103 protein-coding genes, 1 other RNA gene and 1 pseudogene (2 of these 105 cut by a window edge) are annotated in these 110527 nt (G+C 68.1%); 60 read left to right on the top strand and 45 right to left on the bottom strand.

All coding sequences use genetic code 11. The features are described 5' to 3' along the window. Together ACZ5CM_RS10195 and aroB are read left to right on the top strand one after the other, a co-directional pair. Positions 1-518: the 3' portion of a shikimate kinase gene (locus ACZ5CM_RS10195; protein ID WP_464638314.1), read on the top strand. Its footprint begins 73 nt before the window's first position; 518 of the gene's 591 nt are visible here — the last part of the coding sequence; the start codon falls outside the window, past its left edge; the stop codon is at positions 516-518. After that, complete coding sequence (gene aroB, locus ACZ5CM_RS10190) at positions 518-1630, top strand: 3-dehydroquinate synthase (protein WP_464642571.1); 1113 nt, start codon at positions 518-520, stop codon at positions 1628-1630. Before ACZ5CM_RS10195 ends, aroB begins: the two co-directional genes overlap by 1 nt. 127 nt (positions 1631-1757) lie before the next feature. Here the strand turns inward: aroB and ACZ5CM_RS10185 are convergent, their stop codons facing one another. Then, entirely contained in the window at positions 1758-2210 is a 453-nt protein-coding gene (locus ACZ5CM_RS10185) for a nucleoside deaminase (RefSeq protein ID WP_464638311.1), read from the bottom strand. 74 nt (positions 2211-2284) lie between these two features. Here ACZ5CM_RS10185 and ACZ5CM_RS10180 point away from each other — a divergent pair, with 74 nt between their 5' ends. The 6 genes from ACZ5CM_RS10180 (at position 2285) to ACZ5CM_RS10155 (ending at position 8727) form a co-directional block, all read left to right on the top strand. Beyond that, positions 2285-3127, top strand: a complete 843-nt coding sequence (locus ACZ5CM_RS10180; RefSeq protein WP_464638308.1) for a pseudouridine synthase — start codon at positions 2285-2287, stop codon at positions 3125-3127. Positions 3128-3302: 175 nt separating this feature from the next. Then, positions 3303-4220 (top strand): 5-bromo-4-chloroindolyl phosphate hydrolysis family protein, encoded by a 918-nt coding sequence (locus tag ACZ5CM_RS10175; protein WP_464638305.1) that lies wholly within the window; start codon positions 3303-3305, stop codon positions 4218-4220. A 32-nt stretch (positions 4221-4252) separates the two neighbouring features. Further along, positions 4253-5443 carry a toxic anion resistance protein gene (locus ACZ5CM_RS10170; RefSeq protein ID WP_464638302.1) on the top strand — a complete coding sequence of 397 codons (1191 nt, stop codon included), beginning with the start codon at positions 4253-4255 and terminating at the stop codon, positions 5441-5443. Between the two features lie 7 nt (positions 5444-5450). Further along, the gene (locus ACZ5CM_RS10165) at positions 5451-6383 is read left to right on the top strand and encodes a DUF2927 domain-containing protein (protein WP_464638299.1); all 933 of its coding nucleotides are present in this window, start codon (positions 5451-5453) and stop codon (positions 6381-6383) included. A gap of 38 nt (positions 6384-6421) precedes the next feature. After that, on the top strand, positions 6422-7567 hold the full coding sequence (locus tag ACZ5CM_RS10160; RefSeq protein WP_464638297.1) for an SPFH domain-containing protein: 1146 nt from the start codon (positions 6422-6424) through the stop codon (positions 7565-7567). Positions 7568-7614: 47 nt separating this feature from the next. Beyond that, positions 7615-8727, top strand: a complete 1113-nt coding sequence (locus ACZ5CM_RS10155) for a TFIIB-type zinc ribbon-containing protein (RefSeq protein WP_464638294.1) — start codon at positions 7615-7617, stop codon at positions 8725-8727. Positions 8728-8730: 3 nt separating this feature from the next. Here the strand turns inward: ACZ5CM_RS10155 and ACZ5CM_RS10150 are convergent, their stop codons facing one another. Next, positions 8731-9198, bottom strand: a complete 468-nt coding sequence (locus tag ACZ5CM_RS10150; RefSeq protein WP_464638291.1) for a SpoIIAA family protein — start codon at positions 9196-9198, stop codon at positions 8731-8733. 92 nt (positions 9199-9290) lie between these two features. Continuing rightward, positions 9291-9710: an Hsp20/alpha crystallin family protein gene (locus ACZ5CM_RS10145; RefSeq protein WP_464638288.1), complete on the bottom strand. Its 420-nt coding sequence runs from the start codon at positions 9708-9710 to the stop codon at positions 9291-9293. Positions 9711-9863: 153 nt separating this feature from the next. Here ACZ5CM_RS10145 and ACZ5CM_RS10140 point away from each other — a divergent pair, with 153 nt between their 5' ends. The 3 genes from ACZ5CM_RS10140 to ACZ5CM_RS10130 are packed head-to-tail and all read left to right on the top strand — an operon-like array spanning position 9864 to position 12133. After that, on the top strand, positions 9864-10538 hold the full coding sequence (locus ACZ5CM_RS10140) for a nitroreductase (protein ID WP_464638285.1): 675 nt from the start codon (positions 9864-9866) through the stop codon (positions 10536-10538). A 28-nt stretch (positions 10539-10566) separates the two neighbouring features. Next, complete coding sequence (dtd, locus tag ACZ5CM_RS10135; RefSeq protein ID WP_464638282.1) at positions 10567-11016, top strand: D-aminoacyl-tRNA deacylase; 450 nt, start codon at positions 10567-10569, stop codon at positions 11014-11016. Continuing rightward, positions 11009-12133 carry a glycerate kinase type-2 family protein gene (locus tag ACZ5CM_RS10130; RefSeq protein ID WP_464638280.1) on the top strand — a complete coding sequence of 375 codons (1125 nt, stop codon included), beginning with the start codon at positions 11009-11011 and terminating at the stop codon, positions 12131-12133. The genes dtd and ACZ5CM_RS10130 overlap by 8 nt, the downstream gene beginning before the upstream one ends. A 124-nt stretch (positions 12134-12257) precedes the next feature. On the opposite strand, the gene ACZ5CM_RS10125 is transcribed toward ACZ5CM_RS10130, so the two are convergent. Further along, positions 12258-12953, bottom strand: a complete 696-nt coding sequence (locus tag ACZ5CM_RS10125; RefSeq protein ID WP_464638278.1) for a metal-dependent hydrolase — start codon at positions 12951-12953, stop codon at positions 12258-12260. Positions 12954-13128: 175 nt separating this feature from the next. Here ACZ5CM_RS10125 and ACZ5CM_RS10120 point away from each other — a divergent pair, with 175 nt between their 5' ends. Continuing rightward, positions 13129-13953 (top strand): C40 family peptidase, encoded by an 825-nt coding sequence (locus ACZ5CM_RS10120; RefSeq protein ID WP_464638276.1) that lies wholly within the window; start codon positions 13129-13131, stop codon positions 13951-13953. Here ACZ5CM_RS10120 and ACZ5CM_RS10115 read toward each other — a convergent pair. Then, a complete protein-coding gene (locus tag ACZ5CM_RS10115) occupies positions 13875-14345 on the bottom strand; it encodes a VOC family protein (RefSeq protein WP_464638273.1) in 471 nt (156 codons plus the stop codon). The genes ACZ5CM_RS10120 and ACZ5CM_RS10115 overlap by 79 nt on opposite strands. 262 nt (positions 14346-14607) lie before the next feature. On the opposite strand from ACZ5CM_RS10115, the gene gatC reads away from it, so the two are divergent. The 7 genes from gatC to ACZ5CM_RS10080 all read left to right on the top strand — a co-directional run bounded on the left by gatC (position 14608) and on the right by ACZ5CM_RS10080 (position 19356). Then, on the top strand, positions 14608-14895 hold the full coding sequence (gene gatC / locus ACZ5CM_RS10110) for an Asp-tRNA(Asn)/Glu-tRNA(Gln) amidotransferase subunit GatC (protein WP_464638271.1): 288 nt from the start codon (positions 14608-14610) through the stop codon (positions 14893-14895). Positions 14896-14900: 5 nt separating this feature from the next. Then, entirely contained in the window at positions 14901-16388 is a 1488-nt protein-coding gene (gene gatA / locus ACZ5CM_RS10105) for an Asp-tRNA(Asn)/Glu-tRNA(Gln) amidotransferase subunit GatA (protein WP_464638268.1), read from the top strand. 34 nt (positions 16389-16422) lie between these two features. Further along, complete coding sequence (locus ACZ5CM_RS10100; protein WP_464638266.1) at positions 16423-17064, top strand: hypothetical protein; 642 nt, start codon at positions 16423-16425, stop codon at positions 17062-17064. A 4-nt stretch (positions 17065-17068) separates the two neighbouring features. After that, positions 17069-17740, top strand: coding sequence for an N-acetylmuramoyl-L-alanine amidase (locus ACZ5CM_RS10095; RefSeq protein ID WP_464638263.1), 672 nt, complete (start codon positions 17069-17071; stop codon positions 17738-17740). Between the two features lie 140 nt (positions 17741-17880). Beyond that, positions 17881-18272: RNase P RNA component class A (gene rnpB / locus ACZ5CM_RS10090), an RNA gene on the top strand. A 142-nt stretch (positions 18273-18414) separates the two neighbouring features. Then, on the top strand, positions 18415-18582 hold the full coding sequence (gene rpmG, locus ACZ5CM_RS10085; protein ID WP_005630270.1) for a 50S ribosomal protein L33: 168 nt from the start codon (positions 18415-18417) through the stop codon (positions 18580-18582). 87 nt (positions 18583-18669) lie between these two features. Further along, positions 18670-19356, top strand: a complete 687-nt coding sequence (locus tag ACZ5CM_RS10080) for a VIT1/CCC1 transporter family protein (protein ID WP_464638258.1) — start codon at positions 18670-18672, stop codon at positions 19354-19356. A gap of 472 nt (positions 19357-19828) precedes the next feature. On the opposite strand, the gene mmsB is transcribed toward ACZ5CM_RS10080, so the two are convergent. The 4 genes from mmsB to ACZ5CM_RS10060 form a co-directional block, all read right to left on the bottom strand. Then, the gene (gene mmsB, locus ACZ5CM_RS10075) at positions 19829-20701 is read right to left on the bottom strand and encodes a 3-hydroxyisobutyrate dehydrogenase (protein WP_464638256.1); all 873 of its coding nucleotides are present in this window, start codon (positions 20699-20701) and stop codon (positions 19829-19831) included. Further along, complete coding sequence (locus ACZ5CM_RS10070; RefSeq protein ID WP_464638254.1) at positions 20698-21747, bottom strand: enoyl-CoA hydratase/isomerase family protein; 1050 nt, start codon at positions 21745-21747, stop codon at positions 20698-20700. Before ACZ5CM_RS10070 ends, mmsB begins: the two co-directional genes overlap by 4 nt. Before the next feature lie 11 nt (positions 21748-21758). Then, entirely contained in the window at positions 21759-22901 is a 1143-nt protein-coding gene (locus ACZ5CM_RS10065) for an acyl-CoA dehydrogenase family protein (protein WP_464638252.1), read from the bottom strand. Between the two features lie 289 nt (positions 22902-23190). Continuing rightward, the gene (locus tag ACZ5CM_RS10060) at positions 23191-24315 is read right to left on the bottom strand and encodes a carboxylate-amine ligase (RefSeq protein WP_464638250.1); all 1125 of its coding nucleotides are present in this window, start codon (positions 24313-24315) and stop codon (positions 23191-23193) included. A gap of 257 nt (positions 24316-24572) precedes the next feature. Between ACZ5CM_RS10060 and argS the strand changes: the two genes are divergently transcribed. From argS to ACZ5CM_RS10030, 6 genes are all read left to right on the top strand, one after another. Continuing rightward, the gene (argS, locus tag ACZ5CM_RS10055; protein WP_464638248.1) at positions 24573-26318 is read left to right on the top strand and encodes an arginine--tRNA ligase; all 1746 of its coding nucleotides are present in this window, start codon (positions 24573-24575) and stop codon (positions 26316-26318) included. An 83-nt stretch (positions 26319-26401) separates the two neighbouring features. Beyond that, positions 26402-27475, top strand: coding sequence for an SPOR domain-containing protein (locus ACZ5CM_RS10050; protein WP_464638245.1), 1074 nt, complete (start codon positions 26402-26404; stop codon positions 27473-27475). After that, positions 27472-28485, top strand: coding sequence for a beta-N-acetylhexosaminidase (nagZ, locus tag ACZ5CM_RS10045; RefSeq protein WP_464642569.1), 1014 nt, complete (start codon positions 27472-27474; stop codon positions 28483-28485). Before ACZ5CM_RS10050 ends, nagZ begins: the two co-directional genes overlap by 4 nt. Beyond that, the gene (locus ACZ5CM_RS10040) at positions 28469-29263 is read left to right on the top strand and encodes a segregation and condensation protein A (RefSeq protein ID WP_464638243.1); all 795 of its coding nucleotides are present in this window, start codon (positions 28469-28471) and stop codon (positions 29261-29263) included. The genes nagZ and ACZ5CM_RS10040 overlap by 17 nt, the downstream gene beginning before the upstream one ends. Continuing rightward, complete coding sequence (gene scpB / locus ACZ5CM_RS10035; RefSeq protein ID WP_464638240.1) at positions 29263-29916, top strand: SMC-Scp complex subunit ScpB; 654 nt, start codon at positions 29263-29265, stop codon at positions 29914-29916. The genes ACZ5CM_RS10040 and scpB overlap by 1 nt, the downstream gene beginning before the upstream one ends. A gap of 71 nt (positions 29917-29987) precedes the next feature. Next, entirely contained in the window at positions 29988-30209 is a 222-nt protein-coding gene (locus tag ACZ5CM_RS10030) for a hypothetical protein (protein WP_464638238.1), read from the top strand. Positions 30210-30235: 26 nt separating this feature from the next. Here the strand turns inward: ACZ5CM_RS10030 and ACZ5CM_RS10025 are convergent, their stop codons facing one another. The 3 genes from ACZ5CM_RS10025 to acs all read right to left on the bottom strand — a co-directional run bounded on the left by ACZ5CM_RS10025 (position 30236) and on the right by acs (position 33559). Next, the gene (locus tag ACZ5CM_RS10025; protein WP_464638236.1) at positions 30236-30736 is read right to left on the bottom strand and encodes a flavin reductase family protein; all 501 of its coding nucleotides are present in this window, start codon (positions 30734-30736) and stop codon (positions 30236-30238) included. Positions 30737-30906: 170 nt separating this feature from the next. Beyond that, positions 30907-31605, bottom strand: a complete 699-nt coding sequence (locus tag ACZ5CM_RS10020) for an adenylate kinase (RefSeq protein WP_464638234.1) — start codon at positions 31603-31605, stop codon at positions 30907-30909. Positions 31606-31615: 10 nt separating this feature from the next. Continuing rightward, positions 31616-33559: an acetate--CoA ligase gene (gene acs, locus ACZ5CM_RS10015; RefSeq protein ID WP_464638232.1), complete on the bottom strand. Its 1944-nt coding sequence runs from the start codon at positions 33557-33559 to the stop codon at positions 31616-31618. Positions 33560-34075: 516 nt separating this feature from the next. On the opposite strand from acs, the gene ACZ5CM_RS10010 reads away from it, so the two are divergent. The 8 genes from ACZ5CM_RS10010 (at position 34076) to ACZ5CM_RS09975 (ending at position 45463) form a co-directional block, all read left to right on the top strand. Further along, the gene (locus ACZ5CM_RS10010; protein ID WP_464638230.1) at positions 34076-35089 is read left to right on the top strand and encodes a C4-dicarboxylate TRAP transporter substrate-binding protein; all 1014 of its coding nucleotides are present in this window, start codon (positions 34076-34078) and stop codon (positions 35087-35089) included. A gap of 90 nt (positions 35090-35179) precedes the next feature. Continuing rightward, a complete protein-coding gene (locus tag ACZ5CM_RS10005; protein ID WP_464638227.1) occupies positions 35180-35809 on the top strand; it encodes a TRAP transporter small permease subunit in 630 nt (209 codons plus the stop codon). Then, positions 35810-37213, top strand: coding sequence for a TRAP transporter large permease (locus tag ACZ5CM_RS10000; protein WP_464638224.1), 1404 nt, complete (start codon positions 35810-35812; stop codon positions 37211-37213). A gap of 269 nt (positions 37214-37482) precedes the next feature. Beyond that, a complete protein-coding gene (locus ACZ5CM_RS09995; RefSeq protein WP_464638221.1) occupies positions 37483-38604 on the top strand; it encodes a cytochrome-c peroxidase in 1122 nt (373 codons plus the stop codon). A 15-nt stretch (positions 38605-38619) separates the two neighbouring features. Further along, complete coding sequence (locus tag ACZ5CM_RS09990) at positions 38620-39768, top strand: cytochrome-c peroxidase (protein WP_464638218.1); 1149 nt, start codon at positions 38620-38622, stop codon at positions 39766-39768. A gap of 23 nt (positions 39769-39791) precedes the next feature. Further along, complete coding sequence (locus ACZ5CM_RS09985; protein ID WP_464638217.1) at positions 39792-40373, top strand: arsenate reductase (azurin) small subunit; 582 nt, start codon at positions 39792-39794, stop codon at positions 40371-40373. Positions 40374-40384: 11 nt separating this feature from the next. After that, on the top strand, positions 40385-43063 hold the full coding sequence (locus ACZ5CM_RS09980; RefSeq protein ID WP_464638215.1) for an arsenate reductase (azurin) large subunit: 2679 nt from the start codon (positions 40385-40387) through the stop codon (positions 43061-43063). A 156-nt stretch (positions 43064-43219) separates the two neighbouring features. Then, positions 43220-45463 (top strand): HEAT repeat domain-containing protein, encoded by a 2244-nt coding sequence (locus tag ACZ5CM_RS09975; RefSeq protein WP_464638212.1) that lies wholly within the window; start codon positions 43220-43222, stop codon positions 45461-45463. Between the two features lie 10 nt (positions 45464-45473). Here the strand turns inward: ACZ5CM_RS09975 and ACZ5CM_RS09970 are convergent, their stop codons facing one another. The 3 genes from ACZ5CM_RS09970 to ACZ5CM_RS09960 all read right to left on the bottom strand — a co-directional run bounded on the left by ACZ5CM_RS09970 (position 45474) and on the right by ACZ5CM_RS09960 (position 46351). Further along, positions 45474-45749, bottom strand: a complete 276-nt coding sequence (locus ACZ5CM_RS09970; RefSeq protein WP_464638209.1) for a hypothetical protein — start codon at positions 45747-45749, stop codon at positions 45474-45476. A 46-nt stretch (positions 45750-45795) separates the two neighbouring features. Then, positions 45796-45918 carry a hypothetical protein gene (locus ACZ5CM_RS09965; protein WP_464638207.1) on the bottom strand — a complete coding sequence of 41 codons (123 nt, stop codon included), beginning with the start codon at positions 45916-45918 and terminating at the stop codon, positions 45796-45798. Between the two features lie 139 nt (positions 45919-46057). Next, positions 46058-46351, bottom strand: coding sequence for a hypothetical protein (locus ACZ5CM_RS09960; RefSeq protein ID WP_464638204.1), 294 nt, complete (start codon positions 46349-46351; stop codon positions 46058-46060). A gap of 118 nt (positions 46352-46469) precedes the next feature. Between ACZ5CM_RS09960 and ACZ5CM_RS09955 the strand changes: the two genes are divergently transcribed. After that, on the top strand, positions 46470-47180 hold the full coding sequence (locus ACZ5CM_RS09955) for a Crp/Fnr family transcriptional regulator (protein WP_464638201.1): 711 nt from the start codon (positions 46470-46472) through the stop codon (positions 47178-47180). 43 nt (positions 47181-47223) lie between these two features. Here ACZ5CM_RS09955 and ACZ5CM_RS09950 read toward each other — a convergent pair whose 3' ends face one another. Further along, positions 47224-48414 carry an alkane 1-monooxygenase gene (locus ACZ5CM_RS09950; RefSeq protein WP_464638199.1) on the bottom strand — a complete coding sequence of 397 codons (1191 nt, stop codon included), beginning with the start codon at positions 48412-48414 and terminating at the stop codon, positions 47224-47226. After that, on the bottom strand, positions 48411-49856 hold the full coding sequence (locus tag ACZ5CM_RS09945) for a cytochrome P450 (protein ID WP_464638196.1): 1446 nt from the start codon (positions 49854-49856) through the stop codon (positions 48411-48413). Before ACZ5CM_RS09945 ends, ACZ5CM_RS09950 begins: the two co-directional genes overlap by 4 nt. Before the next feature lie 145 nt (positions 49857-50001). On the opposite strand from ACZ5CM_RS09945, the gene ACZ5CM_RS09940 reads away from it, so the two are divergent. From ACZ5CM_RS09940 to ACZ5CM_RS09930, 3 genes are all read left to right on the top strand, one after another. Next, positions 50002-50733 (top strand): Crp/Fnr family transcriptional regulator, encoded by a 732-nt coding sequence (locus tag ACZ5CM_RS09940; RefSeq protein ID WP_464638193.1) that lies wholly within the window; start codon positions 50002-50004, stop codon positions 50731-50733. A 253-nt stretch (positions 50734-50986) separates the two neighbouring features. Beyond that, on the top strand, positions 50987-52006 hold the full coding sequence (gene dusA / locus ACZ5CM_RS09935) for a tRNA dihydrouridine(20/20a) synthase DusA (RefSeq protein WP_464638190.1): 1020 nt from the start codon (positions 50987-50989) through the stop codon (positions 52004-52006). 59 nt (positions 52007-52065) lie between these two features. Beyond that, a complete protein-coding gene (locus tag ACZ5CM_RS09930; RefSeq protein ID WP_464638187.1) occupies positions 52066-52890 on the top strand; it encodes a sulfite exporter TauE/SafE family protein in 825 nt (274 codons plus the stop codon). 204 nt (positions 52891-53094) lie between these two features. On the opposite strand, the gene ACZ5CM_RS09925 is transcribed toward ACZ5CM_RS09930, so the two are convergent. The 3 genes from ACZ5CM_RS09925 to ACZ5CM_RS09915 are packed head-to-tail and all read right to left on the bottom strand — an operon-like array spanning position 53095 to position 54898. Further along, entirely contained in the window at positions 53095-53325 is a 231-nt protein-coding gene (locus tag ACZ5CM_RS09925) for a DUF1289 domain-containing protein (protein ID WP_464638184.1), read from the bottom strand. Further along, a complete protein-coding gene (ruvX, locus tag ACZ5CM_RS09920) occupies positions 53322-53804 on the bottom strand; it encodes a Holliday junction resolvase RuvX (RefSeq protein WP_464638181.1) in 483 nt (160 codons plus the stop codon). Before ruvX ends, ACZ5CM_RS09925 begins: the two co-directional genes overlap by 4 nt. Further along, positions 53801-54898: a tetratricopeptide repeat protein gene (locus ACZ5CM_RS09915; RefSeq protein ID WP_464638178.1), complete on the bottom strand. Its 1098-nt coding sequence runs from the start codon at positions 54896-54898 to the stop codon at positions 53801-53803. Before ACZ5CM_RS09915 ends, ruvX begins: the two co-directional genes overlap by 4 nt. Before the next feature lie 171 nt (positions 54899-55069). Here ACZ5CM_RS09915 and ACZ5CM_RS09910 point away from each other — a divergent pair, with 171 nt between their 5' ends. The 5 genes from ACZ5CM_RS09910 to ACZ5CM_RS09890 all read left to right on the top strand — a co-directional run bounded on the left by ACZ5CM_RS09910 (position 55070) and on the right by ACZ5CM_RS09890 (position 60642). Continuing rightward, positions 55070-56314, top strand: coding sequence for a sarcosine oxidase subunit beta family protein (locus ACZ5CM_RS09910; protein WP_464638175.1), 1245 nt, complete (start codon positions 55070-55072; stop codon positions 56312-56314). A gap of 2 nt (positions 56315-56316) precedes the next feature. After that, positions 56317-56628 (top strand): hypothetical protein, encoded by a 312-nt coding sequence (locus tag ACZ5CM_RS09905; RefSeq protein WP_464638172.1) that lies wholly within the window; start codon positions 56317-56319, stop codon positions 56626-56628. Between the two features lie 4 nt (positions 56629-56632). Continuing rightward, entirely contained in the window at positions 56633-56962 is a 330-nt protein-coding gene (locus tag ACZ5CM_RS09900) for a sarcosine oxidase subunit delta (protein ID WP_464638169.1), read from the top strand. A 79-nt stretch (positions 56963-57041) separates the two neighbouring features. After that, positions 57042-60053 (top strand): sarcosine oxidase subunit alpha family protein, encoded by a 3012-nt coding sequence (locus tag ACZ5CM_RS09895; protein ID WP_464638166.1) that lies wholly within the window; start codon positions 57042-57044, stop codon positions 60051-60053. Further along, a complete protein-coding gene (locus ACZ5CM_RS09890) occupies positions 60046-60642 on the top strand; it encodes a sarcosine oxidase subunit gamma (RefSeq protein WP_464638163.1) in 597 nt (198 codons plus the stop codon). Before ACZ5CM_RS09895 ends, ACZ5CM_RS09890 begins: the two co-directional genes overlap by 8 nt. Before the next feature lie 104 nt (positions 60643-60746). Here the strand turns inward: ACZ5CM_RS09890 and ACZ5CM_RS09885 are convergent, their stop codons facing one another. Next, the gene (locus ACZ5CM_RS09885) at positions 60747-61523 is read right to left on the bottom strand and encodes an FkbM family methyltransferase (RefSeq protein WP_464638160.1); all 777 of its coding nucleotides are present in this window, start codon (positions 61521-61523) and stop codon (positions 60747-60749) included. A 108-nt stretch (positions 61524-61631) separates the two neighbouring features. Here ACZ5CM_RS09885 and ACZ5CM_RS09880 point away from each other — a divergent pair, with 108 nt between their 5' ends. After that, on the top strand, positions 61632-62231 hold the full coding sequence (locus tag ACZ5CM_RS09880) for a superoxide dismutase (protein WP_464638157.1): 600 nt from the start codon (positions 61632-61634) through the stop codon (positions 62229-62231). A gap of 90 nt (positions 62232-62321) precedes the next feature. Here the strand turns inward: ACZ5CM_RS09880 and ACZ5CM_RS09875 are convergent, their stop codons facing one another. Further along, positions 62322-63398, bottom strand: a complete 1077-nt coding sequence (locus ACZ5CM_RS09875; RefSeq protein ID WP_464638154.1) for a calcium-binding protein — start codon at positions 63396-63398, stop codon at positions 62322-62324. Between the two features lie 273 nt (positions 63399-63671). Between ACZ5CM_RS09875 and ACZ5CM_RS09870 the strand changes: the two genes are divergently transcribed. Continuing rightward, on the top strand, positions 63672-64499 hold the full coding sequence (locus ACZ5CM_RS09870; RefSeq protein WP_464638151.1) for an enoyl-CoA hydratase-related protein: 828 nt from the start codon (positions 63672-63674) through the stop codon (positions 64497-64499). Here the strand turns inward: ACZ5CM_RS09870 and ACZ5CM_RS09865 are convergent. Continuing rightward, positions 64468-65019, bottom strand: coding sequence for an LOG family protein (locus ACZ5CM_RS09865; RefSeq protein WP_464638148.1), 552 nt, complete (start codon positions 65017-65019; stop codon positions 64468-64470). The genes ACZ5CM_RS09870 and ACZ5CM_RS09865 overlap by 32 nt on opposite strands. Positions 65020-65140: 121 nt before the next feature. Here ACZ5CM_RS09865 and ACZ5CM_RS09860 point away from each other — a divergent pair, with 121 nt between their 5' ends. Together ACZ5CM_RS09860 and ACZ5CM_RS09855 are read left to right on the top strand one after the other, a co-directional pair. Next, positions 65141-67045 (top strand): LysM peptidoglycan-binding domain-containing protein, encoded by a 1905-nt coding sequence (locus ACZ5CM_RS09860; RefSeq protein WP_464638145.1) that lies wholly within the window; start codon positions 65141-65143, stop codon positions 67043-67045. A gap of 81 nt (positions 67046-67126) precedes the next feature. Further along, positions 67127-68935 carry an ABCB family ABC transporter ATP-binding protein/permease gene (locus ACZ5CM_RS09855; RefSeq protein WP_464638142.1) on the top strand — a complete coding sequence of 603 codons (1809 nt, stop codon included), beginning with the start codon at positions 67127-67129 and terminating at the stop codon, positions 68933-68935. 114 nt (positions 68936-69049) lie between these two features. Here the strand turns inward: ACZ5CM_RS09855 and ACZ5CM_RS09850 are convergent, their stop codons facing one another. Both ACZ5CM_RS09850 and ACZ5CM_RS09845 read right to left on the bottom strand, forming a co-directional pair. Next, positions 69050-72907, bottom strand: a complete 3858-nt coding sequence (locus tag ACZ5CM_RS09850; RefSeq protein ID WP_464638139.1) for an efflux RND transporter permease subunit — start codon at positions 72905-72907, stop codon at positions 69050-69052. Next, positions 72904-74151, bottom strand: a complete 1248-nt coding sequence (locus ACZ5CM_RS09845; RefSeq protein ID WP_464638136.1) for an efflux RND transporter periplasmic adaptor subunit — start codon at positions 74149-74151, stop codon at positions 72904-72906. Before ACZ5CM_RS09845 ends, ACZ5CM_RS09850 begins: the two co-directional genes overlap by 4 nt. Positions 74152-74416: 265 nt before the next feature. Between ACZ5CM_RS09845 and ACZ5CM_RS09840 the strand changes: the two genes are divergently transcribed. The 5 genes from ACZ5CM_RS09840 to eno all read left to right on the top strand — a co-directional run bounded on the left by ACZ5CM_RS09840 (position 74417) and on the right by eno (position 80355). Further along, on the top strand, positions 74417-75091 hold the full coding sequence (locus ACZ5CM_RS09840; RefSeq protein WP_464638133.1) for a hypothetical protein: 675 nt from the start codon (positions 74417-74419) through the stop codon (positions 75089-75091). A 43-nt stretch (positions 75092-75134) separates the two neighbouring features. Further along, positions 75135-76463 (top strand): PQQ-like beta-propeller repeat protein, encoded by a 1329-nt coding sequence (locus ACZ5CM_RS09835; RefSeq protein ID WP_464638130.1) that lies wholly within the window; start codon positions 75135-75137, stop codon positions 76461-76463. Between the two features lie 48 nt (positions 76464-76511). Further along, positions 76512-77966: a ribosome biogenesis GTPase Der gene (der, locus tag ACZ5CM_RS09830; RefSeq protein WP_464638127.1), complete on the top strand. Its 1455-nt coding sequence runs from the start codon at positions 76512-76514 to the stop codon at positions 77964-77966. Between the two features lie 174 nt (positions 77967-78140). After that, positions 78141-79043, top strand: coding sequence for a DMT family transporter (locus ACZ5CM_RS09825; RefSeq protein ID WP_464638125.1), 903 nt, complete (start codon positions 78141-78143; stop codon positions 79041-79043). 34 nt (positions 79044-79077) lie between these two features. Continuing rightward, positions 79078-80355: a phosphopyruvate hydratase gene (eno, locus tag ACZ5CM_RS09820; RefSeq protein WP_464638123.1), complete on the top strand. Its 1278-nt coding sequence runs from the start codon at positions 79078-79080 to the stop codon at positions 80353-80355. A gap of 86 nt (positions 80356-80441) precedes the next feature. On the opposite strand, the gene ACZ5CM_RS09815 is transcribed toward eno, so the two are convergent. The 4 genes from ACZ5CM_RS09815 to ACZ5CM_RS09800 all read right to left on the bottom strand — a co-directional run bounded on the left by ACZ5CM_RS09815 (position 80442) and on the right by ACZ5CM_RS09800 (position 83721). Continuing rightward, positions 80442-81383 (bottom strand): nucleoside hydrolase, encoded by a 942-nt coding sequence (locus tag ACZ5CM_RS09815; RefSeq protein ID WP_464638120.1) that lies wholly within the window; start codon positions 81381-81383, stop codon positions 80442-80444. Positions 81384-81417: 34 nt separating this feature from the next. Continuing rightward, positions 81418-82614, bottom strand: coding sequence for a UbiH/UbiF family hydroxylase (locus ACZ5CM_RS09810; protein ID WP_464642567.1), 1197 nt, complete (start codon positions 82612-82614; stop codon positions 81418-81420). Positions 82615-82709: 95 nt separating this feature from the next. Then, complete coding sequence (locus ACZ5CM_RS09805) at positions 82710-82967, bottom strand: hypothetical protein (protein ID WP_464638117.1); 258 nt, start codon at positions 82965-82967, stop codon at positions 82710-82712. Between the two features lie 109 nt (positions 82968-83076). Continuing rightward, the gene (locus tag ACZ5CM_RS09800; protein ID WP_464638115.1) at positions 83077-83721 is read right to left on the bottom strand and encodes a pyrimidine 5'-nucleotidase; all 645 of its coding nucleotides are present in this window, start codon (positions 83719-83721) and stop codon (positions 83077-83079) included. 102 nt (positions 83722-83823) lie between these two features. Here ACZ5CM_RS09800 and ACZ5CM_RS09795 point away from each other — a divergent pair, with 102 nt between their 5' ends. Beyond that, positions 83824-84474, top strand: coding sequence for a GntR family transcriptional regulator (locus ACZ5CM_RS09795; protein WP_464638113.1), 651 nt, complete (start codon positions 83824-83826; stop codon positions 84472-84474). 4 nt (positions 84475-84478) lie between these two features. On the opposite strand, the gene ACZ5CM_RS09790 is transcribed toward ACZ5CM_RS09795, so the two are convergent. The 10 genes and pseudogenes from ACZ5CM_RS09790 to metF all read right to left on the bottom strand — a co-directional run bounded on the left by ACZ5CM_RS09790 (position 84479) and on the right by metF (position 98322). Next, positions 84479-86452 carry a glycosyltransferase gene (locus ACZ5CM_RS09790; protein ID WP_464638111.1) on the bottom strand — a complete coding sequence of 658 codons (1974 nt, stop codon included), beginning with the start codon at positions 86450-86452 and terminating at the stop codon, positions 84479-84481. A 147-nt stretch (positions 86453-86599) separates the two neighbouring features. Beyond that, positions 86600-87766 (bottom strand): glutamine-hydrolyzing carbamoyl-phosphate synthase small subunit, encoded by a 1167-nt coding sequence (gene carA / locus ACZ5CM_RS09785; protein ID WP_464638109.1) that lies wholly within the window; start codon positions 87764-87766, stop codon positions 86600-86602. 83 nt (positions 87767-87849) lie between these two features. After that, complete coding sequence (locus ACZ5CM_RS09780; protein ID WP_464638107.1) at positions 87850-88656, bottom strand: hypothetical protein; 807 nt, start codon at positions 88654-88656, stop codon at positions 87850-87852. Positions 88657-88665: 9 nt separating this feature from the next. Further along, the gene (locus tag ACZ5CM_RS09775; protein WP_464638104.1) at positions 88666-92286 is read right to left on the bottom strand and encodes a hydantoinase B/oxoprolinase family protein; all 3621 of its coding nucleotides are present in this window, start codon (positions 92284-92286) and stop codon (positions 88666-88668) included. 76 nt (positions 92287-92362) lie between these two features. Continuing rightward, a pseudogene (locus tag ACZ5CM_RS09770) lies at positions 92363-93650 on the bottom strand (TRAP transporter large permease). Positions 93651-93654: 4 nt separating this feature from the next. Continuing rightward, on the bottom strand, positions 93655-94242 hold the full coding sequence (locus tag ACZ5CM_RS09765; protein ID WP_464638102.1) for a TRAP transporter small permease subunit: 588 nt from the start codon (positions 94240-94242) through the stop codon (positions 93655-93657). Between the two features lie 96 nt (positions 94243-94338). Beyond that, a complete protein-coding gene (locus ACZ5CM_RS09760; RefSeq protein ID WP_464638100.1) occupies positions 94339-95397 on the bottom strand; it encodes a TRAP transporter substrate-binding protein in 1059 nt (352 codons plus the stop codon). A gap of 43 nt (positions 95398-95440) precedes the next feature. Beyond that, complete coding sequence (locus ACZ5CM_RS09755) at positions 95441-96280, bottom strand: putative hydro-lyase (protein ID WP_464638098.1); 840 nt, start codon at positions 96278-96280, stop codon at positions 95441-95443. A 134-nt stretch (positions 96281-96414) separates the two neighbouring features. After that, positions 96415-97296, bottom strand: a complete 882-nt coding sequence (locus ACZ5CM_RS09750; RefSeq protein WP_464638096.1) for a LysR family transcriptional regulator — start codon at positions 97294-97296, stop codon at positions 96415-96417. A 156-nt stretch (positions 97297-97452) separates the two neighbouring features. Next, positions 97453-98322, bottom strand: coding sequence for a methylenetetrahydrofolate reductase [NAD(P)H] (gene metF, locus ACZ5CM_RS09745; protein WP_464638094.1), 870 nt, complete (start codon positions 98320-98322; stop codon positions 97453-97455). A 94-nt stretch (positions 98323-98416) separates the two neighbouring features. Here metF and ACZ5CM_RS09740 point away from each other — a divergent pair, with 94 nt between their 5' ends. Beyond that, complete coding sequence (locus tag ACZ5CM_RS09740; RefSeq protein ID WP_464638092.1) at positions 98417-99322, top strand: LysR family transcriptional regulator; 906 nt, start codon at positions 98417-98419, stop codon at positions 99320-99322. A gap of 17 nt (positions 99323-99339) precedes the next feature. On the opposite strand, the gene ACZ5CM_RS09735 is transcribed toward ACZ5CM_RS09740, so the two are convergent. Together ACZ5CM_RS09735 and ACZ5CM_RS09730 are read right to left on the bottom strand one after the other, a co-directional pair. Beyond that, complete coding sequence (locus ACZ5CM_RS09735) at positions 99340-99876, bottom strand: peptidoglycan-binding domain-containing protein (protein ID WP_464638090.1); 537 nt, start codon at positions 99874-99876, stop codon at positions 99340-99342. Positions 99877-99926: 50 nt separating this feature from the next. Then, a complete protein-coding gene (locus ACZ5CM_RS09730) occupies positions 99927-100316 on the bottom strand; it encodes an OB-fold nucleic acid binding domain-containing protein (protein ID WP_464638088.1) in 390 nt (129 codons plus the stop codon). A 128-nt stretch (positions 100317-100444) separates the two neighbouring features. On the opposite strand from ACZ5CM_RS09730, the gene ACZ5CM_RS09725 reads away from it, so the two are divergent. Both ACZ5CM_RS09725 and ACZ5CM_RS09720 read left to right on the top strand, forming a co-directional pair. After that, a complete protein-coding gene (locus ACZ5CM_RS09725) occupies positions 100445-100768 on the top strand; it encodes a 2Fe-2S iron-sulfur cluster-binding protein (RefSeq protein WP_464638086.1) in 324 nt (107 codons plus the stop codon). Next, the gene (locus ACZ5CM_RS09720; RefSeq protein ID WP_464638084.1) at positions 100768-101526 is read left to right on the top strand and encodes an FG-GAP repeat domain-containing protein; all 759 of its coding nucleotides are present in this window, start codon (positions 100768-100770) and stop codon (positions 101524-101526) included. The genes ACZ5CM_RS09725 and ACZ5CM_RS09720 overlap by 1 nt, the downstream gene beginning before the upstream one ends. Positions 101527-101719: 193 nt before the next feature. Here the strand turns inward: ACZ5CM_RS09720 and ACZ5CM_RS09715 are convergent, their stop codons facing one another. The 3 genes from ACZ5CM_RS09715 to ACZ5CM_RS09705 form a co-directional block, all read right to left on the bottom strand. Further along, complete coding sequence (locus ACZ5CM_RS09715; RefSeq protein WP_464638082.1) at positions 101720-102895, bottom strand: dipeptidase; 1176 nt, start codon at positions 102893-102895, stop codon at positions 101720-101722. A gap of 205 nt (positions 102896-103100) precedes the next feature. After that, on the bottom strand, positions 103101-103343 hold the full coding sequence (locus ACZ5CM_RS09710; protein WP_464638080.1) for a hypothetical protein: 243 nt from the start codon (positions 103341-103343) through the stop codon (positions 103101-103103). Positions 103344-103350: 7 nt separating this feature from the next. Continuing rightward, on the bottom strand, positions 103351-105171 hold the full coding sequence (locus ACZ5CM_RS09705; RefSeq protein WP_464638078.1) for a M3 family oligoendopeptidase: 1821 nt from the start codon (positions 105169-105171) through the stop codon (positions 103351-103353). A 152-nt stretch (positions 105172-105323) separates the two neighbouring features. On the opposite strand from ACZ5CM_RS09705, the gene ACZ5CM_RS09700 reads away from it, so the two are divergent. The 5 genes from ACZ5CM_RS09700 to ACZ5CM_RS09680 all read left to right on the top strand — a co-directional run bounded on the left by ACZ5CM_RS09700 (position 105324) and on the right by ACZ5CM_RS09680 (position 110099). Beyond that, positions 105324-106742: a protein adenylyltransferase SelO gene (locus tag ACZ5CM_RS09700; RefSeq protein ID WP_464638076.1), complete on the top strand. Its 1419-nt coding sequence runs from the start codon at positions 105324-105326 to the stop codon at positions 106740-106742. A 136-nt stretch (positions 106743-106878) separates the two neighbouring features. Beyond that, a complete protein-coding gene (locus tag ACZ5CM_RS09695; RefSeq protein ID WP_464638074.1) occupies positions 106879-107598 on the top strand; it encodes an endonuclease/exonuclease/phosphatase family protein in 720 nt (239 codons plus the stop codon). A 154-nt stretch (positions 107599-107752) separates the two neighbouring features. After that, positions 107753-108166 carry a Fur family transcriptional regulator gene (locus ACZ5CM_RS09690; RefSeq protein WP_464638072.1) on the top strand — a complete coding sequence of 138 codons (414 nt, stop codon included), beginning with the start codon at positions 107753-107755 and terminating at the stop codon, positions 108164-108166. Between the two features lie 120 nt (positions 108167-108286). Further along, entirely contained in the window at positions 108287-109288 is a 1002-nt protein-coding gene (locus tag ACZ5CM_RS09685) for a fatty acid desaturase (RefSeq protein WP_464642565.1), read from the top strand. A gap of 82 nt (positions 109289-109370) precedes the next feature. Beyond that, positions 109371-110099 (top strand): helix-hairpin-helix domain-containing protein, encoded by a 729-nt coding sequence (locus tag ACZ5CM_RS09680; protein WP_464638070.1) that lies wholly within the window; start codon positions 109371-109373, stop codon positions 110097-110099. Positions 110100-110120: 21 nt separating this feature from the next. On the opposite strand, the gene serS is transcribed toward ACZ5CM_RS09680, so the two are convergent. Continuing rightward, on the bottom strand, positions 110121-110527 hold the end of the coding sequence (gene serS, locus ACZ5CM_RS09675) for a serine--tRNA ligase (RefSeq protein WP_464638068.1). The gene runs 886 nt beyond the window's last position; the window shows 407 of its 1293 coding nt (coding positions 887-1293); its start codon lies off the right edge, out of view — the gene reads right to left on this strand; it ends in the stop codon at positions 110121-110123.

Genomic DNA, 110527 nt, shown 5'->3' with positions numbered 1-110527 from the left:
TCATGGTCGGCATGATGGGGGCGGGCAAGACGGCGGTCGGCCGGGCGCTGGCCGCACGGCTGGGGGTGCCGTTCAGGGACAGCGATCACGAAATCGAACTGGCCGCCAACATGAGCGTGGCCGAGATCTTCGACCGCGATGGCGAGGCCTTCTTTCGCCGCAAGGAGTCCCAGGTGATCGGGCGGCTTCTGGATGGCGGCCCCTGCGTGCTGTCCACCGGAGGGGGGGCCTTCCTGCTGCCCGGGAACCGGCGGATGATCTCGCAGCGGGGGGTGTCGGTGTGGCTGAATGCGGATCTGGAGGTGCTGTGGGCCCGGGTCCGGCGCAAGGATACGCGGCCGCTTCTGCGCACGCCCGATCCCCGCGCGACGTTGCGCGCGCTTTACCGCGCGCGGGTGCCGATCTATGCGCAGGCGGATCTGGAAGTAATCTCGGACGACAGTGTTTCGATCGAGGAGATGGTTGACCGGGTGCTGGCCGCGCTGGCCATGCGGCCCGGCGTGCTGGAACGGGAATGATGCGGACAAGCGTGGATGTGGAGCTGGGCGCGCGCGCCTACACGGTGGAGATCGGTCCCGGCCTGCTGGCCGAGGCGGGCGAGAGGATGGCGCCATATCTGGCGCGTCCGCGCGTGGCGGTTCTGACGGACGAAACCGTGGCGGGGCTGCATCTGGAGGCCCTGGGCGAGGGGCTGGCGCGGGCCGGCGTGCAGATGCAGGCGCTGGCGCTGCCGGCGGGCGAGGCGACCAAGGGCTGGCCCCAGTTGCAGCGGGCGGTGGAGTGGCTGCTGGAATGCCGGGTGGAGCGGCGCGACATCGTGGTGGCGTTGGGTGGCGGGGTGATCGGGGACCTGGCGGGATTTGCCGCCGCCATTCTGAGGCGCGGGGTGCGTTTCGTGCAGATCCCCACGACCCTGCTGGCCCAGGTGGACAGCTCGGTGGGGGGCAAGACCGGGATCAACTCGGTCCATGGCAAGAACCTGATCGGCGCCTTTCACCAGCCGTCGCTGGTGCTGGCCGACACGGCGGTTCTGGACACGCTGCCGGCGCGCGATTTCTTGGCCGGTTATGGCGAGGTGGTGAAATACGGGCTGCTGGGGGATGCGGATTTCTTTGCCTGGCTGGAACGGCACGGGGCCGCGCTGGCGCGCGGGGACATGGCCGCCCGGGTCGAGGCGGTGGCGCGCTCGGTGCGGATGAAGGCCGAGATCGTGGCGCGGGACGAAACCGAACAGGGCGATCGGGCGCTGCTCAATCTGGGGCACACCTTCTGCCACGCGCTGGAGGCGGCGACCGGCTATTCCGACCGGCTGCTGCATGGTGAAGGCGTGGCGATCGGCTGTGCGCTGGCCTTCGAGCTTTCGGCCCGGCTGGGCCTGTGCAGCCAGGAAGAGCCGGGGCGGGTGCGCGCGCATCTGCGGGAAATGGGGATGAAGGTGGATCTGGCCGACATTCCGGGGGATCTGCCGGATGCGGCGGCGCTTGTGGATCTCATGGCGCAGGACAAGAAGGTGGTGGACGGGCAGCTGCGATTCGTCCTTGCGCGGGGCATCGGCCGGGCCTTCGTGACCTCGGACGTGCCGGAGGGGGCGGTTCGTGCGCTGCTTGAAGATGCGCTTGCAGATCATTGAATTGGCCGGTTGAACGGGTTGGGGGCTCTGCCCCCTCTTGGCCCTGACGGGCCAATTCACCCCCGGGATACTTGCAGGCCAGAAAAAGACATTTGGTGGCTGGAAGGGGACCCCGTGGGGCGCGGCGTCAGGGGCGGCGGTCGCGGAAGAAGTGCCGCAGGAGGGCTTCGGCCTCGGCGGCGCCGATTCCGTCGAAGATCTCGGGCCTGTGGTGGGTTTGCGGGTGGGAGAATACTCGCGGCCCATGCGCGACACCGCCCGATTTGGGGTCGGCGGCGGCGTAGTAGAGGCGGGCAATGCGGGCGGCGGCGATGGCCCCCGCGCACATGGCGCAGGGCTCGAGCGTGACGTAGAGCGCGTGGTCGGTCAGGCGCTCGGATCCGATGGCGGCACAGGCGGCGCGGATGGCCAGCATCTCGGCATGGGCGGTGGGGTCTTTCAGTTCGCGCGTGCGGTTGCCGGCGGCGGCGATCACCTGGCCGCGCGGCGAGACGATCACCGCGCCCACCGGCACCTCGCCGCGTTCTCCGGCGGCGCGGGCCTCGATCAGCGCCTGGTTCATCCATGATCTGAACGCCATGCCCCAACCTGCCCCGTGCGCTCGTCCCGTGCAATCTCCTTTCGCAAGAGCATGGAATGGGCTAAGGGCGGGGCATGAGCAAGCCTCCCGATCCCGGCGAACGCATCGCCAAGGTTCTCTCGCGCGCCGGCGTGGCCTCGCGCCGCGAGGCCGAGCGGATGATCGCCGCCGGCCGCGTGGCGGTGAACGGTCGCCGGATCGACAGCCCGGCGCTGAACGTCGCGCCCTCGGACCGCATCGCCGTTGACGGCAAGCCGCTGGCCGCGCCCGAACCGCCCCGGCTGTGGCTGTATCACAAGCCCCCGGGGCGGGTGACCACGACCCGGGACGAGAAGGGCCGGCCGACCATATACGACGATCTGCCCGCCGACATGCCGCGGGTGATGAGCGTGGGGCGGCTGGATATCAGCTCCGAAGGGTTGCTGCTGCTCACCAATGACGGAGCATTGAAACGGCGGCTGGAGTTGCCCTCGACCGGCTGGCTGCGCCGCTATCGGGTGCGGATCAGGGGGCGGCCGCGGGACGCGGATTTCGACCCGCTGCGGGCGGGGATCGTGCTTGAGGGCGAAAGGTTCCAGCCGATGCAGGTGGTGCTGGATCGCCAGCAGGGGGCGAATGCGTGGCTGACCATCGGCCTGCGCGAGGGGAAAAACCGCGAGATCCGCCGCGCGCTGGAATCCCTCGGCTTTGCGGTGAACCGCCTGATCCGCGTCTCGTACGGGCCGTTCCAGCTGGGCAATCTGAAGCCGGGCGCGGTGGAGGAGGTACGGCGGAGGGTGCTGCGTGACCAGCTTGGCATGGCGGTCGGGGAGGGCGGCGAAACTGCCGGGGCGTCCAAACCGCGCCGGCAGCCGCGTGCGCGGCGTGGCGTTGGCGATGGGGCGCGCTCGCGCGCGGCGGGAAAAGGCCGCGGCTGAGCGGCCGGCGCCACGGTTCCCTCTGGCAAGCGGGGCCCTGATCGCCTAGGTTTTCCGGAAAGTTGGAGAACGGGGGAGGCATGGCTCCGAACCTTGTGCAGAAGATCGCCTACGCGGCGCTGGTGGTTTTGCTGTTCGGGCTGACCACCGGCTGGCTCGGGGGGCTGTGAGGGGCATGGCGCGTCGGTTCGGCGGAAAATTCAGCCCGCGCCCTTCGCAGGACGACCCGGCCGCTGACAGCCCGGCGGTGGACGGGGCGGGCGATGCCGGACCGGGGCCCTATGACGGGGCGCGTGTCGATCCGGTGGGCGCGCGGGCAAACCTGCTGTTCATTCCGCCCATCCCGATGGTGTTCATGTCGCTTTCGGGCGGGGCGGCGCGGCTGGCGCTGGCTCTGGCCGCGGCAGCGGTGCTGTGGTCGGCAACCTGGCTGCTGCGCGAGGGGCTTCGGGCCGAAGCCGCCTATCACGCTCGCAAGGTGGCCCGCCGCCCGGCCTTTCCGCGCAAGATCGCGGCCAGCATTCTCACCGGGATCGGCGCCGGCCTGGCCGCCTGGTGGAGCGAGCCGGGCATGGTGGCTCCGATTCTCTATGGCTTCATCGCTGCCGGTCTTCATGTCGTGGCCTTCGGCCCCGACCCGTTGCGCGACAAGGGGATGGAGGGCATCGACAGCTTCCAGCGCGACCGCGTGGCGCGGGTGGTGGACGAAGGCGAGGCCCATCTTCGCGCCATGACCGAGGCCATCCGCCGCGCCGGCGACCGCGCGCTGGAGGACCGTGTCGAGCAGTTCCAGCGCACCGCGCGCGAACTTTTCCGCACGGTCGAGGAAGATCCGCGCGATCTGACCCAGGCGCGGCGCTACATGACCGTCTATCTGAAGGGCGCGCGCGACGCCACCGCTCGCTTTGCCGACATCTTCGCGCGCAGCCGCGACGCGCAGGTGCGCGCCGACTACCTGGCCCTGCTGGACGATCTGGAGCAGAATTTTGCCGCGCGCACCCGCAAGATGCTGCTTGACGACCGCAGCGACCTGACCATCGAAATAGAAGTGCTGCGCGAAAGGCTGCAGCGCGAGGGCGTGCGCGCCGACTGAGCCGCGCCCTGCAGGGAAAGAGGGGGAAACCCATGTCCGAGAATATCCGCAAGAAGGCCGAAGAGACGCTGGCCGAGGTCGAGGCGCTCTCATCCGCCATCCTGCCCGACCCCGCCCCCGAGGTGGTGCCGATGGAAGAGGCGGACGAACGCTTGCGCGCGGAAATCCGCCGGCGCATGGATGAAATCGACCTGAGCGACAGCAATTCGATCGTCCGTTTCGGATCGGCGGCGCAGGCCGAGCTGCAGGAGATCAGCCAGGCGATGCTGCAGGACGTGCGCAACAAGGACGTGGGTCCGGCCGGCGACAGCCTGCGCGAGATCGTGACCACGATCCGGGGGTTTTCGGTATCCGAACTTGACGTGCGGCGCGAACGCAGCTGGTGGGAAAGGCTGCTGGGCCGCGCCGCGCCGGTGGCGAAGTTCATGGCCCGCTACGAGGAGGTGCAGGCCCAGATCGACCGGATCACCGACAATCTTCTCGAGCATGAACACAGGCTGATGAAGGACATCAAGGCGCTGGACATGCTCTACGAGCGCACGCTGCGCTTCTATGACGAGCTGGGCCTCTACATCGCTGCGGGCGAGGAAAAGCTGGCCGAACTCGACAGCCGCGACATCCCCGAACTGGCGGCGGCGGTCGATGCCGCGCCCGGAGACGAACAGGTGATGAAGGCCCAGCAGCTGCGCGACCTGCGGGCTGCCCGCGACGATCTGGAACGCCGGGTGCACGACCTGAAGCTGACCCGGCAGGTGACGATGCAGTCGCTGCCCTCGATCCGGCTGGTGCAGGAAAACGACAAGTCGCTGGTGACCCGGATCAACTCGACCCTGGTGAACACGGTGCCGCTGTGGGAAACCCAGCTTGCCCAGGCGGTGACGATCCAGCGCAGCGCCGAGGCCGCGGCCGCCGTGCGCGAGGCCACGGACCTGACCAACGAACTGCTCACGGCGAATGCCGAGAACCTGCGCCAGTCCAACCGGATGATCCGCGAAGAAACAGAACGCGGCGTCTTCGACATCGAGGCGATAGCCAGGGCCAATGCCGAACTGATCGGCACCATCGAGGACAGCCTGAAGATTGCCGACGAAGGCAAGGCGCGCCGCGCGGCAGCCGAAGCGGAACTGAGGAAGATGGAGGCCGAGCTGCGCGATGCCCTGGCGGCGGCGAAGGCGCGCAAGGAGGGGGCAGGGGATGGTGGCGCGGCCTCGGTGCCGGGCTGAGCGAACGATGCGGGGCGCAGGCGGTCCGGGCGTGTGGGGGGCGATGGCGTTTGCCGGGCTGGTGCTGTCGGCCTGCGCGCCGCTCGCGCCCACCGCGCGCACCGTTCCCGATACCCCGCGCACGACGCCCGACAGGGTGACGCCGCGCTCGGCGGCCAGCCGCGACCTGGAACGCTATTACCGCGCGATCCAGAACGATCTGCTGGCAAAGGGGCTGCTGCGCACCGACGGCGGCGGGCCGGATACGCCCTTCGATGCCGACACGCTGCTGCGCGATTTCGAGCGGATCGCCTTCTATGACGAATATTCCCGCTCGCCCCGCAAGGGCGGCGCGCTGAGCCGCTGGGAACGCCCGGTTCGCATCGGCATCGAATTCGGCCCCTCGGTGCCGCTGGCCCAGCGCGAAAAGGACGAAAGGAACATCCGCAACTATGCCGCACGGCTGGGCCGGATTACCGGCCACCCGATCGCGGTAAGCGACAGCGCCGCCAATTTCCACGTCTTCGTGGCCGGCGAGGACGATCGCGACTTCGTGCAGGCCCGGCTGAAATCGCTGGTGCCGGATATCAGGGACTCCGAACTCGCGCTGTTCCGCGACCTGCCGCGATCCTTCTACTGTTTCGTCGTGGCGGTCTCGGATCACAGCAATCCGAATACCTATACCCATGCCGTCGCCCTGATCCGTGCCGAGCATCCGGACCTCGTGCGCCTTTCCTGCATTCACGAGGAAATCGCGCAGGGGCTGGGGCTGCCCAATGACAGCCCCCAGGCGCGGCCGTCGATCTTCAACGACGACGACGAATTCGCGCTGCTGACCACGCATGACGAAATGCTGCTGAAAATGCTGTACGATCCGCGCCTGAAGCCGGGCATGACCGTGTCCGAGGCCCGTCCCCTTGCCCGGATCATCGCGCGGGAACTGATGGGAGAGCGGTCATGACCCGCGCGCCCCGACACTGAACGGAAAGGACCGGTTCCATGGGCATATTCGACTTTCTCACCGGCGAATTCATCGACGTCATCCACTGGGTGGACGATACCCGCGACACCATGGTCTGGCGGTTCGAACGCGAAGGCCACGAAATCAAGTATGGCGCCAAGCTGACCGTGCGCGAAGGCCAGGCTGCCGTCTTCGTTCACGAAGGCCAGCTGGCCGACGTCTTCACCCCCGGCCTGTATATGCTGGAAACCAACAACATGCCGGTGCTGACGAAGCTGCAGAACTGGGACCACGGCTTCCGCTCGCCCTTCAAGTCCGAGATCTACTTCGTCAACACCACCCGTTTCAACAACCTCAAATGGGGCACCCGCAACCCGATCATCTGCCGCGACCCGGAATTCGGCCCGGTGCGCATCCGCGCCTATGGCAGCTATACCATCCGCGTCTCCGACCCGGCCCGCTTTCTGGTCGAGATCGTCGGCACCGACGGCGAATTCACCATGGACGAGATCAGCTTCCAGATCCGCAACATCATCGTGCAGGAGTTTTCGCGGGTGATCGCCGCCTCGGGCATCCCGGTTCTGGACATGGCCGCCAATACCGCCGATCTGGGCCGGCTGGTCGCCACCGAAATCGCCCCGACGCTGGAAAGCTACGGGCTGAGCATGCCCGAACTCTACATCGAGAACATCTCGCTGCCCCCGGCCGTGGAAGAGGCGCTGGACAAGCGTACCTCGATGGGGCTGGCGGGCGATCTGGGCCGGTTCACCCAGTATTCCGCGGCCGAGGCCATGACCGCCGCGGCCACCAACCCCGCGGGCGGCGGCATGGCGGCCGGGCTGGGCGCAGGGATGGGCATGGCGATGGCCGGCCAGATGATGCGCTCCGGCCCCTGGGGGGCCGCCCCCCTCCAGACGCCGGCCGAGGCCCCCGCCCGAGCCCCCGTTCAGGCACCACCCCCCCCGCCGCCGCCCGTGGAAAGGGTCTGGCACATCGCCGAGAACGGCCAGACCCGTGGCCCCTTCTCGCTGGCCCGTCTCGGACGCATGGCGCAAGGCGGCGAACTCACCCGGCAAACCCATGTCTGGACCCCCGGTCAGGACGGCTGGAAACGGGCCGGTGACATCGACGAGCTGGCCCGCCTCTTCACCGTGCTGCCGCCGCCCCCGCCGCCTGCCGCCTGATCCGCCTCTTCCTCTTGCCAGAAATACTCCCGCCGGAGGCCCCCGCCATGTCCACCCCCGCAAGCGCATCGGCCGTGGAGGAGCACCGCTTCCCCTGCGACAAGTGCGGCGCCGACTACCGCTTCGACCCGGTTTCCGCGATGCTGGTCTGCGATTTCTGCGGTGACAGGAAACCGATCGAAGGGCGCGGGCCCTGGCAGGGCGGCGCCCTGCGCGAGATGGATTTTCACGCGACGCTGGAACGGCTCCTGCCGGATGCCGACAGCGAGGAAAAGCGGGTCGTCACCTGCCCCAACTGCGCCGCTGTGTTCGAATTCGACCCCGACATCCACGCCGCCCTGTGCCCGTTCTGCGCCACGCCGGTGGTGACCGACACCGGCGCACACCGGCAGATCAAGCCGCGTGGCGTGCTGCCCTTTGCCCTTGACGAACGCGCCGCGCACAAGGCCATGACCGACTGGCTGGGGCGGCTGTGGTTCGCGCCGAACGGGCTGAAGCAATATGCCCGCAAGGGGCGGAAGATGCAGGGCATCTACGTGCCCTTCTGGACCTTCGACGCCGACACCACCTCCACCTACCGGGGTGAGCGGGGCACGATCTACTACGAAACCCGCACCGTCATGCGCAAGGGCCGCCCCGAGCGCCAGCAGGTGGCGAAGATCCGCTGGCGCCCCGTCTCGGGCCGCGTCGCGCGGTTTTTCGACGACGTGCTGGTGCTGGCCTCGCGCAGCCTGCCCAAAGGCGACACCGACGGACTGGAGCCCTGGGACCTTTCCGCGCTGGAGCCCTATCAGCCGCAATACCTGGCCGGCTTTCGGGCCGAGGCCTACACGGTCGATCTCGAAGAAGGCTTCGAGCAGGCCCGCGCCTGGATGGACCGGGTCATCGCCCGCGACGTGCGCTTCGACATCGGCGGCGACAGCCAACGCATCCACCGCATCGACACCACCGTCTCGGCCGTCACCTTCAAGCACATCCTGCTGCCCGTGTGGCTGGCCGCCTACCGCTATCGCGGGCGAACCTACCGGTTCATGGTGAATGGCCGCTCGGGCCGCGTCCAGGGGGAAAGGCCCTGGTCGGTCGTCAAGATCACCCTTGCGGTCCTTGCCGGGCTGATCCTGGCCGGCATCGCGGGATATGTCGTCGCGCAGAACGGCTGAGCCTCAGCCGACCGGCGGGATCTTGTCCTCCAGCGGCGGGATCGTGTAATCGGCCGCCACCTCCGGTCCTTCCTCGTCCGGGGGCCGGTTCGCGATGATCCACGCCTTTGCCGCCTCCATCTGGTCCATGCTGAAGGCTTCGACCTCCGAGGCGACGAGGGGCGCGAACATCCGAGTGGCCGCGCGGATCCATTCGCGGTCCGAGATCACCGCGATGCGCGGGAAATCCCCGATATGGGTCAGCCCCAGCCGCGCGTCATCCCAGGCCGCACCGGCGCTGAACCCCTCGAATTCGGGGCCCAGCACGTAGAGAAGCTTGACCTTCCCCTCCTGCCGGATCCGCGCCTCGATCTCGGGGATCAGGGTCTTTTCATAGTCTTCCGCGTCGATGAAGCCCTTTGCCGCAAAGGCCACGACGTCTCTGGGGAAGCCTTCGAGGAACTCGAAATGCCCTTCTTTCCGTTCGGTCATGCGCGTCTCCTTTCCTTATGCCGGGCCCCGGCGGCGACCGGCCCGAATCGCCGGAAGGCGGCCTGGCCGCCTGCCGGCATCATGCAAGGGCTTCAGCCGCGCTTGATCGCGATCTTCTTCGCCTGCTCCACGGCTTCGCGGCTCTTGCGTGGCACAGTGATGTGCAGCACGCCATCCTTCATCCGCGCCTCGGCCTTGTCGCCTTCGGCGTCTTCGGGCAGGCGGAACGAACGCCGGAAAGCGCCATACTGGCGCTCGCTGAAATACCAGGTATCGCCCTTGCGTTCGACCTCGGTCTTCTTTTCGCCCCGGACGGTAACGATGCCATTTTCCACGGTCAGTTCGATGTCGTCTTCCGACACGCCGGGAAGTTCGATGCTGATTTCATAGGCGTCGTCATTGCCCGATGCCTCGGAGGCCGGGCTGAGCCATTCGGCCAGCCGCGAGGTGAAGGCGCGGAACGGATCGTAAAGCGAGGGCCAGAGCGACCCGTTGTCGGTTTTCTCAACCATGGTCTGTCCTCCTGTTTCCGTCTCGGCAAAACTATGCCGCAAATTGCGGAGTCTCACATTGATTTAGAGCAAGGTGCGGCCATTCAAGTCCCCTTGCGTTCATGTCGCATCCCCGTCATCCTCCGCCCGCCACATGACATGGAAACCGGCCCGATGCCCGTGACACCGACCGATCTCGACGCGCTTTTCGCGGCGCGTCATTCCTGCCGCGGCTTTCGTCCCGACCCGGTACCGCGCCCCGTGATCGCGCAGATCATCGCCACCGCGCGCCGGGCGCCGTCCTGGTGCAACGCCCAGCCCTGGCAGATCGTCGTGACCTCGGGCGAGGAAACCGAACGGCTGCGCAAGGCACTGCGCGCACAGGCCGAAAAGGGCACGAGCGCGCCCGACATGCCCTTTCCCTCGGGCTATAGCGGCGTCTATCTCGACCGGCGCCGCGCCTGTGGCTGGCAGCTATACGACGCGGTGGGCGTGAAGAAGGGCGACCGGGCGGGCTCGGCCCGGCAGATGAAAGAGAATTTCAACCTCTTCGGCGCGCCGCACTGCGCGATCCTGTCCAGCCCGGCCGAACTCGGCCCCTATGGCGTGATGGATTGCGGCGGTTTCATCACCGCTTTCACGCTGGCGGCGCAGGCGGCCGGGGTGGCCACGATTCCACAGGCTGCGGTGGCGGCTTTCGCGCCCTTCCTGCACGAGCATTTCGACATCGGCAACGACCGGCTGATCCTGTGCGCCATCTCCTTCGGCTACGAGGATGCGCACCACCCGGCCAACGGCTTTCGCACCGATCGTGCCGCGGTCGATGACATCACGGACTGGCGGGAATGATCCGCCGGCAAGAACGGGAGAGCCCGACATGCGCGCCCTGATCCAGCGTGTCACCCGCGCCAGCGTTTGCGTGGACGGAGAAGTGATCGGCCGCACCGGCCCCGGCCTCTTGGTCTTCGTCTGCGCCATGGCCGGCGATACCGAAGCCCAGGCCGAGCGGCTTGCGGCCCGAATCGCGAAACTGCGGATCTTCAGGGACGAGGCAGGCAAGATGAACCGATCGGTGCTGGACATGCGCGGGGGGGCGCTGGTGGTCAGCCAGTTCACGCTGGCTGCCGATACCGCGCGCGGCAACCGCCCGGGCTTCTCCGCCGCCGCGCCTCCGGCCGAGGGCGAGCGGCTCTACCGCCATTTCGCAGCCCGGCTTGCGGCGCAGGGCGTGCCGGTCGAAACCGGCCGTTTCGGCGCCGACATGGCGGTGGAACTGGTCAATGACGGGCCGGTGACGATCTGGATGGAGATCACCCCTGATGGCTGAGACCCCCCGCAGCCTGGCCGTGGCGCTGTGGCGCGCGGGCGTGGCGGCGGTGGAGGGCCACGCTGCCACGCGCGCCGCCCTTGCCGAGGGCGCATGGGACGCCCCCGCGCCGCCCGATCTGATCCTTGCCGTGGGCAAGGCCGCAGGCAGCATGGCGCGGGCCGCGCTCGAGCGCTTCGGCGAGGTGCCTGCGCTGGTGGTCACCAAGGATGGGCATGGCGCAGGCCTGCCGGAGGGGGCGCGGCTGATCGAGGCCGCCCACCCGGTGCCGGACGCGCGCAGCCTGGCTGCGGGACAGGCCCTGCGCGAGGCGGTCGAGGCGATGCCGCCGGGTTCGCGCCTGCTGCTGCTGGTCTCGGGCGGGGCTTCGTCGCTGGCCGAGGACCCGGTCCCCGGCGCAACGCTTTCCGATATCGCGGCGCTGAACCGCCGGCTGCTCGGGGCCGGGCTCGACATCGCGGCCATGAACGCTCGGCGGCGCAGGCTGTCGCGGATCAAGGGGGGGGGGCTGCTCGCCCGGTTTCGGGGCGCGCGGGTCACGGTGCTGGCGATTTCGGACGTGCCGGGCGACGATATCGCGGTGATCGGGTCGGGGATCGGCGCGGCCCCCGCCGCCGCGCGCTTCGAATACACTGCGAGGATCGTGGCCTCCAACGCCATCGCCCGGGGTGCGGTGGCCGATGCCGCCCGCCTTCGCGGGCTGGCGGTGCTGGAAAATTGCGAGGCGTTGCATGACGACCTGTACGCCCTGGCCGCGCGTTGGGGCCCGCGCTTGCGCGACATGGGGCGGGGCGTCATCGTGCTGGGCGGAGAGCCGACGGTGATCCTGCCCGAAAACCCCGGCCGGGGCGGGCGCAACCAGGCGCTGGCGCTGGCGCTGGCGCGCGAGATCGCCGGCGTGCAGGGGCTGGCGGTGGTCGTGGGTGGCACCGACGGCACCGACGGCCCCACGAATGCGGCGGGCGGCGTGATCGATGGCCGCACATGGGGGGCGGGGGCGGACGCGGCCCTGGCCGCGGCCGATGCGGGCAGCTGGCTGGAGGCGCGCGGAGACCTCCTGACCACCGGCCCCACGGGAACGAACGTGATGGACCTGCTTGTGGCCGTACGCCGCTGATACCACGCCGGTGCCCCCGCCCCGGCCCCGGCCCGCCCCTTTTTCTGGCCGGAAATATCCCGGGGGTGAACTGGCCCGCACGGGCCAGGAGGGGGCAGAGCCCCCTTCATCATCCCCCGCCAACTCAGATCTCGATCGACCCCATCACCTCGGGCGTGCGCACATCCACCCCGGGCAGGGCGGTCTTCAACTCCTCCGCCGACTGGGCGAGGATCGGGAAGGTGCGGTAATGGCCGGGAATCACCACCTTGAAGTCGAAGTACCTTTTCGCCGCCCAGGCCGCCTTGGCCATGTCCATGGTGAAATACCCGCCGCAGCACAATATCCCCACATCCGGCCGGTAATATTCCCCGAACCACTGCATGTCGGCCATGATGTCGGTATCGCCCGAATGATACACCACATGCCCCTCGGCATGGATCATGAAACCGCATTCCGACCCGCCCGCGCGCGGCCCTTCATCACTTGCCCGGGTCGAGGAATGCACCGCGTTCACCATGCTCACCTGCACCCCGCCGCCCAGATCGACCGTGCCACCCTTGTTGAAACCGACGGTCTCGATCTTCTGCGTCTCGGCCAGGTGGGTCATCATGTCGTACTGGCCCACCGCCGGGATGCCCTGCGCGGCGCAGATCGCGGCGATATCCGCCATGTGGTCGAAATGCGCATGCGTCAGAAGAACATGCGTGGCCCCCGCCACCGCTTCTTCGTGCCGGTCCTCGGGCAGTGCCGGGTTGCCGGTCAGCCACGGGTCGATCAGCAGCACCCTGTCGCCGGCTTCGATGCGGAAACTGCCATGCCCTAGCCAGGTGATCCTCATGTCGTCCTCCTGTTCCGTACGGGGCGAACCTATCACCACGCGAGCGGAAATCCATGCCCGGAGGCGCCCGGCGATGCCCGTTCTCCCCGCGTCGCCGATCATTTTTCCGTGCGATGCCGCATTTGCTTTTGCTGCCCCGGGCGCGATCCGGCACTCTCGGAGAGGGGAAGAACGGATGACCGAACGCAACGATACCATGCTCGACCGGTTCCTCGACTGGCTCGGGCATCGGCTTGCCACCCGCCTGCGGTGCGAATGTTCGGGCTACCGCCCCTTCACCCCGTCCGATTTCGACACGCTGAGGCGGGTGATGCGGCCCGGCGACGTGCTTCTGGTCGAGGGCAACGAGCGCATCTCGACCGCGGTCAAGTATCTCACCCAGTCCACCTGGTCGCATGCCGCCCTTTATGTGGGCGACGTGCTGCCGGTCCCGGCGGACGGCGGCGAGCGCCCCCGGCTGATCGAGGTCAACCTCGGCGAGGGATGCGTCGCCGTGCCGCTCTCGAAATACCGCACCTACAATACCCGGATCTGCCGTCCGGTGGGGCTGACCGATGCCGACCGGCAAAGGGTGGCTTCCTTCATGGTCGACCGGATCGGTCTGGGCTACGACATGCGCAACGTCTTCGATCTTCTGCGCTTCTTCTTCCCGACCCCGCCGGTGCCGGTGCGCTGGCGCCGGCGCCTTCTGGCGGTGGGGTCGGGCGATCCGACCCGGGCGATCTGCTCGTCGCTGATCGCGCAGGCGTTCCAGTCGATCCGCTACCCGATCCTGCCGCAGCTGCGGGTCGAGGGTGCCGACGGCGACCATGCCCGGCGCGAGATCCTGCATATCCGTCACCATTCGCTGTTCGTGCCGCGCGACTTCGACCTTTCGCCATGGTTCCGGGTAGTCAAGCCGACGATCGAGGGGGGCTTCGATTATCGCGCCCTCACCTGGGATGATTCCGAGGATGAGGCCGACTGCGCGCCTTCCCCCTCTTCCTCCTGCTGCACCTGATGCACCTCGATCACGTTGCCTTCGGGATCGTAGAAGAAGATCTGGTGCCAGCCGCGCACCGCCCGGTTGCCCCAATCGGAATAGGGAATGCCCATTTCCTTCAAGTGCCGCCGGAACGCGGCGAGGTCATCGGTGCGATAGGCGATATGGCCATGGCTGACCGGGTTCACCACCTGCCCCGCCCGGAACGCCGCCAGCGCGTCGCGCTGGGCCAGGTGGGTCTGGATCGCGCCATCGGAGACGAAGGCCACGTCGCCGGCATAGCCGCGGCGCTTTTCCAGCACCGGCAGGCCGCTTTCCTGCCGCTCCAGCCCCAGCACGTCGCGATAGAACGCCTCCATCCGCTCCACGTTGTCGGTGACGAGGTTGACGTGATGCAGCTTCAGTTTCATGGCATCTCCGGAAATTGACGGGCAGTGCGGGAAATCTCCCGCCCACCATGCCCCACCCCGCCCCCGCAGCGCAAGCGCTCCCGCCGCGCCGCCCCTTCCTCTTGCTCCAAATACTCCGGGGGAGTCGCCCGCCAGGGCGACGGGGGCAGCGCCCCCTGCCTGCCCGCCGCCCGCCTTCCGCGCGAAGCGCTTGCGACCTGCGCGGTGCGGGGGTAAATGCCCCCTGACGCGCGCGCAGGCGAGAACAAAGAGGGTTGCCCCGATGTCGATTGACGAAAACACCGCCGCCAAGGTGGCCAAACTGGCCCGGATCCGGGTCGAGGAGGATGCGCTGCCGGCGCTCGCGGCCGAGTTCAGCGCCATTCTCGGCTTCATCGAGCAGCTGAACGAGGTGGATGTCGAAGGGGTCGAACCGATGGTCTCGGTCACGCCGATGCGGCTCAAGCGCCGCGCCGACGTGGTGACCGACGGCAACATGCAGGAGAAGATCCTCGCCAACGCCCCCGATGCGCGCGAGGGCTTCTTCGCGGTCCCGAAAGTGGTGGAATGAGCAGGATGAGCAAGCTGAACGAACTGGGGCTAGCCGAGGCCCGCGAGCTGCTGCGCAAGGGCGAGATCACCTCCGTCGAGCTGACCGAGGCCTGCCTGAGCGCGATCGACGAGGCAGGCGCGCTCAACGCCTTCGTCCACAGAACCCCCGAAATCGCGCTCGAACGGGCGCGCGCGGCCGATGAGCGACTGCGCAAGGGCGATGCGCCGGCCATGTGCGGCCTGCCCATCGGCATCAAGGATCTGTTCTGCACCCAGGGCGTCCCGACCCAGGCGGCCAGCCGCATCCTGGAAGGTTTCCGCCCCGAATACGAATCCACCGTCACCCGCCAGCTGCAGGAGGCCGGCGCGGTGATGCTGGGCAAGCTCAACATGGACGAATTCGCCATGGGTTCGTCCAACGAGACCTCCGTCTATGGCAACGCCATCAGCCCCTGGCGCCGCGCCGGGGACGACGCGCCTCTGACGCCGGGCGGCTCGTCGGGGGGCTCGGCCGCGGCGGTGGCCGCCGATCTGTGCCTTGCCGCCACCGGCACCGACACCGGCGGCTCGATCCGCCAGCCGGCGGCGTTTACCGGCATCGTCGGGCTCAAACCCACCTACGGGCGCTGCTCGCGCTGGGGGATCGTGGCCTTCGCCTCCTCGCTGGACCAGGCCGGCCCGATGACGAAATCGGTGCGCGATGCGGCGATCATGCTGACCGCCATGGCCGGGCCTGACCCGAAGGATTCCACCTCGGCCGAAATCGAGGTGCCCGATTTCGAGGCGGCGCTGACCGGCGACATCCGCGGCCGGAAGATCGGCATTCCGAAGGAATACCGCATGGAGGGGATGCCGGCGGAGATCGAGGCGCTCTGGGCCAGGGGCGCCGAGATGTTGCGCGACGCGGGCGCCGAGATCGTGGATATTTCCCTGCCGCACACGAAATATGCGCTGCCGGCCTATTACGTTATCGCCCCGGCCGAGGCGTCCTCCAACCTCGCCCGCTATGACGGGGTGCGCTATGGCCACCGGGCGAAGCTGGCCGAGGGCGACGGCATCACCGAGATGTATGAAAAGACCCGCGCCGAAGGCTTCGGCGCAGAGGTCCAGCGCCGGGTGATGATCGGCACCTATGTGCTCTCGGCCGGGTTCTACGATGCCTATTACAACCGCGCCCGCCGCGTCCGCACGCTGATCAAGCGCGACTTCGAGACGGTCTTTGCCGAGGGCGTGGACGCGATCCTGACGCCCGCCACCCCCTCGGCCGCCTTCGCGCTGGGCGAGATGGCGCAGGCCGACCCGGTGCAGATGTATCTCAACGACGTGTTCACCGTGACCGTGAACCTTGCCGGCCTGCCGGGCATCTCGGTGCCGGCGGGGCAGGACGGGCAGGGGCTGCCGCTGGGGCTGCAGCTGATCGGACGCCCTTGGGCGGAAGGCGAGCTGCTCAACACCGCCCAGGTGCTGGAAAGCGCCGCCGGATTTGTGGCGAAGCCGGCAAGATGGTGGTAGTCCTGTCCGCGAACGGACCTGCCGGCGACGGGCGATGGAGATGAGGACACATCACGCGGTCATTCTGCTCGGGATTCTCGGGGCCTGCACCCCGGCCATTCCCGACAGCGGTGCAAGCGTCGGTTTCGACGACTCGCCGCAGGCCCGGCGCGCGCGCGAAGCGGCGCTGACGAACGGCACCACCGTCACCGGCGAGCCGCTGGTGCCGCCCGTGGTCCTGTCATCCGAGACGGTGACAGTGGCACAACCGGTCGCGGTCACGCCGGCGCAGGCGGTTTCGGCCTCTTCGGGCGCGGTGGCGACGGCAACCGGACCGGACCCGAGCGCCGAGGACATTGCCCGCCAGACCGCCGCGGCGCTGGGTCTGCCGCCGGCCCCGACATCCGGGGCGGCGACCGGAAGCGGTGCGTATCTTCAACAGACCCCCCCGATCCTCGCCCGCTACGCCCTGTCCACCTCGAACCGGGTGGGAGAGCGGATCCATTCCCGCTCCGGCGTCGATCTCGAGGCCGAGGCGCAGCGCAACTGCGCGAAATATCCCTCGCCCGAGCAGGCCCAGCTCGCCTTTCTTGCCGCCGGTGGACCCGAGCGCGACCGCTACGGGCTTGACCCCGATGGCGACGGCTTCGCCTGCGGATGGGATCCGACGCCGCTCCGCCAGGCCGCGCGGAACTGAGAGCATGGTGGCGGTGCGCTGGCACCCTTCCCCGAATTTCGGCCCGCGCCGGGACGGGCTGAAGCCCTCTCTGGTCGTCATCCACCATACCGCGATGGACGGCGCACAGGCCGCGCTCGCGCGGCTGTGCGACCCCGATGCAGAGGTCTCGGCGCACTACCTGATCGGCGCTGATGGCACGATCTGGCAGATGGTCGAAGAAGACATGCGCTCCTGGCACGCGGGCGCCGGAGAATGGCACGGCCAGAGTGACATCAATTCGCGCTCCATCGGGATCGAACTGGACAATCGCGGAGATCACCCCTTTTCCGAACCGCTCATGCGGGCGCTGGAAACGCTCCTGCGCGACATCATGGCACGATGGAACATCGACCCCGGGCACGTGATCGGCCATTCCGACATGGCGCCAGGGCGCAAGCACGACCCCGGAGCCCGCTTCGACTGGGTCCGCCTGTCCCGCTCCCGCCTGGCGCTGCACCCGCAGCCGGCCCCCGAATCCCCGCCCGACCCGATCCGCTTCCGGCGGCTGGCCCGCCGCGCCGGCTTCACCGCCCCATGCACGGATGCCGCGCTTCTGGCCGCCGTGCGCCTGCGCCTGCGCCCTTGGGGCAGGGGGGCGCTCTGCCCCGCCGACATGGCGGCAGTGCAGGGCGCCGCCGCCCGCCAGCCCGCCTGATCCCCCTTCCTCTTGCCCAAAATACTCCCGCCGGAGGCATCGCGCCCGCGGCGCGATCCGCGACCTCTCCTTCCCTGCCGGGCAATGCCCCCACGCGCGGCGCTTGCGAAAACCGCCACTGCGCCCTATGTCGTCCCTGCGCGGAGGGCCGGATGGCCGCTCTGGCGGACCCCGCCAGAGAGGAAAGTCCGGACTCCATGAAGCGACGGTGCCGGGTAACGCCCGGGCGGGGAAACCCGACGGAAAGCGCCACAGAGAACAGACCGCCGCGCGCTGCGCGGCAAGGGTGAAACGGTGGAGTAAGAGCCCACCGCGCCCCTGGCAACAGGGGCGGCACGGCAAGCCCCACCGGGAGCAATGCCGAATAGGACCCCCGCGCGGAACGGTCCCGCGAGGGAAACCGCCGCAAGGCCCGCTTCAGCCGGGGGGTCGGGTTGGCAGCATCAGGCGCGCGGCGACGTGCGTCGCAGAGGAATGGTCATCGAAGGGGGCGACCCCGGAACAGAATCCGGCTTACAGGCCCTCCGCGCATGTTCCGCTCTGCCTCCGCCCGGCGCGGGCGGGGAAGGGCGTGAAACTGGCGATTTCCCGTTGACTCGGGCCGCAGAGCGCGTAAAAGGCGGGCCTCACAGGAATTTCACGGGCCGCGCCGCGCCCGGTGCAGGAGACGACCCATGGCGAAGCCGACGACCATCAAGATCCGCCTGAACTCGACCGCGGGAACGGGCCATTTCTATGTGACGAAGAAGAACGCCCGGACCATGACCGAGAAGATGACCGTGCGCAAATACGACCCGGTCGCCCGGAAGCATGTGGAATACAAGGAAGGCAAGATCAAGTGATCTGAGCCAAAGCGGAATATCCGGGGCCACGCATCGCGCGTGGCCCTTTTCATTCACTCATCCCGCACTCGGAACGCAATTGCAGCCATGCCTCGGGACGGACATTTCATCAATCGCAGCAACTGGCTTCGGGCCTCCGTTCTGGGCGCGAATGACGGCATCATCTCGACCGCGAGCCTGCTGGTCGGCGTGACCGCCGCCGGTGTCGACCGCACGGGCATCCTGCTCACCGGCCTGACCGGCCTGACTGCCGGGGCGCTGTCGATGGCGGCCGGGGAATACGTATCGGTTTCCGCTCAGAGCGACACCGAGGCCGCTGACCTGGCGCGCGAGTTGCGGGCACTGGAAGAAGACCCGGAATACGAGCTGGAAGAGCTTGCCCAGGGGTTGATGGGGCGTGGCGTCTCGGAAGAGCTCGCCTGGGAGGTCGCGCACGAGATGACTGAACATGACGCGCTGGACGCCCACGCCCGCGAAGAGCTGGGCCTGACCGAGATGGCCGCGGCCAATCCGGGGCAGGCGTCCTTCGCTTCGGCAGTGAGCTTCGCCCTTGGCGGAGCGCTGCCGGTGGTCGGCGCCTTCCTTGCCCCTCAAGGGGGGGGAATAGCGGTTCTGGCGGGTGTCTCGCTGCTGGCGCTTGCACTGCTCGGGCTGGCCAGCGCATGGCTGGGCGGCGCCCCGCGCGGCCCGGCGGTTACCCGCATCGTTGTCTGGGGCGTGGTTGCCATGACCGTGACCGCAGGCCTGGGCCGGATCTTCGGCGTGACGCTCTAGCTGCGGAGCCCCGTGAGGACGTTCGCATCCAGCCCCGATCCTCTGACGGGCATTTCCCCGATTGTCCCGGCCTCAGGGTAGCGGAAACTGTCATGACGCCCGGTCGCGGAGGCTGCCTTCCGTCGATCCGGGCTCCGACAGGCTCCCCCGCCTACGCTATTGGCATCAGAAGGACACCCGATCCCGATGCAGGCGGGTTCGGGGGCTCTGCCCCCGTCGCGGCAAGCCGCGACTCCCCTGGAGTATTTCCGGCAAGAAGAAGAAACGGTTTCTTGACCTTGATGGCTCGTTCCGGCCCGCGGCACAGGCGGGAGCGCCGATGGCCATGCAAGGGGAAGGATGCAACATCTCCTCCCTTCCTCTTGCCCCAAATACTCCGGGGTGAATTGGCCGCAGGCCAAGAGGGGCAGAGCCCCTGCTCGCAAGATGTCGGGCGGGCCGAAAACATGTCCCTCGCGGCGGCGGTTGCGGCTCAGCCGCGGTGCCGTTTCTCGAATCTGGGCAGCATGGCGCTGAAATCGCGCCCCGCCCCGTCCTCTTCCTCGACGAAACGAGCATAGAGCGCCTCGGCCAGCCTGCCCATCGGGGTGTCTGCATCGGCGCTTTCGGCGGCCTGCTGGCTCAGGCGCAGATCCTTGAGCATCAGCTCGGCGGCGAATCCCGGCCTGTAGTCGTTGTCGGCAGGCGATTCAGGCCCCACCCCCGGCGCCGGGCAATAGGCGTTCATGGTCCAGGAATAGCCCGACGAGGTGGACACCACGTCAAACATCTTCTGCCGGTCGAGCCCCAGCTTGTCGGCCAGCGCGAAGGCTTCGCAGGTGGCGATCATGGTCACGCCCAGGATCATGTTGTTGCAGATCTTGGCCGCCTGACCGGCGCCGGCCCCGCCGCAATGAACCGCCTTCTGTCCCATCACGTCGAAAAGCGGCTTCACCTTCTCGAAGGCCTCCTCCGGCCCGCCGGCCATGAAGGTCAGCGTGCCCGCGCTGGCCCCGCCCACGCCGCCCGAGACCGGCGCATCCATCGCCAGGATCCCCGCCCCGGCGGCCTGTTCTGCCACGGCGCGGGCGCTGTCCACGTCCACCGTCGAGCAGTCCAGGAACACCGCGCCCTTCTCCATTTCCGGGATGATCTCGTCGGCCACGCTGCGCAGGATCTTCCCGTTGGGCAGCATGGTGATGACCACCTCGGCCCCGCGCGCGGCCTCGGCTGCGCTGGCGGCCTTCTTCACGCCCTCCACGGTGACGTCCACGGTGTCGAAGCCGGTCACCTCGTGGCCGGCTCGGGTCAGGTTGGCGGCCATCGGCGCGCCCATGTTGCCCAGCCCGATGAATCCGATCTTCATGGGGTATCCTCCTCTGGAAATGTCAGCCCGTCCGTCCCCAGCGGCGCAAGCATCTGCTCCACCGCACTTTCCGGCACCTTCATGTCCGCGAACTGCCAGGCCGGGTTGCGGTCCTTGTCGATAATCGCCGCGCGGATGCCTTCGAGGAAATCGCCGTGCTCCATCGCCCGCCAGGTGAAGCGGAACTCCAGCTTCAGCGCATCGCGCAGCGTGGCTCCGGGCTCGCGCAGGCGGCGCAGCATCTCGATGGTGCAGGCCATCGACAGCGGCGAGTTGCGCCGCGTGGCCTTGAGCGCCTGCTGCGCCATCTCGCCGCCATCGGCCTCCAGCGCAGTCAGGATCCCGCCCAGGGAGTCGGCTGCGAACAGCCGGTCGATCTCGGCCCGTTGGGCAGCCATCGGCGCCGCCGGCGGGGTTTTCGCGTGGGCGGCCACGTGGGAGACGTCGCCGCTGGCCTCCAGCATCTCGATCAGGTCTCGCCACTGCGCGCGTGGGATGTAATGATCGGCAAAGCCCGCATGGATCGCATCCCCTGGTCCCATCCGTGCCCCGGTCAGGCCCAGATAGCTGCCCAGCCGCCCCGGGGCGCGGGCCAGCAGCAGAGAGCCGCCCACATCCGGTACCAGCCCGATGCCGCATTCGGGCATGGCAATGCGCGAATCGTCATCCACCACCCGGTGCGCGGCATGGCAGCCGATGCCGACCCCGCCGCCCATGGTAAAGCCCTGCATGAAGCTGACCACCGGCTTGGGATATTCGGCGATATAGGCATTCAGCCGGTATTCGTCGCGCCAGAATCCGCGCCCGTAATCGTAGTTGCCGGCGCGCCCGGTCTCATAGAGCTCGGCAATGTCACCGCCGGCGCAGAAGGCCTTGTCGCCCTCGGCGTCGATCACCACAAGATCCACCGCGTCGTCATCGTGCCAGTTGCGCATGGCGGCATCGATCGCCCGGCACATGTCGTAGGACATGGCATTGAGCGCCTTCGGCCGGGTGAAGGTGATCCGCCCCGCGCGGCCGGTGACATGGATTTCGATATCGGCCATGGCTTGCCCCTTCAGCGCTCGGCCAGCAGGTGGCGCGCGATGATCACGCGCATGATCTCGTTGGTGCCCTCCAGAATCTGATGCACCCGCAGGTCGCGGACGATCTTCTCGATCCCGTAATCGGCAAGATAGCCATAACCGCCATGCAGCTGCAGGCAGCCGTTGGCCACCTCGAAGGCCACGTCGGTCACCATCAGCTTGGCCATGGCGCAGAACTTGGTCGCGTCCGGCGCGCCCTGGTCCAGATTCCACGCCGCCTGGCGCAGGAAGGTGCGCGCGGCCTGCAGCTTTGTCTCATACTCGGCCAGCCGGAACTGCAGCCCCTGGAACTGGTCGATGGTGCGCCCGAATGCCTTGCGCTCGCCCATGTAGGCCAGCGTCGCATCCAGCGCCGCCTGCGCGCCCCCCAGGGCCCCGGCCGAGATGTTGAGCCGCCCGCCGTCCAGCCCGGCCATGGCATAGACAAAGCCCTTGCCCTCTTCGCCGATCAGGTTGTCAGCCGGCACCAGACAGTCGTCGAACTGCACCTGGCTGGTGGGCTGCGCCTTCCAGCCCATCTTCTGCTCCAGCGCGCCAAAGCTCAGCCCCGGCGTGCCGGCCTCGACCACCACGGTGGAAATGCCTTTTGGCCCGTCGCCGCCGGTGCGCACCATGGTCACGTAGGCGTCCGAATACGACCCGCCCGAGATGAACGCCTTGGTCCCGTTCAGCAGATAGCCGCCGTCGGTCCTCTCCGCCCGGGTCCTGAGCGCCGCCGCGTCCGAACCCGACCCCGGCTCGGTCAGGCAATAGGAAAACACCTTTTCCATGCTGCACAGGTCGGGCAGCCACTTGCGTTTCGTCTCTTCGCTGCCGAACTTGTCGATCATCCCGCCGCACATGTTGTGGATCGACAGGAACGAGCCCACCGCCGGACAGGCCATGGCCAGCGCCTCGAAGACCAGCGTCGCGTCCAGCCGTGTCAGCCCCGAGCCGCCGTATTCCTCGGACACGTAAAGCCCGCCGAAGCCCAGCTCGCCCACCTGCTTCCACAGCTCTTTCGGAATCGTGCCCTGCGCTTCCCAGTCGCGGGCGTGGGGGGCGATATTGTCCTGCCCGAAAGCATGGGCCATGTCGAAGATGGCTCTCTGTTCCTCGGTCAGTGCGAAATCCATGACTCGCTCCCCTCGATACATGGTTATTGAACGCCTGTTTCTTTTTACCTCTTGCAGTGTTGCGCCTGCAAGTGACAATCCCGCAAATCCGTTTTGCGGCAATTCTGCAAGGACAGGCGCCTTTCAGGCTGCACGCCGGAACCCGCACGCATCTCCGGCCGTGGCAGGAAGGGCGTGAACAACCCCCATGCTCCGTTCCTCTTGCCCAAAATACTCCGGGGGTTCGGGGGCAGAGCCCCCGCCGGACGTTCATGCCTCGGCCACGCGCCTCGCCGACCGCCCCCGCCGCCTACAGATCGGCGTGGAATTCCTCGATCAGGTGGCGGACCACGTCGCGCAGCGCCTCGTCATGGGGCTTCTCGGCCTCGAGCGATTCGCGCCAGACGGCGCGTTGGCGATCGGCACTGGTGCCGGTTTCCACCACGTGCAACGCCGCTTTGGCCTCGGCCGTGCAGCCCAGTGCTTCGGCATCCTCGCGAACCAGTTCCAGCAGTTCGGAGAGGAGCTCGCAAAAGGGAACGATCTCGCGCCGGCCGAAATCGATCAGCCCCTCGGAAATGCCATAGCGCTGCGCGCGCCAGCGGTTTTCCGCGATCAGGAAGTTGTCGTAGATGCGCCAGCGCTGGTTGCCCGCCTTGAGGCGGCACAGGAAGCGGGTGATCGACTGGATCAGCGCGGCGATGGACAGGGTGGTTTCCAGCCGGGGCGAGACGTCGCAGATGCGCGCCTCGATGGTGGGAAAGCGCGCCGAGGGGCGCAGGTCCCACCAGATCTTTGAGCTGTCCTCGATCAGCCCGAGATCGATCAGCACCTGCACCGAGCGTTCGTATTCCGACCATGACGCAAAGCGCGGCGGCAGGCCGGTGCGGGGCAGGTTGTCGAATATGGTCAGCCGGTAGCAGGCCAGTCCGGTATCGTCGCCCTGCCAGAACGGGGACGAGGCCGAGAGCGCCAGGAGGTGCGGCAGGAAGTAGGTCATCTGGCTGATGATGTCGGTGCGCAACTCGCGTTCCTCGATCCCCACATGGACATGCATGCCGCAGATCAGCAGCCGCTTGGCCACCCAGCCCAGGTCGCGGCGCAGCTCGTTGTAGCGCGGCCTGTTGGTGTGGTGCTGGTCGCGCCAGCGCGAGAACGGGTGGCACGAGGCGGCGATGGGTGCCAGCCCGAAGCGGGCGGCGTTGCGGGCGATGGTGCTGCGCAGCCGGCGCAGGTCCTCGCGCGCGGCGGCGATGTCGCGGCAGACCGTGGTGCCGACCTCGATCTGGCATTGCAGGAATTCCGGGCTGACCTGATCCTGCAGGTCGCTCTGGCAGGCGGCCATCAGCGCCTCGGGCGCGACTGCCAGTTCCAGCGAGTCGCGGTCCACCAGCAGGTATTCCTCCTCGATCCCCAGGGTGAAGTCCGATGCCATGCCGCTCCTCCCGTTTGCTGGCCGGCCGCCGGGGACAGTGAACAGGTCCGGTTGGCGGATGCCAAGCCCTTATCCGACAGATCGCGTGCTTTTGCAGGCCGGGTGTGACGCGCGCGGTGCGCGCGGCCTCCGGCGGGAGTATTTGGGGCAAGAGGAAGGGCAGGGGTGATGCCGGGTCGGAGGGGGCGGGGCGCGGGTGCGATTGACCTCGGCGCTGCCCGTGCTAAACCGCGCGGCGAACCAACGGGATCGATCAGATGAATCTTTTTGCCGAAATCCGGGGCCTCGTGATCGGGGCGCTGAACCAGTTGCAATCCTCGGGCGAGCTGCCCGAGGGGCTGGCCTTCGACAACGTGGCGGTGGAGCCGCCGCGCGATCCGGCCCATGGCGACATGGCGACCAATGCGGCGATGGTGCTGGCGAAGGCTGCCCGCCGCAGGCCGCGCGACATTGCCGAGGCGCTGGCGCCGATCCTTGCCGCCGATGCGCGCGTGGCAAGCGCCGAAGTGGCGGGTCCCGGTTTTCTCAATCTGCGGCTGGCGCCGGCAGTGTGGCAGGGCGTGGTCGCGGCGGTGCTGGAAGGGGGCGCCGGATACGGGCGTTCGGCGTTGGGGCAGGGGCAGCGGATCAACGTGGAGTTCGTCTCGGCCAATCCCACCGGGCCGTTGCATGTGGGGCACACGCGCGGCGCGGTGTTCGGCGACGCGCTGGCCAGCCTGCTGGAGTATGCGGGCTACGAGGTGACGCGCGAATACTACATCAACGACGGCGGCGCGCAGGTCGATGTGCTGGCCCGGTCGGTCTATCTGCGCTATCTTGAGGCGCTGGGGCAGGAGGTGGCCTTCGAGGATGGCACCTATCCCGGCGACTATCTGATCCCGGTGGGGCAGAAGCTGGCCGAGATGAAGGGCGACGCCTGGGTCGGCCGGCCCGAGGCCGAGTGGCTGGCGGAGATCCGCGATTTCGCGACCCGGGAGATGATGGTGATGATCCGCGCCGACCTGGCGGCGCTGGGCGTCGAGATGGACGTGTTCTTCAGCGAAAAGTCGCTTTATGGCACGGGGCGGATCGAGGCGGCGATCGAGCGGCTGCGCGAGAAGGGGCTGATCTATCGCGGGGTGCTGGAGCCGCCCAAGGGCAAGAAGCCCGAGGATTGGGAGCCGCGCGAGCAGACCCTGTTCCGCTCGACCGCGCATGGCGACGACGTGGACCGGCCGATCCAGAAGTCGGACGGTAGCTGGACCTATTTCGCCCCCGACATCGCCTATCACCTGGACAAGATCGAACGCGGCTTCGACGTTCTGGTGGATGTGTGGGGGGCCGATCACGGCGGCTATGTCAAGCGGATGAAGGCCGCCGTTTCGGCGCTCAGCGACGGGCGCGTGCCGCTGGACGTGAAGCTGACCCAGCTGGTGAAGCTGTGGAAGAACGGCGCGCCCTTCAAGATGTCCAAGCGGGCGGGCAATTTCGTCACCCTGCGCGACGTTGTGGATCGGGTCGGCGCCGATGTGACACGGTTCCACATGCTGACCCGCAAGAACGACGCGCCGCTGGATTTCGACTTCGACAAGGTGCTGGAGCAGAGCCGCGAGAACCCGGTGTTCTATGTGCAATATGCCCATGCCCGGGTGGCCAGCGTCATGCGCAAGGCGGCCGAGGCGGGGCTGGCGGCCGATGATGCAGCGCTGGCCGGGGCCGATCTGTCGAAGCTGGCGCATGAGGCCGAGATCGCCGTGGCGAAGAAGCTGGCCGAATGGCCGCGCCTGGTCGAGATTGCCGCCCGCACCCACGAACCTCACCGGGTCGCCTTCTACCTATATGAGCTGGCCGGGGATTTCCACGCGCTGTGGAATCGCGGCAACGACCTGCCCCAGCTGCGCTTCCTGCAGGAGGGCGACGCGGACACCAGCCGGGCGAAACTGGCGCTGGCCCGGGCCGTGGCCGTTGTCATTTCCGCCGGTCTTGGTATTCTTGGCGTCAAGCCGGCGCAGGAGATGCGGTAACAATTCGCCCGAAGCGCCGGCCCGAGGCAACAGGCAGACACCATCGCGTGCGGTTCGTCCGCATGCGGGGCAGTGAGGCGCACATGGCGAATATCGACTATACCGACGGGCCCGGCCCGCAGCACGCGCCCGCGCAGCCGCGCGGGGAGGGGCTCACGCTCGGGCAGGTGATGAGCATTGCCGGCGCCCTGACGTCGCTGGCGCTGGTGATCGGTGTCGGCGTGTGGGGCTACAGGCTGGTGATGCGCGACGTAAGCGGCGTGCCCGTGGTGCGCGCGCTTGAGGGGCCGATGCGGATCCAGCCCGAGGATCCGGGAGGAGAGGCGGTGGACTACCAGGGGCTGGCGGTGAACCGGATCGCCGCCGAAGGCAGTGCGGCACCGCCGCCCGAGCGGCTGATCCTTGCCCCCCGGCCGGTGGAGCTGACCTCCGAGGACGTGCCCGTGGCCGCCGCCGTGCCCGGCCGCCCGGCGGCGGGGGCAACGGCCGCGGTCGAAGGGGCGACGGGGGGGGCGGTGCAGGGCCTCTCCGACAGCGAGGTTGCCGCGCTGCTGCGCAACCTGACCGGGGCGGATGCGCCCGGCGACGGAACCCCCGCCGATACCTCTGCCGATGCGGGCGGGGCGGCCGGGCAGGTCACTCCCGTGGCCATGCGGGTGGAGGCGCCGCTGCCCGCGGCAACCGGCGCAGTCCCCGCCCCGTCCCGTGACGAGGCTTCGGTCGTGGACAGGGCCGGGATCTCTCCGGCGGTATTGGCCGCGCCCGGCGTCAAGGTTTCGCTGCGCCCACGGCCGCGGCCGCATCCGGCGGTGGCGGTGGCCGAGAACAGCGCGTCGCGGGCGGCGGCGATCGCCGCTGCCTTGCGGGAAGCGACATCCGTCGAGATCGCCGCCAGCGAGTTGCCGTTGGGCACCGCGCTGGCGCAACTCGGTGCCTTCGAGACCGCCGAACTGGCGCGCGACGCATGGGAGCGGGTCAGCACCCGGTTCGGCGATTACATGCAGGACAAGCGGCGTGTGGTGCAGAAGGCCAGCAGCGGCGGGCGGGTTTTCTACCGGTTGCGCGTGGCCGGGTTCGACGACCTCGGCGATGCACGGCGCTTCTGCGCGGCGCTCGAGGCCGAGAACGCGGAATGCGTCCCGGTCGTGTTGCGGTGAGCTTCGGCGCCACGATCCTTGATGCCGAAGGGACGCGGCTGAGCGCCGACGAGAAGGCCCTGTTTCGCGACGCCGATCCCTTCGGTTTCATCCTGTTCGCGCGCAACCTTGAATCCCCGGATCAGATCCGGGCTTTGTGTGCGGAAATGCGCGAAGCGGTCGGGCGCGACTGTCTGATCCTGATCGATCAGGAAGGTGGCCGGGTGCAGCGCCTGCGCCCGCCGCTGGCCCGCGACTGGCCGGCGGCGCTGGATTTCGTGGCGCGTGCGGGCGCGCAGGCGGGGCGGGCGATGTATCTGCGCTATCGCCTCATCGCCCATGAGCTGCGCGACCTCGGCATCGACGGAAACTGCGCGCCGCTGGCCGATCTGGCCTTTCCCGGCACCCATCCCTTCCTGCGGGATCGCTGCTACGGCTCGGATCCGGCCGCGGTGGCGGCGCTGGCGCGCGCAGTGGCCGACGGGCTGCGCGACGGCGGCGTGTTGCCGGTGCTCAAGCATCTGCCGGGGCATGGCCGTGCCGGCGCCGACAGCCATGAAGATCTGCCGCATGTGACCTCCGCGCCCGAGGCGCTGGAGGCCACCGATTTCGCCCCCTTCCGGGCGCTGACCGATCTGCCGATGGGGATGACCGCGCATGTGGTCTTTGAGGCGATCGATGCGGCGCCGGCGACGCTTTCGCCAGCGGTGATGGGGCTGGTGCGCGATTCGATCGGCTTCGGCGGGCTGGTGATGACCGATGATTTGTCGATGCGGGCGCTGGCGGGAGACCGGGCGGCGCTGGCGCGGGCGGCGCTGGCGGCGGGTTGCGACGTGGTCCTGCTGTGCAATGCCGATCTTGCCACCCGCGCCGCCGTGGCCGAGGCCGCCGGGCGCATGACCCCCGCCGCCCAGGCCCGCGCCGAGGCCGCGCTGGCCCGCCGGTCGCGTCCCGGCCCGCTTGACATTCCGGGGGCGGAGGCCGAACTTTCCCGTCTCTTGTGCGGGCAGTCGGATGACGGGATCGGATGACCAGTTCCAGGAAGACCGGATGTCGGTCAGCGAAAGGCTGGCCGCCGAGGCGCTGATCGTCGATGTGGACGGGTTCGAGGGGCCGCTGGACGTGCTTCTGATGCTTTCGCGCACGCAGAAGGTGGATCTGCGGAAGATCTCGGTGCTGACGCTGGCGCAGCAATATCTTGCCTTTGTCGAGCGCGCCCGGGCGTTGCGGCTGGAACTGGCCGCCGACTATCTGGTGATGGCGGCCTGGCTGGCTTTCCTCAAGTCGCGCCTGCTGCTGCCGCCGGACCCGGCCGAGGAGGGCCCCTCGGGCGAGGAGCTGGCCGCGCATCTGGCCTTTCAGCTGGAGCGCCTCCAGGCCATGCGCGATGCCGCTGCCCGGCTGATGGCGCGCGACCGGTTGGGGCGCGATTTCTTCGCCCGCGGCCAGGCCGAGGATGTGACCCGCATCCGGCGCATAAGCTATACGGCCACGCTTCTCGACCTGATGCAGGCCTATGCCCGCATCCGCACCCGCGACGAATTCCGCCCCCTCCAGATGGACCGCGATTCGGTCTTCACGCTGGAACAGGCGCTTGAGCGCATGCGCCCGCTGATCGGTCATGCCGGCAGCTGGACCGATCTTGCCGGCTTTCTGCCCGAAGGCTGGGGGGACGACCCGGCGCGGCGGCGCTCGGCCACGGCCTCGACATTCGCGGCGGCGCTGGAACTGGTCAAGGAGGGGCAGATCGAGATGCGGCAAAGCGAGCAGTTCGCGCCCATCCAGCTGCGCAGGAAGGACAGGCATTGATGCACCGGCCCGAAGACGACGACAGCACCGACAGCCTGTTCGAGGCCCCGCCCATGGCCGAACAGGAACGCATGGTCGAGGCGATGCTGTTTGCCAGCCCCGAGCCGGTGACGATCAGCGACATGGAGGCGCGGATGCCGCATGGCTGCGACGCGGCCGAGGCGGTGGCGCATCTGCGCCGCCGTTACGAGGGGCGCGGGGTGCGGGTGGTCAGGGTGGGCGAGTCTTGGGCGATCCGCACCGCGCCGGATCTGGGGTTCCTGATGCAGAAGGAGACGGTCGAGACCCGCAAGCTGTCCCGCGCGGCGATCGAGACGCTTGCGATCATTGCCTATCACCAGCCCTGCACCCGGGCCGAGATCGAGGAAATCCGCGGCGTCTCGGTCAGCCGGGGCACCATCGACCAGCTTCTGGAGATGGAGTGGATCCGCTTCGGCCGGCGCCGGATGACGCCGGGGCGGCCGGTGACCTTCGTGGTGACGCCGCAGTTCCTGGATCATTTCGGGCTGGAAAGCGCCCGCGACCTGCCGGGGCTGAAGGAGTTGCGTGCCGCCGGCCTGCTGGACAACCGTCCGCCGCTCGGGGCCGCCGAGACCGGCGATGGCGAGGACGATGACGGCGAATCCGGGCAACCCGAGCTTTTCGGAGGCTGAACGCGTCCGCTGCCGTGAAATAGGCGCAATTTCCTGCTACGCTCGCACCGGGCAGCAAGGAGAGGTCTGCGATGAGTGCGAACCGGTTGGTGAACATGATCTTGCGCCGCGTTCTGCGGCGGGCGGTGAACACGGGGATCAATGTCGGCATCGAGGCCCATGCCCGCAGGAAGGGCAGGGGCGCGGCGTCCTCGCCGACCGAAGCCGACCGCGCACAGGCCGCGCAGGCCCGCAAGACCGCGCGCCAGGCCCGGCAGATGGCGCGGCTGGTGAGACGGTTCACCCGTTTCTGACGACGGCATCGAAGGGGCGGAGGTGCTCAGTCGTGACGGCGGAAGCCGCCATAGGCGCCGTGCTTGAACATCAGCCCCCTGCCGGCGGTGAAACTGGCGCGCAGGACCCGGCCGACCACGATCGAGTGGTCGCCGCCTTCGTGGACGGCGTGACGGGCGCAGTCGAAGCGTGCGAGGCACCCCTCCAGGGCGGGCAGGCCGTCTTCGTTCTCGCGCCAGTCGATGCCGGTGAAATCCTCGCCGGTCCCGGCGAAATGGGCGGCCAGCGCCCGCTGATCCTCGGCCATGACGTGAATGGCAAAGCGCTCGGCCGCGGTGAAGGCATCATGGCGCAGCGATGACCGCGCCGGGCACCACAGCACCAGCGGCGGGTCCAGCGAGACGCTGGCGAACGAATTCGCGGTCATGGCCAGCGGCCCGCGCGGTGTCATGGTGGTGACCACCGTCACGCCGGTGCCGAAACAGGCCAGTGCCTCGCGATAGGCCCTCTGGGTGTCGGGGCCGGGAATGATGGTCTTGCTGGTCATCGGGTCGCGCGCGTTTGAGGTTCGCCAAGGGGTGCCACGGCCGCGCGGCTTTGTCCATGCCCGAGGCCCGCAGCCGCCGGCGCGGCCCGTGTCACGGCGGCCACGCGAGGAAAGAGCGCCCGTGCCCACGCGCCCTGCCGTCGGTACCGGTTCGCCGCCGGAGGCGCCGGTCAGGCCGGCGCCCTCTGCCCGATGACGGTGTTCACGATGCGGCCCAGCGTGTCGGCGATGGCGTCGATCCCGTCCATCGCGTCCACCGAATGCAGCACCCCGCGGTCGCGGTAATAGGCGATCAGCGGCGCGGTCCGGTCGTGATAGGCGGCCAGCCGGCTGGCCACCGTTTCGGCATTGTCGTCGGCGCGCCGGTTGAATTCGGTGCCGCCGCACTTGTCGCAGACGCCCTCGGTCGCGGGCCGCTTGAAGCTGTCATGCCAGCCTTCGCCGCAACCGGCGCAGCTGTAGCGGCCCGAGATGCGCTCGACCATCGCCGCGTCCTCGACCTCGAGGCTGATCGCCGCGTTGATCCTCTGCCCCGTCTCGGCCAGCAGCGCGTCCAGCGCCTCGGCCTGCACGGTGGTGCGGGGAAACCCGTCCAGGATCACCCCGCGGGCGCAGTCGGCCTCGGCCAGCCGGTCGCGCAGGATGGCGATGACGATTTCGTCCGAAACCAGTTCGCCGGCCTCCATCACCGCCCTGGCTGCCTTTCCCGCTTCGGTGCCTGCCGCGACGGCGGCCCGAAGCAGATCCCCGGTGGACAGTTGCACCAGCCCGAACCGGTCTTCGAGCATCCGCGCCTGCGTGCCCTTCCTGGCCCCGGGAGGGCCGAGAAGGATCAGGACCGCCGGCGGTGTCGTCGCGACAGCATCCATTGCCGCCCCCCTACTTGCCGGCCCGGTTGGCGATCAGGTCATCCACCACCGAAGGATCGGCCAGCGTCGAGGTATCGCCCAGGCTGCCGAAGTCGTTTTCGGCGATCTTGCGCAGGATCCGGCGCATGATCTTGCCCGACCGCGTCTTGGGCAGGCCCGGCGCCCACTGGATCACGTCGGGGGTGGCGATCGGGCCGATCTCCTTGCGTACCCATTGGCGCAGCTCGTCGCGCAGCTCGTCCGAGGGTTCTTCGCCGGCCATCAGGGTGACGTAGCAGTAGATGCCCTGGCCCTTGATCTCGTGCGGGAAACCCACAACTGCGGCCTCGGCCACCTTGGGATGGGCCACCAGCGCGCTTTCCACCTCGGCGGTGCCCATGCGGTGGCCCGAGACGTTGATCACGTCGTCCACCCGCCCGGTGATCCAGTAGTCGCCATCCTCGTCGCGGCGGCAGCCGTCGCCCGAGAAGTAATAACCCTTGTAGTCGGCGAAATAGGTCTTCTCGAAGCGTTCGTGGTCGCCCCAGACGGTGCGCATCTGCCCCGGCCAGCTGTCCTTCATGCACAGAACGCCCTCGGCCGGGTTGCCGTCGATCTCGGCCCCCGTCTGCGGGTCGAGCACCACCGGCTGCACGCCGAAAAACGGCTTCATGGCGGCGCCGGGCTTGAGCGCATGGGCGCCGGGCAGGGGGGTGAGCAGGTGGCCGCCGGTTTCGGTCTGCCACCAGGTATCGACGATCGGCACTTTCCCCTTGCCGACCACGTTGTGATACCACTCCCACGCCTCGGGGTTGATCGGCTCGCCCACCGTGCCCAGGACCTTCAGGCTGGAAAGGTCGCATTTCTCGACCCACTCGTTGCCCTGGCCCATCAGCGCCCGGATGGCGGTGGGGGCGGTGTAGAACTGGTTGACCTTGTGCTTGTCCACCACCTGCCAGAAGCGGCTGGCATCGGGCCATGTGGGCACGCCCTCGAACATCAGCGTGGTGGCGCCGTTGGCGAGCGGCCCGTAGACGATGTAGCTGTGCCCCGTCACCCAGCCCACATCGGCCGTGCACCAGTAGATGTCGCCATCGTGATAGTCGAAGGTGATCTCGTGCGTCAGCGACGCATAGAGCAGATAGCCGCCCGAGCTGTGCACCACTCCCTTCGGTTTGCCGGTCGAGCCCGAGGTGTAGAGGATGAACAGCGGATCCTCGGCCCCCATCTCGGCCGGCTGGTGGCTGTCCGCGGCGGTTTCGGCCAGCGCGTTGTAGTCGTGATCGCGCCCCTCGACCCAGTTGACTTCGCCGCCGGTGCGACGCACGACGAGGCATTTCACCCCGTCTCCGCATTGCGCCAGTGCCCTGTCGGCATTGGCCTTGAGCGGCGTCCTGCGGCCGCCGCGCGGGGCCTCGTCGGCGGTGATCAGGACCGTGCCGTCGCAGCCCTGGATGCGGGCGGCCAGCGCGTCGGGCGAAAAGCCTGCAAACACCACCGAATGGATCGCTCCGATGCGGGCGCAGGCCAGCATGGCATAGGCGGCCTCGGGGATCATCGGCAGGTAGATTACAACCCGGTCGCCCTTCTTCACCCCCATCCCTTCGAGGATGTTGGCCATCCGGCAGACATTGCCGTGCAGCTCGCGATAGGTGATGTGCAGGGCCTCGTCTGCGGGATCGTCCGGCTCCCAGATGATCGCGGTCTGGTCGCCGCGGCGGGCCAGGTGGCGGTCCACGCAGTTGGCGGCCACGTTCAGCGTTCCGTCCTCGAACCAGCGGATCGAGATGTTGCCGGGTGCGAAGGAGGTGTTCTTCACCTTCGTATAGGGCCTGATCCAGTCGAGCCGCTTGGCCAAGTCGCCCCAGAAGCCTTCGGGGTCGTTGACGGAGGCGGCATACATTTCCTCGTATTTCGCAGCATCGACATGGGCGCGGGCCACGACTTCCGGAGACGGTGGATAGGTTGTGGTCATTTCGAGGCTCCTCCCTCTGGCTGGTCTGTTCGTCGTTTCGGTTCACCGCGGCTGGGGCGGCCGGATTGGAGGTGCAGCGCGCGCCGGCAGCGGTTCCGTTCCGCCGGCGATAATAGAGATGGCTGAAAATATGTGAATAACCTTCGGGAATTTAACGATTTGTTTGTAAATGTTTTCTGCATTCCTGAAAATCTCTGTAAACAAGGGGGGGATTCGCGGGAAAATCCATTCAGCCATAAGGAATTGTCTGTCAACCGGTGCCGGGCGGCGGCGCGGCTGGCGGTAAACGGGCCTGCGCCGGAAGAATGATGCGCCGGACGCGGGCGGTGTGACATATTGTTTCGGAATACCCCGGTATGCCGTGCTGTTGCGCCGTGCCGAGTCGCATCTGCGGGCGCGAGTCCCGCCGGTTCCCGGGCCGGGGGGCTGCCGGGGCTTGGCAGCGCCGGGGGTTGACGCTAGCTTGACCCGCGAGCGGGATGCCACCGCGTCCGCAATTACTTGGGAGGAAACCGGATGAACAAGATCTTTACCGGCGCCGTTGTCGCCACCCTGACCGCAGCCTTCGCTGCCGAGGCGAGCGCGACCGAATGGAACGTGTCGCTCTGGGGCAAGCGGCGGGCCTTTACCGAGCATGTGGAACGGCTGGCCGAGCTGCTCAAGGAAAAGACCAATGGCGAATTCACGCTGAACATCTCTTATGGCGGGCTGTCCAAGAACAAGGAGAACCTTGACGGCATCTCCATCGGCGCCTTCGAGATGGCCCAGTTCTGCGCCGGCTATCACCGCGACAAGAACCGCACCATCACGGTGCTGGAACTGCCGTTCCTGGGGGTGAATACGCTCGAGGAGGAGGTGGCTGTCAGCAAGGCCGTCTATGCCCACCCGGCGGCGCAGAAGGAAATGGCGAAGTGGAACGCCAAGCTGCTGATGCCGTCGCCCATGCCGCAATACAACCTTGTCGGCACCGGCGAGCCGCGCGATACGCTGGAGAAGATGAAGGGCATGCGGGTGCGCGCCACCGGCGGCATCGGCAAGGCCTTCGAGGCGGTGGGCGCGGTGCCCACCTCGGTGACCGCGACCGAGGCCTACAACGCGATGGAATCGGGCGTGGTGGACACGGTCGCCTTCGCCCAGCACGCCCATCTGGCCTTCGGCACCATCAATATCGCCGACTGGTGGACGGAGAACCTCAACCCCGGCACGGTGAACTGCCCGGTGGTGGTGAACATCGACGCCTACGAGGCACTCAGCCCCGAAGAGCGCGAGGCGCTGGACAGCTCGGTTGACGAGGCGCTGGACTACTACCTCGAGAACTACGGCAAGCTGCTCGACAAGTGGGACACGATCCTCGAAGAGAAGAAGGTCAAGAAGGTCCGCATCAGCGACGAGGAGCTGGCCAAGTTCCGCGCCGTGGCCGCGCCGGTCCGCGACCAGTGGATCAAGGACATGACCGCGCAGGGCATCCCCGCGCAGGAGCTTTATGACCTGGTGCAGGATACGCTGAAGAAGACGCGCGCCGGAAACTGATTCCGGCATCGGGCCGGGCGCCGCGATGCGCCCGGCCCTGCCCATCTTCCAACGGAAACCCGTGTTCCCTCTGAAAAAGGACATTGCCCCATGGCCGGACATTCTTCGGTTCTGGCGGATGGCAGCCGTCTGAGCCGCCTCGACCGGCAGCTGCTGAGGGCCGAACGCTTCATGGCCCTGCTTTCGGGTCTTGCCGTGTTCGGGCTGATGGTGCTGGCGGTGGTTTCGGTCGGAGGCCGCAACCTGTTCAACCGCCCGCTGCCCGGTTACGTGGACTGGATCGAACAGGCCATGCCGCTGATCGCCTTCCTGGGGATTTCCTTCGTTCAGCGCGAGGGCGGGCATATCCGCATGGACATGCTTATCGGCAAGCTGCGCGGCCGGGCGCTGTGGCTGGCCGAACTGATCTCGGTGGTGCTGATCTTCGTGCTCATGCTGGCGCTGGTCTGGGGCAGCTGGGCGCATTTCCTGCGCAGCTTCGATTTTGCCGCGCCGATGTGGAGCAATGACAGTTCGATCGACATCGGCCTGCCCACCTGGCCGGCCAAGCTGATGGCGCCGGTGGCGTTTGCGGTGCTGTGTCTGCGACTGCTGCTGCAGATCTGGGGCTTTGGCCGGGCCTTCGTCCTGGGGGCGGCGAACCCGGTGGCGGTGCCGCTGATCCAGGATACCGCCGAGGTCGCCGCGCAGGAGGCCGAGCAGCTTGAGGGACACGAATAGATGGACACGATCGACATCGGCCTGTGGGTGACCGGCGGGATGCTGGTCATGGTCCTGATGGGGATGCGGGTGGCCTTCGCCGCCGCGCTGGCGGGGCTGGTGGGGCTGGTCTGGATCTTCTGGGCCAAGTTCGGCTACGCTCCCGACAAGTTTTTCAAGGCGCTGACGGTGGGGGTGAAGATCGCCGGCCAGGTGCCCCAGTCCAAGGTGTCGAGCCAGGCGCTGAGCCTCATCCCCGTCTTCATCCTGATCGGCTATCTGGCCTATTACGCGGGGCTGACGCGGGCGCTGTTCGAGGCGGCCAAGCGCTGGATCGCCTGGGTGCCGGGGGGGCTGGCGGTCTCGACCGTCTTCGCCACCGCCGGCTTTGCGGCGGTGTCGGGGGCCTCGGTGGCCACGGCGGCGGTCTTTGCCCGCATCGCCATCCCCGAGATGCAGTCCATCGGCTACAACAAGCGTTTCGCCGCCGGGGTGGTGGCGGCGGCCGGCACGCTGGCCTCGATGATCCCGCCCTCGGCGATTCTGGTGATCTACGCCATCATCGTCGAGCAGGACGTGGGCAAGCTGCTGCTTGCGGGCTTCATCCCCGGGGCCTTTTCGGCCTTCATCTACGCGGTGCTGATCATCGGCATCGCCACCATCTTCAAGAGCGTAGGCCCCCCGGTGGGCGGCTTCAGCTGGCGCGAGCGCCTGGTCTCGCTGCCGCCTGCGCTGCCGATCATCTTCGTGGTCGTGATCATCATCTTCTTCGTCTACAACCCCTTCGGCGATGACGCCTGGGGCACGCCCACCGAGGGCGGCGCGCTGGGGGCCTTCGTGGTGTTCTGCATGGCGGTGTGGAAGGGGATGCGCTGGAGCGAGCTGAAATCGGCGCTGCTGGAGACCGCCAAGCTGACGGTGATGATCTTCACCATCATCTGGGGGGTGCTGATCTATGTGCGCTTCCTGGGCTTTGCCGACCTGCCCGGCGCCTTCGCCGACTGGATCACCTCGCTGCGTTACCCGCCGATGCTGATCCTGGTCTTCATCCTGCTGGCTTATGCGGTGCTGGGGATGTTCATGGACGCCATCGGGATGCTGATCCTGACGCTGCCGGTGGTCTATCCGGCGGTGATGGCGCTCAATGGCGGCGAAGCGGTCTCGGCCGCCGACAGCGCCTTCGGCATGTCGGGGCCGATGGCGGCGATCTGGTTCGGCATCCTCGTTGTCAAGATGGCCGAGTTCTGCCTGATTACCCCGCCCATCGGACTCAACTGTTTCGTGGTCGCCGGCGTGCGCCCGGACCTCAGCGTGCAGGACGTCTTTCGCGGCGTCACCCCCTTCTTCATCGCCGACGCGGTGACCATCGCGCTGCTGGTGGCGTTCCCGGCAATCGTGCTCTACCTGCCGTCTCTGGCCATGTAGCGGGCCCCGCCCGCCCCCTGCGTCTTCCCGTGAAAGCCGCCGCATCCCGACCGGGACGCGGCAGCAATTCGCATGTGGGAGGCAACCGCCCGCCCGTGCGCCCGCCCATTCGCCGGCCCGTGCGCGGGGCCGAGGGGGTGGGGCAAATCGGCAAATCTTGATGGCCGTCAATGTGCCTCCCGCAGGTCCTTGAAAAGAATACGGGTACGATCGCGTTCCTCTCCGGCCGGCAACGACCGCAGGAGAGTCCATTCTTCTGGGAGAAGCCGATGAGTACATCTCGATCAGGCGGTCATATCCGGTTGGCGCTGTTCTCCGCGCTGCTGTCGGGGTCCACACTCGTGTTTCCTGCGACCACCGCGGCTCAGGAATTCGGGCCGGTCGCAGCGCCGGAAGTCAACGCGGTGCGCGCCGAGCTGGGCAAGCGCCTATTCTTCGACAAGCGCCTGTCGGGGGACGCGGCGCTCAGCTGCAGCAGCTGTCACCAGCCCGACAAGGCTTTCACCGACGGGCTGGCGCTCTCCGAGGCCTATCCCGGCTCCAGGGGGTTCCGCAACACGCCCACCCTGATGAACACGGCGCTGAGAGCGAACTGGTTCCATGACAGCCGGATCGGCACCAACCTCAACGACGTCACGCGCGAGAACCTCACCGAAGACTACATCATGAACATGGACATGCGCCTGATGCAGGAACGCATCAAGCAGGATCCGGTCTATGTGGAGATGTTCGAAAAGGCCGGCTTGGGCGAGCCTTCGAACGGTGGCGTGCGCAAGGCGATCCCGGAATATCTCAAGACGCTGATCTCGCGCAGCGCGCCCTTCGACAAGGGAGAGATGAGCCCCGCCGCGCAGCGCGGGTTCGAGCTGTTCAGGGGCAAGGCGGGCTGCGCCACCTGCCACAGCGGTCCGCTGTTCACCGACGACAAGGTGCACAATATCGGCGTGCCGGAAAACCCGGACCTGTGGTCGGACCCGATGCGGCACATGACCTGGGTCGCCTTCGCCAGCTTCATGGGGGTCGAGAACTACATGAACGTGCGCCGCGACGTGGGCGCGCAGATCCTGCGCCACCCCGCCGACGGCCGCGATATCGGCTCGTTCCGCACGCCGACCCTGCGCGAGCTGAAATACACCGCGCCCTACATGCATAACGGCGTGTTCGACACGTTGTTCGAGGTGGTGTCCTTCTACAACCAGGGCGGGGGCGACGACCCCAACAAGGATCCCCGGCTCAAGCCGCTGGGCCTGACGCACGCGGAACAGAAAGACATCGTGGCGTTTCTCGATTCGCTTTCGGGCGATCTGCTGAACACGCCCGAATTCGTTCCGGCCGCGCCCGTTCCCACCAATTACGACGCCATCGAGAGCTGGCGTGAAACGACCAACTGAGGCGGGAGAGAGACGATGACGATGCCAAAGACGATTTCCGCCCTTCTGACCGGTGCCGCGCTGGGGCTGGGTGCCTCGGGCATGGCGCTGGCGGCCGAGGACTTCCCGCCGCTGGCCCCCCTGCCGGACACGCCGCCGATCCCGCTGGACAACCCGCAGAGCGAGGCCAAGGTGCAGCTGGGCAAGATGCTGTTCTGGGATCCGCGCCTGGGTGGCGATGCCTCGACCGCCTGCGTGAGCTGCCACAACCCCGACCAGGGCTGGGCGTTCGGCGATGCGCTGTCGCGGGGCTATCCGGGCACGGTGCACTGGCGCAACAGCCAGACCGTGATCAACGCCGCCTTCCTGGGCAAGCAGTTCTGGGCCGGGGCCGCCAAGTCGCTTGAAAAGCAGGCGCCATCCGCCGCCAAGGGCGCGGTAGCCGGGAACGGCGAAAACGACGTGATGGAGGCGCGCCTTGCCTTCATCCCGGAATACCGCAAGCGGTTCCGGGAAGTGTTCGGGCCGGGCTATCCCAGGATCGACGACGCCTGGCGGGCGATCGCGGCCTTCGAGCGGACCCTGATCGTCAACGACACGCCGGTGGACCGCTATCTTCGCGGCGACAAGTCGGCGCTGAGCGAACAGCAGCTGCGCGGGATGGCGCTGTTCAACGGCAAGGCCGGCTGCATCCAGTGCCACAACGGCGCGCTGGCTTCGGACGAGAAATACTACAATCTGGGTGTGCCGCCCGCCGAGCGCTGGGAAGAGGACGGCTTGGCGCAGATCACCTTCCGTTACGAACAGTACGCCAAGGGCGTGACGCAGGAGATCTACCGCAAGATCAAGGACGATGCCGGGCTCTACTACCGGACCAAGCTGCCCGAGGACATGGGCAAGTTCCGCACGCCGGCCCTGCGCTACACGCTTTATACGGCGCCCTACATGCACAACGGCGCATTCTGGGATCTGGAAGAGGTCGTCCGGTTCTACAACGCCGGTGGCGGTGAGAACGAGTTCACCGACGGCACCATGGCCGCGAACAAGACCCCGCTGCTCAGGCCGCTGGGCCTGAGCGACGACGAGGTGGCCGACCTGGTCGCCTTTCTCGAAGGCTTCAGCGGCGACGAGTTGAGGGTCGAGGCGCCCACCCTGCCGCCCTACGGGCCGCTGGACGACAATTGAGCCCGAAGAGAAGGAAACATGACATGACACGCAACACGCCTCGGAAGGACGGGCTCTCCGGCAGGAGCGCCGCCAGCAGGATCGGGCACAAGTGCCTGATGTCGAGACGGAATTTCCTGATGACCTCCGGCGCGACGACGACGGTGATGGTGACGCTGGATCCGGGAACGGTATTCGCCCGGCAGATGCAGGGGCAGATGACGGCCTATCCCCGCAAGTTCGTGACCAGGCTGTCGGCGCTGAAACAGGACGAGCCGTTCGACTTCTCCTATCCCGACGAGGGGATGTATTCGGAAAACATGGTGGTCAAGCTGGGCACGCCCGCCGGCGGCGGGATCGGCCCGGACAAGGACGTGGTCGCCTTCAACTATGCCTGCACCCACCAGGGCGGGCCCCTGAACGGCAGCTACAAGGCGGACACCAAGTCGCTGGGCGCCTGTCCGCTGCACCTGAGCACCTACGACCTGACGCGGCACGGGATCCTCATTTCGGGTCAGGCCTACCAGAGCCTGCCGCAGATCCTGCTCGAACTCGACGGTGACGACATCTACGCCACCGGCGTCTTCGGGTTGATCTTCGGCCGTCACGACAACCTGCAAGGCTGAGGGAGCGGAACATGACAACCCCATATTATATTCCCGACACGAACGTCCCCTTGCCGCCGCCGGATGCCGAGGTTCTGACCACCGCCTGCGACTACTGCATCGTCGCCTGCGGGTACAAGATCTACCGCTGGCCGGTCGCGGGCAACCGCAATGGCGGCCCCGAGGCCAAGGACAACGCCTTCGGCGTGGACTTCCCGACTGAGATTCTCGGCCCCTGGGTGGCGCCGAACCAGCACAACATCGTCATGCACGAGGGCGAGCCGCACCACGTGGTGATCCTGCCCGACAAGGATACCGAGTTCGTCAACGTGAACGGCGACTCCTCGGTTCGCGGCGGGTGCATCGCGCAGAAATGCTACAATCCGCAGACCCCGACGCGCGACCGCCTCAAGACGCCGATGATGCGCATTCACGGCATCCTCCAGCCGGTCACCTGGGATCTCGCGCTCGATGTCGCGGCCGAGGTCGCCAACTACGTGATCGAGAAGTTCGGCCCCAAGGCCTATGGCGTCAAGACCTACTCGTACCAGTATATCGAGAACACCTACGCCATCACCAAGCTGGCCCTGCGGTCGATCAACACGGTCAACTTCGCCTGGCATGACGCGCCCTCGCCGGTGTCCTCGACCCCCGGTTTCCGGGATGCCGGGTTCGACAATTTCGGCCCCTCCTACAAGGACTGGAGCGATGCCGAGGTGCTGATGGTCTGCGGCACCGATCCCTACGAGACCAAGACCATCCTGTTCACGCAGTGGATGAAACCGTCGATCGAGGCCGGTCGGCAGAAGGTCATCATGATGAACCCGCGGCGCACCGCCGGCGTGGCCTTCATCGAGGATCACGGCGGGCTGTGGCTCGACGTGCTGCCGGGCACCGATCTTCTGGTGGTCAACGCCATCGCCCGCACCATCGTCGAGAACGGATGGCAGGATGCCGAATGGATCCGCGACTGGGTCAACGACAAGTGGGGGTCGAGCTCGGGCTTCGGCCAGGGCACCCGCAACACGCCGTGGCAATGGCGCACGACCTGGGGCAAGTTCCAGACCAGGGGTTATGACGACTGGGCCAAGTGGATCACCTCGCAGGACGAATTCACGGTCGAGAACGCCTCGAAACTGTCGGGCGTGTCGGCCGAGAAGATCCGCAAGGCGGCCGAGATGCTGGCCAGGCCCGTGGGCGGCAGGCGACCGAAGACCTCGATCATGATCGAGAAGGGCTTCTACTGGTCGAACAACACCGCCAACACGATGGCGATTTCGGCGCTGGGCATCATCTGCGGATGCGGCGGACGACCCGGGCAGGTGATCGGCCGCGCCGGCGGGCACCAGCGCGGCGGCGTGAAGGGCGGCGGCTATCCGCGCAACAAGTCGCCGATGAAGGTGCCGGGGCGCCGGCGCCGAGCGCTGGATACCGACACCTGGCTGCTGGCCGGTCACACCCGCATGGCCCATGTCATCGGCACCACCTGGGTGCAATCCATGTGCGCGTCCGAAAAGCTGGCCGCGAGGTTCGAAGAGCTGACCCGCGGCAACCCGAACCAGATCCGCTCGGCGAAGAAGGAGAAGATCGTCGAGGCGCTGAAGGCGCGGGTCGACTCGGGCGGCATGGTGGTGGTCAACCAGGACATCTACCTGGTCGATCCCATCGGCAACCAGTTCGCCGACATCGTGCTGCCGGCCGCCACCTGGGGCGAGGAGGACTTCCTGCGCGCCAATGGCGAACGGAGGGTGCGGCTCTACTCGAAGTTCTACGATGCGCCGGGCGAGGCAAGGCCGGACTGGTGGATCATCGCCCAGCTGGCCAGGCGGATGGGCTTTCCCGGCTATGACTGGAAGACGTCGAACGATGTCGCGGAAGAGGCCGCGCGCTTCACCCGCGGCAGCCGCAAGGACTTCAACCTGGTCAAGGTCGTGGCCAGGCGCGAAGGCAAGACCCTGCACGAGAAGTTCGCCGAATTCGGCACCAACGGCATCCAGGCGCCGGTCCTAATGGACGAGGACGGCAACCTGGTCGAGACGCTGAGGCTGCACGATATCAATCGCAAGCTGAACCCGACCGGCCCCATGGGGGCGGTGATGTACAACAAGAAGCTGACGCATTTCAATTCGCAGACCGGCAAGTGCAACATCGAGAAATCGCCCTGGTCGCTGTTCTCGGACTACTGGGAGTGGCTCCAGCCCAGGGGCGAGGAACTGTGGTGCACCTCGGGTCGCACGAACGAGCGCTGGCAATCGGGCTTCGATGATCGCCGCCGGCCCTACATCGTGCAGCGCTGGCCGGAAAACTACGTGGAGATCCACCCCGAGGATGCCGCGGCGCGCGGTATCGAAAGCGGCGATCTGGTGATGGTGTGGTCCGACCGCGTGCCGTCGCTGAAGGAAACCACGCTGGGGGTCGAGGCGGACGACTATACCTTCTCGGGCCAGATGAGGAACGGAAATGTCGAACTGCTCGAAGCGGCGGTAACCGGCGTGGCCATGGTGACGCGCGCGATCAGGAAGGGCGTGATCTACATGGACTTCCTGCACACCTCGCAGCCGGCGAACGCGCTGGAAGGGCGGATCCCCGACTGGATCAGCGGCAACTACAACTACAAGATGGGTGTCGCGAACATCAGAAAGATCGGGGAAACGCCGTACAAGAGCGAGTTCCGCTCGATGTCGTTCGCCCCGCGCGACATTTCGGTCTGAGACGATGACGGGAAGGGGGCGCGGATCCGCCGCTGACGGGGTGGGCCGCGCCCCTTTCGTTTCGGGGGCAGGGGTTCCGGGCAAGAACAGGGACCGCCCTGCCGCGATCGCCGGGCTTTATCGAGTTCGGTCGCTTGCGCGAGAGGAGGAGGCAGCATGATCCATCCGGGGGCAGTCGATGCGCTGGTACGGATCCTCGAAGAGGGGGTCGATGTCCACAGATGCGCGGCCGCGCAGGCCCTTGCGCATTGCCCGCAGGGCGTGGCCGGCGCGGCGCTGCGAAAGGCGCTTCTGGACGAGGATCCGGACGTGAGGTTCGACGCGGTCGAGGCGCTTGCCGCGATCGGGGCCGCGCCCCACGCGGCGGCCCTGATGGAGAACCTGATCGGCGATCCCGACCCCAAGGTGAAGCAGGCGGTGATCGAGGCGCTGACGGCCATTCGCCATGCGCCGCTGCTGCCGGTCCTGCGCCGTCTCGCGGTGTCGCGCGGGGACGAGGATGGCTTCGCCTGGGACGAGAGCGGGTTCTACGAAGAGGGCTGGGACGACTGGGTGGACATCCAGCTTCAGGCGATCCGCGGGCTCGGCCAGATGGGGGATCGCGAGGGCGTCGATGCGATCTGCGCGGCGCTTGACGACGAAGAGGGCCAGGACGTTTCCGAATTCGCCATTCCGGCGCTGATGGCCATGGGGCCGGACGGCTTCGCCGCGCTGGCGCGCAGATTTGATGCCGCCGATGCCCGGTTCCGCCGGCGCGTGGCCGGGGCGTTGGCGCAGTGCGATACGGCCGATGCGGGCGATCTGCTGGCCAGATGCCTGTCCGATCCCGAACCCGAGGTGCGCCTGCGCGCGATCCGCGCCAATGTGGCGCTGGGCTTCGGGTCCGGGCCGCTGGTTCCGATGCTGGACGACCCGGACGCGGCGGTGCGGGCGCTGGCGGTGTCCGCGCTTGGCGCCGACCGGGTCGAGGAGGTTCTCCGGGCCATGGAGGACGACTCGGCCGTCGTGCGTCGGGCCGCCTTTTCGGTGGTCGCGCGCGCGCCGCAGCGTTTCGACGCGCAGGTCGTGGTCGAACGGCTGGGCGCCGCCTTTGCCGGGAATGCCGACATTTCCGAGGACGCCGCCCGCGCCTGGACCGTGCTCGATCCCGCCGGGGCCATCGAGGCGGTCGGGAGGGCCGCGAATGACGCCCGCCTGCCGGTCGATCTTCGCCTGCGGCTGATCGAGGTGCTGCGCGACCTGGGGACGGCGGCTGTGGACCGGCTTCTGGTTGCAGCCGCCGATGACGACAGGACGGTGCGCAACGCCGCGCTTTCCGCGCTGGGCGAAATGGCGGCCGAGACGGGCGCGGCCCCCGGCAATCTTGCGGCCTATGTGCTTCTTGAGGCCGCGGGCGGCAGCATCCTGCCCGAGTCGGAAATGCCTGCCGGGGACGGCGCGGCGGATGCAACGGTGGGCGATGAAGATCCCGCCAGTGCGGAACCCGACATCGACGAGGCAGCCGGAGCGAACCCGGCTTCGGTTGCCGATGAGGAAAGCGACCCCGAGACCGGGGCGGCGCCCCGCTCGACGCTGGAAGCGATCCTGCACCCGGCTGCCATCGCCACCGCCGAAGAGCCCGTGGCGGAACTGGAACTGGGCGAGGACGACCTGCGGCGTCTCGAACTGGTAGAGCGGCGCCGGGTCGGAAAGAAGCGGGTTTCGCCCGATCCCGACATTCCCGCCTCGATCGAAGTGCGGCGCTACGCGATCGGCCTTCTGGGCGAGGTGCGCGCGCCATGGGTGGTGGAGTGGCTGGTGCCGGTCCTGAAGGACGAACGCGCGGACCTGTGCCGGGCGGCGCTGGAATCGCTGGCCCGGCTGGCCGCGGCGGGATGCGCGGTGCCGGCGGACGAGGTGCTGCCGGTGGTGACCGAAATCCTGGCCGCGGGCGACGAACCCGACCGCCTGAGCGCCATTCGCCTGGCCGCCGGTCTGGACGAGGCCCAGATTCCGGCGATCCTTGCCGCGCTCCTGTCCGATCCCGCGCGGGTGGTCCGGCTCGAGGCGCTGCGCGGGCTGGACCGGATCGGGGCCGCGCCCGGAGAGGTGTGGACGGCGCTGAGCGACGAATGGCCTGCCGTCCGCCTCGCGGCGGCCGGGCTTCTGGCCCGGGTGCACCGCGAAGAGGCGTTCGAGGCGCTGTTCGACTTCGTTTTCCGCGACGAGGGCTATCACCACGTCGAGGCCGCCCGCCTTCTGGCCGGGATCGCGCCGGAACGGGCGGCGCGCGCCTTTGCGGGGGTTCTTGCCGACGAAGGCCGCAAGAGGGTCTGGCAGGTGGCGATCGGGGCTCTTGGCGAGATTTTCGCCCGTTCCGCGCACCCGGAGGCCCCAGTCATCTGCTGCGAACAGGAGTAGATTTCGGCCATCAGCCGGTAGCCGGCGAAGCGAAGGGCAGTGGCAGGAAGCTGAAGATGGCGATGAAATCGGGCCTGTATCCCATCCAGTCCTGACGGGCGCGTCGTGCGGGGTCTTTCTCGGTCAGGAACATGTAGGCTGCATGGGCGCCCACGATCGCTCCGCCATGGGCGATGCTGGCCGGGAAACGGTGCAGGTTGAGCGGGTTCCACAGCGGGTTGCGGGTGGCCTCCCAGATGGTGCCGGCGATGGTGCCGGTGGTATCGACGCCGGCGGGCGACATCATGAAGGTGGCCCGTCCTCCGGCTCTCCTCGTCCTCGCGCGTCTCGACCTATTGGACCGGCGCGACACCGGGGCCGTAGACCAGCAGCCACCAGAAGAAGAACAGCACCGCGGCCAGCGACAGCGAAAAGACGAGCTTACCCCAGAACTCGGATTGACGGCGGTCGGACATGGCAGTGTTTCCCAATGTGATGGTTGTTTCCCTATGGTTTCACCACATTCGGCCGGTTCGAATCTTGACGGTGGTCAAGAACCGCCGAATTCGCCTCTCTCCGGGCGGCAACCGGAACGGGAAGACGATTTCGTGAGTATCAGGGGCAGCTGCGCTCGGTGGCCCCGCGCAAACGGAGCAGATGGGCCGGTTCGGATTCGCCGGCCCGCCGCGGAACCGGGAAGATCCGCTTCGACGCGACGACATATCCACGCCTGTCCTTTCGGAAATCCCGGGTGTTGCCGGACAGGATGATGCCGGCAGATCGAAGGACCAGGTCGGGATTGTCGCAATATCCTTGCATCGCCGCCGTGTCGGCATGCCGGCCGGCCGCGCGGAAGATGGCGATCATCGCCACGGCGGTCAGCCCGAAAACCGACAGAATGCGAATCATCCCTCCTCCGGCGGCGGCCCCGTCTTCCGGGTGAGGGATCTGCCGTGATATCGATTTGATACAAGTCAAGGCCGAAATTCCCTCGTCCCGCTATCACGTGGACCGTCAGGGAGGAGAAATGGCAGAGATTCCGGAAGGGTGCTCGCGCTGCGCGCTGTTCTTCAGAACCAACTTCTTCTGTTCGGTTCTGAGGCCGGACCTGTTGTCCGAACTTTCCGAACGCTCCTCGCACCGGGTACTCAAGGCCAAGGAATACGTTTCTTGGGACATGCTCGAGGCCCGGCCGGTTTTCGGCATCGCCGAAGGCATCCTCGGCGTGCGGCGGATTCAGCAGGACGGCCGCGGGACCATCGCCGCCTTTTTCGTGCCCGGCGATATCGTCGATCTTCGCGGCGCGCCCGAGCGGTTGCAGTCGGACCTGACCGCGCTGACCAGGACCGAGGTCTGCCATCTTTCGCCCGCCGTGTTCGACAAGATCCTTTCGGACTGCGACGAGGCGCGGGAAATCGCGTGGAAAAGCCTTCAGTCCCAGTCCTTCCGCCTGATCGAACAGACGGCGGAACTGCCCAAGAAGCGCGCGGCGGAAAAGCTGGCGTGGTTCATCTGCGAATTCCGGCGCTTTCATGGGATCGACGGTGTCAACGGGGCGCAGGAAACCATCAGTCGCAGCTTCCGCTGCCTCGAAAGCAAGGGGGCCATTCGCCTTCTGCGCTCCAACCTCGTTGAGATCCTGGACCAGGAGCTTCTTCTGGCGATCGCCTCGCGCGATCCAGCCGGCGCAGCGCCGCTGCGCGAGGCGGGAAGCTTCCGGATCCTGCGCGTGTCGTGAACGGCGCGCCGCGGCGGGGAGTCCGGGGAAGGGGGGCTGCATGTCAGCCCTCCGCTGCCGTCGGCCAGGTGCCGCGCGGCATCGGCAGATCCAGCTTCCTGTAGGCGCTCCAGTCCGAGATGTCGGGGTAGAACTGCCGCCGCCAGGCCCGCACCTTCGGGTTGAACACGCGGCGCCAGAGCGGCGGGATCATCGCCATCGCCGTCAGCGGCGGGTAGCCGGTGGGCAGTAGCGGCACCTGCGAGGGCGGGTAGATTTGCAACAACGGATAGCGGCGGGCGGGGTGGACGTGGTGATCGGCGTGGCGCTGCAGGTTGAGCAGCAAGAGCCCCGAGACAACATGCGCCGAATCCCACGAATGGTGCAGCTGCACCGGCTCGTAGCGCCCACCGCCCAGATGGCGCCGCACCAGCCCGTAATGCTCCACGTAGTTGGTCAGCTCCAGCTGCCACACCGCGACCAGGGCCTGGAAGGCGAACAGCCCTACCCCCTTCCAGCCGCCGATGGCGCCGGCGAGGGCGAGGAAGGCCGTCTGCAGCAGCAGATACTTCCAGATCGGGTTCGACGGGTGCCACGGGCTGTGCCCGCGCCGAGCCAGCCGGATCCTTTCCGCCACCCAGGCCGATCTCGGCCCCTGCCACAGGACCCGCGGAAAGAAGCGCAGGAAGCCCTCGTTGTAGCGCGCCGTCACCGTGTCGCGCGGGGTTCCGACCCAGGGGTGATGGACGTGCAGGTGCTCGGTGCGGAAATGCCCGTAGAGGACCATTGCCATGAGCAGATCTCCGAGGTTGCGCTCGAACCGCTCCGGCTTGTGCATCAGCTCGTGCGCATAGACGATGCCCACGGTGCCGGTGGTGACGCCGATGGCGAACATCAGGCCCAGCTCCTTGGCCGTCGAATAGCCGCCCGCGCGGGTGATCGCCCAGATCGTTCCAAACACCAGCGCGAATTCGATCGGGAACCAGATCCATGTCAGCAGCCTGAAGGCGAACAGCCGGCTGTCGGGGGTGTTGGGGTCGGCATTGGCCGTGCTGCGGCCAAGCGCCAGGTCGAGCAGGGGCATCAGCACCCAGCCGTAGAAGGGCACCAGCAGGATCGTCCAGCCGCCCTTCCACACCGCCAGCACCACCAGCGGCACGAAGGTCAGGGTGATCCAGAACGGCCAGGCCCGCAGTTTCGCCGGCCGGCCGGATGCGTTGCCGGATGCGGGGGTGTCCGTTGCGGTCGTCGTCATCGCTGTCTTCCCGTGTTGTCGGTCGCGCCGGCCCGGCCGGGCGGTGCGGTTCGCGGCCACAGCCGCAGGTGAATGCCGTTTCGCGACCGCACGGTGAGATGCGCCACCGGCACCGGGTCGCGTCCCGCGATGCGCTCGAACCGGAAGGCGCGGACCAGAAGCGACAGCAGCAGCGGCCCCTCGGCCATGGCAAAGGCCGATCCGGGGCAAACCCGCGGACCGATCGAGAAGGGGATGTAGGCATCGCGCAGCCGTTCGCGTCCGTTCGGCGTCTCCCACCGGCCGGGGTCGAAGGCGTGGGGCCGCTCCCACAGGCGTTCGTGGCGATGCAGGTGCCACGGGCTCACGATCACCTGCGCGCCGGGTCGGACCGGGCGGTTCCGGAAGGTGACCGGGCAGCGGGCCTCGCGCACGAACATCGGCACCGGCGGATAAAGCCGCATCGCCTCGCGGAACACCGCGCGCGACAGGCGCAGGCGGGAAAGGGTCGAGAAATAGATCTTGTCGGGATCGATCGCCGCCCATGCCTCGGCCGCGACGCGCTCCTGCCAGTGGGGATAGCGCGCCAGAAGATAGAGCGCCCAGCTCAGCGCCGCGGCGCTGGTTTCGTGTCCGGCAAGAAAGAAGATGGCCACCTGGTCGATCATCTCCTCGCGGTCGAAGGTCGTGCCGGTTTCGGGATCGGGCGTAGTCATGATCCGGGTCGCCAAGTCGTCGGGTGCGGAGCCTGCTTCCAGTTCGGCCGCGCGGGCATCCACCAGCCCGGCGACCAGCGCCCGGATGCTGCGCGCGGTTTCGCGGGTTCGGCGGCGTTGCAGGCGCGGCATCCATGCCGGGCGCGGCAGCAGGGCCGCCACCGTGGCCACCGGCTGGGTGGACTGGTAGTCGCGGAAGGAGCGAAAGGCGGCCATGGCGGTTTCGTTTTCGATCGGCACGGAAAACAGGGTGCGGAAGATCACGTCCATGGCCACGTGGCTGGCATGGGCCTCGATCTCAACCGGGCGGCCGTCGGCCTCGGGCTGCAGCCGCTCGGTCAGCGCCACGCCGCTGTCCCACATGCGCGGAAAGATGCTGCGCAGCCGGCCGCCCTCGAAGGCGGGGTCGATGATGCGGCGCTGGCGTTCCCACAGGGCGCCGTTGGAGATGAAGACCGATTCGCCGAGAAGCGGCTTGAGCCCCACGCGGATGCGTTCGGACTTGGGGAAGTCGCGCCAGCGGCCGCGCAATATCACGTTCACCAGCGCCGGGTCGTTGCACAGGTACGACCGGAAGAACGGCGTGCGCATTTCCGCCATCCACGCGCGGTAGAGATGGGCGGGTTGCGCCGAAAGGATGTCCTGCCGGAACAGTTTCCAGTAGCGCCAGACCGATACCCGTCCCTGCCGTGCCGCGGGCATGGGCGGGAGCGATTCGCCAGGCGTTCCGGCCGACTCCTGTCGCATGTGGCCTCCCTCGTGTCGCCCGGCCCCCGGTCTTCCTTCCCCGGCGCCGGGCGGGCATTGAAAAGCCCATGACAATGCCGCGCCCGCACTGTAATTGAGCATCGTCAATTTGTGCCGCCGCGAGGAGCTCTGCCGGATGCAAGACATGGCCCGCCCTCAGCACCCCTGCGGTGCCTGCGTTCACTATTCGCAGAGCATCTGGCAGCCCGTGGCCGGGGCGCCGGTGACCTTGCTTGCCCGGGGTTTCGCGCGTCGCCCCGTGGCCGAAGGCGAGGTGCTTTTCACGCAGGGCGCCCCCAGCGGCGGGGTCTGGTGCGTCTCGCGCGGGCTGTTCGCGCTGCGCAGCTACGAGCCCGACGGGTCGTCGCAGCTGCTGCGGCTGGCCTTTCCCGGCGACATCGTGGGGTTCCGTTCGTTCCTGGCGGGTGACGCGCACCGGACCGAGGCGCAGGCGCTGGTGGATTCGCGCGTCTGCGTGGTCGCCCGGCGCGAGGCCGCGACAGTGATCGAGGCCGCACCCGGCTGCCTGCTGCGGATCGCGCGGCGCTGCGCGGCCGAGCTTGACCGCACCCGGCGCTGGCACAGCGTTCCCCCCAAGAGCGGCAATACCCGGCGCCTGGCAAGGCTGCTGTGCCATCTGGCGGACGCGGCGGGTGACGTGCGGGGCGATGCGGTGGATCTTCTGCTGCCCCTGTCGCGCCGCGACATCGGGGACATGATCGGGGTTCAGACCGAAACCGTCTCGCGCCTGATGGGGCGGCTGCAGGAGAGGGGCCTTGTCCGGGCCTCGGGCCGGCGGCTGCACATCCCGTCCATCGCCCGGTTGCGTGCCGCCGCCCGCCGCGGCGTGACCGCCCGCCATTCCGCCGCCGGCTGAAGCCGGGCGCCGCGGGCAGGCGGCGGCGAGTCATTCGGAAGCGACGGTGATCACCCATCGCAACAAGGCCTGCAGGCGAATCGGGGCAAAGAACCTGCGCGAGCGGATGCGAGCCCCACGCCGGTTCGATGCAACGCTGTCCTTTCGGCGGCACCATGCTACATGATGGTTCGCCCGAATCGCCCTGTCCGGCTGGGGCCGCGATCGGCGGACAGGCGATGAAACTGCAGGACGCGGCATTTTCGGTGATGCGATGACGACCCCTGTGAAAGATGCCTTGAGATCGTCGGCCCGCCTGTCCGTCGCTCCGATGATGGACTGGACCGACCGGCATTGCCGCCACCTGCACCGGCTGCTCACCCGCCAGGCGCTGCTCTATACCGAAATGGTGACGGCCCCGGCGCTGGTGCGCGGGGGGGCGCTGCATCTGCTCGACCACGGCCCCGAAGAGCACCCGGTGGCGCTGCAACTGGGCGGATCGGACCCGGACGAGCTGGCCCGCGCCGCGCGGCTGGGGGAAGAGGCGAGGTTCGACGAGATCAACCTCAACTGCGGCTGCCCGTCCGACCGGGTGCAATCGGGCGCCTTCGGGGCGGTGCTGATGAAGACGCCCGAACTGGTGGCCGATTGCGTGGCCGCCATGCGCGAAGCGGTTTCCGTCGAGGTCACGGTCAAGTGCCGGATCGGCGTGGACGACCAGAACCCGGACGAGGTGCTGCCTGATTTCCTCGAAAGGATCGCCGCGGCCGGCTGCGAACGGGTCATCATCCATGCCCGCAAGGCGTGGCTGCAGGGCCTTAGCCCGAAGGAAAACCGTGACATCCCGCCGCTGGACTACGATATCGTGCAGCGGATGAAGCGCGACTTTCCCGCCCTGCACATCTCGGTCAATGGCGGGATCGGCTCGCTGGAGGAGGCGCGGGCCTTTCTCGCGGCCGGGCTGGACGGGGTGATGATCGGGCGGGCGGCCTACAATGCGCCGGCTCGCATCCTCGGCCCGGCCGATCCGGCGATCTGGAGCCGGGGGAGCGAGGCCGACCCGGTCGAGGTCGCGCGGGCGATGATCCCCTATGCGCAGGCGCATCTTTCCCGCGGCGGCCAGCTGCACCAGATCACCCGCCACATGCTGGGCCTGTTTGCGGGCCGTCCCGGCGCGCGGGCCTGGCGGCGGGTCCTGTCGGAAGGCGCCTACCGGCCCGATGCGGGGCCCGAACTGATCGAGGCAGCGCTGGCCCATGTGGCCCCTCTGGCCGAGTCGCGCCGCGCCGTGTAAGCATCGCGCCGGGAAAAATGCCGGGGGCGGATCTCCGGGCAATCGGGGAGGCAGGGGACATGCCGGATACGGTTCTGCTTGTGCAGATGGGGGCGATGCTCATGGCCATCGGCGCCTTTGCGGGGGTGCTGGCGGGGCTTCTGGGCGTGGGCGGCGGCATCGTTCTGGTGCCGTCCTTCTTCTACGCCTTCAAGACGCTGGGCTATGGCGGGCCGCAGCTGATGCAGATGTGCCTGGCGACCTCGCTGGCCACGATCATCGTCACCTCGGTGCGCTCGGTCCACAGCCACCACCGGCGCGGCGCGGTGGACTGGCAGATCCTGCGCGGCTGGGGGCCGGGGATCGCGCTGGGCGCGGTGGCGGGGGTGCTGGCGGCCTCGGCGCTGCGCTCGGTCACGCTGCAGGCGGTGTTCGGCATCCTCGGCATCGTCATCGGCCTTTATCTCGGCTTCGGGCGCAGCGAATGGCGGCTGGGCGAGGCCATGCCGCGCGGGCTGCGCCGCGCAGTCCTGTCGCCCCTGATCGGGTTCCTGTCGGTGCTGATGGGCATCGGCGGCGGCAGCTTCGGCGTGCCGCTGATGACCCTGTTCAACACGCCCATCCACCGCGCCGTGGCCACTGCCGCGGGTTTCGGCGTGATCATCGCTGTCCCCTCGGTGGCGGGATTTCTGCTTCTCGAAATCGACCCGGCCCAGCGCCCGCCCTTCACCATCGGAGCGGTGAACCTCGTGGCCTTCGCCATCGTGGTGGCCATGACCATGGTGACCGCGCCCTGGGGGGTGCGGCTTGCCCATGCGATGGATCCCAAACCGCTGCGGCGGGTTTTCGCCGTGTTCCTGACGCTGGTGGCGCTGAACATGCTGCGCAAGGCGCTGGGATGGTAGACGCCTTCCGCGCCCGCGGCTGGGTATGCTTCCCCCGGCATCCGGCCACTGCCCGCCGGGCCGAACGCGCGCCGACCGGTTGCGCGCACCGCAGCCCCTTCCTCTTGCCGAAAATACTCCCGCCGGAGGCACCGCTGCGCGCACCAGCGCGCGGCTGAAGAAACCTTGGCCCGGAACGGGCCGCCGCATGAACTGTCCTGCGCCTCAGCCTGTCCGGCGGCCCGCCCGCCCGCCGCGGCGCCGCACAAGAAGCGGCGCGCGCGCGGGCAGAGCAGCACGGATCGCCGCACGCTCATTGGCGCTCATGGCGGACCAGCGCGCGATCTCGTCGCGCGTGCGATGGCAACCGGTGCAGATCCCTGCCCGAGGGTGAATCACGCAGATCTTCACGCAGGGCGAATCGATCTCGTCGCGTTCCCAGATCGGATCGGTCATCGGTCGTCCTCCGCCTGCATGTGGCGCATCCTGTCCAGCGCCCCCTGCAGGATATAGGCCGCCGCCACGTGATTGATGACCTCGGCGCGACGTTTTCGCGACGTATCCGCCTCCAGCAGGGCGCGCTCGGCAGCAACCGTGCTCAGCCGCTCGTCCCAGAACCCGATCGGCAATGCGGTCAGCCGCGCCAGATTGCGCGCGAATGCGCGGGTGGACTGACAGCGCGGCCCCTCGCTTCCATCCATGTTGCGCGGCAGACCCAGAAGAATCCCTCCCGCCTCGCGCTCGGCAATGATTTCCAGAATCCGCGCCGCGTCGGGTGTGAATTTCCTGCGCCGGATGGTCTCCAGCGGCGTCGCGACCGCGCCGAACCGGTCCGAGACCGCCACCCCGATCGTCCGCTCGCCCAGATCCAGCCCGATCACGGCCGTCATCGGTTCGAGGGCGGCGGCGAAATCCTCGATGCTGTCGCAGATCATCGGATCAGCCCCGCCTCTTTCGCCGCGGCCTCGATCAGGGCCAGCGCCGCCTCGTCATCGGCAAGGGCCGCCTTCGCATCCGCCCATGCCTGCCGCGCCGCCTCGCGCTCGCCCAGAACGGCCCGGGCCCGGATCAGCCTCGCCCACTCCTCGGCGCTGCCGCCCTCCGACGCAAGCCGCTCCGACAGCCGCCCGACCATGCCGCGGATCATTGCCTGTCGCTCCTGCACGCTCATGTCGCGGGAAGCCGCGATCTCGGCCGCGCCCGGGCCGGAGGGCGGGGCGGGGCGGTCGGGCAGGACATAGAGGACCCCGGCCTGCCAGGCGACTTCCTCGATCCGCGCCCGGATTGCCTCGGCCCAGGGCGCATCGGGGGGGCTGTCGCGCAGCGTGGCTTCCCAGATCCCGAAGGCGAGGTCCGGCCGCCCCGCCTGCGCCAGCCTCAGCCCCCGGTAGAAGCGGGCGGGTCCGTGGCGGGGATCGCGCTGCAATGCTGCGGCCAGGGCCGCATCCGCCTCGGGCGAGACATAGCCGCCGGCGGCCAGGATCATCAGCTCGGCCTGTTCGGTGTAATCGTCGGCATTCGCATCGGCCCCCTTCAGCGCGATCACCCGCGCCTTGGCCTCGTAGGCGGCGCGGTAGTTTTCCACGTTCGCCTCGTGCCGGGCCAGAAGGATCTGCCCCTCCAGATCGTCGGGCCGTTCGGCCACAGTGGCGCGAAGCTGCTCCAGCAGCTTCCTGTACCTCGTGTCGATCCGGGGCGGCGGGGCGGGCGGCATGTTTGCTTCGGCCTCGGCCTGCGACGGCCCGGCAGCCGGGGCAGTCGCCGCGTCCGTTGCCGCCCCGGGGCCGGTTTGTGCCATCGGGGCAGGGGGCGCCGGGGCAGGGGGCGCATCGGCCGGGACCGGCGCCGCGCCGGGGCGCCAGGCGATCAGGGTTCCGCCGGCAACGCCCACGAGCGCGGCGAATCCGGCCGCGACCAGCATCGCGCCGACCCGCACGCCGCCTTCGCTCCCGCTGCCCGAGCGCCGCAGGACGGCTGCCGCAACCGCCGCCAGGGCGGCCACAAGCACGATTGCGATCCAGAATGTCATGGGCCCTCCGCCTTTGAGTCTGATCTAGCCTCGCAACGCCTGCGAAAAAAGGGCAAAGTGCTGCCTGAGGCCGTCATGTCGCAACTGCGCCATATTGCGGCGGAACGCGACACGGCGCCGCGGCGCGAAGCGCGCATATCTGGCCCTGTCTGGAACGGATCGGATTCGCCCATGAAACGCTACTCTGCCTTTGCCGTGGTCCGCGAAGCCCTGCGCTGGCACAGCGGCTGGGAACGGGCCTGGAAATCGCCCGAGCCGAAGCGGTACTACGACGTCATCATCATCGGCGCCGGCGGGCACGGTCTGGCCACGGCCTATTACCTGGGCCGCAATTTCGGCATCACCAATGTGGCGGTGCTGGAAAAGGGCTGGCTGGGGGGTGGGAATACCGGGCGCAATACCACCATCATCCGCTCCAACTACCTTCAGGACCCTTCCGCCGCGATCTACGAGAAGGCGCGCGCGCTCTACGAGGATCTCAGCCAGGAACTGAACTACAACGTGATGTTCAGCCCCCGCGGGGTGATGATGCTGGCCCAGACCCATCACGAGATGCGCGGCTATCAGCGTACCGCCCATGCCAATGCCCTGCAGGGGGTGAAGACCGAATGGATCTCTCCCCAGCGGGTGAAGGAGCTGGTTCCGATCATCAATATCGACGGGCCGCGCTATCCGGTTCTGGGGGCGCTGTGGCAGGAACGCGGCGGCACCGCGCGCCATGACGCGGTGGCCTGGGGCTATGCGCGGGCCTGTTCGGGCATGGGGATCGACATCATCCAGAAATGCGAAGTGACCGGCATCCGTACCGAGAACGGCAAGGTGACCGGGGTGGACACCACAAAAGGAGCCATCGACTGCAACAAGCTGGGGATCGTCGTGGCCGGCCACTCGGGCGTTCTGGCGAACATGGCGGGTTTTCGCCTGCCGATCGAATCGGTGGCGCTGCAGGCGCTGGTGTCCGAGCCGATCAAGCCCTGCATGGACGTGGTGGTGATGGCCAACACGGTCCACGGCTACATGAGCCAGTCCGACAAGGGCGAGATGGTGATCGGCGGCGGCGCCGACGGCTTCAACAACTACACCCAGCGCGGCTCGTTCCATCATATCGAGGAAACCGTGCGGGCGCTGATCGAGACCTTCCCGATGCTGTCGCGCCTGAAGATGCTGCGGCAATGGGGCGGGATCGTGGACATGACCGGGGACCGCTCGCCCATCCTCAGCCGGACGCCGGTGGAAAACATCTTCATCAACTGCGGCTGGGGCACCGGCGGGTTCAAGTCGATCCCCGGTTCGGGCTGGGGCTTTGCCGAGCTGATGGCCACCGGGCAATCGCCCCTGTGCGCGCCCTTTTCGCTCGACCGGTTCAGGGAAGGGCGCTTCATCGACGAAAGCGTGGCGGCGGGGGTGGCCCATTGAGCATGAAACCGCAGGAGCGCAGGCAGCTTGAAGCCAGGTTCGATCAGGCGATGCACTCGATCTACGAACGCGCCGCGCGGGAGATCGGGTATCGGCCGACCTACTTTCTCAACATGCTCCGCGAACGTGGCGGCGTTGCCACGGCGGCTGCCCTGTTGCAACCGCGCGGGGCGGTCCCCGAAGGCTTCACGCGGCTCGCTCTCGAGCAGCGCCTGGACCTTTCCGTTGAACATCTCGTGCTGCAGGAACCCTGGTGCCGCCTGTTTGACGAGGATGTCCTCACCGTGGCGCGAAGGCGCTTGAAGAGGAGTTGACGATATGCTGATCCTGCACTGCCCCTATTGCGGCGTGGATGCCGATGAAACCGAACTGGTGCCGGGCGGCGAGGCGCATCTGAAGCGCGCAGGCCCCGACTCCTCGGACGAGGAATTCCACGACTACCTCTTTGCCCGGGAAAACCCCCGTGGCGTGCATTTCGAGCGCTGGCGCCACGCCGCGGGCTGCGGCAAGTGGTTTCACGCAGCCCGCGACACGGCCACGCTCGAGGTTTTCGGCACCTATCCGGCCCAGACCTCCGAACCGCCCCGGGAAATCCGCGCCCGGATCTCGGCCAGACGCCCCGGCTGGACGTGGAGGGAGTTTTCCTGATGTCCGCCCCCTTTCCGTTGTTCGCCGCCGCCCGCACCATCCGTGATTTTGCCCCCGCGCCTTGTGAAAGGGTCGCCAGATGAGCGCACGCATCGCCACCCAGGGCCGCCTGATCGACCGGTCGCGGCCGATCACCTTCACCTTCAACGGCCGCCGTCTGCACGGGCTGGCCGGCGATACGCTGGCCTCGGCACTTCTGGCCAACGACCAGGTGATGCTGGGCCGGTCCTACAAGTTTCACCGCCCGCGCGGGCTGATCGCCTCGGGCCCGGAAGAGCCGAACGCCCTTGTCGGCCTGGGCGAAGGGCCGCGATTCGAGCCCAACCAGCGCGTCACCACCACCGAGCTGTTCGACGGTCTGGTGGCGCGCAGCCAGAACCACTGGCCCAGCCTCGATTTCGACATCGGCGCGGTGAACGCGGCGCTGGCGCGGTTCCTGCCGGCGGGGTTCTACTACAAGACCTTCATGTGGCCGCGCGACTTCTGGAAGAAGGTGTATGAGCCGCTGATCCGGCGGGCCGCGGGGCTGGGGGCGGCGCCGAAGCATCCCGACCCGGACAGCTACGAGCATTTCCATGCCTTCACCGATGTGCTGGTGATCGGCGGCGGCGTCGCGGGGCTTCAGGCGGCGAAGGTGGCGGCGCAGGCGGGGGCGAAGGTGCTGCTGATCGAACAGACCCCGCATTGGGGCGGGCGGGCGCCGGTGGATGGCGGCTCCGTGGATGGCGAGCCGGTCGAAACCTTTGTCGAGAAGACCGTCGCCGAACTGGCGGCGATGGAAAACGTCACCCTGCGCACGCGCTGCATGGGGGCGGGGGTCTATGATCACGGCTATGTGCTGGGCTATGAGCGGCTGACCGATCACGCGCCGGGCTCGGGCGGGCCGCGCCACCGGCTGTGGCGGATCCGGGCGAAGCGGATCGTCACCGCCACCGGCGCCATCGAGCGCCCCTTGCCCTTTGCCGGCAATGACGTGCCGGGGGTGATGCTGGCCTCGGCGATGCGCGACTATGTGGTGAACTGGGGCGTGGCGCCGGGCCGGCGGGTGATCGTCGTCACCAACAACGACGACGCCTATCGCACCGCGATCACGCTGAAAAGGGCGGGGATCGAGGTGCTGCGCATTCTCGATGTGCGCAATTCGGGCGGCGGGGCGCTGATGGAAGAGGCCTACGCCCTGGGCATCCGCATCGATTGCGGCCGCGCCATTGCCCGGGTCTCGGGCGGCAAGCGGGTGGCGAAGGTGGCGATCTGCGCCCATGAGGGCGAAGGCGGCGCGCTGGAAGAGGTCGCCTGTGACGCGGTCGCCATGTCGGGCGGCTGGTCGCCGGCGGTGCACCTGTGGTCGCATTGCGGGGGCAAGCTGATCTGGGACGAAACCCAGGCCCATTTCCGTCCCGACACCGCGCGCCCGCCCACCGGCGCCGACGGCGAGGGCTTCGTGATTCCCGCCGGCGCCGCCAGTGGCGAGCTGTCCCTTGACGGGGTGCTTTCGGACGCCGATGCGGCCGGGAAATATGCAGCAAAAGCCGTGGGTTGCAAGCCGAAGCGCACAAAGGTCCCAAACTGCGCCGGACCCGAGGAGGCGCCGATGCGGCCGGTCTGGCTGATGCCCGAACGCGCCCGGGTCGCGCTGCGCAACAAGGCGTTTCTGGACTACCAGAACGACGTGAAGGTTTCCGACATCCAGCTGGCTGCCCGGGAAGGCTATGAAAGCGTCGAGCACACCAAGCGCTATACCACGCTGGGCATGGCTACCGATCAGGGAAAGCTGAGCAACATCAACGGCTTGGCCACCCTTGCCGATGCGCTTGGCGCACCCGTTCCCGAGGTCGGCACCACCACCTTCCGCCCGCCCTGGACCCCGATCAGCATGGGCGCCATTGCCGGCGAGGCGCGCGGAGAGATCTTCCAGCCGCTGCGGCGCACGCCGATGCATGGCTGGCACGAAGCCAACGGCGCCCACTGGGAACCGGTGGGTCAGTGGCGCCGCCCCTATGCCTATCCCCGCCCCGGAGAAAGCCTTCACGACGCGGTGATGCGCGAGGTGAAGAACACCCGCCAATCACTTGGTTTGCTTGACGCTTCCACGCTGGGCAAGCTGATCGTCAAGGGGCCGGATGCGGGCCGCTTCCTCGACATGCTCTACACCAACATGATGAGCACCCTGAAGCCGGGAAAATGCCGCTATGGGCTGATGTGCGATGAGAACGGCTTTCTCATCGACGACGGGGTGGTGGCGCGGCTCGATGACGAAACCTTCCTGTGCCACACCACCACCGGCGGGGCCGAGCGCATACACGCCCACATGGAGGAATGGCTCCAGTGCGAATGGTGGGACTGGCAGGTCTTCGTGGCCAATGTCACCGAGCAGTTCGCCCAGATTGCCGTGGTCGGCCCGAAGGCGCGGGCACTGCTGGAAAGGCTGGGCGGCATGGATGTCTCGCGCGAGGCGCTGCCGTTCATGGAATGGCGCGCGGGCGAACTGGCGGGCTTTGCGGTCCGCGTCTTCCGCATCTCGTTCTCGGGCGAGCTGTCCTTCGAGATCGCGGTTCCCGCCGGGCAGGGTCTGGCCCTGTGGGAGCTGCTGATGAAGGAGGGGGCCGAATTCGGCATCACTCCCTACGGCACCGAGGCGCTGCATGTGATGCGGGCCGAAAAGGGCTTCATCATGGTCGGGGACGAAACCGACGGCACCGTGATCCCGCAGGATCTGGGGCTGGGCTGGGCGATCTCGAAGAAGAAGGCGGATTACCTGGGCAAGCGCGCGCAGATGCGCCCGCACATGACCGATCCGAACCGCTGGAAGCTGGTGGGGCTGGAGACGCTCGACGGCTCGGTCCTGCCCGACGGCGCCTATGCGGTGGCCGACGGGGTGAACGAAAACGGCCAGCGCAGGGTGCAGGGGCGGGTGACCTCCACCTATTTCTCGCCCACGCTGGGTCGCGGCATCGCCCTGGGGCTGGTGCTGCACGGGCCCGACCGCATGGGCGAGGTGCTGGAGTTTCCCGCGACCGACGGCCGCGTCACCAGGGCCCGGATCGTCAGCCCTGTCTTCTATGACAAGGACGGAGAGAGGCAGAATGTCTGAACCCATCACCGCCCTGCGCGGCGCCACCTTCGACGGTCTGGCGCGGGTCGAGGAATGTCCCCCTCAGGGCATGATCACCCTGCGCGGGGATCTCGCCGCCAGACCCTTCGCCAGGGCGGTGGGCGCCGCCGCCGGGGTCAAGCTCCCCGGCCCGAACGAGGCTCGTGTCGAAATCGACGCCGCGGGTGCGACCGGCCTGTGCTGGATGTCGCCGGACGAGCTTCTCCTGCTCTGCCCGTATCACCAGGCCGCCACGACGGAGGCGGATCTGGCCGAGGCCCTTTCCGGCCAGCACGCGCTGGTGGTGAATGTCTCGGACGCCCGTGCCATGTTCCGCCTTTCCGGCGGGGCCGCCCGCGACGTGCTGGCCAAGCTCAGCCCGGTGGATCTTGCCCCTTCCGCCTTCCGCCCCGGCATGTTCCGCCGCACCCGGCTGGCCCAGGTGGCAGCGGCCTTCTGGATGGAAGAGGATGAAAGCTTCCGCATCCTCTGCTTCCGCTCGGTCGCACAATACGTGTTTGACCTGCTGAAGACGGCGGCGCACCCGGCATCCTCCGTCGCCTTCCACGCGGCCCCGGATCACCCCTGACGCGGCATCGGTCCTTTTTCTGGCCGAAAATATCCCGGGGGCGCGGGGGCAGCGCCCCCGCACCGGTCGGATCGCGCCAGCGATCCGAAACCGCCGGCTTCGCCTCACCCGGTCAGAAGAACCGTTTCAAACCCGGCCAGCGCCGCCTCGCTCAGAAGATGCTCCGGCGCCACGTCGCGCAGATGCCGGTCCTGCCACCGCCCGTAGAAATCCAGCGTCCCGGCCAGCGCCGCCATGCGCGCGCGCCTCGTCCGGGCGTCGATGAACGGCGCATGGGTGGAAAGCAGCAGCGCCGGGCGCTGCGCGCGCAGCCACGGGATCAGCGACGGCAGCACGTCGAACTCCGCCCCCTCGATATCGATCTTGACCAGAGACACCCCCGACAGGTCCACCGCCTGCGCGAACCGCTTCCAGTCGATGGTCAGCACGTCCCGACCGCCGGCGCCATCCGCATGCAGAAGGCTGGACATGGAATCCCCCGCCTCGCCACCGAACGAGGCCATCCGCGCCACGCCGACCCGGTCCGACAGGGCCACCGGAAAGGCGCTGACATTGCGCAGATCGTTCAGCTCGATGTTCCATGCCAGATGGCGAAAGGCCACCGGGTCCGGCTCGAAACACCACACATGCCGCGCCCGCCGCGCCCCGAACAGCACGGTCGGGCCGATCCATGCGCCGATGTCCAGATAGTCGCGATCGGGCGCGAGATGCGCGCGCAGAACGGCGAATGTCTCAGGCTCCCATTGGCCCGAGCCCGCCTTGCGCCAGAACCTGCTGTGATAGGGGTCGAGCCGGAACCGTTCGCCGCCAAGCTGCCCGGCATAATGGCCGCGGGCACGATACAGCATCTTCCTGACCCGTGTCAGGGCATCAACCAGCACTCCGCCCGCCTCCGATCATTGCGCCGAAACCGCCTTGGCCCTTGACCCCGCGCCCCCCGCGCCGCATGTAACCGGAGGAAACGCAACAGACACGAACAGAGGTCCAACATGGCTTTCGAACTTCCCGATCTCCCATATGCACATGATGCGCTGGCTTCCAAGGGCATGTCCGCCGAAACGCTGGAATACCATCACGACCTGCACCACAAGGCCTATGTGGACAACGGCAACAAGCTGATTGCCGGCACCGAGTGGGAAGGAAAGTCGCTGGAAGAGATTATCACCGGCACCTATCAGCCGGGCGCCGTTGCGCAAAGCGGCATCTTCAACAACATCTCGCAGCTTTGGAACCACAACCAGTTCTGGGAAATGATGGGTCCGGGCGAAAGCGGAATGCCGGGCGAACTGGAAAAGGCGCTGGTGGAAAGCTTCGGCTCGGTGGAGGAATTCAAGGCCCAGTTCACCGCCGCCGGGGTGGGGCAGTTCGGCTCGGGCTGGTGCTGGCTGGTGAAGAACCCCGACGGATCCCTGGCCGTGACCAAGACCGAAAACGGCGTCAACCCGCTGTGCTTCGGCCAGACGGCGCTGCTGGGCTGCGACGTGTGGGAGCACTCCTACTACATCGATTTCCGCAACAAGCGCCCGGCCTATCTGGAAAATTTCCTCAACAACCTGGTCAACTGGGAAAACGTCGCTTCGCGGATGTGATCCCGATCTTTCCCTTCCCCCGCGCCCGATCGGTCGGGCGCGGGGGATTTCCGGGACAGACGCCCGGTGGCCGGGTTTCTGTCACCCAATCTACAGGATGAAATCGGTCTCCCCGAGCGGGACGGCACCCCGAAGGCCGATCGAGAAATCGGCAATCCCATCTCCATCGACGTCACCCATGATCACCGTGTGACGCAAGAACTGTTCCACTCTCAGCTCGCCTGCGGTGCCTGAGAAGGGCGCATCCCCTATGAAGGCGAAGGAATCGTCCGTTCCGCCCGAAACGGCATCGGTGCCGCTCAGGTCGATCACGTCGGCACCGGGCCGGAAGTCCCGGATGACATCGCGGGAAACCCGGTCGGTTCCGGACTCCGCGAGGGACGCGAAAACGAACGTATCGTTTCCGGCGCCGCCCTTGAGAATGTCCTTCCCCGTGCCGCCGGCCAGAGTGTCGTTTCCGCGGCCACCGATCAGCCGGTCGTTGCCGTCGCCTCCAGACACATGATCCGCGCCCCTGTCGCCGAACAGCCGGTCATCTCCGCCGTCGCCGCTGACGAGATCCCGCCCGGCTCCACCATGAACCAGGTCGTCGCCATGGCTTCCCGGACCCTGATCGCCAAACAGGATGTCGCTCCCGGCGCCTCCGAGAATGGTGTCGTTGCCGAAACTGCCTCTGATCACGTCATCGCCTGCCCCCGAACTCACGAAATCGTTTCCTACGCCGGCAAAGACCGAGTCGTTGCCATTCAGGGTGCGGATCGTGTCGGTGCCGTCGCCCGTGAAGATGTCGAAAGTTTCGATCGATTGGAAGAGCATGCCGAAGCTGGCGTGCCCGAACCCGGCCGGGTCCGGTCGCGCATCCAGGGTGAAGTTTCCGGTCACGCCGAAGACCTTGAGCACGTCCTCGCCGTCTCCTCCGAAGTAGGTTTCCGCATCGAGAACTGGACTGTATGATGGCGCGAAGACGAAACGGTCGTTTCCGGCCCCCCCGTAAGCGATGTCGTTGCCGGGGCTGTTGAAAAAGAAATCCGGGTCGCTTCCGCCGAAATACGTGTCGTCTCCTGCCAGGCCCTGAAACCGGTCGACGCCGCCATTGCCGTAGATCGTGTCATCACCTTGCGTTCCGGTCAGTGTTTCGCCGGCCGAAGTTCCGTTGATGATGGTCATGCCCTTCCGTTCCCGATCTGCTGAAGTCGTTCCGCGCGTCAGCGGCACCTGCCCGGCGCCCGCCCGTCATGAACAGGCGGGAAGTTCCCGGGACGCCGGCGCAACGTCTGCGCGTCTTCGCATTACGGAATGCGCGGAGAGGATGCAATTCCTTGTCCGCCACTCACCGTCCACCGGTGACCAGAGGCTTGCGGCACGGTCGTTCCGCAGCCTTGCGCGCGGGGGGCAAGCGGTTCATGCTTGGCCCGCAGGCGCGGGACGGAGGAGGTGACGATGAACCGGATGACGGCTGCCGATCTTCTGGGCGAGGATCTGCGCGAGGGCGTTCTGACGCTGACCCTTGGCGCGCCGCCGGCCCATCCGCTGTCTCTGGACATGATCCGGGCATTGCACGGGGCGCTGAGGCGCGCGGCCTCGGACGCGCAGGTGCGGGTGATCGTGATCCACGGGCCGGGGCGGATCTTCTGCGCCGGGCACGACCTGAAGGAGATCGCCCGCCACCGCGCCGATTCCGACCGGGGCCGCGCTTTTCTGGAGCGGCTGTTCGCGGCCTGTGCGCAGATGATGCAGGCGGTCACGAATGCGCCGCAACCCACCATCGCCATGGTCGAGGGGCTGGCCACCGCCGCCGGGCTGCAGCTGGTGGCGGCCTGCGACCTGGCCTTTGCCGCGCCGGAGGCCGAGTTCTGCCTGCCAGGCGTCAACAATGGCGGGTTCTGCACCACCCCCGCCGTGGCGGTGTCGCGCAACCTTTCGCGCAAGCATGTCATGGAAATGGCGCTTTCGGGCGAACGCTTCGATGCCGAATGGGCGCGGGGCGCGGGGCTGGTCAACCGGATCGTCCCGGCCGAGAGGCTGGCGGCAGAGGTCACCGCCTTCGCCCGCCGGCTGGCCACCCGTTACGCGCCGGCGCTGGCGCTGGGCAAGCGGACGCTCTATCGCCAGCTGGAGATGCCGCTGGACAAGGCCTACGCGGCCGCCACCGAGGCGATGATCGCCCATTTCATGGATCCGCACCGGATCGCGGAAGAACTGGAGAACTGGCGACCCGCGCCGCCGGCAGGGGGGATCAGCCCAGAGCCCGGCGAAGCGCCGTCATAGCCTCCTCCGGTCCGTCCACCCATGTCAGGAACCGCGCCAGCGAGGCTTCGGCAAAACCCTGATCGATCACGTGATCGATCAGCTTTCGCAGCGGATCCCAGAAACCTGCGCTGTTGAGTACCACGATGGGCTTGTCATGCAGGCCCAGCTGGCGCCAGGTCAGGGCCTCGAACAGCTCGTCCAGAGACCCCGCGCCGCCGGGCAGGACGATCACCGCGTCGGCATTCATGAACATCACCTTCTTGCGTTCATGCATGGTTTCGGTGACCACATGGCGGGTCAGGTCGGCCTTGCCCACCTCGCGCACGACCAGGTGGCGGGGAATCACCCCGAAGGTATCGCCGCCGGCGGCCTGGGCGGCCCGGGCCACCTCGCCCATGAGCCCGACATCGCCGGCCCCGTAGACCAGCCGCCAGCCGGCCGCGGCAAGTTCGCGCCCCAGCATTGCCGCGTCGCGCGCATAGGCAGGCATTGCCCCGGCACGCGATCCGCAATAAACACAAACGGATTTGACGGTCATCTGTCTGCCTTTCCCGGGACTTTCGGGCGCGTGTCCTCCACCCGCCCGCCGGTGATAGCGGGAACGGCGGGCAGGCTCAACCGTGCGTCCGGCGCGGGCGCCTGTGGGGGAAGGAAGAGGAATGGCGGCATCGGGCAATGGCGGCAGCAGATGGGGCATTGCGGCTCTGGCTGCGGGGGGCGTGATCGTGCTGGCGGTGGTGGCGGCCTGGCTGGCGGGCCTGATCGGTCCCCGTCTGCAGCCCGCACCCGAACCCGCGCCCGAAACCGTATCCGAACCCGCGCCGGCGGTGACCGCGACGGCGCCCGGCCCGGCCGCCGATGCCCCCCGGGATTCCGAACCGCCCTCCGCGCCGCAAGAGGCCGCGCAGGTCGCGCCCGCGCAGGAGACGGCTTCGGAGCAGGAGGCGAGCGCCCCGCCGCAGGCCGCCGCGTCCGAGACCGAACCCGCCCCCGAAGTCGAATCCGGCACCGGGCAGGAAACGGCGGAGGGCGAAAAGCCCGCCCCCGGCCCGACCGAAGCCGCCTCCGGCGAAGAGGCGCAACCCGAACCCGCCCCGACGGCGCCCAGCTTCGATCTGGTGCGGGTCGAGTCCGACGGAACCACCGTCATTGCCGGCCGGGCCGATCCGGGCAGCCGGGTGACCATTCTGCTTGACGGCAGGCCGTTCGAAACCGCCACGGCCGATGGCTCCGGCGCATTCGTAGCCTTTCTTCAACTACCGGTCAGCGCCGATCCGCGGGTTCTGACCATGCGGGTGGGCGAGGGCGCTCAGGCCGTCCCGTCCGCCGACCAGATCATCCTTGCGCCCACGCGCCTTGCCGAAGCCGAGGCCGCGCCCGGCAAGCCCGTGGAAACCCCGGCGCAGACGCCACAGGCTCCGGCGGGGGAGGGGCCGGGCGTCGATGAGGGCGAGATGGCCAAGGCTCCCGGTCAGGTGGAAGATGCCGCCCCGGCACCGGTGCAGGAAGCGCAGGGATCGATCCCGCCGGAACCGACCGCCCCCGGCGCAGAAGCGACGGAGCCGGTTCTGGCCGAAGCGGATGCGGGCGGGCCTGATGCTGGCAAGGGTGAAGATGTCGCCCGGCCCGCGGCAGGGCCGGAGGCCGGGAAGGATGCCGTGGATCAGGCAGCCGCGCCGGCCCGGATGGCTGGTGCGGATGCGCAGCCCCCGGCCGACGTTTCCGAGAAGGCGCAGGTGGCGCAGATGCCCGAACCTGCCTCTGAACCCGGCGCAGTCCCGTCGCGTGCCGCCGATGCCAGCGATACGGCCCCCGAAGCAGCTCCCGAAGCCGCGACCGAAACCGCCGCCGGCACCCCGCAACCCGCCGCCGCCGGCACGTCCGCTCCGCAAGATGCGGCAGCGACCGCCGGGGCGGTTCCGAAGCCGGTGACAGGCTCTCCCGCAGATGAGAACGCGGTCGCCGAGGACACCGGATCCGCCCCCGAAACCGGCGCCGCAGGTACCGCGGTCGCCGTGCTGCGCGCGGGCGAGGAAGGGGTGGAGCTGATCCAGCCCGCACGCCCGGCCCCGCCCGAGGTGATGAACGAGATCACGCTCGACACCATCGGCTATGACGACGAGGGCGAGGTGCTGCTCAGCGGGCGGGCGAAAGAGGTCGGATCCTCGGTGCGCGTCTATGTGAACAACCGCCCTGTCGCCGAACTCCTCTCCGACGAATCGGGTCGCTGGAAGGGGCAGCTTCCGAACGTGGATCCCGGTGTCTACACGCTGCGCCTCGACGAGGTGGACGCACAGGGCAAGGTGGTCAGCAGGATCGAAACCCCGTTCCGCCGCGAATCGCCCGAGGTGCTGCGCGCGGGCCGCAACCCGCAGGGGGAAAGCCTGGAGGAGACGCCGCTCATCCGCGCCGTGACCGTCCAGCGCGGCGACACCCTGTGGGCGATCTCGCGCGAGCGCTACGGGAAGGGGATCCTCTACGTCAAGGTGTTCGAGGCCAACCGCGACCAGATCCGCGATCCCGACCTCATCTATCCGGGGCAGGTGTTCACCATTCCGGAATGATCCGGGCAGCGGGCAGGGAAAGGGGGGCTCTGGCCTTTGCCGGCGCGGGGTCTTATGTCACCGCGAAGAAGAGGAAACGCGATGAACCCCGGTCCTGACATCTCTCCCGGAGCCGAACGCCGTTCGGCCTGGCGCACCATCCGCAAGGTGGCGCCCTATCTGTGGCCGAAAGAGCCGCGCTGGGTGAAGGTCCGGGTGATGCTGGCGCTGTTCCTGCTGCTGCTGTCCAAGGCGGTCGCGGTCTATACGCCGGTGCTTTACAAGGGCGCGGTGGATGCGCTTGCCGCAGAGGGCGTGCCGCCGCTGGCGCTGGGGGCGATCGGGCTGACCGTGGCCTATGGCGTGGCGCGGCTGATGACCGTGGGCTTTCAGCAGCTGCGCGATGCCGCCTTCGCCCCGGTGACCCAACGCGCCCTGCGCCGGCTGGCGCTGGAGACCTTCGAGCACATCCACCGCCTGTCGATGCGCTATCACATCACCCGCAAGACCGGCGGGTTGAGCCGGATCATCGAGCGCGGCGTGAAGGGGGTCGAATTCCTGCTGCGCTTCCTGCTGCTCAGCTTCGGGCCGCTGATCCTGGAACTGGTGCTGGTGGCGATCATCCTCACGGTGATGTTCGATGCGCGCTACCTGCTGATCGTCGGCGTGACCATCGGGCTTTACGTCTGGTTCACCTTCCGGGTGACCGAATGGCGGGTGAAGCTGCGCCGCGAGATGAACGACCAGGACACCGATGCCAACCAGAAGGCCATCGACAGCCTGCTGAACTACGAGACGGTCAAGTATTTCGGCGCCGAGGAGCGCGAGGCGCGGCGCTATGACGGGGCCATGCGCCGCTATGCCGAGGCTGCGCTCAAGACCGCCTATTCCCTGGCCTTCCTCAATTTCGGCCAGTCCTTCCTGATTACCTGCGGGCTGGTCGGGGTGATGGTGCTGGCGGCGATGGGGGTGCAGGAGGGGGTGCTGACGGTGGGCGATTTCGTCATGGTCAATGCCTACATGGTGCAGATCACGGTGCCGCTGAACTTTCTCGGCACGGTCTATCGCGAAATCCGGCAGAGCCTGGTGGACATGGGCGAGATGTTCGACCTGCTGGAACAGCCCGCCGAGGTCGCCGACCGCCCCGGCGCCCGCCCGCTGGAGGTGACCGGCGGGCAGGTCGAATTCGACGAGGTGCATTTCGGCTACGATCCCGAGCGCGAGATCCTCAAGGGCATCAGCCTGACCGTGCCGGCCGGCGGCAGCGTGGCCATCGTCGGGGCGACCGGATCGGGCAAGTCCACCATCGGGCGGCTGCTGTTCCGTTTCTACGACGTGACCGGCGGGGCGATCCGCATCGACGGGCAGGACATCCGCGACGTGACCCTGAAAAGCCTGCACGCCGCCATCGGCGTGGTGCCGCAGGACACGGTGCTGTTCAACGACACCATCGGCTACAACATCGCCTATGGCCGCGAGGGCGCGACGCAGGAAGAGATCGAGCAGGCCGCCCGCGATGCGCAGATCCACGATTTCATCGTCTCGCTGCCCGACGGCTACGACACGCGGGTGGGCGAGCGGGGGCTGAAGCTTTCGGGCGGCGAGAAACAGCGCGTGGGAATCGCCCGGACGCTGCTCAAGAACCCGCCGATCCTGATTCTGGACGAAGCCACCAGCGCCCTGGACACCCGCACCGAACAGGAGATCAAGGACGCGCTGGCCCGCGCCGCGCAGGGGCGCACGGTGATCACCATCGCCCACCGGCTGTCCACCATTGCCGAGGCCGACCAGATCGTGGTGCTGGAAGCGGGCGAGATTGTCGAGCGCGGCGCCCATGACGAGCTGCTGGCCCGCGGCGGGCGCTATGCCGAGCTGTGGAACATGCAGCAGTCGGAATCCGAAGCGGCCTGATCCGCGCCCACCCGGGCGGCCGCCTGCCCTCCGCCGGCGCGGGGCAATGGATCCGCCCGGACGCGGCGCGCCCTGGGGCACAGGTGTTCAGGACGGAGGCTCGGCCGGCCGCGCTTACTCGGCCGCGCGCAGCGGCGGCTTGCCGGTGCCGGGCGAGGGCGGCTCGTCCGGTTCTGCATCCCCCGGCGCGGCCTTCGCGGCCGTTCCCGGAGCCGGGGGCATCTGCTCGGGCGGGGCGAGTTCGCTCCAGTCGATCTCGGCCGAGCGGATCCTGCGCATGGCGCGGCTCAGGGCCAGGTCGCGGGCTGCGCGGCTGGCTCGTCCTCCGGTGATCCGCGCCGCCAGCAGCGCGATCCAGTGCGCATAGGCGCCAAGCCACACCCGCAACGCCAGCAGCGAGGGCGTCACGATCAGCGTCAGCACCGTGGCGATGCCCAGCCCGAAGACCACCGCCGTTGCCAACTGCTTCCACCACAGCGCGGTGGGGCTGTCGATGGAGTATCCGCCATTGATGAAATCGAGGCTCAGCCCGAACATCATCGGCGTCAGCCCGGCCATGGTGGTGATCGTGGTCAGCAGCACCGGGCGGATGCGTGCCTCGGCGGTGCGCACGATGGCCTCGATCCGTGGCATGTAGCGGGAAAATTCCTGATAGGTGTCGATCAGCACGATGTTGTTGTTCACCACGATCCCGGCCAGCGCCACGATACCGGTGCCGGTCATGATGATGGAGAAGGGCTGCTGCATGACCATCATGCCGATCAGAACCCCGGTGGTGGACAGCACCACCGCCAGCAGCACCAGCACCGCGTTGTAGAAGCTGTTGAACTGCGCCAGCAGGATCACGAACATCAGCCCCAGCGCGCCGAGGAACGCCTTGGACAGGAAGGCCTGGCTTTCGGCCTGCTCTTCGCGGTCGCCGGTCCATTCCCAGCTGACCGAGGCCGGCAGCGGATCGGTTTCCAGCCATTTGGTCAGCTTCCCGATCCGCTCGTTGGCATTGACCGGCGCGAAATGCGCCCGCCCCTCGGCCAGCGCCCGACGCAGCTCGTCCACCGTGTCCGCACCGGTCAGCTGCACCAGGCGGTAGCGCTCGCCCGAGGCATCGGTGAAGCTGGCCGCCGGGACGGGCGTGCCTTCGGGCAGCGTCTGCAGCACCGCCAGCTCTACCGTTTCCCCGCTGTCCGGGTCGGTAGTGACGATCGCGGAAAGGCCGGTTTCCACGTCGGCCTTCACGTCATAGAAACGCTGCTGATCCACGCGACTGATGGTGGCGCGCTTGCGCACCGGCTGGCGCGAGATGAAATTCGACAGCGGCACCAGCCCGTCGGGCGTACGCAGCTTGAGCGTATCAAGCGTGCTGAGCACCCGGTCCTTTTCCGGCAGGCGGGCGCGGATCTCGATTTCTTCCTCGCTGCTGTCCACCCGCATGGTATCCAGCAGGATCCCGCGGGTGACCAGCTGCACCATGGCCCCAACCGAGGCCACGTCGGCGCCGAAGCGTCCGGCCTTTTCCACGTCCACGTCGATCTGCCAGTCGATGCCGGGCAGGGGCAGGGTGTCCTCGATCCGGACCAGGCCGGGGGTGCCCTCCATCCGTTCCCGCACCTTTTCGACCGCCGCGCGCAGATCGCTCCAGTCGTCGCCCATCAGCCGCAGATGAACCGGCTTGCCCGACGCCGGCCCGCGCGTCATCGGGCGGATTTCGGTCATGAAACCGGGGATTTCGGCCAGCTGCGCCTGAAGCTGCGCGATCACGTAGTCGCCATCATATTCCGGCGCCGTCACCAGCCGCTCGAACCGCCCGCCCAGCCAGGGTTGCCGCCGCTTGGGGCGCTGCTCCCACGGAGTGATCTCGAACTGGACCTGGCCGATGGTGTCGGCGGGGGCCTGTCCGCCGCTGGTATCGGTGCGCAGCCCGCCATCGCCGGCGAATGCGAACACGTTGACGACCGCAGGATGCGCGCGGATGACCTCCTCGACCTCGCGCACCATCTCGTCCTTTTCCGCCAGCGACAGGTTGCCGCGTGCCCGGACATAGACCGTGGCCTGCTCGGGTTCGGTCTCGACGAAGAACTCGACCCCGCGCGAGCGTTCGGGAAACAGCACGAAGGAGACGTAGAAGACCGCCGAGAAGACCGTCACGATGGCCACGATCGGCATGACCGGGTTGCCGGCGAGGAAACGGATGAACCAGCCGAAGGGCGTGTGGCCGTGCCGCGGGCGGATGCGCGCGCGCCGCCACGTGACCCGCGCGGCGTCCAGCGCGATCGACGCGGCAAAGGCCGAGAGCAGGAACAGCACCGCGCCCAGGAACGACCCCGCCAGCGGCGGGATGCGTCCGGCCATTGCCGCGGGTAGCAGGTAGGCGGGGTTGAGAACCTGCATGATGCCGAGGAACATGCCGTAAAGCGCCGGCGGCACCAGCAGCGCCCGCACCACCCAGGGCAGCCGCGCCCGCAACCCGTCCGAGGCGCGGCCGAACAGGCGGCTGATGCGCCCGGTCACTCCGCCCATCACCGGCAGGTAGATCAGCGCCACCACCAGCGAGGCCGACAGCACGAAGATCAGCGTGATCGGCAGCATCGACATGAACTCGCCGGGCACGCCGGGCCAGAACAGCATCGGCAGGAAGGCACACAGCGTGGTCGCCGTCGAGGACACGATGGGCCAGAACATGCGCTGCGCCGCCTCGACATAGGCGTGCATGGGGCCGGTGCCCTCCTTGATGCGCTTGTCGGCGTATTCCACCACCACGATGGCGCCATCGACCAGCATTCCCACCGCAAGGATCAGCCCGAACATGACGATGTTGGAAATCGCCACCCCCATCACCGCCAGCAGCGCGAAGGTCAGCAGGAACGAGGTGGGGATGGAAAACCCCACCAGCAGCGCCGCGCGGCTGCCGAGGCTGGCCAGAACCACGATCATCACCAGCGCGATCGCGGTCAGCACCGAGCCCTCCAGTTGCCGCACCATGGAGCCGACGATGCGGCTCTGATCGTTCGAGGTGCCGATCAGCACCGCCGCGCGGAGTTCGGGCGGCCAGCGGCGCTGGGCCTCGGCCACGGTCCGCTTGACCAGTTCGACGGTGTCGATCAGGTTGTAGCCCTTGCGCTTGACCACCTGCAGCGCCACCGTGGGCTGCCCGTCGAAGCGGGCGGTGCCCTTGCGGTCCTCGAAGGTGTAGTTGATCCGCGCCAGTTCGCCCAGCCGCACCACCCGGTCGCCATTTACCTTGATCGGCAGGTCGTAGATGTCGCGGGCCTCGTCGAACGAGGACGGGATCTTGATCGAGAAGGTGCCCTGCGCGCTCTCGACCTCGCCCGCGGCGATCAGCCGGTTGTTGTTCTGCACCACCTGCAGCAGTTCGGGCGCGGTGATGTTGTAGGATTCGAGCCTGAGCGGATCGATCACCACCTCGACCATCTCGTCGCGGTTGCCGGCGATGCCGGCCTGAAGCACCGCGTCGAGCGATTCCAGGTCGTCCTGCAGATCCTTCGCGATGCGGGCCATGGTCCGTTCCGGGATCTTGCCGGTCAGGTTGACCACGACGATGGGGAATTCGGAGAAATTGAACTCGGTGATCGTGTATTGTTCGGCCCCGTCGGGAAAGCGGGCCTGGGCGGCGTTCATGGCGTCGCGCACATCGGCCATGGTGGCGGTCTTGTCCCAGCCGAATTCGAATTCCAGCACCACGCCGGCATAGCTTTCGGCCGCGGTGGCGGTCATCTTCTTGAGCCCGTCGAGATCGGCAAGCTCGGTTTCCATCGGCTTGACCAGCAGGCTTTCGCTGTCCTGCGCCGAAATGCCGGGAAACTGGACCGAAATGAAAAGGGCCGGCACCTCGATGTCCGGCTCTCCTTCCTTGGGCAGGTTGGCATAGGCGAAACCGCCGACGATCAGCGATATGGCAATGAAGGCCAGAACCATCCGCGCCCGCCCGGCGGCCCAGTCCACGATGCGGATCATTGCGCGCTCTCCCGCCAGGTGGGACGCACCCGGACGCCGGCGGTGACGAAATCCTGCCCCCTGACGATCACGTTCGCCCGTTCGGGCAGGCCGGTCACCCAGACCCCTTCGGGCGTGTCGCGCAGAACCTCGACCGAGGCGAACCGGACGATATCGTCCGGCCCCACCAGGCGCACGCCTAGGGCGCCCTCGTTGTTGAGCGTCAGCGCCGATTGCGGCAGAAGATGCGCTTTCGTCCCCTCGGCTGCGATAGCGATTTCGGCGGTCTGCCCGTCACGGATCGACAGATCGGGATTGGCGACCTCGATCTCGACGGTGAAGGTCCGGGTGCGGGGGTCGGCGGTGCGGGCGACAAAGATCACGCGCCCCTCGACCCGCCGCCCCGAAATCAGCAGCGCCCCGGCGCGCGCCCCGGTCTGCACGCGGTCGATTTCGGTTTCGGATACGTATCCGACCAGCTTGATCGGATCGAGCTGGATCACCGTCGCGCACAGGCTGCCCGGTTGCAGCAGGCTGCCCAGCTCGGCGGTATCGGTTTCCAGCAGCCCGGCAAAAGGGGCGCGGATGGTCAGCCGCGAGATTTCGCGTTCGGCCGCGGCGACGGCGGCACGGGCCGCGGCGATGGCGGCATGGGCGCCCTTGAGCCCCGAGCGCGCGGTGGCCACGGCGGCTTCGGCCCCGCGCAGCGCCGAACGGGTTGCCGCCAGCCGGGTTTCCGAGGTGAATCCTTCGCCGATCAGCCGTTTGGCGGCGTTGTAGTTGATCTCGGCCTCGCGCCGGCGCGAGATGGCCTCCTGCAGGCGGGCCTCGGCCGCCGGCAGGGCGGCGCGGGCCTCGTCCAGCCGAGCGCGGGCCTCGGAAAGCGCGGCCTCGCGCGTGCCCGGATCGAGGCGGCACAGCACGTCGCCGGCCTTCACCGCGGTGCCCTTGCGCAGCGGCTCCGACACCACCGGCGCGGAGGTTTCCGCGCGCAGCTGAACCATGCGCGCCGCCTGGCTCTGCCCGCGCACGATCACGGCGCTGTCCACGGCGCGGGCGCGCGAGCGCAGGGCAACCACGCCGATCTCGGCCTGCGGTGCGCTGGTCTTGGCTGCCGCCTCCGACTCTGCCGCGCGCTCCTGCCCGGCTTGGGCGGCGGTCGCCGTCTCGCCGCGGGCGAAGGCCAGGACCTTGTCGCGCTCGAACACGATCAGGTAAAGCGCCGCACTCACGAGGATGGCGGTGATGATCGGGATCAGACGCATGTCCTGCCTTTCCTGGCTGCCACGACTGCCCGGCCGGTGGCGCTGTCACCTTCGTTCGATCCATTCACATGGGGTGCGAAGAAGGGCGTTTCCATACTGAACCGGGCAGTTCACTTTACTTTCTTGCCCCGGCCGGCGCAAGCCGTGTCGCCCTTTGGGCGCGGCGACACTTGGCTTGGCCACGGTTGCGGGTTAAGAGGGGGCAACGCGCCCGGGTCGGGCGCGGCGCGTGACCCGAAGCGGCAAGGGGGCGGACGGGGGCAGTATGAGCGAGATCGACCATTTCATCGAGGAAGTGACCGAGGAGGTTCGGCGCGACAGGCTGTTTGCGCTGTACCGGAAATACGGGTGGATGGTTGCTCTGGCCGTGGTTCTGATCGTGGGCGGGGCGGCCTACAACGAGTACCGCAAGGCGCAAGAGGTCGCGATGGCCCGGATGGTGGGCGATGCCATGGTCGCGGCGCTGTCGGCGAACGAGGCGCAGGCGCGGGCCGAGGCCCTGTCGGGGCTGGTGGCGAACACGCCCGATGCGGACGCGATCGTGCGGATGATGGAAGCCGCCGCGCAGGTCGAGGCCGGTAACACCGAGGCGGCGGTCGCGGCGCTCGACCGGGTGGCCTCGGATGGCGAGGTCTCGGCGATCTACCGGGACATTGCCATGTTCAAGGCACTCACCCTCCAGGCCGACAGCCTGCCGCCCGAGGAGTTGCGCCAGCGGTTTTCGGCTCTGGCCCGGCCGGGCGGGGCGTTGCGGCTTCTGGCCGAGGAACAGCTTGCGCTCATCGACATTGCGCAGGGCGAGGCGCAGGCGGCGCTGGAGCGGCTCGAGGCGATCCGCCAGGATGCCGAGGCAAGCACTGCCCTGCAGCAGCGGGTCACCCGGCTGATCATCGCGCTGGGCGGTGATCCGGCGCCGTTGCCGGTGTCCGGGCAGAGTTGACTCGGATCGGAGACAGGCAGGACGGAACGGCAGGCAGGTTCGAATGACACGCGCATTTTCCCTTTCCCGCACCCGGTGGATCCTTGGCGGTCTTGCGGCGTTGTTTGTGCTTTCGGCCTGCTCGGAGCCCGAGGTGATCCTGCCCGGCCCGCGCGAGGACATCCGCCCCGACGAGGCGGCAACGGTCGAGGCGGTGCAGGGCAGCCGCCCGATCCGCCTGGCAGCGCCGCGCGCCAACAGGGAGTGGACGCAATCCTTCGGCACGCCGAAATTCCGCGTCGCGCACCCGGCGCTGTCGTCGCAGCCGCGCCGGATCTGGTCGGTGGACATCGGTGCCGGTGACAGCCGCCGGCAGCGGATCACCGCCGAGCCGGTGGTGGGCGGCGGGCTGATCTACACGCTCGATGCGGGTGCGCGGGTGTCGGGGGTGACGCCGTCCGGCACGCTTGCCTGGTCCACGCAAATCGTTCCGCCGTCCGAGCGCGAAGGCAGTGCCACCGGCGGCGGGCTGGCCTGGGCCGACGGGGTGCTTTACGTCTCGTCCGGGTTCGGCCGGCTGACCGCGCTGGAGGCAAGGACCGGGCGCGTCATCTGGCAGCAGCGGCTGGATGCGACCGGGTCGGGGATGCCGACGATCTATGACGGCCTGATCTACCTGGTGGCTGGCGACGATACCGGCTGGGCGATCCGCGCGAAGGACGGGCGGGTGATGTGGCGCATCACCGCCACCCCCAGCATCGCCAATGTCCTTGGCGCGCCGGCGCCGGCGGTGGCGGGGAAATTCGCGGTGTTCGGCTTCGGCTCGGGCGATGTGGTGGGCGTGTTCCGCCGCGGCGGCATCCGCCGTTGGACCGGCACCGTGGCAGGCCAGAGGATCGGCCATGCGGTCTCGCGCATCGGCGATGTCACCGGCAGCCCGGTGATCGTCGGCAACCGCGTCTATGCGGCCAACCAGTCAGGCCGGACCGCGGCTTTCGACCTCGATTCGGGGGACCGGCTGTGGACGCTGCGGGAAGGCGCTGTCGATCCGCTCTGGCCCGCCGGCGACAGCCTGTTCGCCATCTCGGACCGCAACCAGCTGCTGCGCATCGACGCGGCCGAGGGCAAGGTGATCTGGTCGGTGGACCTGCCCGGTTTTGTCAAGGACAAGCCGAAGAAGCGCGGCCGGATCTATGCCCATTACGGGCCGATCCTTGCCGGTGGCCGGGTGATCGTGGCCTCGGATGACGGGCTGCTGCGATTCTTTGCCCCCGAGGATGGCAAGCTGACCGGCACCGTCGAGGTGCCCGGCGGGGCGACCACGGCGCCGGTGGTGGCGAATGAGACGCTTTACGTGGTGACGCGCAAGGGACAACTGGTTGCTTTCCGTTGACGCGCGGATGCGCTAAAGGGCGCATTCGAGCAAACGGAAACCGAACCCATGTCCTTTACCCTTGCCATCGTGGGCCGGCCCAATGTGGGCAAGTCCACCCTGTTCAACCGGCTGGTCGGCAAGCGGCTGGCGCTGGTTGACGACCGCCCCGGCGTCACCCGCGACCTGCGCGAGGGAGAGGCCCGCCTTGGCGATCTGCGCTTTACCGTCATCGACACGGCGGGGCTTGAGAATGTCACCGATGATTCCCTTCAGGGAAGGATGCGGCGCCTGACCGAACGCGCCGTGGACATGGCCGACATCTGCCTCTTTCTGATCGACGCCCGGACCGGGGTGACGCCCACTGACGAGGTTTTCGCCGACATCCTGCGCAAGCGCGCGGCGCATGTGATTCTGGCCGCCAACAAGGCCGAGGGCGCGGCCGCCGATGCCGGGGTGCTTGAGGCCTTCGCGCTGGGGCTGGGAGAGCCGATCCGGCTGAGCGCGGAACATGGCGAGGGGCTCAACGATCTCTACGCGCAGCTGGCCCCGCTGGCCGACGCATTTGCCGCCCGCGCCGAACGGGATGCGCCCGAGACGGACGTGGCCGTTGACGCGGACGGGGCGGAGCAGGGCGAGGGCGCGCACCGGCCCTCGCCGGCGCGGCCCCTGCAGGTCGCGGTGGTGGGCCGGCCCAATGCGGGCAAGTCCACCCTCATCAACCGCATCATCGGCGAGGACCGCCTTCTGACCGGCCCCGAGGCCGGCATCACCCGCGATGCAATCTCGATCCGCACCGACTGGGACGGGGTGCCCATGCGCATCTTCGACACCGCCGGGATGCGCAAGAAGGCCAGGGTGCAGGAAAAGCTGGAGAAGCTCTCGGTCAGCGACGGGCTGCGCGCTGTGAAGTTCGCCGAGGTGGTGGTGGTCCTGCTTGATGCCGCGACCCCGTTCGAGCAGCAGGATCTGCGCATCGCCGACCTGGCCGAGCGCGAAGGCCGCGCGGTGGTGATCGCCGTCAACAAGTGGGACGTGGAAAGCGACCGCCAGCAGAAGCTGCGCGATCTGCGCGAGGCCTTCGAGAGGCTCCTGCCGCAGCTGCGCGGGGCGCCGCTGGTGACGGTCTCGGCGAAAACCGGGAAGGGGCTCGACAGGCTCCACGCGGCGATCCTGCGCGCCCACGAGGTGTGGAACCGCCGGGTGCCGACGGCGGCGCTGAACCGTTGGCTGGCCGAGATGGTCGCCGCCCATCCCCCGCCGGCGCCGCAGGGGCGGCGGATCCGGCTGCGCTACATCACGCAGGTCAAGACGCGCCCGCCGGCCTTCGTGGTGATGTGCTCGCACCCCGACAGGATGCCGGCCAGCTACACGCGCTATCTGGTCAACGGGCTGCGCGAGGATTTCGACATGCCGGGCACGCCGATCCGGCTGACCATGCGCGGGCAGGGCGATCGCAACCCCTGGAAGGGCCGCCGCAAGAGCCAGCCCAGCGCTCTGCGCAAGCATCTGAAGAAATCCTGACCGGCCGGCCTGTATCGGGCGGGGCGTCAGGCCGCGCCCCGTTTTTCTTCCCGGGCGTGGGCGAAAGGGCGCGGGTCCGGGTCAGTCGCCCGGCACATGGCTGCCATGCGCCCGCCCGGCTTGCCCGGCGCGGCGAATCGGCGCAGGCAGGCGGGACGTATGGAGGCATGGATCATGGGCAATCTTCGCGGCGCGGTTCTGATGACGCTTTCCATGCTGGGATTTGCCATCGAGGACATGTTCATCAAGCTCATGGCCGATACCCTGCCCACATGGGAGATCATCGCCGCGCCGGGTCTGGGCGGGGCGGCGGTGTTCGCGGCGGTTCTGCTGCTGCGCCGGGAACGGCTGGTATCGCGCGCCATGTTCGACCGGCGGGTGGCGCTGCGCAATGCCGGTGAGCTGGTGGGCACGCTGGGTTTCGTCACCGCGATCACGCTGACGCCGATCTCGCAGGCGTCGGCCATCCTGCAGGCGACGCCGCTGGCGGTGACGCTGGGGGCGGCGCTGTTCCTGGGCGACCCGGTCGGCTGGCGGCGCTGGAGCGCGATCATCGTGGGATTCCTCGGGGTCGTGCTGGTCATCCGGCCCGGCCTTGACGGGTTCGACGTCTTGTCGGTGTTTGCCGTGATCGGTGTGGCCGGCCTTGCGCTGCGCGACCTGGCCACCCGGCAGGTGCCCAGGGGCGTGTCCTCGTTTCAGTTGAGCTTTCTGGCCTTTCTTACCCTGGTGCCGGCGGCGGCGCTGCTGGCGCTGATCACCGGGGCGGCGGCGGTCATGCCCGGTCCGCGGGATCTGGCGCTGATGGTTGGGGCGGTGGGGCTTGGAACGCTGGCCTATTACGCCATCGTCGCGGCCATGCGGGTGGGCGAGGTTTCATTCGTGACCCCGTTCCGCTACAGCCGGATGCTGTTCGCGCTGGTGGTCGGCATGGCCGCCTTTGGCGAGCGCCCCGATCTGCCGATGCTGATCGGATCGGCGGTGATCGTGGGATCGGGCATCTACACGATCTGGCGTGAGCGCAAACATCGGGCTGCGACCCGGGCGCCCCTTTCCCTTGCGGCCGGGTCCCGGTAAGAGGCGGCAAAATCCATCCTGCCGGGGGCATGACATGAGCACGATCATCGACATCCACGCGCGCGAAATCCTCGACAGCCGGGGCAACCCGACGGTCGAGGTGGACGTGACCCTTGAAGACGGCACCATGGGCCGGGCGGCGGTGCCGTCGGGGGCCTCGACCGGTGCCTACGAGGCGGTGGAGCGGCGCGACGGCGACGCGGGCCGCTATCAGGGCAAGGGCGTGCTCGAGGCGGTGGCGGCCGTCAACGGCGAGATTGCCGAGGCGATCGTGGGGTTTGAGGCGACCGAACAGGTGGCGATCGACGAGGCGATGATCGAGCTTGACGGCACGCCGAACAAGGGCCGCCTGGGAGCAAATGCCATCCTGGGCGTGTCCCTGGCGGTGGCCAGGGCGGCGGCGGATGTCTCGGCCCTGCCGCTTTACCGCTATGTGGGGGGGGCGTCCGCACGCGTCCTGCCGGTGCCGATGATGAACATCATCAATGGCGGTGAACATGCGGACAACCCCATAGACATACAGGAATTCATGATCATGCCGGTGTCGGCGCCGAACATCCGCGATGCGGTGCGCATGGGGGCGGAGGTGTTCCACACCCTGAAGAAGGAGCTTTCGGCGGCCGGGCTGGCCACCGGCGTCGGCGACGAGGGTGGCTTTGCTCCGGCGCTGAATTCGACCCGTGCGGCGCTGGATTTCATCCTCGGGGCGATCGAGAAGGCTGGCTACAGGCCCGGCGAGGACATCTTCCTGGCGCTGGACTGTGCGGCCACGGAATATTTCAGGGACGGGGTCTATGTACTTTCGGGGGAAGGCAGAACCCTGTCCGGCGACGAAAACGTGGCCTGGCTGGAGGCACTGGTGAGGGACTATCCGATCATCTCGATCGAGGATGGCTGCGCCGAGGATGACTGGCAGGGCTGGGCCGCGCTGACCGAGACGCTGGGCGGGCGTATCCAGCTGGTGGGGGATGATCTGTTCGTGACCAATCCCGAACGGCTGGCCGAGGGCATCGAGAAGGGCTGCGCCAACTCAATGCTGGTCAAGGTGAACCAGATCGGCACGCTGACCGAGACCCTGCGCGCGGTGGAGATGGCCCATCGCGCCGGCTACACCAACGTGATGAGCCACCGTTCGGGCGAGACCGAGGATGTCACCATCGCCGACCTGGCGGTGGCCACCAATTGCGGGCAGATCAAGACCGGTTCGCTGGCGCGTTCGGACCGGCTGGCGAAATACAACCAGCTGATCCGCATCGAGGAAGAGCTGGGCGAGGTGGCCGAATATGCCGGTCGCGGGATCCTGCGCGGCTGAGGTCCCGAACGCGCCCCTTGCGGGGCGCTTGCCTCCGGCGGGAGTATTTGGGGCAAGAGGAAGCGGGCGGTGTCCGGGCCGGGCTGCTAGAGCCGGGCCAGGCGTTCGGTCAGCAGGGCGAAGAAGCCGTCGGCGTCGATATCGCCCAGGAAGGTGGCGTTGGGGGCGCGGTCGGTAACGCGCCACCAGTCGGCCACCGTCATGCCGCGGGTGAGCTCGGAATGCGTTTCGATTTCCACGTTGATGTGGCGGCCGGTGAACAGATCGGGCCGGATCAGCCGGGCAGGCACGCAGGGATCGTGCAGGGGGGCGCCGGCAGAGCCGTATTTCTTGCGGTCGAAGCGTTCGAAGAAATCGGTCATTTCGGCCACTGCATGGCCTACCGGCGTGCCAAGTGTGCGAAAGGCGTCGTTGCGCGGTTTCGTCACCAGTACCTTGTGGGTGACGTCGAGCGGGACGACAGTGATCGGCACGCCCGATCCGAACACGATTTCAGCAGCTTCCGGGTCGACATAAATGTTGAATTCGGCCGCCGGGGTGATGTTGCCGACCTCGAAATAGGCCCCGCCCATGAGCACGATCTCGCGCAGTTTTCCGGCGATGTCGGGGGCGCGGAGCAGCGCCGTGGCGATGTTGGTGAGCGGCCCCAGCGGGCAGATCGTCACGTCTCCCTCAGATTGGGTGCGCAGGGTGTCGATGATGAAATCGACCGCGTGGCCCGGGGCCAGCGGCATGGTCGGTTCCGGCAGGTCGGGGCCGTCGAGGCCGGTTTTCCCATGCACGTGTTCGGCGGTGACCAGCGGCCGTTTCAGGGGGCGCTCGCAGCCGGCAAAGACCGGGATGTCGATTCGCCCGGCCAGTTCGCACACGATCCGCGCGTTGCGGGCCGTCAGTGGCAGCGGCACGTTGCCGGCCACCGTAGTCAGGCCGAGCAGCTCGATTTCCTCGGGGCTGGCCAGCGCCAGCAGGATCGCCACCGCGTCATCCTGGCCGGGGTCGGTGTCGATGATGATCTTGCGCGGGCTCATGCCGGTTTGCCCTTGTTCTTCATTTCATCCGCGCTCAGCGCACCCCAAGCCCCATCTGCATCAGCGCCCGGCGGACCGGCGCCAGCGCATGGAGCGTGCTCAGCCCCAGGGCCCGGGCGTCGCGCAGCGGCCGCCAGCCGGCCATCGAGGCGCGGTTGAGCAGGTCGATCCCCGCCACTCGCAGCTCCACGTCCCGGATGCGCGCGCGGTGATAGCCTTCGGTCATTGCCGCATCACCCAGCGCGTCGCGCCGCGCGGTGGCCAGGTCCAGAAGCGTGCCCAGGTCGCGCAGGGACATGTTCAGCCCCTGCGCCCCGATGGGGGGAACCACATGCGCGGCCTCGGCGATCAGCACCAGCCGCTGGGCCGAGAGCCGTTCGGCGTGCTGGCTGATGATCGGCCAGACGGTCCGGCGCGAGGCCAGCCTGAGCGGGCCGAACAGGCCGCAGGAACGCTCTGTCATCGCGGCTTCGAAGGCGGCATCCTCCATCCGCGCGAGCTCCATCGCTCTGGGGCCGCGCTCCATCCAGACGATGGCCGAGGATGGCGCGCCCTCGTGATCGGGCAGGGGCACCAGCGTGAACGGGCCGCCGCTGCGGTGGATTTCGGTCGAGACATTGTCATGGGCGATCGGATGGGTAACCGCGAAGGCCAGGGCCTTCTGGCCGTAGCGCAGCGTGCGGGTGCCGATTCCGGCGGCCGCGCGCATGGGTGAATCGCGCCCGTCCGCCGCCACCACCAGCCGCGCGTCAACGCGGCTGCCGTCGCTTAGGCCGACGCGGGCCTGCGCTTCGCGGGTGAACAGCGACCGGGTGGCGGTGCCGGGGCGGAAATCCACGTTGGCCATCCCGTCCAGATGCGCCACCAGCTCGCGCCGCAGCAGCCAGTTGGGAAGGTTCCAGCCGAAGGGCCGGTCCGAGATGTCGGCGGCGTTGAAATCGCGCACCACGCGCGGTTCGGGCCGGTCGCCGCCGGCATCGATGATGCGCATGACCTGCAGCGGGGTCGCATGGTCGGCAAGGCGGGTCCACAACCCGCAATGGTCGAGAAGGTCCCGCGCCGGTTGCAGGAAGGCGGTGGTCCGCAGGTCCGAGCCGTCCGCGTCGCGTTCGGTGATCGGCGGGGCAGGGTCCACGCAGATCACGTCGAACCCTGCCGCGCCGAAAGCGGCGGCCGCGGTCAGCCCGGCGATGCCGCCGCCCGAAATCAGGATGTCGCAACGCTCGGTCATGGTGCCTCCGCCGGTGCTGTCGGTCACGTTCGGCGGCACCATACGCCCCGGCGTCGGGCAGGCCAAGCGGCATCCTGCGGCAGCAGGGGCCGCGCTCAGCCCCAGGAGATGGCGATCAGCCCCACGAAGACGATCGGCACCGCGATCAGCGCCGGAACGAACAGCCCCGGCAGGCCGAACGCCGCCACCGCAGCCGCCCAACCGGCCAGCAGCAGGGCAACGCCGATGAAATACGGAACAGGGCTGCCGATTTCGGCCGCGTCATGCGTGTCGTGGCCGGGCGTCGGGGCAGGTTCGGCGGCTGCCACGGGAGTGCCGGTTTGCCGGGTGATGTCTTCGGGGTAGGCGTTCATCTGGTTTCGGTTCCTTTCCGGTAAATGCCCCCTCCAGATGTAGATTTTTTGCCGGAATGAAATGTGCAGAAATGACGCAGGCAGGGATTGTCGGCACGCCCGGACGATCTCAGCGCAGCCGGACGAGAAAGGCGGCCAGGTCGTCGGTATGGTGATGGATGTGATCGGCGGGCTGCGGCGCGGGGGCCACATGCACCGTGCGCATCCCCATCCCGTGCGGGGCGGCCAGGTTGCGGGGGTCGTCCTCGAACATGGCGGCGCGCGCCGGATCCAGCCCGTCGCGGGCAAAGACGGCCAGATAGGCGGCGCGCTCGGGCTTGGGATGGAATTGCGCATGTTCCACGCCATAGACCGCGTCGAACAGATGCGCGATCCCGCGCGCCTCCAGCACCCGCATGGCATAGGGGGCGCTGCCATTGGTATGCACGATCCGCCGCCCCGGCAGGGCCGCCAGCGCCTCGGCCAGCGTCGCATCGGGTTCGAGGTGATCGAGCGAGATGTCGTGCACATCGGTCAGGTAGGGGCCGGGATCGACGCCGTGTTCGCGCATCAGCCCGGCCAGAGTGGTGCCGTATCGCCTCCAGTAGTGGCGGCGCAGCCGGTCGGCCTCGTCCCGGTTCACCCCCAGCGCCTCCATGACGAAGCGGGTCATCCGCTTTTCGATCTGGTCGAACAGGCGCGCCTGCGGCGGATACAGGGTGTTGTCGAGGTCGAACACCCAGTCGGTGACGTGGGAAAAGGCAGCCCTTACCATGGCGCCGGTCTAGGACAGGTGGGCGCAGCTTGCAACGGCGGGGTTGATCGCATGGTCGGGCGGGGGCTAGACAGGGGGGCAGTGGAGAGGTTCGCAGCGCCGATGACCATCAGCAAGCCATCGCAGAACGATGCCTACGGCCTGATCCTCGAGGCCATCGACATCGGCGAGTTCAAGCCCGGCGACCGGCTGGTCGAAAGCGACCTGGCCGAGCGCTTCGGCATGTCGCGTACCCCGGTGCGCGAGGCCTTGCAGCGGCTTGAAACGCAGTCGCTGCTGGAACGCGACGGGCGGTCGCTGGTGGTGGCGGCGCTCGATCACAACCAGATGGCCGAGCTTTACGTCGTTCGGCGGGAGCTGGAGGCGCTGGCGGCGCGGCTGGCGGCGCGGCACGCCACCGAGGAGGAAATCCGCGTGCTGCGCGAACTGGTGGAAGAGGATGATGCGCTGGTGAACGATCCGCAGGCGCTCAGCCGCGCCAACCGGCGCTTTCACGAACAGATCCATCTGGCCTCGCACAACCGCTACCTGGTGCAGCAGCTGAAGCTGGTGCACCGGACCATGGCGCTGATGGCCACAACGTCGCTGGCGGCGCGGGGGCGCGGCGAACTGGCGCAGAAGGAACATGCCGCGATCGTCGATGCCATCGCCCGGCGTGACGAAGAGGCCGCGGCGCGGGCCATTCACGACCACATCTCGGCGGCCTTCGTGACCCGGCTGAAACAGGACGCGGACAAGCGCGAGCGCGGCTGAGCGTTCAACGCATGTCCCCGTCGTCGTTCGCTCCTGTTTCGGCCCCTGTTTCGGCCCCCGTTTCCGCCTCGGCCTGCCCGTGCTGGGTCTTGTCCCAGAAATGCGGGCGCAGGCACAGTTCGACCAGCGCCTTGTAGGCCGCCACCACGCCCAGCGGATAGTAGAACATCATGCTCGGCAGCCACGGGATCAGGAACCGCCGGCGCGCGGCCGACACGGCCACGAAACCGACCGCCAACCCCAGCGCCTCGACCCCGATGAGCATTCCCATTGCCGATTGAAGCAGGCCTTGCGGGACGATGCCCTGCGCCGGATGCGGCAGGCCCAGGGTCATCGGCCAGAACGACCACAGCACCGGCGCCAGCAGGAACTGCCCCAGCGTGCCCAGGAAGAAGGCCTGCACGCCGAGGAAACGCAATGTGCCCAGGTCGCGCCACAGCGCCACGGGGCGGCGCATGTGGACCAGCCAGGTGACCATGAACCCCTTGAGCCAGCGCGAGCGCTGCTTCACCCAGGGCCAGGCGCGGTGATTGGCCTCCTCGAAGGTGACGGTGTCGATCACCTCGGTGCGCCAGCCCGCCCGCGCCAGCCGCAGGCCCAGCTCGGCATCCTCGGTGACGTTGTGGGCATCCCAGCCGCCGACCTCTTCCAGCACGGGTCGGCGGATGAACATGGTGGTGCCCCCCAGCGGCACCACCAGCCCCAGCCGGGCGATTCCGTGCAACAGCACCCGGAACCAGCCGGAATATTCGATGGTGAAGCAGCGCGCGCGCCAGTTGCTGCGCGGATTGTAGAAGTCGAGGATCCCCTGCAGGCAGGCCACGTCGGCCGGGGCCTGCGCGAAGCGGCGGACCACCCGCTCGATCTGGTCCGGCTGTGGCGCGTCCTCGGCATCCCACACGCCGATGATCTCGCCCCGGCAGAAGTCGAGCGCGTAGTTCATCGCCCGCGGCTTGGTGGTCAGCCCGCCATCCGGGGGCACCTCGACGATGCGCATCCAGGGCGGCAGGTCCGCCCGCGCCAGCGCATCGCGGGTCACATCGTCGGCGTGTTCCAGCACCAGCACCACGTCCAGCAGCGCCTTGGGATAGCTCAGCCGCTCCAGCCGTCGGACCAGGACGCCGGCGATTTCGCGCTCGTGGTAGAGGGGCACCATGACCGACACTTTCGGCAGGAAGGTCGGCGGGGGGGCGTCGGATGCCGGGGCCTCGGGGGCTTCCGGGGCGGTCAGATGACCGTGGCTGGCCAGGTGGGCAAGGAAGCCGGCCAGGCGCAGGGCGGAAAACAGCACCAGGCTGAGGAAGGTCAGCGCCACGACCACCGCCAGAGCCCAGTCGGGGCGCAGCGCAAGCGATGCGACGACCACCCCTGCGGCGACGATCATCGGCAGGCGCCGGGCCGGGGTCCAGCCCCGGCAGCTGAACCGGTCCGGTGCCCGGGTGCTGGCGGCGCGGGCCAGTTCGGGCGCATGGGCGCGGGCGATGGCGTTCTGGATCTCGGGCTCGGGGGCGAGGACCGGAGCAAGGGCGGCGTCGATATCCTCCAGCTCGGCCCGCAGCTGCTCGAACCGGTGGGGGCGGGCGGTGGCGATCAGCACCACCGGTCCGCGCCGTTGCCACGGCACCGCGCCGTGGCGCAGCCAGAATTGCGGCGGGCGCAGAGCCGTCAGATCCGGGTCGGGCGGGGTGGCGGCAAGATCGGCCCGTTCGGCCCCGAACTGCTCGGCGAGAGCGTCCAGGACGTCTTCCTCTCCGGCGTGGCCCTCGGCCACCAGGATTTCGCCGATCGGGGCGTTGAGGCGAAGCTGAAGCTGCAGCGCCTCGACCAGCTGGGCGCGGGTGATGGCGCCGCGCTCCACCAGCAGCCGCCCCAGTGGCAGCGGCCGCGAAGGCGTCGCGTCGGGACCGGAACCGGGCTGGCCCCGCGCGGCGGGAACCGCACGGGAAGGGGACCGTTTCAGGGCGCGGGGGTCGCTCATCGGCAGCTCCGTCAGGGATTGCCGCGAGCGTTGCAATCATAAGGTTAACAGGAGATTAACCACAGGTTGCAAAAGGTAAATGGGCCGGGTTGCCGGAGCGACAGGATCTGTCCGCCGTCCTGCGGGTGCACAGGGCGACAGGGCGGCTCAGGCCGCCTGCTTGCGGGCGGCCATGGCGGCGGCGAAGCGTTCGAACAGGTAGAAGCTGTCCTGCGGGCCGGGGCTGGCCTCGGGGTGATATTGCACCGACCAGACCGGGCGATCTACCACGCGGATGCCGCAATTGGACCCGTCGAACAGCGAGCGGTGGGTCTCCACCACCCCCTCGGGCAGGGTCTGCGCGTCCACCGCGAAGCCGTGGTTCATGGAGGTGATTTCCACCTTGCCGGTTTCGAGATCCTTCACCGGGTGGTTGGCGCCGTGATGGCCGTGGTTCATCTTGACCGTCTTCGCCCCCAGCGCCAGCGCCAGCATCTGGTGGCCGAGGCAGATGCCGAAGACCGGCAGATCGGTGGAATCGAGGATCTCGCGAATCATCGGCACCGCATATTCGCCGGTCGCCGCCGGGTCGCCGGGGCCGTTGGACAGGAACACCCCGTCGGGATCGTGGGCCAGCACCTCGGCCGCGGTGGCCGTGGCCGGCAGCACGGTGACGTCGCAGCCGGCGCTGGCCAGGCAGCGCAGGATGTTGCGCTTGGCGCCATAGTCCAGCGCCACCACCCGGTGCACCGGGTCTTTCTGCCGCGCATAGCCTTCGGGCCAGGCCCAGCGCATCTCGTCCCAGCGGTAGGACTGGCGGCAGGTGACCCTTTTCGCCAGATCCATGCCTTCGAGCCCGGCAAAGCCGCGGGCGGCGGCCACCAGGGCGGCGAGGTCGAAATCGCCCTGCGGGTCATGGGCCAGCGCCACATGCGGGGCGCCCTGCTGGCGGATGGCGCGCGTCAGCCGGCGGGTGTCCACACCGCCGATGGCGATGCGGCCGCGTCGGGTCAGCCAGCTGCGCAGGTCTTCGCTGGCGCGCCAGTTGGAGGGCTCGGTCGGGTCCCACCTGACCACCATGCCCTCGGCCACCGGCTCGGCGGTTTCGTCGTCTTCCGGGTTCACCCCCACATTGCCGATATGGGGAAAGGTGAAGGTGATGACCTGCCCGGCATAGGAGGGGTCGGTCATGATCTCCTGATAGCCGGTCATGGCGGTGTTGAAGCACAGCTCGGCCACCACCTGCCCGGTGGCCCCGAAGCCGGTGCCGTAGAACACGGTTCCATCGGCAAGGGCGAGGCAGGCGGTGGGCTTTGTCGGGGCGGTCGGGGCCATGGGGTGTCTCCGGGCGCTGTGTCGGGGCTGCAAATCGCCGGATACCTAAGGGGCCGGCGGGGCCGGGTCAAGGGCGGGCGGGGCTACTGCCCGCGAAGCAGCGGGACGGCAAGGCGGTGCAGCAGCGGAAGGGCGGCAAGGGCAAGCCAGGCCACCGCCAGGCTGCCGAGCGTCCCGCCGGTCGCGCCGAAGGCGGGGAAGGTGAGGGGAACAGACAGGATGTAGGAAACCAGCGCCACCAGTCCCACCGGAAAGTGGCGCAGCATGGCGCCCACGATCTCGCGCCCGTAGGTGATGTGGATGATGACGAGAAGCGGCAGGAGATTCATGGGAAACCCGATCAGAAGCCCCTTCCATTCCGGCCCGAGCACCCGGGCGAGCTGGATCACCGTCACCACCAGCGCCGCCGACGCCCCGGCCCGCAGGAGCATGAGCCGGATCGTCATCCGCACCCTGTTTTCCACTTTCAGCACCCGGCTGCGCCGGATCAGGAAGCGGCGTGCGGCAAGGGTGGCGGCAAGGGTCATGGCCAAGGCTAGCAGGGTGGACATGGACAGCACGCTCAGCGGCAGTGCCACCGCGAGAAAGCCGCCCACACAGGCGGCGACGGCGGGCAGGGGCTGAAGGCGGCGGGTGACGCCGGCGCCCCACAGATAGGCGCAGGCCGAGGCCAGCGTCGCGCTCAGCCCGGCCACCGCATGGGGCACGCTTTCCACGACGACGGGCACGCCCTGCGCCCGGCCGACGAAGAAATAGACCAGCACCACCCCCAATGGCGTGCCCGAAAGCAGCCCCGAGACGCGGGGGCTGACGAATTCGGTCAGCAGCGACAGGGCCAGGACGATCACGCCCGAGGCGATCGCCTCGACGGCCAGGGTCGAAAGGGTCAATTTCCAGCCTCAGCCATCGGGAGGGCCATAGCCGCCACCGCCAGGGGTTTCGATGACGAACACGTCGCCCGGCGACATGGCGATGCTGGCGGTGGGGCCCAGCTCCTCCACCCGGCCGTCGGCGCGTTCGACAAGGTTGCGCCCGCATTGCCCGGCTTCGCCGCCGGCCATGCCGTAGGGCGGCACCTTGCGGTGGCCGGACAGGATCGCGGCGGACATCGCCTCGCGGAACTCGATCCGGCGGATGGTGCCGTTGCCGCCCCGCCAGCGCCCGCGCCCGCCCGAGCCGTGGCGGATCGCGAAAGAGCGCAACAGCACCGGGAAGCGGAACTCCAGCACCTCGGGGTCGGTCAGGCGCGAATTGGTCATGTGGGTGTGCACCGCATCGGTGCCGTCGAAGCCCTCGCCCGCGCCCGAGCCGCCACAGATGGTTTCGTAATACTGGTAGCGGTCGTTGCCGAAGGTGAAGTTGTTCATCGTCCCCTGCGATGCCCCCATCGCCCGCAGCGCACCATAAAGCGCATCCGTTACCGCCTGGCTGGTCTCCACATTACCCGCCACCACCGCCGCCGGGTGGCGCGGCGCCAGCATGGAGCCTTCGGGGATGACGATCCTGATCGGCTTGAGGCAGCCCTCGTTCATCGGGATATCGTCATCCACCAGCGTGCGGAAGACATACAGCACCGCCGCCCGGACCACCGCCGAAGGCGCGTTGAAGTTGGAAGGCAGCTGCGCCGAGGTGCCGGTGAAATCGACCGTCGCGCTGCGGGCGTTCCTGTCGATGTCGATGCGCACCCGGATCACGCCGCCGCAATCCATCGGGTATTCGAATGCGCCCGGCTGCAGCACGTCCAGCACCCGGCGCACGCTTTCCTCGGCATTGTCCTGGACGTGCCCCATATAGGCGTGAACCACTTCCAGCCCGAAGTGATCGACCATCTTCCACAGCTCCTGCGCGCCGCGGGCATTGGCGGCGATCTGGGCCTTGAGATCGGCGATGTTGTAGTCGGGGTTGCGCGCGGGATATTTCCCCGAGCCGAGCAACGCGCGCAGGGGGGCTTCGAGGAACACGCCCCGGTCCACGATCTGGAAATCGGTGATCAGGACACCTTCTTCCTCCAGTGTCGTGGAATCGGGCGGCATCGAGCCGGGCGTGCGCCCGCCGATATCGGCCTGGTGGCCGCGCGAGGCGGTGTAGAACAGCACCTCGCGCCCGTCGCGGTCGAAGACGGGCGTCACCACGGTCACGTCGGGCAGGTGGGTGCCGCCGCGATAAGGGTCGTTGAGCGCATAGACATCGCCGGGGCGCATCTCGTCCCGGCGGTCGCGGATGATGGTGCGCACGCTTTCGCTCATCGAGCCCAGATGCACCGGCATGTGGGGGGCGTTGGCCACCAGATTGCCCGTCGCGTCGAACACTGCGCAGGAGAAATCCAGCCGTTCCTTGATGTTGACCGAATAGGCGGTGTTCTCCAGCGTCGCGCCCATCTGCTCGGCAATCGACATGAACAGGTTGTTGAAGATTTCCAGCATCATCGGGTCGGCGCTGGTGCCGATGGCGATGCGTTCGGGGCGCGGGGCGACGCGGCTCAGAACCAGGTGTTCACGCGTCGTCACCTCGGCCCGCCAGCCGGGATCGACCACCGTGGTGCCGACCGGATCGACGATCACCGCCGGCCCGTCCACCCGGTCGCCGGGGCACAGCCGGGCGCGGTCGATGAACGGCACCGGCGTGGCGCGGCCCTCGAGATGCACCCGGTGGCGGGCCATGACCGGCACCTCGCGCGGGGAGATGAGCGGGTGTTCGGGCTCGTCGATGCGGGTCATCTTCCCCACCACCTCGACCGAGAGTGCCTCGATCACCATCTCGCGCCCCTCGACCACGAAGCCGAAGCGCGCCTTGTGCGCCTCGAGAAAGCGCCGCTTCAGCCCCTCGGCATCATCGCGCGCCACCACCAGCGCGGTGTCGGTGCCGGCATAGCGCACATGGCAGGAGTGGCGCAGTTCCATGTCCGCCCGGGCGATGTCCTGCGCCTCCAGCTCGGCCATGGCGGCCTCGCTCAGCGCGGCGAAGCGGGGGGCAAGCGCGGCAATGGTTTCCTCGTTCAGCGGCTGTTCCACCGCCTCGTCGCGCAGGGCGCGCACATCCGCCAGCCCCATGCCATAGGCCGACAGCACCCCGGCCAGAGGATGCACGAACACCCGGTTCATGGACAGCGCATCGGCCACCTGGCAGGCATGCTGCCCGCCGGCGCCGCCAAAGCAGTTGAGCGTGTATTCGGTCACGTCATAGCCGCGCTGGACAGAGATCTTCTTGATCGCGTTGGCCATGTTCTCGACCGCGATCTTCAGGAAGGCCTCGGCCAGCGCCTCGCCACTCATCTTCCTGCCGGTGGCGTCCGAGACCTCCCGGGCCAGGGCGGTGAATTTCTCCACCACCACCTCGCGGTCCAGGGGCTGGTCGGCATTCGGGCCGAAGACATGGGGGAAGTGGTCCGGGTGGATCCGGCCCAGCATCACGTTGCAGTCGGTAACCGTCAGCGGCCCGCCCCGGCGGTAGCAGGCAGGCCCCGGATTGGCGCCCGCCGAATCGGGGCCGACGCGAAAGCGGGCACCGTCGAAATGCAGGATCGAGCCGCCTCCGGCGGCGACGGTGTGGATCGACATCATCGGCGCGCGCATCCGCACGCCGGCGACCTCGGTCTCGAAGGCGCGTTCGTATTCGCCGGCATAGTGGCTGACATCGGTCGAGGTGCCGCCCATGTCGAAGCCGATCAGCTTGCCGAATCCGGCCATCTCGCCGGTGCCGACCATGCCCACCACGCCGCCCGCCGGCCCCGACAGGATCGCGTCCTTGCCCTGGAAACGGTGGGCATCGGTCAGCCCGCCTGAGGACTGCATGAACATCAGCCGGGTGCCGCGCAGCTCCTGCTCGACCTGATCGACATAGCGGCGCAGGATCGGCGAGAGATAGGCATCGACCACCGTGGTATCGCCGCGGCTGACCAGCTTCATCAGCGGCGCCACCTGGTAGCTGGCCGACACCTGCGTGAAGCCGACCTCGCGGGCGATGCGGGCGGCTTCGGCCTCGTGGGCGGGGTGGGCCCAGGCATGCATGAACACGATGGCCACGGCGCGGATGCCGTCATCAAGGGCGGCCTGCAGCGCGGCGCGGGCGGCCTGCGCGTCGAAGGGGGTCAGCTCCTCGCCCTGCGCGGTGAAGCGCCCCGGCACCTCGGCCACCCGCGCATAGAGCATCTCGGGCAGGACGATATGGCGGTCGAACAGCCGCGGGCGGTTCTGATAGGCAATGCGCAGCGCATCGCGGAAGCCTTCGTTGACGATCAGCAGCGTGCGGTCGCCCTTGCGCTCCAGCAGCGCGTTGGTGGCCACCGTGGTGCCCATCTTGACCGCCTCGATGCGGTCGGTGGGGATCGGCTGCCCCTTTGGCACGCCCATCAGCTCGCGGATGCCCTGCACCGCCGCGTCGCGGTATTGTTCGGGGTTTTCGCTCAGCAGCTTGGCGGTGACGATGGTCCCGTCGGGGCGGCGGCCGACGATATCGGTGAAGGTGCCGCCACGGTCGATCCAGAACTGCCACTTGCCGGTCTGTGCGCGGGTTTCGCTCATGGATGCGTGTCTCCGTTTTTCCGGTGCCGGCGGGGCCGGGCCGGGCGGGTTCGGGTTGGTGTCCGGGGCATTTGCCTCAATAGAACAGGCCGGGCAACCACAGGGCCAGTTCGGGGAAGGCGATCAGCACCGCGATCATGGCCAGCATGGTCAGGACGAAGGGGGTGGCGCCGATCATCACGTCCTTGAGCTCTCCGCGCGAGCGGATCGACTGCACCACGAACAGGTTGATGCCGATGGGCGGGGTAATCAGCGCGGTTTCCAGCAGCACCATCAGCAGCACCCCGAACCAGACCGGATCATATCCCATCTGCACGACGATGGGGGTGATGATGGTGGCGGTGGTGATCAGCATGGAGAAGGTTTCCATGAAGCAGCCCAGCACCAGGTAGAAGGCGACCACCAGCAGGATGGTTCCCAGCGGCCCCAGCCCGAGGCTGACGATGGCGTCGGTCAGGATGGTGGTCAGCCCCACGGCGGCCAGCACGAAGTTGAGAAACACCGCCGCCACGATGATGAACATGATGATGCCGGTGGTGCGCATGGTGCCGCGGAATACCGCTGCCAGCATCTCCAGCGACAGGCTGCGATGCGCCGCCGCCAGGATCAGCGCCGCCACCACCCCCAGCGAGGCGGCCTCGGTCGGGGTGGCCCAGCCGGCATAGATCGACCCCACCACGATCAGGAAGATGAAGATCGGCGGCAGCAGGTGGGGCAGGGCGGCGATGCGCTCGGCCCAGCTGTATCTGACCCGCCGGCCGCCCCATTCGGGGCGGATGACGCAGGCGGCCGCCACCGTGCCCATGAACAGCGCCGCCAGCAGGAAGCCGGGGATGAAACCGGCAAGGTAGAGCTCGGACACCGAGGTGTTGGTCAGCAGCCCGTAGACGATCAGGTTGATCGAGGGCGGGATGAGTGAGAATGCCCAGCGTGCCGCCGGCGGCGATGGTGCCCAGGAACAGCGGCGCGTTGTAGCCGTGCCGGGCCATCTCGGGCTCGGCCACGGTGCCGATGGTGGCGGCGGTGGCCACCGACGACCCCGAGGTCGCCGCGAACAGCGCGCAGGATCCCACATTGGCGTGCATGAGCCCTCCGGGCAGCCATGACAGCCATTTGGCCAGCGCGTCATACATCCGCGCCGCCACGCCCGAGCGCAGCAGCAGCTCTCCCAGCATCACGAACATGGGGATGGCGACCAGCAGGAATTCGGTCGAGGTGCCCCAGGCCATGTCGCCGATGGCGCGGTGCACGGGCATGCGCGAATAGATCGCGCCCAGAGCAAGCCCCAGCCAGCCGAGACTGGCCGCGACCGGAACCGAAAGGACGATCAGGGCGACGAGGATCAGAACCGCGACAGCCAGCATCGGCCTACACCCCGCCGCCGGTATTGCCGGGCTTGCCGTCGGCGCCCAGCTCTTCCTCGATCTCCTCGGTGATCGAGGGCACGCCGGCCAGCTTCTCGACCTCGTCCCAGCGCCCGCGCAGCAGTTTCCACAGCACCATGACGGTCAGCGCAAGGGCGGTGAATGTGGCCAGTGCCAGCCCGGCGAACCACGCCGTCTGCGGCAGCGCCAGCGGCGTCTGCAGGGGCGTGATCGCGCGCGAGCCATAGCGGAAGGCATCCGCGACCAGCCCCCAGGCGAACCATGTGAGCACCAGGAAGTAGCCGGCGGTTGCCGCGATGGCGATCAGGTCGAGAACCCGCCGCGCCTTCACGGGCAGCAGGTTGTAGACCAGATCGATGCGGATATTGGACCGCGAGACCAGCGCATAGCTGAAGGCGCAGGCGGTGGCGGCGGCGAAGATGTAGCCCGAGATTTCATCGGCGCCGGCGATCGAGATGTTGAGCAGCTTGCGGGTGATGACGTCATAGGTGACCAGCAGCGCGGCAGCCAGCAGCGCCCAGCCGCCAAGCTGCACGATCAGCGCGACGAGTCGTTCATATGCCCTGGGCATTTGCGGTTCCTCGCCTTCTGGACGGGTTTCGTTCGGCAGGGGAAGAGGTGCGGCCGACCCCGGATCGTCCGGGTGCCGGCCGCGCCGGGTGCGGGGTCAGTCGGCCCTGGCCGTCATGCCCAGAACCTTGCCCACGGTCTGGTTCCAGGTTTCGGCGCAGTCCGGGCCGCAGCGCCTGGCCCAGCGGGCAAGGATCACCTCCTGGGCGATCCGGTCGCGGGCGGCAAGGTCTTCCTCGGTCGGGGTGACCAGGGTCATGCCGCCGGTGGGCGCGTCGGGCGCAACCGGGCAGCTGTCGCCGGTCAGGCACTGGATCGCCACGTCGTCCTCCTTGGCGGTTTCGGCCCACATCCGGTCGGTCAGCTCGTCAAGCCGCGCCTTGAGGTCGGCCTGCTGCTCGGGGGTCATGGAGTTCCACTTGTCCATGTTCATGGCGCCGAAGGCCAGCCCCCAGCCCACGCGCATGGTATAGGCGTAATCGGCCGCCTGATACCACTTGGCGGTATAGGCGGACATGGTGCCGGTGATGCCGCAGTCCACCACGCCCTTTTCCAGCGCCGGGATCACCTCGCCGAAGGGCACGGTGACCGAGGTGCCGCCCACGCCTTCCACGAAATCGCCCAGCGTGGTGGAATAGACGCGGATCTTCTTGCCCTTCAGATCGGCCAGCCCCCGGATCTCGGGCTTGCAGTAGAGGATCTGGCTGGGGAAGGGGTAGAGTTGCAGCAGCTTGGCGTTGTAGATCTCGGCGAAGGCCTTTTCCAGCACCGGGAAATAGGCCTCGGCGACCTTGCGCTCGGTCTCGATGTCCTGGGTGACGGCGGCGAGATCCCCGCCTTCGAACACCGCGTCCTCGGCCGCCACATAGCCGGGCAGGCCGTAGGCGTAGTCGAACACGCCCTGCTTGAGCAGGCGCATGATCTCGAACCCCTTGAGGCCGAATTCGGAATAGGACCCGATGGTCGAGATGAACTGCCCGCCGCTGGCCTTGGGCAGGCCGCGCCAGAAGGGCGCTTCGCGGTTGTTGTAGTTGGTCATCGAGTTCCAGGTGCCGATGACGTTGATCTTGACGGGGTGTCCGCCGGCAAGGGCCGCTCCGGCCACAAGCAGCGAGGCCGCCGTGGCGGCACCCAGGTTGCGCAGTGTCTTGAACATGGTTCTCCTCCGAGTTGGTCTGGTTGGATATCGTTCGAACGGGTCAGGTCATGCGGTCGGCGGCCGCGTGCACCGGGATGTCGGTGACAAGCATCCTGCCGGGCGAATGGGTGATGCAGACGGGCGGGCGGGCGTTGCGGACGGCCACCTGCGGGGTCACGCCGCAGGCCCAGAAGACGGGGATCTCGCCGGGGCGGAATTCGGTCGGATCGCCCCAGTCGGGCCGGGAAATGTCGCGGATGCCGATTTCCGCCGGGTCGCCCAGGTGAACCGGGGTTCCATGGGCCTCGGGAAAGCGGCCGGTGATCTGGACCGCCCGGATCGCGTCGCGGGTCGTCATCGGCCGCATGGACACGACCATCTCGCCCGAAAACGGGCCGGCGGGGACGGTCTGGATGCTGGTGCGATACATGGAAACGGTGCGGTCCTGCTCGATATGGCGCAGGCGGATGCCCTCGGCCATCAGCGCCTCTTCGAAGGAAAACGAGCATCCCAGGACGAAGGTCACGAAATCGTCCCGCCACAGATCGGCGATCTGCTCTCTTTGCTCGACCAGTTTTCCGTCGCGGAAGACGTTGTAGCCGCCCAGATCGGTGCGGATGTCGATGTCGGTGCCCAGCGTCGGCAGGCCCGGGTCGCCCCGGTCGGACACGCCTACCAGCGGGCAGGGCTTGGGATTGCGCTGGCAGAAGCGGAAGAAGTCCTCGGCCAGCTCGCCGGGCAGGATGGCGACATTGCCCTGAAGATGGCCCGGCGCCATGCCCGCAGTGTGCCCGCTCAGTTCGCCGGCGCGGATGCGGGCGCGAATCTCGGCCGGCGCCGCATGGCGCAGCGCCTCGGGGATGCCCGGACCCGAGCCGGAAGACGATTGTCGGGGACGCATCGTGATAACGCTCCCTTCCCTTGCAGATGTCTCGCTGACCTTTGCACAGGGTTGCCACTGCGTCCAATTATCTGTTTTTGTGTTTAACGATAAAAATATTTTATCAGTAAGAAGGGTTCACCGGACAACGCCCGTTACCGGCGGGTGGCGTCGAAGCGGGCGGCGGCCACCGCGGCCAGCTGCGCGAAACGCTCCAGCGCCGGGCGGAACGGAACCGTCGGCCAGGAGGCGGTGAACACCAGGTCCGAGGGCTGCCAGTCGCATTCCAGCGCCTGCAGCTGCCCGCCTTCGATTTCGCCGCGGATGGTTTCCAGCGGCAGCACCGCCACCCCCAGCCCGTCCACCGCCATGCGCTTGATCGCCGCCAGCGACGACGACGGCGAGATCCGCGCCGGCGGGCCGTCGGCGCGCCGCAGCCGGTTGCGGATCTCGACGAAGGGGCGGGTGTTGCGGGCAAATGTCAGGATCCGGTGCTGCGCGAGCGTCTCGACCGCATGGGGCCCCGGCGGCAGGCCCAGCCGCGGGCTTGCCGCCCAGACCAGCGGATAGGAACACAGCTGCAGGTTGTCGATCTCATGGGCCGAGACCGGACCCAGGAGGATCCCCAGGTCCAGACTGCGCGCGGCCAGCTCGTCGCGCAGGTTGACGGTGACATCCACCGACAGTTCGACGCTGAGGCCGGGAGCCATGTCATGGGCCCGGCGCAAGAAATCGGGCAGCCATGTGTGGACGATGGTTTCCGACACGCCAAGGCGCAGGATGCCGGCTTCGGCCTCGGCCTCGGCCGACTGCGCGCGCAGCTGGTCGGCCATCCAGATCACCTTTTCCGCATAGGGCACGATGGTCTGGCCGAAGGCGGTCAGCGTCACGCTGCGCGGGCCGCGCTCGAACAACCTGTTTCCCAGCGTGAGTTCCAGCGCGTTGATACGCGACGACACCGCCGGCTGGGTGGTGTTGAGCCGCTCGGCCGCCTTGCGGAAGCTGCCAAGCGTCGCCACCCACAGAAAGGTTTCCAACTGGTTGAGTTTCAAATCGCACCCCCGTCGGCATGGCAATGACAGCCGGGGAAGAATACACGTCCCCCGCCTGCGCTCAACGCGCAAGCGGGCACGGGACCGCGCGCGGGGCCGGTCGTGGTCCGGTCGCCGGAGGGTGCCGCCGCAGGGGCGGTGTCAGGCGACGTTCTGAAGCTGCACGCGTGGTGCGACCCCGAGGGCATGACACACGTCGCGGGTCAGCTCGGGGCGGTTGAGGGTGTAGAAATGCAGCTGCTCGACGCCTTCGTCGATCAGCTCGCTGCACAGTTCGGCGCAGATGGCGGTGGCCAGCAGGTCCTCGCGCCCGTCGCGCAGCGCCTTTTCGAAGGCATCGTCCAGCCATTGTGGCACCCGCGCGCCGCAGCGGCGGGCGAAGTTGCGCGCGCCCTTCCAGTTCTCGATCGGCAGGATGCCGGGGGTGATCCGCGCCGGGTCGATCCCCGCCTTCGCGCAGTCGTCGCGAAAGCGCAGGAAGGTCTCGGCCTCGAAGAAGAACTGGGTCAGGGCCTCGTCGGCACCGGCGTCCAGCTTGCGCTTGAGCCAGGCGATATCGGCCTCGCGGCTGGCGGCCTCGGGGTGGACATCGGGGTAGGCGCCGACGCGGATGGAGAAATCGCCGGTGGCGGCGAGCGCCTCGATCAGCTCGATCGAGCTGGAGAACCCTTCGGGGTGGGGGGTGAATTTCCCCTCGCCCTTGGGCGGGTCGCCGCGCAGGGCGACGATCTCGCGCACGCCGGCGGCGGCAAAGTCGCGGGCGATGGCCAGGGTTTCCTCGCGGGTGGCGTTGACGCAGGTCAGATGCGCGGCCACGTTCAGGCCCGAATGCTGGTGGATGGCCGCCACTGCCTCGCGGGTGAGTTCCCGCGTGGTGCCGCCGGCGCCATAGGTGACCGAGACGAAACGCGGCCCCAGCGGCGCCAGCGCCTGCACCGTGTCCCACAGCCGGAACGAACCGGCCAGATTCTGCGGCGGGAAGAATTCGAAGGAAACGGCGGGAACGGTCATGGGCTCTGATCCTCGTGATTTGCGCCCTTGTCGCATATCCGGCATTGTGAGACAAATTCATTATCCTCAAGAACAACATGAGTGAAACCGGGATATGCATATCGAGTTCCGGCATCTGCGGACGATCAAGGCGATCCATGACTGCGGCGGGCTGGCGCGCGCGGCCGAGCAGCTCAACATCACCCAGAGCGCGCTGAGCCACCAGATCAAGGGGCTTGAGGATCAGGCGGGGGTGGAGCTTTTCGTGCGCCGCTCCAAGCCGTTGAAGCTGTCGGCGGCGGGGATGCGGCTTTTGCGGCTGGCCGAGCGGATCCTGCCGCAGATCGAGGCGGCGCAGGCGGAGTTCGCCTCGCTTCGGGGCGGGCAGTCGGGGCGGCTGCACATTGCCATCGAATGCCATGCCTGTTTCGAATGGCTGCTGCCGGTGCTCGAGGCCTTCCGCCGCAGCTGGCCGGATGTGGACGTGGACATCAGGCCGGGGCTTGCCTTTGATGCGATGCCGGCGCTGATGAAGGAAGAGGTGGATCTGGTGATCTCCTCCGATCCCGAGGATCTGCCCGGGGTGGAATTCGTGGAGCTGTTCGAATATTCGCCGGTCTTCGTGGCCGCGGCGCAGCACCCGCTGGCGGCGCGGCCCTGGATCGAGGCCGAGGATTTCCGCGGCGAAACCCTGATCACCTACCCGGTGGAGCGTGCCCGCCTTGACGTGTTCAGCCAGCTTCTGATCCCGGCCGGGGTCGAGCCGGCAGCGATCCGGCAGGTGGAGCTGACCGCGGTAATCCTGCTGCTGGTGGCCTCGAACCGGGGCGTTTCGGTTCTGCCCGACTGGGTGGTGCGCGAGGTCAAGTATTCCTCGGACTACGTGACGCGGCCGCTGACGAAGGACGGGATCACCCGCCGCCTTTATGCTGCGGTGCGCAGCGAGGACCGGGACAAGCCCTTCATGCAGGAGCTGATCCGGCTGGCCGGGCAGGAGGCGCGGCGCCTGCAACGGGCCTGAGCGCGGCGGGCGGGGGCTCAGCCCTTTGGCCGGCCCACCGCGATCAGCCCCATCCTGCGGGCGGAGGCCAGCGACAGGATGCCCGAATCCAGCCCCTGCGGCTTCTGATAGCGGCGGATGGCGGCGCGGGTGCGGGCGTCCATCTCGCCATTGACCGGCCCCCGGTAAAGCCCCCGCGCGGCCAGCGCCCGCTGGACCGAGGCGATGAAATCGGGCGTCATCTGCGCTTCGCAGGGGGTTTCGAACCAGGTTTCCCGGCGCTCCTTCACGATCTTCTGGGTGGTTTCGGTCCGATAGGCTGCGGGTCGGGTGACAGAGCCGTCGGGCCGGGTCTCGGCGGGCCGGATCAGCCTCTGTTCGGTCACGGTCTCGATCACCGCGGGGCTGACATGGCGGCCCCAGCAGGTGCCGGGGGCGGCGCCGGGCGGGGCGGCGATCGTGGTTCGGGTCAGGGGCGGTTCGGTCAGCGCCGCCGGGTCCGGGATCTGCGCGGCGCAGCCGGCAAGGGCCGCGCAAAGCGCCAGCGCGCCGGATCTGATGCGGGGTCTGGACATGCTCGGGCCTCGTGGGTGGGGCGCGCTTTCGCGGCGCTTTTCCGGCCAGCTTAGCGCAAGTCGTGCGCCGGCGCAAAGGTTGCGGTGGGGTCGAGCAGCAGGTCGAGCATGTGGGAGATGTCCTCGATCCGCTCGGCGATCACATGGGTCACCGAATTGGCCCGTTGCAGACGCCCCGTCACCCGCAGCATCCTTCCCGCCACCACCGCCCGGCGAAAGCGCGCGTGGACCTTGCGCCAGACGATGACATTCACCACCCCGGTTTCGTCCTCGAGGGTGAGGAAAATCGTCCCCCCGGCGGTGCCGGGACGCTGGCGCACGATCACCAGCCCGGCCACGGCGACCCGTGCGCCCGCGGGCGGCTCGTCCAGCCGCGCCGCCACCAGGCAGGCGGGCGGGCGGGGCCAGTCGTGCGGGCGGAACGGGGCAGGAGCAGTCATGTGAACGAAAATAGAACACGAGCCGGGATTGTCCAGCGCCCACATATCCGTGATGCAAATGGGGCTGGCCCCCGCGCCCGGCCTTGTCTAGACAGTTGCCCGAAACACCTCAGAGGGGATCCGCGAGCATGGCAAAAATCACCTATGTCGAGCATGACGGCACCGAGCACACGGTCGAGGTGGCCAACGGTCTGACCGTGATGGAGGGCGCCCGCGACAACAACATTCCCGGCATCGAGGCCGATTGCGGCGGCGCCTGCGCCTGTTCCACCTGCCACGTCTATGTGGATCAGGAATGGGTGGCGAAGCTGCCGCCCAGGGAGGACATGGAGATGGACATGCTCGACTTCGCGTGGGAGCCGGACCCGGTGCGCTCGCGCCTGACCTGCCAGATCAAGGTCACCGACGAGCTGGACGGTCTGGTCGTTCACCTGCCCGAAAGACAGATCTGATGCGCCGCGCCGTCCTTGCCGCCGCCCTTGCCGTGCCAGTTGCGGTTGCGGAGATCGGGGCGGAGGCAGGGACGGCGGCGGCCAGCCCGGCGCCCGACATCATCCGCGCCGATTACACCGAACCGACCACGCGCTACGGCCACGGGGCGCTGGGCGAAGGCGCCGAATGGGGTGCCTTGCGAATTGGTCTGAAATATCCCGACGGCACCCTTGCCACCGTGACCATCCGCCTTCCCGAAAACCGCGTGTTCGAGGACATCGCGCCGCGGCTGGTCGATATCGACAGCGACGGGCTGTCCGAGGTCATGGTGGTGGAAAGCGACCTTCAGGCGGGATCGCGGCTGGCCTTCTATACCGAGGGCGGGCTGATGGCGGCCACGCCTTTCATCGGCACCCGCAACCGCTGGCTGGCGCCGCTGGGGGTGGTCGATCTCGACGGCGACGGGGACCCGGAAATCGCCTGGGTGGACCGCCCGCATCTGGCGAAGACCCTGCGCATATGGCACTTCCGTCCCGTCGAGGGGCTGGTGCCGGTGGCCGCGGCCGAAGGCTTCAGCAATCACCGCTTCGGCGAGGGCTTCTTTCAGGGGGGCGTGCGCGCATGCGCCGGCATGCCCGAACTGGTCATGGCCGATGCCGGCTGGACCCGCGTCGTGGCGGCGACGCTGCGCGAGGGGCGGATCGTGTCGCGCGATCTGGGCCCCTATGCGGGGCCGCAAAGCATTGCCGCGGCGCTGGCCTGTCGCAACCCGGAATGAAACCGACAGCACCGCGAAACCGGCCAAGGCGCTTCGAAGCGCCTTGGTCAAGCGCTTTCGAAAGCGCTTGACCGATTGCGTCATGTTCCGGTGGAGAAGGGACCAGGGCGCTTCGAAGCGCCCTGGGTCAAGGTTTTTCGAAAAAACCTTGCAGGGGTTTGCTGTCCGGTTTCGGGTCGGGTGCCGTGAAGGATCACTTCAGCCTCGCCCGCAGCACCCGCAGCATGTTTTCGCCCGCCACCTTGCGGATCTGGGATTCGCTCAGCCCCGCGTCCAGCATCGCCTGGGTCAGCGCCGCCAGTTCGGAGCTGTCGAAGCTGGTTTCCACCGCCCCGTCGAAATCCGACCCCAGCGACACCGCGTCCTCGCCCACCGCCGCAATCGCCGCCTTGACGGTTGCGGCAATGCCGGCGGGGCTGTCGTCGCAGGTGACTTCCTTCCAGTAGCCGATGCCGATCACGCCCCCGGTGGCGGCAATACGGCGCATCAGATCGTCGGGAATGTTGCGCCGCGTCTCGCAATGCGAGCGCAGCCCGGTATGGCTGAGCACCACCGGAATATCGACCATCTCCAGCACCTCCTCCACCACCGGGATCGAGGAATGGGCCACATCCAGCACCAGCCCGCGTGCGGCCACCTCGCGCACCACCCGGCGGCCGAAATCGGTCAGCCCCAGATTGGCCCGGCTGTGCAGCGTGCCGCCCAGCTCGTTGTCGAAGAAATGCTGCAGCGCGATCACCCGGTAGCCCTTTTCCTCCAGCCGGTCGAGATTGGCGATATCGCCCTCCAGCGGGTGCGCCCCCTCGATCCCCAGCAGCGCCCCGACCACCTCTTCGCCGCGCGCCCGCGCAGCCAGAACCGCCTCCAGATCGGCGCGCGAGCGGATGATCTTCAGCCGCCCGCCCGAGCGGGCCTCGAAATCGGCCAGCTTGTCGGCCTGGAAGGCGGCGCGCTCATAGAGCGAGCTCCAGGCGGCCAGCGGCCAGCGCTGGGCAATGGCCAGCAGGGTGATGTTGTCGAAGGTGTCGGGGTCGTTGTTTTCATAGTTCAGCCCCGCCGGCGACTTGGTCACCGCGGTAAAGACCTGCAGCGCCACATTGCCTTCGATCAGGCGGGGGATGTCCACCTGTCCGCGGCTGCCGCGCTCGGTCAGATCGCGGCTCCACAACAGCGGGTCGGCATGCCAGTCGCCGATGGTCAGGCTGTCATGCAGCGCGCGGGTGCGCTCTGACACCGGCCAGGGATCATGCGCGCGCACCGGGTTGCGCTGATCCTCAACATAGCCGGGCAGGAAACCGAAGAACACGATGGCCCCGATCACGATCCCCGTCAGCAGCGCCCGCCCCAGCCATTTTCCGAATTTCCGCATCTGTCGCCTCCCTGTCGTCTGCGCATGGGGCGGCAGGTTAGGTGGGTGATCGGACGATGCAAGGGAAAGTTGCATCGGAAAGATCCACGGGAAAGTGGCCGTGCCGGAGCAGGTGGTGATATCGGGTGCGGGGAGGGGGGCGCTGCCCCCCTCGGCCCTCAAGGGCCTCACCCCCGGGATATTTCTGGCCAGAAAAAGGACCGGGTCAGTCTTCGCGATGTCGGCGGCGGCGCCATCGGCGCAGCAACGGGCGGATGTCGAGCGCGGCCACCGCCACGCCCAGGGGGATCATCCAGAAGCCCAGCACCGGCAGGAAGCCGAAGACCCCGCCGAAGATGAGCAGGAGCCCCAGCACCAGCCGCAGCCCCGGCGGGACGCGCCGCCGGACCGTGGCGAGAAAGCCCTCGAAACGGTCGCGCAGAGGGCGGCGGTGGGGCTTGCCGGCCATGACGGGGTCAGGACTCCATCGCTTCCAGCTCGTCAATCATCCCTGCGATCATGCCCAGGCCCCGGTCCCAGAAGGTCGGGTCCGAGGCGTCGAGGCCGAAAGGCGCCAGAAGTTCCCTGTGGTGCTTCGAACCACCGGCCTTCAGCATGTCGAAATACCTGTCCTGAAAGCCCTCGGCACCGTCGGCGTAAACCGAATAGAGCGCGTTCACCAGCCCGTCGCCGAAGGCATAGGCATAGACGTAGAAGGGCGAGTGGACGAAATGCGGGATATAGGCCCAGAAGGTCTCGTAGCCGTCCATGAAGTCGAAGGCGGGGCCGAGGCTTTCGGCCTGCACGCTCATCCACAGCGCGCCGATGTCCTCGGGGGTCAGCTCGCCATTGCGGCGCGATTCGTGCAGCTTGCACTCGAAATCGTAAAAGGCGATCTGGCGCACCACGGTGTTGATCATGTCCTCGACCTTGCCGGCCAGCAGCACCTTGCGGCGGGTCGGGTCGTCGGTTTCGTCCAGAATCTTGCGGAAGGTGAGCATCTCGCCGAAGACAGAGGCGGTTTCGGCCAGCGTCAGCGGGGTGGAAGCCAGAAGTTCTCCCTGGCCGGCGGCCAGGACCTGGTGCACGCCGTGGCCCAGCTCATGCGCAAGGGTCATCACGTCGCGCGGCTTGCCCAGGTAGTTGAGCATCACGTAGGGGTGCGCATCGGTCACCGTGGGATGGGCAAAGGCCCCCGGCGCCTTGCCGGGCTTCACCCCGGCGTCGATCCAGCCGCGCTCGAAGAAGGGTTCGGCGATCTCGGCCATGCGCGGGTCAAAGGCGGCATAGGCGTCGAGTACGGTGCGGCGGGCCTCGTCCCAGGGCACGGTGCGGCTGTCCTCCATCGGCAGCGGCGCGTTGCGGTCCCAGATCTGCAGACGGTCAAGGCCCAGCCATTTGCGCTTGAGCTCGTAATAGCGGTGCGACAGGCGCGGATAGGCGGCGACCACGGCCGCGCGCAGGGCCTCGACCACCTCGGGTTCCACGTCATTGGCCAGGTGGCGTGACATCTGCGGGCTGGGCATCTTGCGCCAGCGATCGACGATTTCCTTTTCCTTGATCCGGGTGTTGTGGACGCGGGAGAAGATCTTGACATTTTCACCCAGAACGCGGGCCAGTTCGCGCGCAGCCCGCTCGCGCGTGGGACGGTCCTGCTCGGTCAGCAGGTTGAGCGTGCCCTCGATGTTCAGCGTCTCGCCATTGACGGTAAAGGCAAGCCCGGCGATGGTTTCGTCGAAAAGCTTTTCCCATGCGTCGCCCACCGCGCCCAGATCGTGCAGGAACTTCTCCAGCTCGTCCGACAGCTGGTAGGGCTTCATGGCGCGGATGCGGTCGAACATGGCGCGGTAGCGGGCAAGCTCGGGGCTGGCCTGCATGTGGCCTTCCAGCAGCGCGTCGTCGAGGCGGTTCAGCTCGAGCGTGAAGAACACCAGCGGCGTGGTGGCGTTGGTGATCTTCTCCTGGCAGTCGGAGAGGAACTTGGCGCGGGCGGCATCGGTGGTCTGCTGGTAATAGCGCAGCCCTGCGAAGGAGCTGATCCGCCCGGCAATGCGGTTGATCTCTTCCTGGCGGCGGATGCAGGTCAGCAGCCCCTCGGCGTCCAGCTCGGCCAGCCGGCCCTCGTAATCGCGGGCGAAATCGGCGCAGGCGGTCTCAAGCCGTTCCAGGTCCTGGCGCAGGCGCGGGTCGTCCTCGCCGGCATAGAGGTCGTCCAGGTTCCACACCGGCAGATCACCGAGAGCGGTGGCGCCGCCATCCGATGCCGCATCGCGAAGGGGGAAGGGAAGTTCGAACATTGCAGCCTCTCCTTTGCCTTTGCGCCACACTTATGCGGCACAGGCCGCAATCACAAGCAAGCGCCACGGAAAGAGTCCTGCCGGTGAGGGCGGTCATGGGGGCCTGTTCATGCGGGTCTGGTAATCCTGCATCTGATGCGTATGTTTGCGCCATGACTCTGCACATCCCCTTCGACAACAGCTATGCCCGCCTGCCGGACGCCTTCCATGCGCGCGTGGAGCCGCTGCCGGTGAAGGCGCCGCGTCTGGTGGCCTTCAACGACGATCTGGCCCGGATCCTGGACATCACCCCGGGCGAGGCGGCCGAGATGGCGCAGGTGTTTGCCGGCAATGCGCTGCCCGAAGGGGCCGAGCCGCTGGCCCAGCTCTATGCCGGCCACCAGTTCGGGCACTACAACCCGCAGCTGGGCGATGGGCGGGCGATCCTTCTGGGCGAGGTGGTGGGCCGCGACGGGCTGCGGCGCGACATCCAGCTGAAGGGGTCGGGGCGGACGCCGTTTTCGCGCGGGGGCGACGGGCGGGCCTGGCTGGGGCCGGTGCTGCGCGAATATGTGGTCTCAGAGGCCATGGCGGCGCTGGGCATCCCCACCACCCGAGCGCTGGCGGCGGTCGAGACCGGCGAGGAGGTGATCCGCGAAACCGCCCTGCCGGGGGCGGTGCTGACGCGGGTGGCGGCCAGCCATCTGCGGGTCGGCACCTTTCAGGTCTTTGCCGCCCGCGGCGATGTGGCCAGCCTCCGGCGGCTGACCGAATATGCCATTGCCCGCCACTATCCGCAGGCAGAGGGGCCGATGGGGCTCTTGCAGGCGGTCTGCGACGCCCAGGCGCGGCTGGTGGCGCAATGGATGGGGGTGGGCTTCATCCACGGCGTGATGAACACCGACAACTGCGCCATCTCTGGCGAGACCATCGACTACGGCCCCTGCGCCTTCATGGATGCCTATCACCCCGACACGGTGTTCAGTTCCATCGACCATGCCGGGCGCTATGCCTACGCCAACCAGCCCGGCATCGCGGTGTGGAACATGGCGCAATTCGCCACCGCGCTGATCCAGCAGATGCCGGACCGGCAGGCGGCGGTGGAGGAGGCGACCGCCATCGTCCACGCCATGCCCGACATGTTCCGGGCCCGCTGGCTGGAGCTGTTCCGGCGCAAGATCGGGCTGGCCACGGCACGGGCCGGGGACGAGGCGCTGATCGAGGCGCTGCTGGAGCGGATGGCGGCGCAGGGGGCCGATTTCACCAATACCTTCCGGGCGCTGGGCACGGCCGCCGCGCGGGAGCAGTTCTCCGACCCCGCCGCCTTTGATGCGTGGGAGGCCGACTGGCGCGCGCGACTTGCCGGCGAACCCGATCCGCGGGCGCTGATCCGCGCCACCAACCCGGCCTTCATTCCCCGCAACCACCGCATCGAGGAGATGATCGAGGCCGCCCTGGGCGGCGATTACGCGCCTTTCCGGCGGCTGCTGTCGGTGCTGTCCCGACCTTTCGACGACCAGCCCGAACATGCCGATCTGCGCCGCCCGCCGGCGCCGGACGAGGTCGTGCAGGCGACGTTCTGCGGCACCTGACTGCCTGAAAAAGCGGCACGATTTGCAGCCGCGCCCGCCCGGGCGCCGGAATTGGCGCGGTTTCGCTTGCGCTCGGCCGCGCGGTTGGACACAAGGAAACCCCGACATTTCCGATCACGGTTACACACGGTTACAGATGACTCCGACACGCGTTCCCGGCGCCGGCCTGCGGCTTGCCAGCTACAACATCCAGAAATGTGTCGGGCTGGACCTGCGCCGCCAGCCGCGCCGCATCCTCAACGTGCTCGGCGATCTGGGCGCGCGGATCGTGGTGTTGCAGGAGGCCGACAAGCGCCTGCCGCCGCGTCCCGCCGCGTTGCCCCATTTCGTGCTGGAAGAGGCTGGCTGGCAGGTCGCCGATCTGGGCGGGGCGGGGTCGCTGGGCTGGCACGGCAACGCGGTGATCTGGCGCGGAGACGACATCAGGGAGACGGGCAAGGGGCAGATCTCGTTGCCGGGGCTGGAGCCGCGCGGGGCGGTGCGGGTCGAATTCGAAACCCCGATCGGGCCGCTGCGGGTGGTGGGCGTGCATCTGGGCCTGATCGCCTATCATCGCCAGCAGCAGGTCCTGCACCTGTGCCGCGAATTGCAGCGCCTGCCCGCGATGCCGATGGTCTGGGCGGGGGATTTCAACGACTGGTCCGAGGCGCGGGCGCTTTTCCACCTGGCGCCGGGGATGCGGTTCCTGCCGCCCCGGCCCAGCTTTCCCGCGCCCCGGCCGGTTGGGGCGCTGGACCGGATCGCGCTGGGGCCGGGGCTGGCGGCGGTGGCGCACGGCGTACATGCCGAGCGGCCCGCGCATATCGCCTCGGACCATCTGCCGGTCTGGGCCGACCTGGTGCCGGCCCCCGAGTGAGCGCCTCCCGAGTGAGCGACCGCCGTGTGAGCGACCGCCGGGTGAGCGGCCCGCGCCCTGCGCCGGAACGCCGCGTCCAAAACCCTGTGGCCCCCGCGGCCAGGAACGGGTAAACCATGGCACCGGAAGATGCCGTCATCACCGGGGAAGGGACATGCCCGACACGATCATTGCGCGCTGCGAGGCCAGGGGCCTGCGCATGACCGGCCAGCGCCGCACCATCGCGGCGGTTCTGGAGGAAAGCGACGATCACCCCGACGTCGAGGAGCTTTACGCCCGGGCCACCGCCAAGGATCCCGGCATTTCCATCGCCACCGTCTATCGCACCGTCAAGCTGTTCGAAGAGGCCGGGATCCTGGACCGGCTCGAATTCGGCGACGGGCGGGCACGCTACGAGGATGCCGAGCGCGAGCACCACGACCACCTGATCGACCTTGCCACCGGCGAGGTGATCGAGTTCGTCGATCCCGAGATCGAAGCGCTTCAGGAAAAGATCGCCGCCCGGCTGGGATACGAGCTGCGCGGGCACAGGCTGGAACTTTACGGGGTGAAGCTGCGCAACAAGTGATCGCCGGTGGCGCCGGATCGGGGGGCACTCGGGGTCGGGCGGGTGCTGCGGGTTGTCGTGGGGCGGATTCGCGGTATCCTGTTCGCGGATTGCCGAAAAATGCCGCTTTCAGGACCGATCATGGATCTTCGCACCTATACCCGCCAGTTCGTCGAGAAGGACAACCGCCTTGCCGGGCTGAGCTTTGGCACAACCTTCGCGGTCTATTTTGCCTCGCTCTGGCTGGCGATTTCCGAGGCCGAACGCTGGTACGTGCTGATCCCGGCCATGATCGTTCATGCCTTCGCGGCGGTGCGCCTTTACGTGCTGCAACATGATTGCGGCCATCACGCGCTGTTCGAGACACGGCTGCAGAACGAGATCGCGGGCCATGTGCTCTCGCCCTTCACCTTCGCGCCCTTCGAGGTGATGAAGCAGAATCACAACCTGCACCATGCCAATGTCGGCAATCTCGCTCATCGCGAGACCGGCGAGATCCACACCATGACCGTGGCCGAGTGGAACGCAGCCGGCGCGCGCGAGCGGCTGCTCTACCGGCTCTACCGCAACCCGTTCATCCTGATCCCGCTGGGGGCGTTCTTCACCTATTTCATCCGTTACCGCTGGCCGAAGAACACGGTCCGGTTCGGGGTGGGGCCAGTGCTGCTGCACAATCTGGCCATCGCCGCCTGGGTGGGGCTGCTTTACCTGCTGTCGGGCTGGCAGGGGCTGGGCATCTATTTCGCCGCCAGCCTCATGGGCGGGATGCTGGGGGTATTCCTTGTCTATCTGCAGCACAATTTCGAAGATACCTGGTGGGACCGCCGCCCCCATCTGGACCCGCAGGAGGCGGCGCTGAAGGGGTCCTCGGCGCTGGATTTCGGGTGGTGGTTCGACACCGCGGTGGCCTGCATCACCCTGCACGACATCCACCATTTCAACGCCCGTATTCCCAGTTACCGGTTGCGCAAGTGCCACTATGGCCTGCCGCCCGAACATGCCCCGCGCCGGATCGGTTTCCGCGAGGCGGTGGCGGCGCTGAATCTCAAGCTCTGGGACGAGGAAAACCGCCGCCTGGTGCCGTTCCCGCCTGCCCGGCGGCGGCGTGTGGCGGGGCAGGGGGCCGGACAGGCGGGCGCATAGGCCGCGGCAGGGTTGCGAGACGCGGGTCGGACTGCGTTCGGGGCGTGCCTGCGGACGCCTCGGGGCGCTGCAAGGAGAAGAGATGACGGAGATACGGAAACTGCGCGGCGTCGGGGAGGCGCTGGGCAAGCTGCTGGAAGATCACGGTATCCGCGAGGCGAAGGCACTGGCCACCGCCGACCCCGGACAGCTGACTGCCCTTCCCGGGATCGGCAAGGGACGCGCGGCGACCCTCATCGCGGCGGCGAAGGAGCATGTGGCGCTGCTGCCGCCCGCCGCCGACGACCAGGTGGCGTTGCTGGTACCGCCTTCGGGCGAAACGGCAGGCGAGGCCGGAAGGGAAACCTCGGAAGAGGCCGCGCAAGGCGGTGGCGAGGGCGCCGCGCCGGACGGCTCGCCCGGCAAGGGGAAGGCGGCTCGGGATGAGACATCGAAGGCTTCGAAGTTCCCGAAACCGGGGGCCGAATCGCCGGCTGCCGATCCGCGCGCCCCCGGGGCGGAGGCGGATCCGCTGGCCGCGCGCGCCGCGCGCAAGGCCGCCGCCAAGGAGGCCGCCAAGGCAGCCCGCCGCGCGCTCAAGGCCGAAACCCGGGCCCGCAAGCGCGAAAAGGAGGCGGAACTCCAGACCCGCCGGGCGGAAAAGGCCCGGGAGAAGGCGCGCAAGGCCGCCGCCCGCGCCGAACAGCTGGCCCGCGAATTCGAAGAGGCGCGCAAGAAGGCCCTCAAGAAGGCCGAAAAGCTCAGGAAGAAGGCGCTCAAGCTGCGCCGCAAGAAGGCCGGGAAAAAGAAGAAGGCGAAGAAAAAGGACTGATCCCCCCCCGGCCGGGAGGAATCAGATCAGTTCGCCCTCGGCCGTCAGCGTCCCCCGCCCGCCCAGATAGGGCGCCAGCGCCTGCGGCAGACTGACCGAGCCGTCGGCGTTCTGTCCGTTCTCCAGCACCGCGATCAGCGTCCGCCCCACCGCCAGCCCCGATCCGTTGAGCGTGTGCACGAATTCCGGCTTGCCCCCGCCGGCGGGGCGGAAGCGGGCATTCATCCTCCGGGCCTGAAAATCGCCGCAGGTGGAGACCGAGGAAATCTCGCGATAGCGGTTCTGGCCGGGCAGCCAGGCCTCGATGTCATAGGTGCGCCGGGCGCTGAAACCCATGTCGCCGGTGCACAGGATCACCGTGCGGTAAGGAATGCCGAGACGTTCGAGGATGTCCTCGGCACAGCGCAGCATCCGCTGCTGTTCCTCGT

This window comes from Piezobacter thermophilus (assembly GCF_055386745.1).
Note: the sequence above shows the minus strand (reverse complement) of the source record. Positions and strands in the feature narration are given on the sequence as shown.

Bases quoted from the DNA above. Each gene is read 5' to 3' on its own strand.
- ACZ5CM_RS09690 (WP_464638072.1), top strand. From the start codon at position 107,753: ATGCCCGACACGATCATTGCGCGCTGCGAGGCCAGGGGCCTGCGCATG.
- scpB (WP_464638240.1), top strand. From the start codon at position 29,263: ATGCACCGGCCCGAAGACGACGACAGCACCGACAGCCTGTTCGAGGCC.
- ACZ5CM_RS10185 (WP_464638311.1), bottom strand. From the start codon at position 2,210: ATGGCGTTCAGATCATGGATGAACCAGGCGCTGATCGAGGCCCGCGCC.
- ACZ5CM_RS10025 (WP_464638236.1), bottom strand. From the start codon at position 30,736: ATGACCAGCAAGACCATCATTCCCGGCCCCGACACCCAGAGGGCCTAT.
- ACZ5CM_RS09695 (WP_464638074.1), top strand. From the start codon at position 106,879: ATGACTCCGACACGCGTTCCCGGCGCCGGCCTGCGGCTTGCCAGCTAC.
- ACZ5CM_RS09860 (WP_464638145.1), top strand. From the start codon at position 65,141: ATGGCGGCATCGGGCAATGGCGGCAGCAGATGGGGCATTGCGGCTCTG.
- ACZ5CM_RS10010 (WP_464638230.1), top strand. From the start codon at position 34,076: ATGAACAAGATCTTTACCGGCGCCGTTGTCGCCACCCTGACCGCAGCC.
- ACZ5CM_RS09755 (WP_464638098.1), bottom strand. From the start codon at position 96,280: ATGCGTCCCCGACAATCGTCTTCCGGCTCGGGTCCGGGCATCCCCGAG.
- ACZ5CM_RS09760 (WP_464638100.1), bottom strand. From the start codon at position 95,397: ATGTTCAAGACACTGCGCAACCTGGGTGCCGCCACGGCGGCCTCGCTG.
- ACZ5CM_RS10065 (WP_464638252.1), bottom strand. From the start codon at position 22,901: ATGGATTTCGCACTGACCGAGGAACAGAGAGCCATCTTCGACATGGCC.
- ACZ5CM_RS09980 (WP_464638215.1), top strand. From the start codon at position 40,385: ATGACAACCCCATATTATATTCCCGACACGAACGTCCCCTTGCCGCCG.
- ACZ5CM_RS09905 (WP_464638172.1), top strand. From the start codon at position 56,317: ATGAAACCGCAGGAGCGCAGGCAGCTTGAAGCCAGGTTCGATCAGGCG.
- ACZ5CM_RS09700 (WP_464638076.1), top strand. From the start codon at position 105,324: ATGACTCTGCACATCCCCTTCGACAACAGCTATGCCCGCCTGCCGGAC.
- ACZ5CM_RS09710 (WP_464638080.1), bottom strand. From the start codon at position 103,343: ATGGCCGGCAAGCCCCACCGCCGCCCTCTGCGCGACCGTTTCGAGGGC.
- ACZ5CM_RS09840 (WP_464638133.1), top strand. From the start codon at position 74,417: ATGAGCGAGATCGACCATTTCATCGAGGAAGTGACCGAGGAGGTTCGG.
- ACZ5CM_RS10000 (WP_464638224.1), top strand. From the start codon at position 35,810: ATGGACACGATCGACATCGGCCTGTGGGTGACCGGCGGGATGCTGGTC.
- ACZ5CM_RS09805 (WP_464638117.1), bottom strand. From the start codon at position 82,967: ATGAACGCCTACCCCGAAGACATCACCCGGCAAACCGGCACTCCCGTG.
- ACZ5CM_RS09850 (WP_464638139.1), bottom strand. From the start codon at position 72,907: ATGATCCGCATCGTGGACTGGGCCGCCGGGCGGGCGCGGATGGTTCTG.
- ACZ5CM_RS10050 (WP_464638245.1), top strand. From the start codon at position 26,402: ATGGCGAATATCGACTATACCGACGGGCCCGGCCCGCAGCACGCGCCC.
- ACZ5CM_RS09775 (WP_464638104.1), bottom strand. From the start codon at position 92,286: ATGAGCGAAACCCGCGCACAGACCGGCAAGTGGCAGTTCTGGATCGAC.
- ACZ5CM_RS09930 (WP_464638187.1), top strand. From the start codon at position 52,066: ATGCCGGATACGGTTCTGCTTGTGCAGATGGGGGCGATGCTCATGGCC.
- ACZ5CM_RS10170 (WP_464638302.1), top strand. From the start codon at position 4,253: ATGTCCGAGAATATCCGCAAGAAGGCCGAAGAGACGCTGGCCGAGGTC.
- ACZ5CM_RS09890 (WP_464638163.1), top strand. From the start codon at position 60,046: ATGTCTGAACCCATCACCGCCCTGCGCGGCGCCACCTTCGACGGTCTG.
- ACZ5CM_RS09985 (WP_464638217.1), top strand. From the start codon at position 39,792: ATGACACGCAACACGCCTCGGAAGGACGGGCTCTCCGGCAGGAGCGCC.
- ACZ5CM_RS09765 (WP_464638102.1), bottom strand. From the start codon at position 94,242: ATGCCCAGGGCATATGAACGACTCGTCGCGCTGATCGTGCAGCTTGGC.
- ACZ5CM_RS10070 (WP_464638254.1), bottom strand. From the start codon at position 21,747: ATGGCCGATATCGAAATCCATGTCACCGGCCGCGCGGGGCGGATCACC.
- ACZ5CM_RS09900 (WP_464638169.1), top strand. From the start codon at position 56,633: ATGCTGATCCTGCACTGCCCCTATTGCGGCGTGGATGCCGATGAAACC.
- ACZ5CM_RS10155 (WP_464638294.1), top strand. From the start codon at position 7,615: ATGTCCACCCCCGCAAGCGCATCGGCCGTGGAGGAGCACCGCTTCCCC.
- ACZ5CM_RS10150 (WP_464638291.1), bottom strand. From the start codon at position 9,198: ATGACCGAACGGAAAGAAGGGCATTTCGAGTTCCTCGAAGGCTTCCCC.
- ACZ5CM_RS10165 (WP_464638299.1), top strand. From the start codon at position 5,451: ATGCGGGGCGCAGGCGGTCCGGGCGTGTGGGGGGCGATGGCGTTTGCC.
- ACZ5CM_RS09880 (WP_464638157.1), top strand. From the start codon at position 61,632: ATGGCTTTCGAACTTCCCGATCTCCCATATGCACATGATGCGCTGGCT.
- ACZ5CM_RS10060 (WP_464638250.1), bottom strand. From the start codon at position 24,315: ATGGCATCGGACTTCACCCTGGGGATCGAGGAGGAATACCTGCTGGTG.
- acs (WP_464638232.1), bottom strand. From the start codon at position 33,559: ATGACCACAACCTATCCACCGTCTCCGGAAGTCGTGGCCCGCGCCCAT.
- dtd (WP_464638282.1), top strand. From the start codon at position 10,567: ATGCGCGCCCTGATCCAGCGTGTCACCCGCGCCAGCGTTTGCGTGGAC.
- ACZ5CM_RS09915 (WP_464638178.1), bottom strand. From the start codon at position 54,898: ATGACATTCTGGATCGCAATCGTGCTTGTGGCCGCCCTGGCGGCGGTT.
- ACZ5CM_RS09895 (WP_464638166.1), top strand. From the start codon at position 57,042: ATGAGCGCACGCATCGCCACCCAGGGCCGCCTGATCGACCGGTCGCGG.
- ACZ5CM_RS09835 (WP_464638130.1), top strand. From the start codon at position 75,135: ATGACACGCGCATTTTCCCTTTCCCGCACCCGGTGGATCCTTGGCGGT.
- ACZ5CM_RS10120 (WP_464638276.1), top strand. From the start codon at position 13,129: ATGACCGAACGCAACGATACCATGCTCGACCGGTTCCTCGACTGGCTC.
- ACZ5CM_RS09995 (WP_464638221.1), top strand. From the start codon at position 37,483: ATGAGTACATCTCGATCAGGCGGTCATATCCGGTTGGCGCTGTTCTCC.
- ACZ5CM_RS09940 (WP_464638193.1), top strand. From the start codon at position 50,002: ATGGCCCGCCCTCAGCACCCCTGCGGTGCCTGCGTTCACTATTCGCAG.
- ACZ5CM_RS10100 (WP_464638266.1), top strand. From the start codon at position 16,423: ATGGAGATGAGGACACATCACGCGGTCATTCTGCTCGGGATTCTCGGG.
- ACZ5CM_RS10180 (WP_464638308.1), top strand. From the start codon at position 2,285: ATGAGCAAGCCTCCCGATCCCGGCGAACGCATCGCCAAGGTTCTCTCG.
- ACZ5CM_RS10175 (WP_464638305.1), top strand. From the start codon at position 3,303: ATGGCGCGTCGGTTCGGCGGAAAATTCAGCCCGCGCCCTTCGCAGGAC.
- ACZ5CM_RS09800 (WP_464638115.1), bottom strand. From the start codon at position 83,721: ATGGTAAGGGCTGCCTTTTCCCACGTCACCGACTGGGTGTTCGACCTC.
- ACZ5CM_RS09715 (WP_464638082.1), bottom strand. From the start codon at position 102,895: ATGCGGAAATTCGGAAAATGGCTGGGGCGGGCGCTGCTGACGGGGATC.
- ACZ5CM_RS09960 (WP_464638204.1), bottom strand. From the start codon at position 46,351: ATGATTCGCATTCTGTCGGTTTTCGGGCTGACCGCCGTGGCGATGATC.
- ACZ5CM_RS09945 (WP_464638196.1), bottom strand. From the start codon at position 49,856: ATGCGACAGGAGTCGGCCGGAACGCCTGGCGAATCGCTCCCGCCCATG.
- dusA (WP_464638190.1), top strand. From the start codon at position 50,987: ATGACGACCCCTGTGAAAGATGCCTTGAGATCGTCGGCCCGCCTGTCC.
- ACZ5CM_RS09855 (WP_464638142.1), top strand. From the start codon at position 67,127: ATGAACCCCGGTCCTGACATCTCTCCCGGAGCCGAACGCCGTTCGGCC.
- rpmG (WP_005630270.1), top strand. From the start codon at position 18,415: ATGGCGAAGCCGACGACCATCAAGATCCGCCTGAACTCGACCGCGGGA.
- ACZ5CM_RS10145 (WP_464638288.1), bottom strand. From the start codon at position 9,710: ATGGTTGAGAAAACCGACAACGGGTCGCTCTGGCCCTCGCTTTACGAT.
- aroB (WP_464642571.1), top strand. From the start codon at position 518: ATGCGGACAAGCGTGGATGTGGAGCTGGGCGCGCGCGCCTACACGGTG.
- gatA (WP_464638268.1), top strand. From the start codon at position 14,901: ATGAGCAAGCTGAACGAACTGGGGCTAGCCGAGGCCCGCGAGCTGCTG.
- ACZ5CM_RS10125 (WP_464638278.1), bottom strand. From the start codon at position 12,953: ATGAGGATCACCTGGCTAGGGCATGGCAGTTTCCGCATCGAAGCCGGC.
- ACZ5CM_RS09970 (WP_464638209.1), bottom strand. From the start codon at position 45,749: ATGATGTCGCCCGCCGGCGTCGATACCACCGGCACCATCGCCGGCACC.
- der (WP_464638127.1), top strand. From the start codon at position 76,512: ATGTCCTTTACCCTTGCCATCGTGGGCCGGCCCAATGTGGGCAAGTCC.
- ACZ5CM_RS09950 (WP_464638199.1), bottom strand. From the start codon at position 48,414: ATGACGACGACCGCAACGGACACCCCCGCATCCGGCAACGCATCCGGC.
- ACZ5CM_RS09730 (WP_464638088.1), bottom strand. From the start codon at position 100,316: ATGACTGCTCCTGCCCCGTTCCGCCCGCACGACTGGCCCCGCCCGCCC.
- ACZ5CM_RS09735 (WP_464638090.1), bottom strand. From the start codon at position 99,876: ATGTCCAGACCCCGCATCAGATCCGGCGCGCTGGCGCTTTGCGCGGCC.
- ACZ5CM_RS09815 (WP_464638120.1), bottom strand. From the start codon at position 81,383: ATGAGCCCGCGCAAGATCATCATCGACACCGACCCCGGCCAGGATGAC.
- ACZ5CM_RS10080 (WP_464638258.1), top strand. From the start codon at position 18,670: ATGCCTCGGGACGGACATTTCATCAATCGCAGCAACTGGCTTCGGGCC.
- gatC (WP_464638271.1), top strand. From the start codon at position 14,608: ATGTCGATTGACGAAAACACCGCCGCCAAGGTGGCCAAACTGGCCCGG.
- ACZ5CM_RS10020 (WP_464638234.1), bottom strand. From the start codon at position 31,605: ATGGATGCTGTCGCGACGACACCGCCGGCGGTCCTGATCCTTCTCGGC.
- ACZ5CM_RS09875 (WP_464638154.1), bottom strand. From the start codon at position 63,398: ATGACCATCATCAACGGAACTTCGGCCGGCGAAACACTGACCGGAACG.
- ACZ5CM_RS09795 (WP_464638113.1), top strand. From the start codon at position 83,824: ATGACCATCAGCAAGCCATCGCAGAACGATGCCTACGGCCTGATCCTC.
- ACZ5CM_RS10115 (WP_464638273.1), bottom strand. From the start codon at position 14,345: ATGAAACTGAAGCTGCATCACGTCAACCTCGTCACCGACAACGTGGAG.
- ACZ5CM_RS09790 (WP_464638111.1), bottom strand. From the start codon at position 86,452: ATGAGCGACCCCCGCGCCCTGAAACGGTCCCCTTCCCGTGCGGTTCCC.
- ACZ5CM_RS09740 (WP_464638092.1), top strand. From the start codon at position 98,417: ATGCATATCGAGTTCCGGCATCTGCGGACGATCAAGGCGATCCATGAC.
- ACZ5CM_RS09925 (WP_464638184.1), bottom strand. From the start codon at position 53,325: ATGACCGATCCGATCTGGGAACGCGACGAGATCGATTCGCCCTGCGTG.
- ACZ5CM_RS09990 (WP_464638218.1), top strand. From the start codon at position 38,620: ATGACGATGCCAAAGACGATTTCCGCCCTTCTGACCGGTGCCGCGCTG.
- ACZ5CM_RS09965 (WP_464638207.1), bottom strand. From the start codon at position 45,918: ATGTCCGACCGCCGTCAATCCGAGTTCTGGGGTAAGCTCGTCTTTTCG.
- ACZ5CM_RS09720 (WP_464638084.1), top strand. From the start codon at position 100,768: ATGCGCCGCGCCGTCCTTGCCGCCGCCCTTGCCGTGCCAGTTGCGGTT.
- ACZ5CM_RS10005 (WP_464638227.1), top strand. From the start codon at position 35,180: ATGGCCGGACATTCTTCGGTTCTGGCGGATGGCAGCCGTCTGAGCCGC.
- ACZ5CM_RS10030 (WP_464638238.1), top strand. From the start codon at position 29,988: ATGAGTGCGAACCGGTTGGTGAACATGATCTTGCGCCGCGTTCTGCGG.
- ACZ5CM_RS10130 (WP_464638280.1), top strand. From the start codon at position 11,009: ATGGCTGAGACCCCCCGCAGCCTGGCCGTGGCGCTGTGGCGCGCGGGC.
- ACZ5CM_RS10095 (WP_464638263.1), top strand. From the start codon at position 17,069: ATGGTGGCGGTGCGCTGGCACCCTTCCCCGAATTTCGGCCCGCGCCGG.
- ACZ5CM_RS09910 (WP_464638175.1), top strand. From the start codon at position 55,070: ATGAAACGCTACTCTGCCTTTGCCGTGGTCCGCGAAGCCCTGCGCTGG.
- ACZ5CM_RS09685 (WP_464642565.1), top strand. From the start codon at position 108,287: ATGGATCTTCGCACCTATACCCGCCAGTTCGTCGAGAAGGACAACCGC.
- ACZ5CM_RS09845 (WP_464638136.1), bottom strand. From the start codon at position 74,151: ATGCGTCTGATCCCGATCATCACCGCCATCCTCGTGAGTGCGGCGCTT.
- ACZ5CM_RS09705 (WP_464638078.1), bottom strand. From the start codon at position 105,171: ATGTTCGAACTTCCCTTCCCCCTTCGCGATGCGGCATCGGATGGCGGC.
- ACZ5CM_RS09680 (WP_464638070.1), top strand. From the start codon at position 109,371: ATGACGGAGATACGGAAACTGCGCGGCGTCGGGGAGGCGCTGGGCAAG.
- argS (WP_464638248.1), top strand. From the start codon at position 24,573: ATGAATCTTTTTGCCGAAATCCGGGGCCTCGTGATCGGGGCGCTGAAC.
- ACZ5CM_RS09825 (WP_464638125.1), top strand. From the start codon at position 78,141: ATGGGCAATCTTCGCGGCGCGGTTCTGATGACGCTTTCCATGCTGGGA.
- ruvX (WP_464638181.1), bottom strand. From the start codon at position 53,804: ATGATCTGCGACAGCATCGAGGATTTCGCCGCCGCCCTCGAACCGATG.
- ACZ5CM_RS09810 (WP_464642567.1), bottom strand. From the start codon at position 82,614: ATGACCGAGCGTTGCGACATCCTGATTTCGGGCGGCGGCATCGCCGGG.
- mmsB (WP_464638256.1), bottom strand. From the start codon at position 20,701: ATGAAGATCGGATTCATCGGGCTGGGCAACATGGGCGCGCCGATGGCC.
- ACZ5CM_RS09870 (WP_464638151.1), top strand. From the start codon at position 63,672: ATGAACCGGATGACGGCTGCCGATCTTCTGGGCGAGGATCTGCGCGAG.
- ACZ5CM_RS10160 (WP_464638297.1), top strand. From the start codon at position 6,422: ATGGGCATATTCGACTTTCTCACCGGCGAATTCATCGACGTCATCCAC.
- eno (WP_464638123.1), top strand. From the start codon at position 79,078: ATGAGCACGATCATCGACATCCACGCGCGCGAAATCCTCGACAGCCGG.
- ACZ5CM_RS10140 (WP_464638285.1), top strand. From the start codon at position 9,864: ATGCCCGTGACACCGACCGATCTCGACGCGCTTTTCGCGGCGCGTCAT.
- ACZ5CM_RS10040 (WP_464638243.1), top strand. From the start codon at position 28,469: ATGACGGGATCGGATGACCAGTTCCAGGAAGACCGGATGTCGGTCAGC.
- metF (WP_464638094.1), bottom strand. From the start codon at position 98,322: ATGACCGTTCCCGCCGTTTCCTTCGAATTCTTCCCGCCGCAGAATCTG.
- ACZ5CM_RS09725 (WP_464638086.1), top strand. From the start codon at position 100,445: ATGGCAAAAATCACCTATGTCGAGCATGACGGCACCGAGCACACGGTC.
- ACZ5CM_RS09955 (WP_464638201.1), top strand. From the start codon at position 46,470: ATGGCAGAGATTCCGGAAGGGTGCTCGCGCTGCGCGCTGTTCTTCAGA.
- ACZ5CM_RS09975 (WP_464638212.1), top strand. From the start codon at position 43,220: ATGATCCATCCGGGGGCAGTCGATGCGCTGGTACGGATCCTCGAAGAG.
- carA (WP_464638109.1), bottom strand. From the start codon at position 87,766: ATGGCCCCGACCGCCCCGACAAAGCCCACCGCCTGCCTCGCCCTTGCC.
- ACZ5CM_RS09865 (WP_464638148.1), bottom strand. From the start codon at position 65,019: ATGACCGTCAAATCCGTTTGTGTTTATTGCGGATCGCGTGCCGGGGCA.